Annotated in this window: 96 protein-coding genes and 1 tRNA gene (1 of these 97 cut by a window edge); 49 read left to right on the forward strand and 48 right to left on the reverse strand. The window is 67.7% G+C overall.

Features of this window, described 5'->3' with window-relative positions; all coding sequences use genetic code 11:
- Window positions 1–64: 64 nt before the first annotated feature.
- Window positions 65–676, reverse strand: a complete 612-nt coding sequence (locus ACFQ9R_RS07330) for a hypothetical protein (protein WP_378989432.1) — start codon at window positions 674–676, stop codon at window positions 65–67.
- Between the two features lie 336 nt (window positions 677–1,012).
- Between ACFQ9R_RS07330 and ACFQ9R_RS07335 the strand changes: the two genes are divergently transcribed.
- The 4 genes from ACFQ9R_RS07335 to ACFQ9R_RS07350 all read left to right on the forward strand — a co-directional run bounded on the left by ACFQ9R_RS07335 (window position 1,013) and on the right by ACFQ9R_RS07350 (window position 4,190).
- On the forward strand, window positions 1,013–1,372 hold the full coding sequence (locus tag ACFQ9R_RS07335) for a rhodanese-like domain-containing protein (RefSeq protein ID WP_378989433.1): 360 nt from the start codon (window positions 1,013–1,015) through the stop codon (window positions 1,370–1,372).
- A 29-nt stretch (window positions 1,373–1,401) separates the two neighbouring features.
- Window positions 1,402–2,442 (forward strand): DUF4328 domain-containing protein, encoded by a 1,041-nt coding sequence (locus tag ACFQ9R_RS07340; protein WP_378989434.1) that lies wholly within the window; start codon window positions 1,402–1,404, stop codon window positions 2,440–2,442.
- Entirely contained in the window at window positions 2,439–3,206 is a 768-nt protein-coding gene (locus tag ACFQ9R_RS07345) for a glycerophosphodiester phosphodiesterase (protein WP_378989435.1), read from the forward strand. The genes ACFQ9R_RS07340 and ACFQ9R_RS07345 overlap by 4 nt, the downstream gene beginning before the upstream one ends.
- A gap of 63 nt (window positions 3,207–3,269) precedes the next feature.
- A complete protein-coding gene (locus tag ACFQ9R_RS07350; protein WP_378637844.1) occupies window positions 3,270–4,190 on the forward strand; it encodes a DUF5926 family protein in 921 nt (306 codons plus the stop codon).
- A gap of 242 nt (window positions 4,191–4,432) precedes the next feature.
- On the opposite strand, the gene ACFQ9R_RS07355 is transcribed toward ACFQ9R_RS07350, so the two are convergent.
- The 5 genes from ACFQ9R_RS07355 to ACFQ9R_RS07375 form a co-directional block, all read right to left on the reverse strand.
- On the reverse strand, window positions 4,433–4,981 hold the full coding sequence (locus ACFQ9R_RS07355) for a ferritin (protein WP_378989436.1): 549 nt from the start codon (window positions 4,979–4,981) through the stop codon (window positions 4,433–4,435).
- A 142-nt stretch (window positions 4,982–5,123) separates the two neighbouring features.
- The gene (locus ACFQ9R_RS07360) at window positions 5,124–5,660 is read right to left on the reverse strand and encodes a ferritin (protein WP_378989437.1); all 537 of its coding nucleotides are present in this window, start codon (window positions 5,658–5,660) and stop codon (window positions 5,124–5,126) included.
- A 9-nt stretch (window positions 5,661–5,669) separates the two neighbouring features.
- The gene (locus tag ACFQ9R_RS07365; RefSeq protein WP_378989551.1) at window positions 5,670–7,064 is read right to left on the reverse strand and encodes an LCP family protein; all 1,395 of its coding nucleotides are present in this window, start codon (window positions 7,062–7,064) and stop codon (window positions 5,670–5,672) included.
- Between the two features lie 167 nt (window positions 7,065–7,231).
- A complete protein-coding gene (locus ACFQ9R_RS07370) occupies window positions 7,232–8,008 on the reverse strand; it encodes a type II CAAX prenyl endopeptidase Rce1 family protein (protein ID WP_378989438.1) in 777 nt (258 codons plus the stop codon).
- Window positions 8,009–8,266: 258 nt separating this feature from the next.
- Entirely contained in the window at window positions 8,267–9,028 is a 762-nt protein-coding gene (locus tag ACFQ9R_RS07375) for a DUF2470 domain-containing protein (protein WP_378989439.1), read from the reverse strand.
- Between the two features lie 101 nt (window positions 9,029–9,129).
- On the opposite strand from ACFQ9R_RS07375, the gene ACFQ9R_RS07380 reads away from it, so the two are divergent.
- From ACFQ9R_RS07380 to ACFQ9R_RS07390, 3 genes are all read left to right on the forward strand, one after another.
- A complete protein-coding gene (locus ACFQ9R_RS07380) occupies window positions 9,130–9,549 on the forward strand; it encodes a hypothetical protein (RefSeq protein ID WP_378989440.1) in 420 nt (139 codons plus the stop codon).
- 336 nt (window positions 9,550–9,885) lie between these two features.
- Window positions 9,886–10,800 (forward strand): prephenate dehydratase, encoded by a 915-nt coding sequence (pheA, locus tag ACFQ9R_RS07385; protein ID WP_378989441.1) that lies wholly within the window; start codon window positions 9,886–9,888, stop codon window positions 10,798–10,800.
- On the forward strand, window positions 10,797–11,465 hold the full coding sequence (locus ACFQ9R_RS07390; RefSeq protein WP_378989442.1) for a histidine phosphatase family protein: 669 nt from the start codon (window positions 10,797–10,799) through the stop codon (window positions 11,463–11,465). Before pheA ends, ACFQ9R_RS07390 begins: the two co-directional genes overlap by 4 nt.
- Before the next feature lie 72 nt (window positions 11,466–11,537).
- Here ACFQ9R_RS07390 and ACFQ9R_RS07395 read toward each other — a convergent pair whose 3' ends face one another.
- From ACFQ9R_RS07395 to ACFQ9R_RS07420, 6 genes are all read right to left on the reverse strand, one after another.
- Complete coding sequence (locus tag ACFQ9R_RS07395; protein ID WP_378989443.1) at window positions 11,538–12,374, reverse strand: ESX secretion-associated protein EspG; 837 nt, start codon at window positions 12,372–12,374, stop codon at window positions 11,538–11,540.
- On the reverse strand, window positions 12,371–13,492 hold the full coding sequence (locus ACFQ9R_RS07400) for a PPE family protein (protein ID WP_378989444.1): 1,122 nt from the start codon (window positions 13,490–13,492) through the stop codon (window positions 12,371–12,373). The genes ACFQ9R_RS07395 and ACFQ9R_RS07400 overlap by 4 nt, the downstream gene beginning before the upstream one ends.
- Before the next feature lie 48 nt (window positions 13,493–13,540).
- Window positions 13,541–13,852 (reverse strand): PE family protein, encoded by a 312-nt coding sequence (locus ACFQ9R_RS07405; protein ID WP_378637867.1) that lies wholly within the window; start codon window positions 13,850–13,852, stop codon window positions 13,541–13,543.
- A gap of 109 nt (window positions 13,853–13,961) precedes the next feature.
- Complete coding sequence (locus tag ACFQ9R_RS07410) at window positions 13,962–14,300, reverse strand: metallopeptidase family protein (RefSeq protein ID WP_378661368.1); 339 nt, start codon at window positions 14,298–14,300, stop codon at window positions 13,962–13,964.
- A 14-nt stretch (window positions 14,301–14,314) separates the two neighbouring features.
- Window positions 14,315–15,382, reverse strand: coding sequence for a septum formation family protein (locus ACFQ9R_RS07415; protein WP_378989445.1), 1,068 nt, complete (start codon window positions 15,380–15,382; stop codon window positions 14,315–14,317).
- A 36-nt stretch (window positions 15,383–15,418) separates the two neighbouring features.
- Entirely contained in the window at window positions 15,419–17,101 is a 1,683-nt protein-coding gene (locus ACFQ9R_RS07420) for an aldehyde dehydrogenase family protein (RefSeq protein ID WP_378989446.1), read from the reverse strand.
- A gap of 55 nt (window positions 17,102–17,156) precedes the next feature.
- On the opposite strand from ACFQ9R_RS07420, the gene serS reads away from it, so the two are divergent.
- The 9 genes from serS (at window position 17,157) to ACFQ9R_RS07465 (ending at window position 30,919) form a co-directional block, all read left to right on the forward strand.
- Window positions 17,157–18,413 (forward strand): serine--tRNA ligase, encoded by a 1,257-nt coding sequence (serS, locus tag ACFQ9R_RS07425; RefSeq protein WP_378989447.1) that lies wholly within the window; start codon window positions 17,157–17,159, stop codon window positions 18,411–18,413.
- Between the two features lie 77 nt (window positions 18,414–18,490).
- On the forward strand, window positions 18,491–20,323 hold the full coding sequence (locus tag ACFQ9R_RS07430) for a putative bifunctional diguanylate cyclase/phosphodiesterase (protein ID WP_378637876.1): 1,833 nt from the start codon (window positions 18,491–18,493) through the stop codon (window positions 20,321–20,323).
- Window positions 20,324–20,411: 88 nt separating this feature from the next.
- Window positions 20,412–21,773, forward strand: coding sequence for an MFS transporter (locus tag ACFQ9R_RS07435; protein ID WP_378989448.1), 1,362 nt, complete (start codon window positions 20,412–20,414; stop codon window positions 21,771–21,773).
- A 101-nt stretch (window positions 21,774–21,874) separates the two neighbouring features.
- Window positions 21,875–22,780 (forward strand): DMT family transporter, encoded by a 906-nt coding sequence (locus tag ACFQ9R_RS07440; RefSeq protein ID WP_378989449.1) that lies wholly within the window; start codon window positions 21,875–21,877, stop codon window positions 22,778–22,780.
- A 128-nt stretch (window positions 22,781–22,908) separates the two neighbouring features.
- On the forward strand, window positions 22,909–24,771 hold the full coding sequence (locus tag ACFQ9R_RS07445; RefSeq protein ID WP_378989450.1) for a protein kinase: 1,863 nt from the start codon (window positions 22,909–22,911) through the stop codon (window positions 24,769–24,771).
- A 78-nt stretch (window positions 24,772–24,849) separates the two neighbouring features.
- Window positions 24,850–26,016: a hypothetical protein gene (locus ACFQ9R_RS07450; RefSeq protein ID WP_378989451.1), complete on the forward strand. Its 1,167-nt coding sequence runs from the start codon at window positions 24,850–24,852 to the stop codon at window positions 26,014–26,016.
- Between the two features lie 17 nt (window positions 26,017–26,033).
- Window positions 26,034–27,899 carry a serine/threonine-protein kinase gene (locus ACFQ9R_RS07455; protein ID WP_378989452.1) on the forward strand — a complete coding sequence of 622 codons (1,866 nt, stop codon included), beginning with the start codon at window positions 26,034–26,036 and terminating at the stop codon, window positions 27,897–27,899.
- Window positions 27,896–29,812, forward strand: coding sequence for a protein kinase (locus ACFQ9R_RS07460; protein ID WP_378989453.1), 1,917 nt, complete (start codon window positions 27,896–27,898; stop codon window positions 29,810–29,812). The genes ACFQ9R_RS07455 and ACFQ9R_RS07460 overlap by 4 nt, the downstream gene beginning before the upstream one ends.
- A 57-nt stretch (window positions 29,813–29,869) precedes the next feature.
- Entirely contained in the window at window positions 29,870–30,919 is a 1,050-nt protein-coding gene (locus ACFQ9R_RS07465; RefSeq protein WP_378989454.1) for a Gfo/Idh/MocA family oxidoreductase, read from the forward strand.
- Between the two features lie 98 nt (window positions 30,920–31,017).
- On the opposite strand, the gene ACFQ9R_RS07470 is transcribed toward ACFQ9R_RS07465, so the two are convergent.
- The 3 genes from ACFQ9R_RS07470 to ACFQ9R_RS07480 all read right to left on the reverse strand — a co-directional run bounded on the left by ACFQ9R_RS07470 (window position 31,018) and on the right by ACFQ9R_RS07480 (window position 35,056).
- A complete protein-coding gene (locus ACFQ9R_RS07470; protein ID WP_378989455.1) occupies window positions 31,018–32,394 on the reverse strand; it encodes an FAD-binding oxidoreductase in 1,377 nt (458 codons plus the stop codon).
- Window positions 32,395–32,525: 131 nt separating this feature from the next.
- Entirely contained in the window at window positions 32,526–34,061 is a 1,536-nt protein-coding gene (locus ACFQ9R_RS07475; RefSeq protein WP_378989456.1) for a Rieske 2Fe-2S domain-containing protein, read from the reverse strand.
- 101 nt (window positions 34,062–34,162) lie between these two features.
- Complete coding sequence (locus ACFQ9R_RS07480; protein ID WP_378989457.1) at window positions 34,163–35,056, reverse strand: hypothetical protein; 894 nt, start codon at window positions 35,054–35,056, stop codon at window positions 34,163–34,165.
- Window positions 35,057–35,262: 206 nt separating this feature from the next.
- On the opposite strand from ACFQ9R_RS07480, the gene ACFQ9R_RS07485 reads away from it, so the two are divergent.
- The gene (locus ACFQ9R_RS07485) at window positions 35,263–36,024 is read left to right on the forward strand and encodes a lysophospholipid acyltransferase family protein (RefSeq protein ID WP_378989458.1); all 762 of its coding nucleotides are present in this window, start codon (window positions 35,263–35,265) and stop codon (window positions 36,022–36,024) included.
- A 33-nt stretch (window positions 36,025–36,057) separates the two neighbouring features.
- Window positions 36,058–36,579 carry an OsmC family protein gene (locus ACFQ9R_RS07490; protein WP_378989460.1) on the forward strand — a complete coding sequence of 174 codons (522 nt, stop codon included), beginning with the start codon at window positions 36,058–36,060 and terminating at the stop codon, window positions 36,577–36,579.
- 57 nt (window positions 36,580–36,636) lie between these two features.
- On the opposite strand, the gene ACFQ9R_RS07495 is transcribed toward ACFQ9R_RS07490, so the two are convergent.
- On the reverse strand, window positions 36,637–37,428 hold the full coding sequence (locus tag ACFQ9R_RS07495; protein WP_378989461.1) for a helix-turn-helix domain-containing protein: 792 nt from the start codon (window positions 37,426–37,428) through the stop codon (window positions 36,637–36,639).
- A gap of 85 nt (window positions 37,429–37,513) precedes the next feature.
- Here ACFQ9R_RS07495 and ACFQ9R_RS07500 point away from each other — a divergent pair, with 85 nt between their 5' ends.
- Window positions 37,514–38,395 carry an SDR family oxidoreductase gene (locus ACFQ9R_RS07500; RefSeq protein ID WP_378989462.1) on the forward strand — a complete coding sequence of 294 codons (882 nt, stop codon included), beginning with the start codon at window positions 37,514–37,516 and terminating at the stop codon, window positions 38,393–38,395.
- Window positions 38,396–38,438: 43 nt separating this feature from the next.
- Here the strand turns inward: ACFQ9R_RS07500 and ACFQ9R_RS07505 are convergent, their stop codons facing one another.
- On the reverse strand, window positions 38,439–38,861 hold the full coding sequence (locus ACFQ9R_RS07505) for a hypothetical protein (RefSeq protein ID WP_378989463.1): 423 nt from the start codon (window positions 38,859–38,861) through the stop codon (window positions 38,439–38,441).
- Between the two features lie 227 nt (window positions 38,862–39,088).
- On the opposite strand from ACFQ9R_RS07505, the gene ACFQ9R_RS07510 reads away from it, so the two are divergent.
- Window positions 39,089–39,160 (forward strand) — tRNA-Gly (locus tag ACFQ9R_RS07510).
- 34 nt (window positions 39,161–39,194) lie between these two features.
- On the opposite strand, the gene ACFQ9R_RS07515 is transcribed toward ACFQ9R_RS07510, so the two are convergent.
- The gene (locus tag ACFQ9R_RS07515; protein WP_378989464.1) at window positions 39,195–40,625 is read right to left on the reverse strand and encodes a lipase maturation factor family protein; all 1,431 of its coding nucleotides are present in this window, start codon (window positions 40,623–40,625) and stop codon (window positions 39,195–39,197) included.
- Window positions 40,626–40,689: 64 nt separating this feature from the next.
- The gene (locus ACFQ9R_RS07520) at window positions 40,690–41,346 is read right to left on the reverse strand and encodes a histone deacetylase (RefSeq protein ID WP_378989465.1); all 657 of its coding nucleotides are present in this window, start codon (window positions 41,344–41,346) and stop codon (window positions 40,690–40,692) included.
- 102 nt (window positions 41,347–41,448) lie between these two features.
- Between ACFQ9R_RS07520 and ACFQ9R_RS07525 the strand changes: the two genes are divergently transcribed.
- On the forward strand, window positions 41,449–42,060 hold the full coding sequence (locus tag ACFQ9R_RS07525) for a DUF6636 domain-containing protein (protein WP_378989466.1): 612 nt from the start codon (window positions 41,449–41,451) through the stop codon (window positions 42,058–42,060).
- Window positions 42,061–42,127: 67 nt separating this feature from the next.
- On the opposite strand, the gene ACFQ9R_RS07530 is transcribed toward ACFQ9R_RS07525, so the two are convergent.
- From ACFQ9R_RS07530 to ACFQ9R_RS07590, 13 genes are all read right to left on the reverse strand, one after another.
- Entirely contained in the window at window positions 42,128–44,383 is a 2,256-nt protein-coding gene (locus ACFQ9R_RS07530) for a heavy metal translocating P-type ATPase (RefSeq protein ID WP_378989467.1), read from the reverse strand.
- Between the two features lie 62 nt (window positions 44,384–44,445).
- Window positions 44,446–45,384, reverse strand: coding sequence for a hypothetical protein (locus ACFQ9R_RS07535; RefSeq protein WP_378989468.1), 939 nt, complete (start codon window positions 45,382–45,384; stop codon window positions 44,446–44,448).
- 19 nt (window positions 45,385–45,403) lie between these two features.
- Entirely contained in the window at window positions 45,404–45,607 is a 204-nt protein-coding gene (locus ACFQ9R_RS07540; protein WP_101464960.1) for a heavy-metal-associated domain-containing protein, read from the reverse strand.
- Between the two features lie 54 nt (window positions 45,608–45,661).
- On the reverse strand, window positions 45,662–47,077 hold the full coding sequence (locus ACFQ9R_RS07545) for an MFS transporter (protein WP_378989469.1): 1,416 nt from the start codon (window positions 47,075–47,077) through the stop codon (window positions 45,662–45,664).
- Between the two features lie 138 nt (window positions 47,078–47,215).
- On the reverse strand, window positions 47,216–47,842 hold the full coding sequence (locus ACFQ9R_RS07550; RefSeq protein ID WP_378989470.1) for a sterol desaturase family protein: 627 nt from the start codon (window positions 47,840–47,842) through the stop codon (window positions 47,216–47,218).
- Window positions 47,843–47,967: 125 nt separating this feature from the next.
- Entirely contained in the window at window positions 47,968–48,705 is a 738-nt protein-coding gene (locus ACFQ9R_RS07555) for a FadR/GntR family transcriptional regulator (RefSeq protein WP_378989472.1), read from the reverse strand.
- Window positions 48,706–48,792: 87 nt separating this feature from the next.
- A complete protein-coding gene (locus ACFQ9R_RS07560; RefSeq protein WP_378989473.1) occupies window positions 48,793–49,434 on the reverse strand; it encodes a hypothetical protein in 642 nt (213 codons plus the stop codon).
- Window positions 49,431–51,101 (reverse strand): ABC transporter family substrate-binding protein, encoded by a 1,671-nt coding sequence (locus ACFQ9R_RS07565; protein WP_378989474.1) that lies wholly within the window; start codon window positions 51,099–51,101, stop codon window positions 49,431–49,433. Before ACFQ9R_RS07565 ends, ACFQ9R_RS07560 begins: the two co-directional genes overlap by 4 nt.
- A 32-nt stretch (window positions 51,102–51,133) precedes the next feature.
- The gene (locus ACFQ9R_RS07570) at window positions 51,134–52,822 is read right to left on the reverse strand and encodes an ABC transporter family substrate-binding protein (protein ID WP_378989475.1); all 1,689 of its coding nucleotides are present in this window, start codon (window positions 52,820–52,822) and stop codon (window positions 51,134–51,136) included.
- Window positions 52,819–54,513 carry an ABC transporter family substrate-binding protein gene (locus ACFQ9R_RS07575; protein WP_378989476.1) on the reverse strand — a complete coding sequence of 565 codons (1,695 nt, stop codon included), beginning with the start codon at window positions 54,511–54,513 and terminating at the stop codon, window positions 52,819–52,821. Before ACFQ9R_RS07575 ends, ACFQ9R_RS07570 begins: the two co-directional genes overlap by 4 nt.
- Before the next feature lie 31 nt (window positions 54,514–54,544).
- A complete protein-coding gene (locus ACFQ9R_RS07580) occupies window positions 54,545–56,389 on the reverse strand; it encodes an ABC transporter ATP-binding protein (protein ID WP_378989477.1) in 1,845 nt (614 codons plus the stop codon).
- Complete coding sequence (locus ACFQ9R_RS07585) at window positions 56,386–57,354, reverse strand: ABC transporter permease (RefSeq protein ID WP_378989479.1); 969 nt, start codon at window positions 57,352–57,354, stop codon at window positions 56,386–56,388. The genes ACFQ9R_RS07580 and ACFQ9R_RS07585 overlap by 4 nt, the downstream gene beginning before the upstream one ends.
- Window positions 57,351–58,328, reverse strand: a complete 978-nt coding sequence (locus ACFQ9R_RS07590) for an ABC transporter permease (RefSeq protein ID WP_378661275.1) — start codon at window positions 58,326–58,328, stop codon at window positions 57,351–57,353. Before ACFQ9R_RS07590 ends, ACFQ9R_RS07585 begins: the two co-directional genes overlap by 4 nt.
- Window positions 58,329–58,414: 86 nt before the next feature.
- On the opposite strand from ACFQ9R_RS07590, the gene ACFQ9R_RS07595 reads away from it, so the two are divergent.
- On the forward strand, window positions 58,415–59,242 hold the full coding sequence (locus ACFQ9R_RS07595; RefSeq protein ID WP_378637961.1) for an HAD family hydrolase: 828 nt from the start codon (window positions 58,415–58,417) through the stop codon (window positions 59,240–59,242).
- A gap of 201 nt (window positions 59,243–59,443) precedes the next feature.
- On the opposite strand, the gene ACFQ9R_RS07600 is transcribed toward ACFQ9R_RS07595, so the two are convergent.
- A complete protein-coding gene (locus ACFQ9R_RS07600; protein ID WP_378989481.1) occupies window positions 59,444–61,897 on the reverse strand; it encodes an N-acetylmuramoyl-L-alanine amidase in 2,454 nt (817 codons plus the stop codon).
- 216 nt (window positions 61,898–62,113) lie between these two features.
- Between ACFQ9R_RS07600 and ACFQ9R_RS07605 the strand changes: the two genes are divergently transcribed.
- Window positions 62,114–63,625 carry a SpoIID/LytB domain-containing protein gene (locus ACFQ9R_RS07605; RefSeq protein ID WP_378989482.1) on the forward strand — a complete coding sequence of 504 codons (1,512 nt, stop codon included), beginning with the start codon at window positions 62,114–62,116 and terminating at the stop codon, window positions 63,623–63,625.
- 23 nt (window positions 63,626–63,648) lie between these two features.
- Here ACFQ9R_RS07605 and ACFQ9R_RS07610 read toward each other — a convergent pair whose 3' ends face one another.
- The gene (locus tag ACFQ9R_RS07610) at window positions 63,649–64,149 is read right to left on the reverse strand and encodes a MarR family winged helix-turn-helix transcriptional regulator (protein WP_378989483.1); all 501 of its coding nucleotides are present in this window, start codon (window positions 64,147–64,149) and stop codon (window positions 63,649–63,651) included.
- 103 nt (window positions 64,150–64,252) lie between these two features.
- On the opposite strand from ACFQ9R_RS07610, the gene ACFQ9R_RS07615 reads away from it, so the two are divergent.
- Window positions 64,253–65,269 (forward strand): EamA family transporter, encoded by a 1,017-nt coding sequence (locus tag ACFQ9R_RS07615; protein WP_378989484.1) that lies wholly within the window; start codon window positions 64,253–64,255, stop codon window positions 65,267–65,269.
- Between the two features lie 12 nt (window positions 65,270–65,281).
- On the opposite strand, the gene ACFQ9R_RS07620 is transcribed toward ACFQ9R_RS07615, so the two are convergent.
- Window positions 65,282–65,908 carry a TetR/AcrR family transcriptional regulator gene (locus ACFQ9R_RS07620; RefSeq protein ID WP_378989485.1) on the reverse strand — a complete coding sequence of 209 codons (627 nt, stop codon included), beginning with the start codon at window positions 65,906–65,908 and terminating at the stop codon, window positions 65,282–65,284.
- A 103-nt stretch (window positions 65,909–66,011) separates the two neighbouring features.
- On the opposite strand from ACFQ9R_RS07620, the gene ACFQ9R_RS07625 reads away from it, so the two are divergent.
- From ACFQ9R_RS07625 to ACFQ9R_RS07720, 20 genes are all read left to right on the forward strand, one after another.
- Window positions 66,012–66,722 carry an SDR family NAD(P)-dependent oxidoreductase gene (locus ACFQ9R_RS07625; RefSeq protein WP_378989486.1) on the forward strand — a complete coding sequence of 237 codons (711 nt, stop codon included), beginning with the start codon at window positions 66,012–66,014 and terminating at the stop codon, window positions 66,720–66,722.
- Window positions 66,723–66,778: 56 nt separating this feature from the next.
- Window positions 66,779–67,537, forward strand: coding sequence for a MerR family transcriptional regulator (locus ACFQ9R_RS07630; RefSeq protein ID WP_378989487.1), 759 nt, complete (start codon window positions 66,779–66,781; stop codon window positions 67,535–67,537).
- 111 nt (window positions 67,538–67,648) lie between these two features.
- On the forward strand, window positions 67,649–68,059 hold the full coding sequence (locus ACFQ9R_RS07635; protein WP_378989488.1) for a hypothetical protein: 411 nt from the start codon (window positions 67,649–67,651) through the stop codon (window positions 68,057–68,059).
- A gap of 79 nt (window positions 68,060–68,138) precedes the next feature.
- The gene (locus ACFQ9R_RS07640; protein ID WP_378989489.1) at window positions 68,139–68,684 is read left to right on the forward strand and encodes a hypothetical protein; all 546 of its coding nucleotides are present in this window, start codon (window positions 68,139–68,141) and stop codon (window positions 68,682–68,684) included.
- A gap of 92 nt (window positions 68,685–68,776) precedes the next feature.
- Window positions 68,777–69,430 carry a hypothetical protein gene (locus ACFQ9R_RS07645; RefSeq protein ID WP_378989490.1) on the forward strand — a complete coding sequence of 218 codons (654 nt, stop codon included), beginning with the start codon at window positions 68,777–68,779 and terminating at the stop codon, window positions 69,428–69,430.
- A 206-nt stretch (window positions 69,431–69,636) separates the two neighbouring features.
- Window positions 69,637–70,875 carry a UDP-galactopyranose mutase gene (gene glf / locus ACFQ9R_RS07650; protein ID WP_378989491.1) on the forward strand — a complete coding sequence of 413 codons (1,239 nt, stop codon included), beginning with the start codon at window positions 69,637–69,639 and terminating at the stop codon, window positions 70,873–70,875.
- 8 nt (window positions 70,876–70,883) lie between these two features.
- Entirely contained in the window at window positions 70,884–72,794 is a 1,911-nt protein-coding gene (locus tag ACFQ9R_RS07655; RefSeq protein WP_378989552.1) for a glycosyltransferase, read from the forward strand.
- Window positions 72,795–72,868: 74 nt separating this feature from the next.
- Window positions 72,869–73,381 (forward strand): phosphatase PAP2 family protein, encoded by a 513-nt coding sequence (locus tag ACFQ9R_RS07660; protein ID WP_364403367.1) that lies wholly within the window; start codon window positions 72,869–72,871, stop codon window positions 73,379–73,381.
- Between the two features lie 26 nt (window positions 73,382–73,407).
- Window positions 73,408–74,340, forward strand: coding sequence for a decaprenyl-phosphate phosphoribosyltransferase (locus tag ACFQ9R_RS07665; protein WP_378989492.1), 933 nt, complete (start codon window positions 73,408–73,410; stop codon window positions 74,338–74,340).
- Window positions 74,341–74,344: 4 nt separating this feature from the next.
- A complete protein-coding gene (gene zomB, locus ACFQ9R_RS07670; RefSeq protein ID WP_378989493.1) occupies window positions 74,345–76,240 on the forward strand; it encodes a flagellar motor control protein ZomB in 1,896 nt (631 codons plus the stop codon).
- 233 nt (window positions 76,241–76,473) lie between these two features.
- Window positions 76,474–77,544, forward strand: coding sequence for an alpha/beta hydrolase (locus ACFQ9R_RS07675; protein ID WP_378637999.1), 1,071 nt, complete (start codon window positions 76,474–76,476; stop codon window positions 77,542–77,544).
- Window positions 77,545–77,845: 301 nt separating this feature from the next.
- Complete coding sequence (locus ACFQ9R_RS07680; RefSeq protein WP_378989494.1) at window positions 77,846–78,907, forward strand: alpha/beta hydrolase; 1,062 nt, start codon at window positions 77,846–77,848, stop codon at window positions 78,905–78,907.
- 298 nt (window positions 78,908–79,205) lie between these two features.
- On the forward strand, window positions 79,206–80,210 hold the full coding sequence (locus ACFQ9R_RS07685) for an alpha/beta hydrolase (protein WP_378989495.1): 1,005 nt from the start codon (window positions 79,206–79,208) through the stop codon (window positions 80,208–80,210).
- A 203-nt stretch (window positions 80,211–80,413) separates the two neighbouring features.
- Window positions 80,414–82,207, forward strand: a complete 1,794-nt coding sequence (locus tag ACFQ9R_RS07690) for an alpha/beta hydrolase-fold protein (protein WP_378989497.1) — start codon at window positions 80,414–80,416, stop codon at window positions 82,205–82,207.
- Window positions 82,208–82,320: 113 nt separating this feature from the next.
- Window positions 82,321–82,824, forward strand: a complete 504-nt coding sequence (locus ACFQ9R_RS07695) for a DUF732 domain-containing protein (protein ID WP_378989498.1) — start codon at window positions 82,321–82,323, stop codon at window positions 82,822–82,824.
- A complete protein-coding gene (locus tag ACFQ9R_RS07700) occupies window positions 82,818–83,810 on the forward strand; it encodes a cutinase family protein (RefSeq protein ID WP_378989553.1) in 993 nt (330 codons plus the stop codon). The genes ACFQ9R_RS07695 and ACFQ9R_RS07700 overlap by 7 nt, the downstream gene beginning before the upstream one ends.
- A 140-nt stretch (window positions 83,811–83,950) precedes the next feature.
- Entirely contained in the window at window positions 83,951–84,970 is a 1,020-nt protein-coding gene (locus ACFQ9R_RS07705) for an LLM class F420-dependent oxidoreductase (RefSeq protein WP_378638012.1), read from the forward strand.
- 181 nt (window positions 84,971–85,151) lie between these two features.
- The gene (gene fadD32 / locus ACFQ9R_RS07710) at window positions 85,152–87,062 is read left to right on the forward strand and encodes a long-chain-fatty-acid--AMP ligase FadD32 (RefSeq protein ID WP_378989499.1); all 1,911 of its coding nucleotides are present in this window, start codon (window positions 85,152–85,154) and stop codon (window positions 87,060–87,062) included.
- A 99-nt stretch (window positions 87,063–87,161) separates the two neighbouring features.
- Window positions 87,162–92,384 (forward strand): polyketide synthase Pks13, encoded by a 5,223-nt coding sequence (pks13, locus tag ACFQ9R_RS07715; RefSeq protein WP_378989500.1) that lies wholly within the window; start codon window positions 87,162–87,164, stop codon window positions 92,382–92,384.
- A 4-nt stretch (window positions 92,385–92,388) separates the two neighbouring features.
- Complete coding sequence (locus ACFQ9R_RS07720; protein WP_378638019.1) at window positions 92,389–93,933, forward strand: acyl-CoA carboxylase subunit beta; 1,545 nt, start codon at window positions 92,389–92,391, stop codon at window positions 93,931–93,933.
- Between the two features lie 214 nt (window positions 93,934–94,147).
- On the opposite strand, the gene ACFQ9R_RS07725 is transcribed toward ACFQ9R_RS07720, so the two are convergent.
- Window positions 94,148–94,681 carry a hypothetical protein gene (locus ACFQ9R_RS07725; protein WP_378989501.1) on the reverse strand — a complete coding sequence of 178 codons (534 nt, stop codon included), beginning with the start codon at window positions 94,679–94,681 and terminating at the stop codon, window positions 94,148–94,150.
- A gap of 170 nt (window positions 94,682–94,851) precedes the next feature.
- Window positions 94,852–95,349: a peptidylprolyl isomerase gene (locus ACFQ9R_RS07730; protein WP_378638030.1), complete on the reverse strand. Its 498-nt coding sequence runs from the start codon at window positions 95,347–95,349 to the stop codon at window positions 94,852–94,854.
- Between the two features lie 78 nt (window positions 95,350–95,427).
- Here ACFQ9R_RS07730 and ACFQ9R_RS07735 point away from each other — a divergent pair, with 78 nt between their 5' ends.
- Window positions 95,428–98,760, forward strand: coding sequence for an arabinosyltransferase domain-containing protein (locus ACFQ9R_RS07735; RefSeq protein WP_378989503.1), 3,333 nt, complete (start codon window positions 95,428–95,430; stop codon window positions 98,758–98,760).
- Between the two features lie 73 nt (window positions 98,761–98,833).
- On the opposite strand, the gene ACFQ9R_RS07740 is transcribed toward ACFQ9R_RS07735, so the two are convergent.
- The 5 genes from ACFQ9R_RS07740 to ACFQ9R_RS07760 form a co-directional block, all read right to left on the reverse strand.
- Window positions 98,834–98,995: a hypothetical protein gene (locus tag ACFQ9R_RS07740; protein ID WP_156677619.1), complete on the reverse strand. Its 162-nt coding sequence runs from the start codon at window positions 98,993–98,995 to the stop codon at window positions 98,834–98,836.
- 162 nt (window positions 98,996–99,157) lie between these two features.
- A complete protein-coding gene (locus ACFQ9R_RS07745) occupies window positions 99,158–102,562 on the reverse strand; it encodes an arabinosyltransferase domain-containing protein (RefSeq protein WP_378989504.1) in 3,405 nt (1,134 codons plus the stop codon).
- Between the two features lie 82 nt (window positions 102,563–102,644).
- Window positions 102,645–103,157: a hypothetical protein gene (locus ACFQ9R_RS07750; protein WP_378989505.1), complete on the reverse strand. Its 513-nt coding sequence runs from the start codon at window positions 103,155–103,157 to the stop codon at window positions 102,645–102,647.
- Between the two features lie 215 nt (window positions 103,158–103,372).
- A complete protein-coding gene (locus ACFQ9R_RS07755) occupies window positions 103,373–103,915 on the reverse strand; it encodes a hypothetical protein (RefSeq protein ID WP_378989507.1) in 543 nt (180 codons plus the stop codon).
- A 176-nt stretch (window positions 103,916–104,091) separates the two neighbouring features.
- The gene (locus ACFQ9R_RS07760) at window positions 104,092–105,054 is read right to left on the reverse strand and encodes a helix-turn-helix transcriptional regulator (RefSeq protein WP_378989508.1); all 963 of its coding nucleotides are present in this window, start codon (window positions 105,052–105,054) and stop codon (window positions 104,092–104,094) included.
- Between the two features lie 83 nt (window positions 105,055–105,137).
- On the opposite strand from ACFQ9R_RS07760, the gene ACFQ9R_RS07765 reads away from it, so the two are divergent.
- Window positions 105,138–105,767, forward strand: coding sequence for a TIGR03086 family metal-binding protein (locus ACFQ9R_RS07765; RefSeq protein WP_378989509.1), 630 nt, complete (start codon window positions 105,138–105,140; stop codon window positions 105,765–105,767).
- A 55-nt stretch (window positions 105,768–105,822) separates the two neighbouring features.
- Here ACFQ9R_RS07765 and ACFQ9R_RS07770 read toward each other — a convergent pair whose 3' ends face one another.
- The 3 genes from ACFQ9R_RS07770 to ACFQ9R_RS07780 all read right to left on the reverse strand — a co-directional run bounded on the left by ACFQ9R_RS07770 (window position 105,823) and on the right by ACFQ9R_RS07780 (window position 110,139).
- Window positions 105,823–107,832, reverse strand: coding sequence for an arabinofuranosyltransferase (locus tag ACFQ9R_RS07770; RefSeq protein ID WP_378989510.1), 2,010 nt, complete (start codon window positions 107,830–107,832; stop codon window positions 105,823–105,825).
- Between the two features lie 115 nt (window positions 107,833–107,947).
- Window positions 107,948–108,727 carry a decaprenylphospho-beta-D-erythro-pentofuranosid-2-ulose 2-reductase gene (locus ACFQ9R_RS07775; RefSeq protein WP_378989511.1) on the reverse strand — a complete coding sequence of 260 codons (780 nt, stop codon included), beginning with the start codon at window positions 108,725–108,727 and terminating at the stop codon, window positions 107,948–107,950.
- On the reverse strand, window positions 108,724–110,139 hold the full coding sequence (locus ACFQ9R_RS07780) for an FAD-binding protein (protein WP_378989554.1): 1,416 nt from the start codon (window positions 110,137–110,139) through the stop codon (window positions 108,724–108,726). The genes ACFQ9R_RS07775 and ACFQ9R_RS07780 overlap by 4 nt, the downstream gene beginning before the upstream one ends.
- A gap of 27 nt (window positions 110,140–110,166) precedes the next feature.
- On the opposite strand from ACFQ9R_RS07780, the gene ACFQ9R_RS07785 reads away from it, so the two are divergent.
- On the forward strand, window positions 110,167–110,664 hold the full coding sequence (locus tag ACFQ9R_RS07785; protein WP_378989513.1) for a GtrA family protein: 498 nt from the start codon (window positions 110,167–110,169) through the stop codon (window positions 110,662–110,664).
- Here the strand turns inward: ACFQ9R_RS07785 and ACFQ9R_RS07790 are convergent, their stop codons facing one another.
- From ACFQ9R_RS07790 to ACFQ9R_RS07800, 3 genes are all read right to left on the reverse strand, one after another.
- Window positions 110,665–111,291 (reverse strand): pyridoxamine 5'-phosphate oxidase family protein, encoded by a 627-nt coding sequence (locus tag ACFQ9R_RS07790; RefSeq protein WP_378989514.1) that lies wholly within the window; start codon window positions 111,289–111,291, stop codon window positions 110,665–110,667.
- 168 nt (window positions 111,292–111,459) lie between these two features.
- Window positions 111,460–113,619, reverse strand: a complete 2,160-nt coding sequence (locus tag ACFQ9R_RS07795) for a molybdopterin oxidoreductase family protein (RefSeq protein WP_378989516.1) — start codon at window positions 113,617–113,619, stop codon at window positions 111,460–111,462.
- A 107-nt stretch (window positions 113,620–113,726) separates the two neighbouring features.
- Window positions 113,727–114,230 carry a hypothetical protein gene (locus tag ACFQ9R_RS07800; RefSeq protein WP_378989518.1) on the reverse strand — a complete coding sequence of 168 codons (504 nt, stop codon included), beginning with the start codon at window positions 114,228–114,230 and terminating at the stop codon, window positions 113,727–113,729.
- 191 nt (window positions 114,231–114,421) lie between these two features.
- Here ACFQ9R_RS07800 and ACFQ9R_RS07805 point away from each other — a divergent pair, with 191 nt between their 5' ends.
- Entirely contained in the window at window positions 114,422–115,006 is a 585-nt protein-coding gene (locus ACFQ9R_RS07805; protein ID WP_378638068.1) for a DUF4282 domain-containing protein, read from the forward strand.
- Window positions 115,007–115,127: 121 nt separating this feature from the next.
- Window positions 115,128–115,343, forward strand: the beginning of a protein-coding gene (locus ACFQ9R_RS07810; protein WP_378989519.1) for a helix-turn-helix domain-containing protein. It continues 630 nt past the right edge of the window; only the first 216 of its 846 coding nucleotides appear in the window; its start codon is at window positions 115,128–115,130; its stop codon lies off the right edge, out of view.

The raw sequence follows: 115,343 nt of genomic DNA on the forward strand, positions 1-115,343 counted from the left end.
ATTCCCTTGCGATCACCGAGATGGAAACTTCGCGGGCGTGGCCTGCGGTCGCGGGCCGCGAATACTACAGCGGCGGTGCGATGTCGGCTTTGGTGGTCCGGGCGTCCCCGGTGGCATGCGCGTCCCACCACCGACGACCACCCTCGATGAACTCGTTCATCGGAATCTCCAGGCCGGCGGTGTTCGTGACGACGATCTTGTCGAACCACACGCGGACGTCGAGTTCGCGCGGGTCGATGCCTTCTTCCTGGGAGAACTCGATGACGTGCGCGGCGATGCGCTGATCGAGCACCGTGTCGAAGCTGAGCAACTCGCTCCACAGCGTCCAGCCGCTGTCGTCGAGGTCGATGAACTCCCAGCCGTGCAACCCGCCGCCGCCGAAGCTCTCGATGGCCTCGTCGAGCTGGTCGAGGCTCAGGGGAAGCACACGGGCGTCGACATCGTCCCAGCGCTGGATGCGCAGGGAGGCCGCGACGCGGGTGACTCCGGTGAAGGTGAGCAGAACTTTCGTGTCGATCGGCGCGGGTCCATCCGTGGGTAGCGTCAGCACCTCCAGAGCGAGTTGCAGCCGGCCCGCCGCGGCATCCACTTCTACCCCTAGACACGTGGATTCGGACAAAGCGGTATTCAAGCCGTTGATGTCGAAACTGTCGAGTAGCCCCCTGCTCACGTTCATGCGCCCAGGCTACCGATCTGGCCGCCCAGATCCCAGGATTTAAGATTTTCTCTAGTGTTCTCGTTTTTATGGAACCGAATCGGTCCCGCTTGCGTCCAAGTAGATGTCGGGACAGAACACACTCCACGAATCCCGACGTCAGCGGCGAACGACCGCTCCGGGATGACATGGAGGGGAGTCCCGGATCGGTCGTTCCCGGCTGGTTCCACCCGGCTGTCGGCGTTGTCGGCAGCCGGTTCCCGTTGGCCGTGTGCTGACCGGTAGCTGAGGCCCGCGCAGCACCTCGTCGTCGCCCAGGCTCGCCCGGCAACGCGCGCGGCATGGCAGGATCGAGGCGTGACGAGCTCCGATGTCCCCACCGTGCCGGTGGGTGCGGTACCCGCCGCGTTCGACGACGCGGACCCCGCGCCGGGTGCGCAGCTGCTCGACGTGCGCGAACCCGACGAATGGAACCTCGGGCACGCGCCGGGCGCGATCCACATCCCGATGGTCGACGTGCCCGCCCGCCTCGACGAGCTCGATATCGACGCCGAGCTCTACGTCGTGTGCCGGCAGGGCGGCCGGTCCATCGAGGTCGTCCGGTATCTCGCCCACATCGGGTACGAAGCGGTCAACGTCGCGGGGGGCATGGTGGCCTGGCAGCAGACCGGCCGCCCGGTGGTCGCCGACGGCGACCACGAAGCCAAGATCTACTAGTCCGGAAGCGGGGTGCGCGGGTGAGTTCGGTGGTGCAACCATGTGCACGCTGTGGTGCGCGGTGGGCCGTGCAGGGCGCGCCGATGCACTGGTGCCCGCGCTGCCGAGGAGTGCTGCTCTCGCCCGGCAAGGTCGACGCGCCCGCCACCCAGCGCAACTACCGCTGGGTCGCGCGCCGACCCGACCACCGCACCCGTAAGGCGGGCGCCACCACCACCGCCCCGCTCGGGCCGACTCCGCGCTACGCCCAGACCCCGCGCTGGGGGCTGCTCGACCCGCCGCCGTCCGCGACCCCCACGCCCGAACATCCGCTGCGCGGCATCGCGGCCCACCGCGACCGGCTGCTGCTCGGCACCACGATCGTCTTCCTGCTCGCCGGGCTGGCCGAGTACGGCCGCTACCTGATCCTGTTGCAGAACCGCGCCCGGCTCATCCCCGGCTGGCTGCTGTCGATCTCCGACGCGACGGTGCTGGTGTTCGGCGTCATCGCGCCGATCTACGCGCTGGTGACCGCGGTGGCGCTGGTCGCCTGGCTGATCGAGGCGCGCACGATCGTGTTCACCGCCTACGGCAAGCGCGACCCACGCAAGCGCTGGTCGCTGATCGCGGGATGCCTTGTGCCGGGCGTCAATCTGATCTGGCCGGGCGTGTTCCTCACCGAACTCCTCGGTGCCGACCCCGATCCGCGTTCGTGGCGGGCCGTGCGGATCTGGTGGGCCGCTTGGGTGTTCAGCGGGCTGCTGTTGATCGCGGCGACGCTGTGGCGCGATGCGTCGACCCTGCAGGCCGAGGCCGACGGTGTCTCGTTCACCGGTTTCACCAACCTGTGTGCTGCCGGGTTCGCGATGCTCACGCTGTGGATGGTGCGCACGCTGGAAGGTCGCGACCTGCGCGGCGACATCAGGTCCGCGCATCGCTGGGTGATGGCGGCCGACCCCGCGCAGGTCGTCATCGCGCCCGTCGAGCCGGGCGCTGTCGCGGCGCGCGACGACGCCGGGCACGATGAGGCCGAACGCGCGGATGTTGTCCGGGCAGGCGAGAATACGCAGGAGGAGGTCGTGGCCAAGTGAGCCAGAACAATCGCCCACCCTTCGTGGTGGCGCATCGTGGCGCGTCGGCGGCACGACCCGAGCACACTCTCGCCGCGTACGAGCTAGCCCTGCAGGAGGGGGCCGACGGTGTGGAATGCGACGTCCGGCTCACCCGCGACGGCCACCTGGTCTGCGTGCACGACCGCACCGTCGACCGCACCGCCGATGCCACCGGCCTGGTCAGCGAACTGACGCTGGACGAGCTGCGCGACATGAACTTCGGCACCGACGACGCGCCGCAGGGCGTGCTCGCGCTCAGCGATCTGATCGGACTCGTCCTCGACTGGCGCACCCGCCCGACGAAACTGTTCATCGAGACCAAACACCCGGTGCGCTACGGCGCCCTGGTGGAGAACAAGGTGCTCGCCGAACTGCAGCGCTTCGGCATCGCCACCCCCGCCTCGGCCGATCATTCCCGCGCGGTGGTGATGTCGTTCGCGGCGACCGCGGTCTGGCGGATCCGCCGCGCCGCCCCGCTGCTGCCGACGGTGCTGCTCGGCGAATCGTCGCGGTTTCTCGGCGGCGGCGCGGCCACCACGGTCGGCGCTACCGCGGTGGGGCCGTCGGTGAAAACGCTGCGTGAGCATCCCGAACTCGTCGACAAGGCCGCCGCGGCGGGGCGGGCCACCTACTGCTGGACCGTCGACGATCCCGAGGACGTGACGTTGTGCGCCGACCTGGGCGTCAGCTGGGTCGCGACCAATCACCCCGGTCGTACCAAGGCGCTACTCGCCGGAGTCTGACCGGACGCGCCCTGGGCAGGGGGCGCGGTAAGCGAACTTGCCGCCCGGCCATAAACTCCACGCGTGGGTAAAAGCAAGCGGAACAGTCCGAAGCCCGACAGTAATCGGGCTCAGCGTCTCGCGCAGCGGCGTGCGGCGCAGGAGCAGGCATCCGCGGCCGTGACACGGCCGTTCGAGGGTCTTGCCGCCGAATGTGATCTGGTGGCGCTGCGGGAGTTCGTGCCGTCGGCGACCGCGACCTTGAAGCTCGCGCCGGGAGTGGCCGCGCAGCGTGAGGTCACCCTGGCGACGGTGCTGCCCGGCGCGGTGGCCGCGCTCGTGCGGGCAGGCGACGAGCCGGTCGGCTTCGTCGGCACGCAGATGCAGTTCCGTGGCGAGGACCCGTCGGCCGACATCGCGGCGGCGATCCTGTGGACCCAGTCGGCCGAGCCCGGTGAGTCGCTGAACTCCGCCGAGGCTGCCGACGGTGGTCCGCGCCTGGCCGATGTCATCGATCCCGGCGCCGATCTCGAGCTCACCGTGCACCAGGACTTCGACTGGTGGGTGCCCGAGGGCGTCACTCCGGATCCGCAGGTGGCGGCGACGATCGAGCAGGCCAAGCAGGCCATCATGCCGTCGGCGCGGCTGGATCTCGGCCCGGATTCCGTCGGCGCGGCCTGGTGGGTCGACGCGGGCGAGAAGGCGCATGTGCGCTGGGTGCGTCCCGAAGACGAGGACGCGCTGATGCTGGCGCTGGCTCGCGTGCACGCCACCGGTGGTCTGCACCTGGGTGAGGGTTCGCGTTTCGCCGGTTCGTTCCGCACACACGGTCTGCTGGTGCCGGTGTTCGACCTCGATCCCGAGCGGCACCCGGCCGAATGGGAGGCCCCGGCACGTGAATTCGGTGCTCGCCTGGCCGAGGCGCTGGCCTCCGACGCGCCGATGACCAGCGAAGAGCGTCGTTCGCGCGATGGTTTGCGGTCGCGTCAGGTCACCCTGCGCTGAACTTAATGAAACATGCCTCTTTCACAGATTTGGTCGGCTAGGTTCACGACTGAACCGGACAATCGGTGACAAGGAAAGTAAGAGGCATCGTGGAATTTCTCGGATCTATCGCCGGTCTCGCCCAGATCTTGATCGGCACCGTGCTGGCCAACACCGGCTCGGGCGGCTCCGGCTCCGGCTGGTAAAGCGCTCGCGAAGGATTCGGCTCGCTGCCCGCGAGCCGAATCCTTGTCGCGTTCGAGCTAGACGCTGCCGCCGGCCACCGACGGTGCGCCGGACGCGTCCTTCGGGGTGCTCAGCTCACGCCACATGAACGCCTCCAGATCGAACAGGTTCGACCCGGCGCGATCGGCGATATTGAGCAGCGTGGTCATGTGCGCCACTTCCTCGACCTGTTCCTTCAGGAACCACTGCATGAACTGCTCGCCGAGGTAATCGCCCTCTTCACGGGCGGTGCTCGCCAGCTGCACGATCTGGTCGGTGACCGTCTTCTCCTGGGCCAGCGCCAGTTCGATCGGCTCACGCGCGGACTCGAACTTCGACTTCGCCGCGTCGATGCCCGAGATCTCCACGGCGATGTCGCGGTCGACGAAATACTGCACGATCATCATCGCGTGATTGCGTTCTTCCACCGACTGTGCGTAGAAACGCTTCGCCAGCTGCGGGAGGTCGTTGTTGTCGAACCACACCGCGATCGCGATGTACTGGTGCTCGGCATTGAACTCATGCCGGATCTGGTCTTGGAGCAGAGTGTGGAACTTGCTTCGCGGGGTTTCCGGATGAATCGACATGGCGGCAACATTAATGCTGGTCATAGGGGGTTGTCATCCAAGTGCAGCCTTATTGAGGACAGTATTCCCTAACCAAGTATTTCCTAATAAGCGCCGATGTGCAGCCATTCCTGGGCTGCGCACGGCCGGCGCGCCGGCGCGGCTATGCCTTACTCGCGCCTGCCATTCGGGGCGCCGTGGTGTCGACGCGCACCGCGCCGCGCAGTTCACGGCGAATGAATTCCTCGACGTCGAACAGGTTGTCCTGCCGGTCGAGCACAGTGAGCAGCGTGGTCATTCCGGCGACATCGTCGACTTGCTCCCCCAGGAACCACTGCATGAATTGTTCGCCGAGGAAATCATTGGTGTCACGCGCGGCCGCTGTGAGCGCGCTGATCTGCGCGGTGGTGACCCGTTCACGGTCGAGCAGAAAGGCGATCGCGGCGCGCGGGGAATCGAATTCCGACCGCACTTCGCCGAGCCCGCCGATGCTGATCGGCACGTCGCGGTCGAGGAGGTACTGCACCATGCGCATCGCGTGCCCGTGGTTGGCCGTCGAACGCGCGTAGGTTTGCCCGGCCAGCTCGGGTAAATCCTGCGCGTCGAAATAGACGGCGGCGGCCAGATACTGATGAGCCGCGGTCAGACCGGCACTGACCTGGTCGCGCAGGAGTTCGGTGAACGACAGGTACTCGGGCATACCTCGACGTTACCGCGTCAGCAGCTCCTCCGGAATCTGCTGATCGGTGGCGAGCGCCTCGAAGAACCCGGAGGCCTTCGACTTGTCCCAGAGCAACACGTTGCCCACGTCGGTGTCGTCGAATCCGCCGATCGGGACGCTGGTGGTGACGGTGTCGCCGCGCATCGCCCAGCCCAGTGCCGCCAGGTTCCAGATGTGGTCCCCGTCGTCGACCTTGAGCGACCCCGCGACCCCGGTTGCCATGGGCCACAAGGCGAACGGATTGGCGAGGGTGCCCATGCCCGTTGCCTTCTTCAACAGCGCCGCCATGAACATCCGCTGGCGGTTCATCCGGTCGACATCGGCGGTCGGGGTCGCGCGGGTGCGCACGAATCCGAGGGCCTGCGGGCCGGACAGTTTCTGACAACCCGCGGCCAGGTCGAGCCCGGCCAGCGGGTCGACGATCGGCTCGTCCAGGCACATCTCGATCCCGCCGATCGCGTCGACCACGCTCGCGAAACCACCGAAACCGATCTGCGCGTAGTGGTCGATGCGCACTCCCGTGGCTTCCTCCACCGTCTGGACCAGCAGCGGAGCGCCGCCGAGCGCGAATGACGCGTTCAGCTTGTCCTTGCCGTGGCCGGGGATGTTCACGTAGGAGTCGCGCGGGAGGCTCACCATCGTGGTCGCGCCGGAGGACGGGATGTGCACCATCATGATCGTGTCGGTGCGTTCGGGTCCGGTGTCGCCGCCGGTCGCGAGTTCCTGTTCCTGCTCGGTCGAGAGGTCACCGCGGCCGTCGGAGCCGACGAGCAGCCAGTTGGTGCCCGGGGTATTGCTCACGCGGTCGCTGTAGGAGGGCAGCGCGGTGATGCGGGTCAGCGAGTTGTCCAGGTGCACGACCGCGGCGATGAGGCCGGCGATCAACAGCACGACAATCAGTGTGAACCACCGGAACGGATGCCGTTTGCGCCTGCGCCGCGGGGGCTGCGGCTGCCTGCCCCCGACGACCGGCGGGGGGTTGCGGCGGGGCGGCAGCGCGTCGTGATGGGGGACCGGCCGCTGGGTCGGCGCGTGTCTGACCTGCTCACGACGCGGCGGTGGTGGTGGTTGACGCGGCTTCTCGCGCTCGTACGGCATCTGCGAGTAGGCCAGCGGCTGGTCGCCGGAGTTGCCGCGGTGCAGCACCTGGGTGGGTTCGACGTGCGAGGCGCCGCGCCGGGGGGCCGGGTTGTAACGCACCGTCGGCCCGTCCTCGGGATTCGGGCGGCGATCGTTGCCGGGCGGACGGCCGTAGCGCGGATCCGGCGGCATCGCACGGCCGGGTGGCGGCACAGGACGACCTGGTGGGGGCACCGCGGGGCGGCCGGACGCCGGCGGCACCCGGCGTCTACGGGGGTCCTCGCGGGGATCGTCGCCGTTCATCACCGTCAAACTCTACTGATCGTGGAGAGCGCGAGTCGGTTCTGCGCGCTCGGTTACTACTGGGATACCCCGTCGGCGGGCCACTGTTAGCGCGAAACGCGGTGATGTGGTGAAACTCGCCGCGACACGCCGACCGCATCAGTGCACCGGCACGTGGCCGGTGCGTCTCACGGCAGCCAGCCGACCCGTCCGCGCAGCACGTTGTAGCCGAGATAGGCGACAGCGTCGATCGTCGCGTGGGCCAGGATCAGCGGCCACAGGCGGTTGGTGCGCTGCCAGTAGCGGCCGAAGATCAGGCCCATCACGATATTGCCGAGGCCGCCGCCGATCCCCTGGTACAGGTGATAGCTGCCGCGCAGCAGCGCCGAGGCGGCCAGCGACGAGTTCTCCGACCAGCCGAGTCTGCGCAGCCGGGTGATCAGATAACCCACTACCAGTACTTCCTCGGCCACGGAATTCGCACAGGCCGACAGGACCAGCACCGGCAGCCGCCACCAGTGCTCCGACAGCGAACTCGGCACGATGGTGACGCTCATCCCCATCGCGTGCGCGATCAGATACAGCGCGAGTCCCGGCACCCCGATCACCGCGGCCAGCGCCAGACCCGCCACGACATCGCCGCGCCGGATCCGCGCCAGCCCGATCAATTTCGGCCCGATCCCGCTGCGCCACAACAGATACAGTCCCAGCGCGGCCCACGCCAACAGCCGGGTCACCCCGACGAGCTGGAACAGCAGATCGAGGAACGAGTTGTTCGACCGCGACGCGTTCAATGCCACCGTGCGCCCGCCGACCCCGCCCGGCGACAACGCCGAATCGAGCAGGGACAGACCGGCACTGATCCCACTCAACCCGAAGGTCACGAGCAGAACGATCGCGATCTCGACTCGCAGCCCGAACCTGTCCCGCTCGCTCAGCGGGGCCTGGGGAGGATCGACACGCATGCGCGCAGTGTAAGCAGCGAACGCGCCGCATCAGGTTCCCGCCGAGCCCGGCAACCCGAAGTGAGACGCACCCCCCACCGAGAGCCCAACGCAGAACCCCCAGACAGCCTGGGCCGGGTGATCCTGATGTGTCTCTACCCAAAGGGGCCCGCCCCGATCTGGACTGACCGGAGGGTGCGACGAAGGAGTACCCGGAGGGAGGGAAGATCGGGGCCTCCAGGGCCCCGCTCGAGCGCGCCAGCGCTCCAATAACCCAGCTCAGATGCGGCGCAGACCGTTCAGAAACGGGCAGCCGGCCAGTACCCGCACCGCGCGGCTCAGCGATTCGATGTCGTCGGCCGGGGTGGGGAAGGGCAGCCGGACATCGTGGTCGCCGTCGTTGCTCTCGACCCGGAGCGTGAGCCCGTAGCGGTCGATGGCCAGCGGATGCACCAGCCCGCCCCGCAGCCGAGTCGGCAAGTGGCGGGCCAGCTGGGCGACCACGTCGGCGTGATCCTCGGACATGTGTTGCAGCCAGGCGCTTTCCAGCTCGCAGAACGGGTCGGCCGTGGCGGCGCGCAGGTCGGCGTGGTCGACGGATTCGGCGCCTGCGGTGTCGGCCAGTACCGCCGAGTTCACCACGATCCGCAGCAGCGTGACGCCGTGCCCGACATCGAGCAGACCCGGATGCGGGTACTCCTTGGCGATTTCGACGGCGAGCGCGCGCTGCGCCTGCTCCGGTACCTGGCGCACCCAACCGCGCAACCACACCAGCGCCCGCACCGGTTCGCGCAGCGGCAGCGGCGTGTGATCGGTGAGTTCGAGGACCGCCGAGGTCTCGTTGGCCGTGGCGGCCAGCGCGGCCGCGAGTGAGGACCCGGGCACCGCGATCACCGCGTCGCCGCAACGGCGCAGGTGATGCAGCGTGGTGGGGACCGGGTCGATACCGGGGAGCGCGAGCACCGCAGTCTCGGCATGAGCGCACGCACTTCGCACCCGCTCGGCGGTGGTCGGCGCGAGGATCGTGGTGGGGCTCGACATGACAACCTCCGCGAACGTTTGATTAGGTAAACCTAAGCTAAGTTACAAACGTCCGACACGCAAGAGGACACCCCGATGAATCGAGCCGATACGGTGGACGGATGACGCACGACGACCACGGCGACGACCATTCCGCCCCCGCCGAACCCGTCCTGCTGAACCTGTCGGCCCCCGCCCGCCGCAGCCTCGTGGCCGACCTGGTCCGCCCCGACGGCAGTTCCCCCGCCCCCGTGGACGTCGACATCCCCGACCCCGACCTCACCGCCTTCCTGGCCGGCATCGCCCACGCCGACCACGGCTTCGTCGCCCGCACCACCAGCGGCCCCCGCGCCCTGGCAATCGTCGCGGGCACCGTGGCCGCCCTCTGCGGCGAAGACATCCCCACCGCCCTCACCACCCCCGACCTCCCTTTTCTCAAGTCACTGAAACCCGCCGCGATCGAGGCCACCCGCACCGTCCTCCTGTCCATCGAAACCCCCGACGAACAGGCCATCACCGAGGCCTTGCGCGTCCTGGACTGACCCCCCCACACAGGGCACCCCGATGCGACTGGCCCTGCCCGCGACCGCCCGGGCCGGGTAGCCCGTGGATGTCTCTACCCAAAGGGGCCCGCCCCGATCTGGACTGACCGGAGGGTGCGACGAAGGAGTACCCGGAGGGAGGGAAGATCGGGGCCTCCAGGGCCCCGCTCGAGCGCGCCAGCGCTCCAAAAACACAGCCCCCAACTAACCCGGACCCGGTAAACGCCGATGCGCCCTCACCGACCCCACCCGGCCGACCGCCACGCGGTAGCTGTGCACGATATCCCCGATCTTCGAGTCCGAAACCCAGCCGACGCCAGCCGCTAAAGTTGCAGTGTGCCGTCTATTGCGTATTTCGGGCCGTCCGGGACCTTCACCGAGATGGCTCTGGCGAAGTTCGAGAACTCGGGGGCCTTCGACGGGCCGGTCGAGCGGATTGCCGCGCCCAGTCAAGGGGCGGCGCTCGACCTGATCCGGACCGGCGAGGTCGACGGCGCGGTGGTGCCGATCGAGAGTTCGGTCGAGGGCTCGATCCCGGCGACCCTGGATTCCCTCGCCATCGGACCGCGCTTGCAGATCATGGCCGAAACCGAGCTCGAGGTCACCTTCACGATCCTGGCGCGCCCCGGCACCTCGCTGGCCGATGTGCGCACACTCGCCGCCTATCCCGTGGCAGCCGCGCAGGTCAGGGAGTGGGTGGCCCGGAACATGCCGGAGGCGCGCCCGTTCACCTCGGCGTCCAACGCGGCAGCCGCCGAAGACGTGGCCGCGGGCACCGCGGACGCCGCGATCTCGACCGCGCTGGCAGGCGAACGACTCGGCCTGCAGACCCTGGCCGCGGGGGTGGCCGACCACGACCAGGCCATCACCCGCTTCGTGCTGGTCACCCAGCCGGGCATCGCCCCCGCGGCCACCGGCGCCGACCGGACCTCCGTCGTCCTCGAACTGCCCAACGAGCCCGGTTCGCTGATGCGCGCGTTCGCCGAATTCGCCACGCGTGGGGTCGATCTCACGCGCATCGAATCGCGCCCGACCCGCACCGGCATGGGCACCTACCGGTTCTATCTCGACTGTGTCGGACACCTCGACGACCCGGCGGTAGCGGAAACTCTGAAGGCCCTGCACCGCACGACCCAGGTCCGCTTCCTCGGATCATGGCCCGCGACAGCGGCAGTCGGCACACCTCCGCCGTCGGACGAACCGGCCGCAGAATGGTTGACGCAATTGCGAAAGGGGGTCGCGGACCTATGACTACCCGCGCGAAACTGATTCTGGTGCGCCACGGCGAGACCGAGGGCAATGTCGCGAAGATTCTCGACACCGCCGTGCCCGGCCTGCCGCTGACCGAACGTGGTGTGGCGCAAGCGAAAGCGTTCGGCGCCGGCCTGGAGCGCGCGCCCCAGGTACTGGTGTCGTCGGACGCGTTACGCGCCCGGCAGACCGCGAGTCACATCGAAGAAGCCACCGGCACACCGGCTTACGTCCTCGACGGCCTGTACGAGGTGCAGGTGGGCGATCTGCACGGCCGCTCCGACCGGGAAGCGCACGAACTCTTCCAGCAGATCTATCGCGGCTGGCACCTCGGCGAACTCGACGTGCGAGCCCCCGGCGGCGAATCCGGCCACGAAGTGCTGGCCCGCATCCTGCCCGTCCTCGACGGCCTGCGCGAGGAATTCCTGACCGCCGACGCCGACGCCGACGTGGTGGTGGTGAACCACGGCGCCGCGATGCGCCTGGTCGGCAAGGCGCTGGCCGGGGTGGCGCCGCCGTTCACAACGAACAACCACCTCGACAACACCGAGACCATCGAACTGCTCCCCACCGAAGACGGTGGCTGGGAATGCCTACGCTGGGGCAGATTCACCCCGCCGTTCACCATCAAAGCCGACCTCTCCGCCGACGACCCCATGGGTTAAACGCTCCGGCTGCGCCTACGGTTTACGGCTAAGTTGTGGGGGCGTTTGGTGGGTGGTTGCGGTGGGGTGGGCTTACGCCGGGTTAGCGGCTGCCGCGGTAGGGAATTCGGTGCGGACCGGGAGGGACTCGATGAGGTCGGCTACCGCGGTGCGGAGGCGGGGGTTGGTGCCGCTGGCGATGGACGACCATTTCACGCCGTCGTCGGCGACGCTGGCGGTGATGATGAATCTGCCTGCGCGCGTGTTGAAGACGGCGATGTGGTTGTCCTGGACATCGCGGGTGCCGTCGCCGTAGGCCACGCCGACGATCTCGGCGTAGGAGTGGATCTCCACTAGCGCCGAGGCCAGTGCTTGCGCGTCGGTAGCCGGATTGCCCACCTCGGCCAGGCGTTTCGTGGTGGCGGCCGCGTCGCCGGTGTCGCCGAAGATCGGCGCCAATTGTTCGGTGGGGGCATTCATCCCGTACAGCTCGAGCGCTTCGACCGGTCCGAGCGCCTGCAGCACCGCGCCGGGCAGATCGAGCCCGGCGTCGTCGATGACGTAGGACTGCGGCCCGCGCAGGGCGACGACCGCGCGGTCGTCGCCCTGCGCCAGACAGAATCGGTTGACCTGGCCTGCCACCACCCACCGCAGCGCGATGATCCACTGCGGCCGGTAGAGCACCCGCAGCCGTTCGGCGAGCTCGGGTGCCACCGCCTGACCGAACAGCAGCTCGCGTTCGGCCAGGGCGGTCTGTGCCACGTTCATGGCGGCGTCGTGCGCGGTGACGTTGTCATAGCGGCCCATGGCGTCGAGCACCACGGGCATCTCGTCGAATTCCAGTTTCTCCAGGAGGAACTGCATGTCGTCGAGCGAGAGCACGACGGCGCCGAGCAGCGAACCTCCGCTGCCCGTGCCGAGAACCGTCACTTGGCCGTTCCGGCGAGGTCGGCGCCGATCACACCTTCGGCCGCGTAGCGACCGTCGGTGAACTCGTCGGAGCGCACGTAGTCGCCGCCATCGTGCTCGTCGTCTTCCTCGCCCTTCTGCCGGTTGCCCATCAGCGGGTTGGCGCCGTTGCCGGCGTTGCGCACGGGTGCGCTCTCGACCCGGTTGACGACCGATTCCGAGACCGGCGCGCTCGCTGCCGCGTTCGAGGCGGGCGCACCCCAGCCCTCGGGCAGCTTCAGCGACCCCGCGCTGACGCCACCGAGACCGGCCGAGGTGGTGGCCATGCCGCCCACCGCGGCACCGGCGGCGCCGACACCCGCCATGACGGGCGCGGCGGCGGTGCCCGCGGGCACGGTGGCCGTGGCCGCCGAGATCGCGGAAGCGCCGATGTTGCCGACCGTGCTGACGCCGCCGGTGAGCACGCCACCCGCGGTGTTGGCCGCCTGGGTGGCCGCGCTGACCACACCGGGGTTGGAGACGAAGGCCTGCGCCGCGGCGACCGCGGTCTGCAGCGGATCGCCACCGCCGAAGTCGCCCTGCGAGGCGGAACCCGCACCGCTGGCGATGGCGGGCGGCATGGTGAACTCGCTGGGGACGGCGACGGTGGCCGAGGTAGCGGCCTCGTAGGTCTCCATCACCAGCGCGGCGCGGATGTCCATGGCATTGCGCGCGACTTCGGCGACCTCGAAGGCGCCGGAGACGACACCGGGCGGGTTGGCCGAAGCGGCCACCGCGCTGTTGGTGGCGACGATCTCGGGCAGGCTCGGCATCGCGATCGAGGCGACGGTGTAGGCGGTGGCGTTGGCCGCGCACTTGGCACTGATCGCCGCGGACGCGATGCCCTGCTGGCTGGCCCAGCCCGCGAACGGCGCCAGACGGGCGAGCACGGCGATGCCGTTGACACCCTGGAGGCCGACACCGACTTCGGCGATCACGCGCGTGATGGTGAAGGCGGCGTCGCCCCACGCGGCGGCCAGCGTGCCCCACGAGGTGGCGGCGGCGCTGATCGGGATCGCGTGTGCGCCCGCGTTGAGGGTGGTGGAGTTCACTTCGGCCATACGAGGCAGCCAGAACACCCCGGTGATCCCTGCGGTCATGTTTGTTTCTCCCCTGAGTAAATGATCGTCGACAGGATCTCGGTGCGACTACACCTGGACGGCGTTGATCGTCGCCGCGCGAGCCACGTCTTCCCCGATGTGAGTGGTCAGCTGCGAGCGCAGGGTCGCGGCCGCGTGATGCAGCTCGAGGATCGCCTGGGCGACCGAACCGTCGTGCTTGCCCGCCGCGGTGTTGAAGTGGGTCGCCGCGAGCAGCGACACCTCTTCGGCGCCGGAAGGCAGCACGTGCGTGGTCGGCCCGGCGAGCCCGGCCGCGATGGCGAGGCGCTCGGCGAGCAGATCCAGCTCCGCGGATGCGGCGAGGACGATTTCAGGTGCAACGAGAACGTGTCCAACCATGACCCGACTCCTTCTGGTGGCGGCTATCGGGAACCACGAGAATTCCCCCTACGAGTACTAGGACGCGAGAGCGGTTCATTCGGTTCCATCGATTCCCCACCCAGTTTCGCTAACCCCATCCCAGCTCATGCAACCGGTCGTCGTCAATCCCGAAATGGTGTGCTATTTCATGGATCACGGTGATCGCGACTTCTTCGACCACCTCGTCGTCGCTGTTGCAGATGTCGAGAATAGCCTCACGATAGATCGTGATCGTATCCGGCAACGATCCGGCGTAGTAGCTGTCGCGCTCGGTGAGGGCGATGCCGTGGTACAGCCCGAGCAGCGACGGTTCCTCGTCGTTTCGGGGCTCTACCAGCACCACAACATTGTCTATGGCACTGGACAGTTCCGCCGGGATCTGGTCGAGGGCATCACTGACCAGCTCCTCGAAACGCCGCTCCGGCATCCGCTCGGACAACGTCACCTCGGCTGGGGCTGCGGCGGCAGTGGCGCGGCGCCCGGCAGCGGCGCCGGGGTGGAACGTCCGGTGTTGGGCGGGGGCACCGGGGCCTGTCCGTCGATCAGGATCTCGCCGCGGGCCGAGCCGACGATGGGCGCGAAACCCTCACGGTCGGCGCCTTTTCCGAGCCAGCAGTCCAATTTGTGGCTGCCCGCGAGCCAGCTGGCGGGCTCCAGATAGTCGAAGAACAGGGTGAGTGTCTTGTTGCGGATGGCATCGGGGCTGCCGAGGTAGTCGCCCGAGAGCCGGTTGCACTCGGCCTCGACGAACTTGTCCTGATCGGCTTCCGACGGCGGTCCGCCGGTGAAGGCGGTGGCCAGGTCGACGGTGCCGACGATCTCCACCGAGTGCGGCTGGGTGCAGTCGACCGGGTCGGTGGGCAGGTTCTGATTGATGCCGAGGCAGGTGCCGGTGGCATGGGTCTTGGACTGATCACTCTCGGCGAGAGTGCCGGTGGTGGCCGGGCTCGTGGCGGTGGCCGCGACCTGGACACCGCAGCGCAGAGTCCGGTCGCCGTGCTGCCAACCGGCCGGGCTCGGCGACATCACATTCACCATGAACTTGCCGCGCGGGTCGAACCGGCCGCCCAGGTATTTCTGGACAGCGGTCACGCAGTGCTCGTCGCGCAGCTCGGTCATGCGCAGCGAATCGGGGTGACGGGTGCCGTCGGCGAACTCACGCCCCGGATAGGCGCTGAGGTCGATGACACCCGCCACCTCGAACAGGTGCTTGTCGCCGCAGCCCACCTTCACGAGGTCGCTGCGGTCGGGTTTGGACCAGGTCAGGCAGTCGCCCTGCGCGGCGCTGCTGAACTCTTTGTCACGCACCACCGGTTCGGCGCCGGGTTGGTGCGCTTCCACCTTGTCGGTGTCGAAGCCTGTCACGGCCATGGTGACCATGGCCGCGACGATCGCCCCGAGGGCGCCTATCAGCAGCCCCCAACGCAGTTTCGTCGCGGACAGGTGCAGGGCGCCGCCGCGACTGGGCGCGGCGGGTCCCTCGGCTGGGTTGCTCTGCTTCTTCGACATCGTCGACGAGTGTATTTGTCGCGGCGGACTGCCGGGTCAGCCCCGCAGAGCTGACACGAAGATGCCCGGTATGCGGCGCAGTTTGCCGTCGCCGTAGAAGTCGGTCAGTTTGCGTCCGGTGGAGGTGCCGGTCTTGTTCGAGACGAACCACGGCGGCTTCGGGGTCAGGGCGAATTCACCGCGCAGAATCGAGCGCGGAGCGGGGCGGAAGGGACCGCGGACCACGGTGCGTTCCACATCGTCGAGGAGGAAGGCGTTGTGTACGACGCCGATGCCGCTCTGGATGTCGTCGATGGTGTGGCCGGGGTAGGCGCCCCAGCTGGCGCGCGGCGTCAGGAACGCGAGACCGGTCCAAGCGTTGAGGGCGACGGTGCCGTAGCGCAGGTCCTCGATCGCGGTGTCGAGTTTCGCGCCGAGCTCGGTGATGGTCGCGGGGTCGGCGATGATGTTGGCGCCGAGCGTGCCCATCAGCTCCTCATTGGCGAAGTCGACCGCGTTGCCGAGGAATTCGGCCCCGGCGCCGGGGAGCTCGACCACGCCGAGCACCGGCGAGAAGTACTCGGTGCGCAGCAGCGGAGTGTCGCCTGCGGGCAGGTTCTCGACCAGGAGGCGGCCGTTGGCGCGGGCGGCGTCGGGGTAGCTCGCCAGCGCGCCCGCCACGCGGTTGTCGCTGCCCGGGTAGTAGGCGGTGCGCGCGGGAGCGTTGTCGATCGCGGCGCGCAGTTCGGTGAGGAACTGCTCCTTGAGCGGCCAGTCCGCGGCGAGCACCACCGTCTGCGCGGCGACACAGTTGTAGCCGCCGTTGTGCAGGCGCTGGGTGGCCACGTGCTCGGCCTGGAACTTCAGATCGGCGGCCGACCACTCACCGGGCACCACGATGCACGGCGCGACACCGCCGAGCTCGCTGGTGATCGGCTTGTCCAGGATGGGCTCGCCGGTCTTGTCCGCGCCCTGACCCCAGACGATCGCGTCGTGGGTCGGCGCGCCGCCGGTCATGTGCACGTGCGCGACCAGCGGATGGTTCACCAGGTAGCCGCCCTCGGGGGCCCCGCCGGTGAGGATGCGTACCACGCCGAGCTCGATGAACGGCGCGAAGATCGCCTGGAACACCGGCAGCAGCGGATCGGTGATCGGGTTGAGCTTGAGCGCGACGACGCGGTTGTTGGCGTAGAGCTCGTAGAGGGTGTCCAGCGGCGCGATCGACATGATGTTGCCCGCGCCGAGCACCGCGCCCACACCGTTGGTCTTCGCGGGGTCGCGCTGGGCCAGGCCGGCCTTGCGGCGCGCGGTCGCGGCATCGACGCCGGGCTTCAGCCACACATCGGCGCTGAATCCGCTCAGCAGCAGCTTGTCGTAGACGCCGTGCGGCAGCGCGGGCACCGCCACCCGGCCGCCGGGGGCGGTGGTGAGGTCGACACCGTCGAGCGGGCTCGCACCCTTCTCGAGCGCCGCCATCGACTCGCTCAGCGCCTGCGCGCCCGCGAGCATCGTCATCGGGCCCGACATCCACTCCTCCCCGAGCAGCGGGCTGTCGGCGTCGAGTTTCTTGATGGTGCGGGCGGCCGCGACCCAGGCCTCGGCATCGCGGGCGGTGAGCGCGTGCAGTTCGTCGAGCAGTTCGCGGCGGCGACGCAGGTCGGTCGCGGCCCAGGTCTTTTCCCCTTGGGTGAGATCGGCGAGCGCGGTATCGATGACGGCGGTGTCGAAAGAGGTACTCACACCGCAACTATGCCCCTGTGCTGCCCGATTGGCACTTCAACTAGGCTGTTTTCTCATGATCGACCTCCGATTCCTGCGCGAGAACCCGGAAGCCGTCCGTGCCTCGCAGCGGACCCGCGGTGAGGACCCCGCGCTCGTCGACGCCCTGCTCGAAGCCGACGCCGCGCGCCGGGCCGCCGTGGCCACCGCCGACAACTTGCGCGCCGAACACAAGGCCATGGGCAAGGTGATCGGCAAGGCGAGCAAAGAGGAGCGCCCCGCGCTGCTGGCCGCCGCCACCGACATGTCCACCAAGGTCAAAGAGGCCGAGCTCGCCGAGAACGCCGCCGACGCCGAACTCGACGCCGCGCAGCGCGCCATCTCCAATGTCGTGCAGGACGGCGCGCCCGCGGGCGGCGAGGACGACTATGTCGTGCTCGAAACCGTCGGCGCCCCACCAGTTTTCGACTTCGAGCCCAAGGATCACCTCGAGCTGGGCGAGTCGCTGCACCTGTTCGACATGGAACGTGGCGCCAAGGTGTCGGGCTCGCGGTTCTACTTCATGACCGGCTACGGCGCGTTGCTGCAGATGGGTCTGCTGCAGCTGGCCGCGCAGAAAGCCGTGGCCAACGGGTTCACCATGATGATCCCGCCGGTGCTCGTGCGACCGGAGATCATGGCGGGAACCGGGTTCCTCGGTCAGCACTCGGCCGAGGTCTACCACCTCGAAGAGGACGACCTCTACCTCGTCGGGACCTCGGAGGTGCCGCTGGCCGGCTACCACTCCGACGAGATCCTCGATCTGAGTGCGGGCCCGAAGCGCTATGCGGGCTGGTCGTCGTGCTTCCGCCGCGAGGCCGGTAGCTACGGCAAGGACACCCGCGGCATCATCCGCGTGCATCAGTTCGACAAGGTCGAGATGTTCGTCTACACCACCCCTGAGCAGGCCGATGCCGAGCATCAGCGGCTGCTGGCCTGGGAGCGCGAGATGCTGGCCGCCATCGATGTGCCCTACCGGGTGATCGACGTGGCGGGTGGCGACCTGGGTAGCTCGGCGGCGCGCAAATTCGACTGCGAGGCCTGGGTGCCCACTCAGCAGACCTACCGCGAACTCACCTCCACCTCGAACTGCACCACTTTCCAGGCGCGCAGGCTCTCGGTCCGCTACCGCGACGAGAACGGGAAAGCGCAGATCGCGGCCACGTTGAACGGCACTTTGGCCACGACGCGCTGGATTGTGGCGATCCTGGAGAACCACCAGCAGGCCGACGGTTCGGTGCGGGTGCCCGAGGCGCTGGTCCCGTTCGTCGGTACCGATATCCTGAAGCCGTAAGATGCTCAGTGTTTGCTGGCGACCCATTTGCCGGATGTGGCAAACACCCTGACCCATCAACATCTAGGCTGGTGCACGTGCGAGGAATCGGGGCGCGCGGCGATACCCGAACCCGGGTGCGGGCGGCATCGGCGTTGGCGACGGCAAAGGTCATGGCCAGGACAACGGGGGCGTTCTACGTTCTCGGTGGTGTCCTCGGCCTGATGATCACTGCCGTCGCGCCGGGCGACGACGGCAATCGCGCCGTGGTCGGCACCGCGGCGGCGATCTCGGTGGTTCTCGGTCTCACGCTGCTCGCGTGGGGTCCGCGGATGCCGCACGGCCTGCACCACGCCTACCTCGCCACCGCGGCGGTGCTCGTCGCGATCGCGGTGTACGACTTCCCCAACCTGGTCGGCGCCATCACCCTGGCCTCGTTCTTCGTCTTCGTCGCCTGCGACGCGGCGCTGTTCTTCGCCTGGACCCAGGCTGCCGCGCACATCGGTTTCGCGATGGTGCTGTGCCTGCTGGTGTTGCCCGCGCGCGGGTTGCCGTGGTGGTCCGGGCTGATCCCGGCGGGTGTCACCTTCGGCGCCGGCGTGGTGGTCGGCATCCTCACCAGGATGGCGTCGGAAGCCGATATCGACGTGCTCACCGGCCTGCTCAACCGGCGCGGTTTCGAGAAGCAGCTCAACCCGGCGATCGACGCGGCCGGTCGCGGCGGTCAGGGCATGGCCCTGGTGCTGGTCGACCTCGACCGATTCCAGAAGATCAACGATCACCTCGGCCACCGCGCGGGCGACGCCGTCCTGCAGCGGGTCGCCGATACCTGGCTCGACCTGCTCGCGCCCGGCCAGGTGCTGGCCCGCTTCGGCGGCGACGTGTTCGCGCTGCTGTTGCCCGGGACCACCGAGCAGGCCGCGATCCTGCTCACCGAACAACTGCGGGCCGCGGTGACCATGGGCTGCTCGGCCGGTGTCACCTCCTGGCAGCCGGGCGAGTCCGGTTCGCTGCTGGTCAGCCGTGCCGACGTGGGCCTGTACCGGGCCAAGCAGGCGGGCCGCAACCGCACGGTGCTGGAATCGTCGCGCCAGCTCCCACTGGCGGTGGAACTGCGCGAGGCCATCGACCGCGGTGCGCTCGACGTGCACTACCAGCCGATCGTCAGCCTCACCGAGGACGGCGGCCAGGCGGTCGGCGTCGAGGCGCTGCTGCGCTGGTCGTCGAGCGCGCAGCCCGAGGTCACCACCGAGGGCCTGATCCGTGTCGCCGAGGAATACGACCTCATCTCCGACCTGGACGAGCTGGTCCTGCGCCGCGCCTGCGCCGACGCCGCCCGCCTGCAGGAGAGCTTCGCGTCGCTGAACCTCACCCTCAACGTGAACGTCTCCGGCCTCGAACTGGCCGAGACCGAATACGCCGAGCGGGTCGCGACCATCCTGTCCGATACCGGCTGGCCCGCCGACCAGCTCGTCCTCGAGGTGACCGAGAGCGAACTCGCCGCCGAATCCCAGACCGCGATCACCAACCTGCACACCCTGCGCGACCGTGGCGTGCGCATCGCCATCGACGATTTCGGCACCGGTTACTCCTCGCTGAGCCGCCTGGCCACCATCCCCAGCGACATCCTCAAGGTCGACCAGTCCTTCGTCGCCGCCATCCGCTCCGATTCCCCCGCGCCTCCGCTGCTCAGCGTCATCGCCGCGCTGAGCAAATCGCTCGACCTGCAGGTCATCGCCGAGGGTGTGGAAACCGAATACCAGGCCGCCGTCCTCACCGAACTCGGCTTCGCCCTGGCCCAGGGCTACCACTACAGCGACTCGCACCCGGTCTCGGAGCTCATCAACGATCTCAACGACGGCCGTCCGCTGGTGAGCGCCACCGACGAGGACGATTCCCTTGCCGCCAACGGCTGGATCCCGCTCGGATAATCGCTTGACCCGGCCGGTCGTGGCGCGAACGATAGAACCCATGCGGATGCTCGTCTACGGCTGTTGATCTTTCCCGCTCCGGCACGCGGTGGCCTGGTTGAGGCGTGAGCCGACCGGCGTCGGCGACCTCACGGTGCGCGCGGTCCTGTTCAAGGGCACCCGCGACCTGCTACCGATCTATGCCCTCTACGGCGTTCTCTTCGCCGATCACGGGCTGAGTACCGCGCAGATCTCGCTGCTGTTGGCGATCTGGTCGGTGACGGCGTTCCTGCTCGAGGTGCCATCCGGCGCGTGGGCCGACACGGTGCCGCGTCGTCGCCTGCTAGTCCTGAGCTGTGTGTTGCAGGCCGCGTGTTTCACCCTCTGGATGCTGGTGCCGTCGTTCGCCGGCTTCGCGCTCGGCTTCCTCGTCTGGGGTATCGCGAGCGCACTGGAATCGGGAACCTTCGAGGCGCTGATCTACGACGATCTGGTCGCGCGCGGTGCACCGTCCGCCTACCCGCGAATCATGGGGTGGACGCGCGGTGCGCAGGAGAGCACCGTGCTCGTGGCGATCATCGCCGCCGCCCCGCTCTTCGCCATCGGCGGCTATGCGCTGGTCGGCTGGGTCAGCGTCGGTGTCGGCCTCCTGCACACGCTGACCGCGCTGGCTCTACCCAGCGCGCCCGTCGCCATCTCCGCCACCGCTGTCGACGATCTCGAGGACGAGCCCGCACCCGGACCGGTGGGCCCGCACGTCAAACCGGGAGCGGTGGCGCCACAGTCGAGTTCGCCCGGTTCCACCTCGTCGCGCTATCTCGCCATGCTCAAAACCGGTCTCGCCGAAGCACTTCACGTCCGCCGGGTGCGTCGAGGCGTGCTGCTCGGCGCGCTGCTGTACGGCGTCACCGCCTTCGATGAGTACTTCGGCTTGCTCGCGGTGTCCGGCGGCGCGTCGACCAGTACGTCGGCGCTGCTGGTCGGCGTCACCGTCGCGGGTTCGCTGATCGGTTCGCTGCTGGCGGGCCGCACCGAGGTCGTGTCGGCTCGCACGTTGGCCATCGCGCTGTTCGTCGCCGGAATCCTGTTCATCGCGGGCGCGTTGGCGGTCGGGGTGGCGGCGGGCCCCGCGCTGGTCTGGGTGGGATTCGTCGGCATCGGCATCGCCTACGGCATCGACTTCAACGCCGAGGTCATCGCGGGTGCGCGGCTTCAGGATGCGATCGAGGGCCCGGCCAGGGCCACCGTCACCTCGGTGTCCGGGCTGCTCTCCGAGATCGTCGCGCTGGGTGTGTTCGCGTTCGTCGCGGCCGCGACACAGTGGCTCGCGATGTCGACGACTATCGCGCTGCTCGGATCGGTGTTGCTGGTCGCCGCCGCGTTGACGCCCACCTGGCTGCCGCCGCGTCACGGCACCGAGCGTGATAGGACTGAGAACGCAACCCCTGAGCAAGGGGGAGACTCCGGGTAGCACCCACCTCGCACCAAGGACGCCCATACGTGACGCCGACCGCCAACCGTCGAGGTCCCGGACGAGCGAGCTTCGCTGGGAGGCGCAAGACCGCTGGGCTCGTGTTCGGGTTCGCTATCGGGGCGGGAGTCGCAGTACAGGGGCGGATCAACGGTGCGCTGGGTGCGCGGCTGGCCGACGGGATCGCGGCGGCCACCATCAGCTTCGGCACCGGGCTCATCGCTCTGCTGATCGCCTTCGCAGTCAGCCCGGCGCTGCGCGCGGGCGTCACCAAGGCGCGTGTGGCGGTATCGGAGGGCAGGTTGGCGCCCTGGCAGTTGCTCGGCGGATTGTGCGGCGCGTTCTTCGTAGCGGCACAGGGACTCACCATCGCGGCGATCGGCGTCACCGCATTCACTGTCGCGGTGGTCGCGGGCCAGCTCCTGAGCAGCCTCGTGGTCGACCGGCTCGGCCTCGCCCCGAACGGCCGAACCCCGATCACCGCGTGGCGCCTCGTCGCGGCCGCCCTCGGCATCACCGGGGTCGTGCTCTCGGCAGGCGGCAGTTCCGCCCCGGCCACCGTCACCACCGGCGTCCCGGATATCCCAGCCCTGCTCATCGTCCTGCCCGCCCTCGCGGGCATCGGTCTGGCCTGGCAACAGGCGGTCAACGGCCGGGTCGGCGCCACCGGCGGCCCCTTCACCGCCACCCTGCTCAACTTCGGCGTTGGCCTGACCGCGCTGCTCCTGCTCGACCTGTACACCCTGGCCACCACGGGCCTGCCCACCGAATTCCCCACCGACCTCTGGCTCTACACCGGCGGCTTGATCGGCGTCGCGTTCATCGCCCTGGCCGCCGTGACGGTCGGCCTGATCGGCGTCCTGCTGCTCGGCCTCACCTCGGTGGCCGGCCAGCTGGTCGCGGCGATGGTGCTCGACGCCGCCGACGCGAGACTGTCGCTCACCACCGTTGTGAGCTGTGCGATCGTGCTGGCGGCGGTGGTGGTGGCGAGCCGGAGCAGTCGCTGACCCAGACGCTGAAATGCTAGGTTTCAGGCGAACTGCGGCTGGGATCTCGGCCGTTTCGCCGGGTGCGGCGGAGAGCGAGTTGGGGGAGTACCGAATTGATCGAGCCGCTGTCGACGAGTGACTCGCCGATGATCGGACGCTATCGGGTGCGCGGTGTGCTCGGTGCGGGCGGAATGGGCCGGGTCGTCCTGGCGACGGGCCCCGACGGGCGCTTCGTCGCGATCAAGCAGATTCATTCGCATCTGCTCGACGATCGTGAGTTCCGGGCGCGGTTCGAGCGTGAAGTCGCCATCTCCGCCCGGGTGTCGGGGGCATTCACGGCGGCGGTGGTCGATTTCGAGACCACCGGCGAAACACCGTGGCTCGCTTCGGTCTTCATCGCAGGGGTGGGGCTGGACAAAGCGGTGCGCGAGCTGGGCCCACTGCCGGTCCCCGCGTTGCGCACCCTGGCTTCCGGCATGGCCTCCGCGCTGCACTCGATCCACAGCACCGGCCTGGTGCATCGAGATCTCAAACCCGCCAACGTGATTCTGGCCGCCGACGGACCGCGCGTGATCGACTTCGGCATCGCGCAGGCGGTCGGCACCGGGGCCGCGCTCACCGAAGTGGGTGCCGTGGTCGGCTCGCCCGCGTACATGTCACCGGAACAGGCGAACAGCGAACCGATCACCTCCGCGAGCGATGTCTTCTCCCTCGGCTCGCTGCTGTGCATGGCCGCGACGGGAACGGCACCGTTCGCGGCGTCCTCCGCTCCCTACACCCTGTTCAACATCGTCCACAGCGAGCCGCAACTCGACGATGTCCCCGCGCCGCTGCGCGATCTGATCGCGGGTTGTCTGCGCAAGGACCCGAGGGCCAGACCGACACCGGCTCAGATCTTGGACTACCTGGGGGTCCTGCCCGTTCAGGCACACCCGTGGCCCGCGCCTGTCCATGCCGAAATCGCCGCCCAGACACAGAAACTGGTCGCGCTGACCTCGGACCCCGAAGCGACGCAGATCATTCCGGCGTACACGCCGATCGCACCGCCGCCCGCCCCGGTGCCTGCCGAGAAGCGCCGGACCGCACTTCGGCTGGGAATTGTCGCGGCGACCGCGGTGGTGATCGCCGGCGCGCTCACCGCAGTTGTCTTGCGCGCCAACGACTCCGCGACAACACCTCAGGACACGCCGCAGGCGATACCGACCGCGACGCTCCCCGGCCTGGACCAACTGCGTGGCACCGATGCGTGCACCTGGGTGCCGCAGGCACTCGGAAAGACCCTGCCCACCGAGGTCGCCGCGAAGGCCTCGCCGGATGTCTCGTCCTGGCGCTGGCAGGCGACGTCGAGTTGGGGATGTGACGGCACCTCTGGTGGCGCGCGCATGGCCGTCGAGATCGGTGCCGCGCTGAACGGATTCGAATCCGGCAAGCAGGTGGTCAACGGTTACGCGATTGCCCGCCGCGGCGACGACTGCGCGCTCGCGATCGAGGGTGGCGAGCAAGCCGCGCGTTGGGGCATCATCGTCGACACCTTCTCGCGCGGCGAATGCCGCCTCGCCGACCATGTCCTCGAGCGGCTCACCGCCTCGCTCGCCGAACTGCGTCCCGACACCGCCGCGCAGAAATCGCTGTCGTCGGTAGACCCCTGTGCCCTGGTGGACAATTCGGCCTTTGCCGCTCTCGGCCCGGTCGTGGCGAAATCCGCGCACTCCTGCGAGTGGTCGGGTGACTCCACCGTGCGGATCACCTTGTCGCAGCCACGGCGACGAGCGACCTCCATGGAGGAGAAGGTGATCGATATCGGCGACGGTGTGCTGGTCGACAATCTCGACAGCGTGATGCTGGGGCCGAACGAATGCCGTCGGGTGTATCAGTTCCGCAAGGTCGGCGAGACCTTTCGCGAGGATGTCGAAGTGTCCGTCAGCAATCCGAACCAACGCGAAGGGCAACTCTGCGCGATCGCCGATCCGCTCGTGAAGCAGGCGGTCGGCCGGTTGCCCGCGCGGTAGCGGCGCCGAACTCGCGGGTGATAGTTTCACGGCAGAGTTCGGGAGGGGCCTGGCGTTCGACGCTGCGGTCGGAGGGGAATGTTCGTGCGTAATCGGTTGCGTTGGCTGGCGCCGTTGTTATCGCTCACCCTGCTCACCGCGGCATGCGGTGACAACGCCGCACCCGATCACGGTGACTATGCCCTCGAACCGGTGGCGGGCGACTACGACGACGCGCCGAATGCGGTGCGCGGAACGCTGGTGGAATCCGTGCGCATCGGCGAGCGGTTACTGCTCGCCAACCGCATCGACCCGGAATTGACCGACGGCAACGGCGGCGGGCTGATCGTCGGGATACGCGGCGTAGACGATCTGCTCTCGGGCGTCCAGCGAACCGCACTCGGGCCGTTCGACGTGCTGGCCGGCTACGGCGCGATCGCGAGCAACGGCCAGTCGGACAACGAATCGAAGCACAAGCTGCTGTCGATCGCGATCCTGTCCCTACCCGATGAGGCCCAGGCGACGGCGGCCGCGCAGGCGATGGCTGCCGCGGACTTCACCGCGAATACCGAGAACGCGCCCCTGTCTCTTTCGGAATATCCTGCCGCACTGTCACATTGGCGACCCGGTGTGCCCACGGTCGGGAGCTGGCTGGTGTGGAAGAACCTGGTGATCAGGTTGTACGCCAAGATCATCGAGCCCAGCCCCGAATTGTTGACCGATCTGCTCACACGGACCTACCGCGCTCAGCTGGCCGAGCTCGGCACCTTGGTTCCGACGCCCGCCGCCGACATACCGAAGCTGAAACTCGACAGCGACAAGTTGCTCACCCATATAGTGAAGACCGGCGACTACTGGCCCAACAAGTGGGAATTCATGGTCTACGGCCCTCGTTCCTATGCCCTGCTACGCGACGATCCGTCGGTCAACCTGCGTGATTTCGAACAGAGCTCGATCGACGCGATCGCGGTGTCGTACAACAAGTTTCTGTATCGCGCGCGGGACAGCGAAGCCGCGAAGACCTACGCCGACCTCGAGGAAAAGCATTCGCTGGCTGCCGATTACACCCCGCTGACAGGTCCGCCGGGACTCTCGGGTGTTTCCTGCTACCGCGCAGCGAGGCCGGACAACAGGTCGGTTCCCGCCCGGCGGTTCTCCTGCCTGGTGCGATACAACGAGTTCGTGGTCCGCCTCTACAGCAACCAGGAGACCGATATTCGACAGCAGGCGGTCGCGCAGCACGCGCTACTGAGCGGGTCGTGGTGAACACGGGAGGCGCGGCGATGAAACCGCTGAATTCGCAAGATCCCGAACAGCTGGGCCGCTATCGCCTGCTTGCCGTGATCGGCCGGGGTGGCATGGGACAGGTGCTGCTCGGCCAGGGCCAGGACGGCCGGTTGGTCGCGGTGAAGCAGATCCACCGCCAGTTCACCGGCAATCCGGAATTCCGTGCCAGGTTCCGGCGAGAGGTGCTCGCGTCACAGCAGGTCACCGGCGCCTACACCGCGGGCGTGGTCGACCACGACGCGGAATCCGAAACGCCATGGCTGGCTTCCGAATACATCGCGGGCCCTGGCTTGCAGGACATGGTCGGCGAGTTCGGCCGCCTGAACCTGAGCGGGCTGAAACTCCTGGCCACCGGCCTGGCGATGGCGCTGCTCGAGATCCACCGCACCGGCCTGGTGCACCGCGACCTCAAGCCGAGCAACATCCTGCTCACCAACGACGGTCCACGCGTGATCGACTTCGGCATCGCCAGGGCGCTCGAGGACGACGTCAACCTCACCGCCACCGGAGCGGTGATCGGATCGCCCGCGTATATGTCACCCGAACAGGCCGAATGCCGTCCTTTGACAACAGCTTCCGATGTTTTCGCCGTCGGTGCGGTTCTCGCGATGGCGGCCACCGGCGCGAGCCCGTTCGACGCGGCCTCCACCCCGCAGGTCCTCTACAACGTGCTCTACAGCTCCCCGGATACCACCGGAATTCCGGAGCAGATCCGCGCGCTGGTCGATGCTTGCCTCGCCAAGGACCCGTCGGCGCGACCGACCCCCGAGCAGTTGCTCGACGCGGTGAGCGGGATCGACGCCGAACCTGTCTGGCCGGTCCGGATCCGCAGACGCATCGCCGACTGCCAGGCCGAGGCGGGTCGCTGGGCAGACGGAACCGCTGCTGCCACAGCGTCGATCGCACCCGAACAGCCGAAGCCGAAGTGGGCGCGACTGGTTCTCGCTGCCGCGACGATGTCGGCACTGGTGCTGGCTTCCATCGCTATTTGTGGCGTCGGCGTCGAGGGCAACGCGGTGGCGATGGATGATCCGCCACTGGCGCTGACCCACGACGAATCCCGCCGCCTCGACCTCTGCGCGTTGCTCGATCCGTCAGTGCTCGGTGAACTAGGCACTGCGACAAGTGAAGTCGTCTCGAACGCCATCGGCGGTTGCACCGTCGGGTATCGCGATCAGGCCGGTCGCACGGTGTCTTTCAGCCTGCGTAACAACGACAATGTCGCCGAGGTACGTGATGACAGACAGCCGATGGGTAGCTCCATCAATTGGATGCCGGTACTCGGACTTCACAAAGAGTCCGCCTCCTGTGACCGCATAGTGGTGACCCAGAGCGGTTTGCCGATGGCGCTGACTATGGGCGCGAGCACCTATCCGCCCGCAGGCGACCTCTGTCCGGCGTCCGAGCGCGCGCTCGCGGCGGTGGTCCGTCGTCTGTCGGTCAATCCGCCGCTGCGGACCTTCCCGCAGGGCTCGCTGCTGCCACTCGACCCGTGCTCGCTGATCGACATCCCGGCCACTCGTTCGTTGGTCGGTGATCCCGTGCGCACGTCGACTCCCCATAGCTGCGCGTTGACCGGCGCTGACGGCTCCTTTTCGCTCGATATCAACGAGCGCACCCGGCCGGACAGTGTTACGGGCGGAAGGGTCCGGCAAACAAGCACTATCGGCGATCACACGGTCTATCTCGACGGCAGCAGTCCCGAATACTGCACCTTCATCGTGATGGTGATGCCGACCAAAGACGATCAGGCCGAGCAAGTGCGGGCCCAGTACTTCTCGAACACCGCGCGGGCCAGTGGGAACTGTGAGACTGCCGGCGATCTGCTCGAACCCGTACTCGAGAAGTTGCCCCCATCATGACGATCATTCCCCTCGGTCCCAGCGATCCACCCACCATCGGTCGCTACCGAGTGCTCGGCACCCTCGAGTCCGCGGCCGGATTCCGGTCCGTGCTGGCCTCCGGCCCCGATGACTCGCTGGTCGTGGTGCGACAGGCGCTACCGGAACTTCTCGACGAGCCGGATTTCCGGATCAGGATGCGGCACAGCGCGATTGCCGCGATGCGTGTCTCCGGTTCCGCCAACACCACGGTGATCGATGTCGATGCCGACGCTGAGAAGCCCTGGGTGGCATCAGCATTCGTGCCAGGCGTGCGCCTCGACACCGCCGTAGCCGAGCACGGGCCACTGCCTGTACCTGCCGTTCGTACCCTGGCCGCCGCGCTCGCCTCCGCACTGCGGACCGTGCATGCCGCAGGCCTCGTGCATCAGCGCATCCGGGCCGACACGGTGCTGTTGGCCAGGGACAGTGGCCGTCTCGGTGAAGTCGGTATCACCCCGGCCGCCGGGACCGCCACTGCGACGGCGACGGGCACGCCGGACTTCCTGTCGCCGGAGCAGTCGCTCGGGTACGAGCTGACGCCGGCTTCGGACGTGTTCTCCCTCGGTTCCGTCCTCGCTTTCGCCGCCTCCGGCGTCGCACCGTTCGCCGCACCGTCGGTGCCGTACACGCTGTTCAACATCGCCCAGCGCGAACCCGATCTGAGTCGCGTGCCGGAGCCGCTGTTCGAGATGCTGGCCGCGTGCCTGCGCAAGGATCCGGCAGCCCGCCCCACGCCAGGACAGATCCTCGACTATCTCGGTGCCCAGCCGAGCGGTCCGCCACCGTGGCCCGCCCCCGTGCTCGATGACATCGGGCGCCAGCAACACGAGATCTCGGCGCTGCTGGCCGCCCTGCCCGCGATCACCGCACCGGAACCCGCACCTGGACGACCCTTTTCGGTGGTCATGGTCGAAACGGGTCGTGCGAGCGTCGAATACGGCAGGCGTGTACTGGAATCCGTGCGACTTCGCTGGAGTGCGGCGAGTCCGAGGGCTCGGAGCGGCCTGGCAGGTGGCCTGGCGGCACTGCTCGTGGCGCTCGTCGGGATCACCTACTTCGCGACACGCGAAGAGAGTGAGCCGGGGCCGGTGACCGGGCTGACCCTGGCGCAGTTACGGCAGGTCGATGCCTGCCCCTGGCTGGCCTCGGCCCTCGGCGACTCGGTGCCGGTCGCGCCGACACCACTGGCCGCGGATACCTGGGAGCTGACTCCGTCCCCGAGCTGGGGGTGTACCGCCAGTTCCAACCGCTACTCCTTCTACCTGTATCCGGGGAAGGAGGACGAATACCTGACACCCAATAAGACGGTGGTAGAGGGGGTTCCGATCATCGACGGCAGCTCCGCGGCCTGCACGCGGGCCATCGCGAGCCCAGGCGCCGAGCACGAATCCGGCATCGTCATCGTCCTCAACAATCCGTCCGGGGTGAAGGAATGCGCGGGTCTCGACTACATCGCGGCCAACCTCGCCCGTTCACTGACGACCGCGCCGCGCGCCGAGGGCAGGGAGTCCTCGCTGGCCCTGCTGGAACCGTGCACGCTGCTCGACCGCGACGCCGTCGCCGAGAAGATCGGCGTCCTGCCACCCGAGCCCACGATCGCCGACGCGCACACCTGCCGGTGGGACGCGCGCGTGCGAGTCACCCTGGAGCTGGTCAGCACCAGCACGAGCACTACGGGCAAGGACCTGGAGCTCGTCACGGTCGACGGGGTCCAGGTGTATCTCGGCAAGGGCGGTTCGAAGGCCATCTGCTCCCGCGCCTTCCTGATGCCGGATGCCGGGCAGGAGACCATCGAGGTCTCGGTACACGGAACCGAGGGATTCCGCGACGACTATTGCGCGATTGCCTCGTCCCTCCTGCGACAGGCGGTCGGGAAACTGCCCGAGCGCTGAGACAAGCCCGGCTACGGTGAATACTGCGATTCCGCAGACCACCACGAAAGGGCAGCCATGGACCAGCTCGGAGTAGCGGTAGTCGGATACGGCCTGGCCGGGTCGGTGTTCCACGCGCCGCTCATCGCCGCCGAGCCGCGGATGCGAGTGGCCGCGGTGGTGACCTCATCGCAGGAGCGGGCCGCGCAGGCGCGGGCCGAGTATCCGGGAGTGCGGGTGTGGAAGTCGGCGCAGGAGATGTTCGTCGAGGACGAGGACGTCGATCTCGCGGTGATCGCCACGCCGAATCGCTCGCACGCGCCGCTGGCGTTGCAGGCGCTGGCCGCCGGGTTGCCCGTGGTGGTGGACAAGCCGTTCGCGGTGACAGCGGCCGATGCCGAGGAAATGGTCGAGGCTGCGGAGCGGGCCGATCTGCCGTTGAGCGTTTTCCAGAATCGGCGCTGGGACAACGACTTTCTGACCGTGCGCGCCCTGATCGACGCCGGTGAGCTGGGTGAGGTCCGGCGGTTCGAGTCCAGGTTCGAGCGGTGGCGGCCGGTTCCCAAGGGTGGCTGGCGTGAAGTGGGCGATGCCGAGGACGGTGCGGGCATCCTGTTCGATCTGGGCAGTCACCTGGTCGACCAGGCGCTGACGTTGTTCGGCCCGGTCACCGAGGTCTACGCCGAACTCGACCGGCGCCGCCCGGAGGTCGGAGCCGACGACGACGCCTTCATCGCCCTCACCCACGCCAACGGCACCCGGTCGCAGTTGTGGATGAGTGCCGTTGCGCCGCAACTGGGTCCGCGCCTGCGTGTGCTCGGATCCGCCAACGGCTACACCGTCTCCGGCCTCGACCCCCAGGAAGACGAACTGCGCGCAGGCCGCCGCCCGGACGACGGAAAACCCTGGGGCACAGTCCCACCCGAAAAGTGGGGCACCTTCGGCGCAGGCGAGGATCTACGCCCGATCCCCACCCTTCCCGGTGACTACCCCGCCTTCTACGCGGGAATGGCCGCCGCCCTGCTCGACGGAGCTCCGGTCCCGGTCGACCCCCGCGACGCCGTGGAAACCCTGCGAATTCTCGAATACGCCCGCCACGTAGCCGAACCTGCCGATCTCACTTCTTGACCACCGGCACCGAGTCGAGCCGAAGGTGTGACCCGACGACTCCATCGAGCACATCCATGCAGAGCCGCAGCACGATGATGCGGAACGGCCGTAGCCGACTACTGCGCCGGCGCGATGTTCTGGTTGAGGTGGAACAGGTTGGCCGGGTCGTAGGTCTTCTTGACCGCGGCCAGGCGGTCGAAGTTCGGGCCGTAGTTGGCGCGGATGCGGCCCTGGTCGTCGGAGCCCATGAAGTTGATGTAGCCGCCGTCGGCGGTGTGGGGCTCCAGCGCGGAGTGGTAGTCGCGGACCCACCTGATGTTGGCGTCGTTGTCGATCGCATCGGGCCACATCCCGGCGATCACGGGGGCGAAATTCGCGGTGCGGTAGGCGAACGCGGTGTCGTCCACCGCGACGTCCTGCACGGCGCCGTCGATCGGGTAGAGGTGCATGGTGGACTGCACCGCGGGCACTCGCGGGCCGAACTCGAGATGAGCGGCGAGGGCGCCGTCGGTGAGTTCGGGTTGGAACGCCGCCTTCCAGTAGTGCTGCAGGCCGGGAGGAAGGAGACCGTCGAATGCGCTGTTGAGGGCCGGGTAGGGCATCCGGCCGACGTGCTCGGCCACCGGCGTCGCGACCGCCCGCAGGTCCGCGAGCAGGGCTTCGGCCTCCTGATCGGGGCCGTTGAAGCAGGACACCAGCAGGACGAACGGTTCGCCGACCCGTTCCTCGGGAATGAACGGCAGCGGCGGCGCGATCTGGAAGCCGGGGAAGGCGCCCATCGCGCGCGGTGCCGCCGCGATCCAGTCGCGGTAGGTCCGCAACAGCTCTTCGGCGACGTCGAGCTCGAAGAACATGGGTCCGCCGTAGATCGTGTCCACCGGGTGCAGGTCGAACTCCATTTCGGTGACCACCCCGAAGTTGCCGCCGCCGCCGCGCAGCGCCCAGTACAGATCGGGGTGCTCGGTCGCGTTCGCGGTCACGAAGGTGCCGTCGGCCAGCACCACATCGGCGGACCGGAGGTTGTCGATGGACAGACCGTAGGCGCGGGCGAGGTAGCCGATCCCGCCGCCGAGAGTCAGGCCGGTGACCCCGGTGGTGGAGATGATGCCGCCGGTGGTGGCGAGCCCGAAGGAATGCGCGGCGTGGTCGAAGTCGCCCCAGTCGCAGCCGCCCTGTACGCGGGCGATCCGCCGTTCGGGATCGACGCGGATGCCCTTCATGGCGCTCAGGTCCAAGACGATGCCGTCGTCGACGGTGCCGAAACCGGGCACGCTGTGGGCGCCGGCGCGGATGGCGAGGTCGAGTCCGCTCTCGCGGGCGGCCTCGACGGTGGTACGCACGTCGGCGACGTCGACCGCGCGGACGACCGCGAGGGGCCGGCGGTCGATCATCGCGTTGTAGACCGAACGCGCCTGGTCGTAGCCGGGTGAGTCCGCGGTGATCACCTCACCGCGAATCGCTTCGAGGATGGTCGATACAGGTGTGCCGTTCATTGTCGCTCCCTGGTCGGGTCGAGAATGAGCCGAACAAACGCAGTGCGTGATCGTGGAACGGAGGGGTGGATCGGACTTTCTCGATGGACCCCGAACTCAAATTACCCCGGTCGCCGTCCCTGGTTCAAGGTTCAGAGCTTGCGAGAGCGCAGCTCGTGACCCTTGGAGGTCTTGCAGCGCCCCGATTCCAGGTCCCACTGCCAGCCGTGCAGGTTACAGGTGAGGTTGTTACCTTCCACCACACCGAATTTGGAGAGGTCTGCCTTGAGGTGGGGGCAGCGGCGCTGGACTTCCCAGCCGTCGAGTTCGGTGACGGCGGAGTCGTCGTGTGCCTCGGAGAACCAGCCGTCGGCGTAGGCGATGCGCTCGTCGGTGAGGCACTTGAAGAAGGTGTAGAGGAACTCGTTGTAGCCGCCGATCCGCCACGCCTGGAAGCGGGTGGACAGGAAGATCGTGTTCACCCAGTCCGGCTCGTTGTCGCGCAGCACGGTGCGTACCAGTTCGGGGGCGATGCGGAAGCCGTAACGGTAGCGGCCTTCGCCCTCGAGCGGCGCGCGCACGGTGCGGTGCGGGAAGTCCAGGACGATGGTCTCCTCGCCGATCACCAGGCCCACGGGGTAGCCGATGCCGTCGCTGATCAGCGCGCTCTGCTTCATGATCGGTTCGAACAGCTCACGCAGCGGCTCGAGCAGCGAACCCTCTCCGGTCTCCCACGACGCCTTCTCCGCGGCCAGCACCGGCGCGAAACGCTGCGCCATCTCCGCGATGTAGGCGGCCTTGTCGCCGTAGATCCGATCCGGGTCGAACGGGTGCGCGAGGTCGAGCTCCTTACCGCGCACATCGGCGACCGAACCGGGGATCATCAGGATCCCGCCGGAGTTGCCGTGAATGTTCATCTGATCGAGGAACACGATCTGGTCGGGGAAGATGTTGCCTTCGTCGCCGCGATCGTCGTTGAGGTAGCGCAGCTCGTCGTCGAGGAACACCGGCGGACCTGCAGAGGGCACCACCCAGGTCGCGCCGACCTGCTCGATGTAGGAGCGCGCGCGATCCATGCCACGCTGACGCTTCTGCTTGCCGAAGTTGGCCTTGGTCCGCGCCGGGATGTCGTACACGGCCGGGTACCAGATCGCGCCCGAGTACTGCAGCAGGTGGATGTCGATGTCGCCGAACGCGTCGTGGATGACGTCCATGTCCACCGGTCGGGCGTCGTTCATGTTGAAACAGGTGGTCTCACCGTCGGAGATGAGAATTCCGGAGTCGCCGATCGGGCCGTCGGCGGGCGCGCGCAACGCGACGATCATGATGTCCACGGAGCCCTTCGGCCCGGTGATCGTGTGCTTGACCGAGTCCTCGGTCTCGAAGAACTTGGTGAAACCCAGCGCCTCGAGCTCACGGCGCAGGTCGAGCACCGGGTAGTCGGGCAGCAGGATCGTGGCGTCCTTGTTCACGTACTTCGCCAGGTGGGCGGCGTCGAAGTGATCGCGGTGCAGGTGCGAGACGTACAGGTAGTCGACATCGCCGAGGGTCTCCCAGTCGAGCTGGGAGTTGTCCGGGAAGGGGAACCACGACGCGAAGTACGCGGGGTTCACCCAGGGATCGCACAGGATCGTGCCGGCCTCGGTTCGGATATGGAAGCCGGCGTGTCCGACGCTGGTGATCTGCACGAGCTGTTTCCTCCTACCAGGATCTGATTCGCCGGATCAATGGCGAGCTACCGCCTCGGGCCCCCTGACTGCTTCGGCGTACCAGCCAACCAGGGTAGTGGCTAAATCGTTACGTCACCGATGCAATAGCCCTCAGCGGTCGCGACAACCGTGAAAGTGCGCGTCCGCGTGCCCCCGGGTGAGGTGGTCACAGGGACGTGAACTGCCAGGTAGTCGCCACGAACCTGCTCGGATCGTAGCTCCTCGCCGGTGTAGGAGGTGACATTGCCTACTTTGCCCGAGTCGCCTGTCAAGGGGGCTGCTACGGGGTTGCCGGTGCCCTCGGGATCCCAGCTCGCGGGCGAGGCCTTGCAGGTCAGCGGATGGTCTGCTTCGATATCTGCCGCGTTGAGTGGTTTGCCGGTGGCGCGGGCGAGGTAGCGGCGCACGGTGTGGCGCGCGTCGGCGTCGTCGTAACCGGGCTCGACGCCCGCCGCGGACACCCGTCCGCAGGCATATCCGGATGCCACGGATTCGCGGTCGACGGTGACGGTGACGGTTCGGTTACGCCAGGTCACGGTATCGGCGGTCGCGGTGCCCGGCGTGGCCAGGGCAGCCAGCACCGCCTGGGGATCGGCGTACATCTCGGCGACGGTGGCAGGCGGGATGGTCCAGCAGTTGTCCTGGAGTTCTTTCACCGTGCCGGTCTGTAGGTCGGCGGCCCAGCGGCGCACGGCGGTGACGGCGTCGGCGTGGCCCGCGACCGCGCCGACCTGGGGTGCGTCGGCGGGGAGCGGGCTGTTCGGCGCCGGTTCGCCGGGTGCGATGGCCTGGGTCGCCGTGGTCGTCGGCGCCGCGGCGGCCGTGGTCGACGCGGTAGTGGTCGTCTCGACCGGATCGCCCGGGATCCCCGACACCGAATCGCACCCGGCGACCAGGGCCGCGGCGACGGTCAGGCCCGTGACCAGCGCGTAGGCGCGGTGCGGGCGGGTCAGGGCAAGCTGGGCGCGTTCCACTACGACGTTCCTCGATTCCTAGGTCGTGGCACCCGCCTGTGACGACGGCGGGGGAGTGACTGTCGGGGCGAGCGGACTCGCCGGGGTGTAGACCGGTGTGCGCGAAGCGGATTCGCTGCGCGGGCGAACGCCGCGATTCTACGGTCACGGCCCGCGCCGATGGCACCCCTGCCGATGCGGAGATCTACGACTACGCTTGCGTACTTGTGGAACCCCTCTACTTCTCGATCATCGGCGTGGCCCGAACCCTGTTCTTCCTCGAAGGTCTGAAGTTCACTGTCAAGGGGGCGGAAAACATCCCCGCCACCGGCGGCGCCGTGCTGGCGGTCAACCACACCGGTTACATGGACTTCACCTACGCGGGTCTGCCTGTGCGCACCCCCCGTCGCTACATCAGGTTCATGGCCAAGCAGGAAGTGTTCGACAACAACATCTCCGGCCCGATCATGCGCACCCTCAAGCACATCCCGGTCGACCGCACCGCGGGCGCCGACTCCTACCAATCGGCGGTGCAGTACCTGCGCGACGGCGAGCTCGTCGGCGTGTATCCCGAGGCCACGATCAGCCGCAGCTTCGAGATCAAGGAATTCAAGTCCGGCGCGGCCCGCATGGCACTGGAGGCGGGTGTGCCGATCATCCCGATCACCATCTGGGGCGCCCAGCGCGTCTGGACCAAGGGCTTCCCCAAGCGGCTCGGCCGCACCAACACCCCCATCTCGATCGCCGTCGGCACCCCCATCCAGCCCTACGAACCCGCCGCCGACCTCACCGCACAGCTGCGCTCCACCATGCAGGAAATGCTCGCCGACCTGCAAGAATCCTATGAGCACGAGCCCGGCGCCTACTGGGTCCCGAAACGGCTCGGTGGCAGTGCCCCTTCCCTCGAAGAGGCCACCGCTCTCGACGAAGCCGAAGCGGCCGAACGTTTCGCCCGCAAGGCCGAGAAAACGCAGGACACCGAGGGCTGATATTTCGGCCTCGGGCGGGCTTACGCTCGAGAGATGACCACCGCGGCGGAGTTGAAGGCCCTGCAAGCTCCGGTGAAACAGCGCTACCGGGACGACCCGGCCGCCGCGGTCACCGCCCTGCGCGGCGCCGGTTCGTTCGCCGACCCCGGCATCACCTGCACGGTGCGGACCTTCGCCGGCCCGGTCCGCGCCGGCCTGCACCGCGCCACCGGCGGTGACGGCGCCGACGCCTGCTCGGGCGACATGCTGCTGGAGGCGGTGGCGGCCTGCGCCGGGGTGACCTGCCGCAGCGTCGCCACCGCGATGGGCCTGCCCATCACCGGCGCCGAGGTCGAGGCGGCGGGGTCCTTCGACGCCACCGGCACCCTGGGCATCGATCGAACCGTGGAGGTCGGGGTTTCGCCGATCGCCGTGACGATCACCGTCACCACCTCGGCTGCTGTCGACGACGCCGCCCTGGTCAAGCTCGGCGAACTCACCGAGCGCTACTGCGTGGTCGGTCAGAGCTTGCGGAATCCGCCGACTGTCCGGGTGGTGAGCGCTCCTGCGCCGTGATCGCTACTGTGCCCGTTCGGCTCGCGTGCGATGTGGCGGATGCCTGCCGAGGCGGACTCAGCGCGGAATCCGGCAGCGGGTCGGTGCCGGTAGCTTGCCGCGAAGGTAGGCGGCGGGTGGGACGCCCATGAGGGTGCGGAAGTCGGCGGTGAGGTGGGACTGGTCGTAGTAGCCGGTACTCGCCGCGAGGTGTGACCAGGGGGTGTCGCCCGCGTAGGAGAGGACCCGCCGCAGGCGTTGAATGCGAGCGAAATGCTTGGGGGACAGGCCGATTCCCATGGTGAACAGGTTGCGCAGCTGGCGCTCGCTGACAGCGAGGCGCGCGGTGAGTTCGGAGAGTGCGGGGGCGTTGTCGGCGGTGAGCGCCGAGATCGCCTCGCGCAGCACGATCCGGTGCGCCCGATCGGTATCCGATTCCGAGATAGTGTGCGGCAGTAGATCTTCCAGATGGGTGATCGCGTGTGCGGCGGGCACGCCCGTCAGTTCCGTCGCGAAACCGCCCAGCGGACCCGGCAATTCGTCGAGACGAAAGACGCGGTCGGTGAGTTCGCCCGCGGTCACGCCGAGCAGCTGGCGGGTCACGCCCGGTTCCAGGCGCAGCCGCACGCACCCGGCGGGCTCCTCGGGTGTCGAGTAGGACGCCTTCGTCTGCGCGCCGACGACGAACGCGTTACCGCGACCGGACTTTTCGGTGCGCAGGACGACCGTGGTGGTCGCGACGGGCGGATGCGCGAACGGCTGAGCGAGGTCGTCGAACAGTGGCGTGCTGGTGAGTTCGGTGAGCCACGGGCGCAACGATTCCGGTGTCGTCACGGGCGTCTCGATGTGCGCCGAGGTCAGATACTCCACCTGGTCGACTGTAGGCGGCGCGGGCCGGGATGTCCGTGCCGATTTCTCCTATCTTCGCAGGCAGCGCGGCGGCCATGCTCGTTCCATGATCCTGATCACCGGTGCGACAGGCACCATCGGAAGCGACATCGTGCGACAGCTGGCAGCCGAGGGCGTCGCCGTCCGGGCGGCGACCCGCGACCCGGAGCAGGCAGGATTCCCCGCCGGGGTGGAGGTGGTGCGGGTGGACTACCGCGACCCGGCGACGTTCGGACCCGCCATGGCGGGCGTAGCGGCCGCGTTCCTCGTCGGGATTCCTGGCCCGGACAGCACCGGCACCGATGCCGAACTGGTGGCTGCCGCGCGAAAGGCCGGTGTGCGGCGAGTGGTGAAGCTGTCCGCGGTCGGTACCGGCGACCCACGTCTCGGCGTGCCGGGTTCCTGGCATGTGCCAGGGGAGCAGGCCGTGCGCGACTCCGGCTTGGAGTGGACGATTCTGCGCCCCAATACTTTCGCGTCGAACACGTTCAGCTGGATCGAACCCCTCAGCAACGGTCACCCCGTCCCGAACCTCACCGGCGACGGCAGGCAGGCCGTGGTCGACCCACGCGATGTCTCGGCGGTCGCCGCAGCGGCGCTGCGCTCGAACGACCACCACGGCCGTATCTACACCCTGACCGGCCCCGACCTGCACACGGGCCGCGACCAGGCCGCCGTTCTCGCGCGGGTTCTCGACCGCCCGATCGCCGTCACCGACATCGCCGAAGCCGATGCCCGCGCGTTCATGGTCGCCGCGGGTCTTCCGCCCGCTTTCGTGGAAGGCTCACTGATCGGCCAGTCCTTCATCCGCGGCGGCCACAACGAGCTCGTCACCGACGACATCGAACGCGTCCTCGGCAGACCACCCCGCGGCTACGCCGCCTGGGCCGCCGACCACCGCGCCGCCTTCGCCCCCGTCGTCGCAGGCGGCGCGTTGAAGCCGAGCTGACCGGGCAGGGTCCGGTGCGTGGCGGCGCACCGGACCCTGCGGCTCAGTTCATGGTCAGCACCCACGACCCGTTGCAACCCCTGCGGGTGTTCATGTTGCCGTCGTAGACCCAGTTGAACCTGATCGGCGGGTTCGTCCGCACATTCCAATTTCCGGACGGTGAGGTGACCATCTTGCCGTTGCGCATCAGCACACCGACCTGATCGTGGTTGAACAGCCACTTTCCGCCACTGGTCGGGTAGTTCAACCGGACCGTCACCTGCCCGCCGGTGTGGTTCTGCACCACCAGGCACGAGTTCGGGTCGGAACGGTTGACCGCGTACTCCCCGAACCCTTCGTCCTCCACGTTCTCCCCACTGTCGGTGTACTCCACCGGGTCGGTGAAGTCGGCGTGCGCCGGTCCGGCCCCCAACACGGTCAGCGCCGTCATCGCGACGCCCGCCGCGATCATCCCCAGAGACTTCACAGTCGTTCCTCCCATGATTCCCGCGGTCACGACCGCCTGCGAAAAACCTTCCCCCGCAGCCTTTTCCGCATCCTTGTGACCTGCTTAACGACGCCCGCCGATGCGGGGTCTCACCGCCGCCCCGGGTGATGAGTGAGCCCGGATTTCGTAGTTCGGGAGTTTCGCGCTAAAGTTCGTACTCGCACGACGAAGTCACCGGCGCTCGCCGGATCGGTTTCGGAGGGCACGCGGATGTGGCGCAGTGGTAGCGCATCACCTTGCCAAGGTGAGGGTCGCGAGTTCGAATCTCGTCATCCGCTCAACGAAAAGCCCGGCCATCGTGCCGGGCTTTTCTCATTCCCGGTGCCGGTCGAGGCGTGGGTGACGCAGCGCAGGCAGAAACTCGCCGATCAGGGTTCGGCGCCACCAGATCCGTTCGCGGAACAGTTCGGCGGGCGTACTGAAGTGGTACTCGTACAGCCGGGCGCGCACGTAGTGCGGCGGTGCGTCGGGGAAGGGGCAGCGCCGCAGCAGGCGCAGGGTATCGGGGTCGTTGTCGAGCAGCCGGATCGCCAACGGCAGTGCCCACGATCGCGCGTAGGCCGGCGACAGCGCGGCGAACCACATCAACCAGTCCAGCCGCAGGTGATAGGGCGCCCACTGGCGCGGACGGTACCGGGGGTCGCCCGGTTTGCCCTTGAACTCGTATTCGCGCCACACCGTGTCCGGCGTGAGGTGGGTGGCGTCGGTGCCCTCGAGCACGATCTCCTGGCGGACCCGGGTGATGCTGCCGAACGCTCCATAGGTGTTGACCAGGTGCAACGGGTCGAACGAGGCGTTCATCGCCTGCTGTGCGGAGAGGAGGTTGCGCACCGGCCAGAAGCTCAGCACCACGACCATCGCGACGAAGGCGACGACGGCGCCGAGGAACCATCCGGGCGGGTCGGCCACCGGCGGCGCGTCCGGCAGTACCGGGTACGCGCTGACCGCGGTGGTTGCCAGCAGCAGAGTCACCCAGTTGAGCCAGGCGAAATTGCCGGAGAGCACCAGCCACGACTGCGTGACGATGATGATGCCCGCCGCGACGCTCGCCACCGGCTGCGGCGCGAACAGCCCGAACGGCACGATCAGCTGCGCGACATGATTGGCGGCGACCTCCACCCGGTGCAGTGGCCGGGGCAGATGGTGGAAGAACCAGCTCAGCGGACCGGGCATCGGCTGGGTCTCGTGGTGGTAGTACAGGCAGGTCAGGTCCCGCCAGCACCGATCGCCGCGCATCTTGATCAGCCCGGCCCCGAACTCCACCCGGAACAGCAGCCAGCGCGCGGCGAACAACACCAGCAGCGGCGGCGCGACGGTGTCGTTGCCGAGGAAGATCGCCAGGAACCCCGCCTCGAGCAGCAGCGATTCCCAGCCGAACGAGTACCAGGTCTGCCCCACGTTGACGATCGACAGATACAGCGCCCACAGCAGCAACCACAACGCCATGGCCGCCCACAGCGGCACCAGATCGGCGACACCGAGCGCGACCGCCATCGCGAGCACCGCACCGAACCAGGCGATGCCGGCATAGAACCGATCGGAGTAGTGCAGCTGGAACAGGCTGGGTGACCGGCGGAACGGCGTCCGGGCCAGGTATCGCGGGATGGGCAGCATCCCGCGCTCACCGAGGAGCGCGCGGAACTGTAGTGCCGCCGTCAGGAAGGCGAGGGCGTAGATCACCGCCAGGCCACGCTGGAAGATCAGCCTGCCCTGCCAGTACTCCGGTGCCGTGAACCACTCCATGCGTGTGCTCCCGGTGGTCGACGCCCCGCACCAGGGGAGTACCCGCGATCGGCGCGACGAAAATCTAGGGCCGCTCGAGTCCGGTGCCGCTGACTAGCGCGCCGCGCAGGTCGGGCTCGGTCCAGTGCCCGGCGATGCCGGGCCACACCCGCAGATAGTCGACGATGCGATCCAGATCCCAGCCGTGTGATTCGCGCAGCCCGGCGCCGATCATCGTCAGATATCGGGCCGAGGGCCGTCGCAGGGCCACGGTTTCCGGATCCCACGGTGAGGTGAAGGTGAGGACGGGAATCCCGTCGTGCGTCCCCGCGTGCACCACAGTCTCGTATCGACCCGGCCCGAGCCGCACCGCACCGTCGGCGAGGACCGGCGCCGGATCGAAGTCGATCGCCGGGCTTCGATACATCTCCTGCGCCAGGAGGTCACCGAACTGACCGACGGTCAGCAAGTACCCCCGTGCCGCCGCGCCGACCGGCCTGCCCGCCGCCGGGCGCGCGGCATAGAACCCGACCCCGCCGGTCCACACGGGGCTCTGCCAGGCGAAATACAGACTTCCCGGTAGGTCGAGCGGTGCGACGGCGGCCGGTGCGGACCGGTCACGGAACCCCGGATAGGTGTGGTCGGTTCCGGGCGGGGTGCCGCCTTCGCGGTAGTAGGCGAACCGCCGCGCGTGCATGTTGGAGCCGTACGCGGCGTACCAGACGTGCTGAGCTGTCGTCACGGGCTCACCTCGGGTGGGTCACGGTTCATGAGCGCAGGAAACGAATCCGCTTCTGCTGTCGATTCTTCCTTCGAATGGGGTCGGACATCGAGGGGAGAGATCATGAGATCAGTAATCACGGTGGCCGCGCTCGCGGTGCTCGCCGGTGGGCTCGCCGCGTGTGACGGTGCGTCCACGCCATCGCGCCTTCCGGTGACCACCCAGCCCGCGGATCAGGGCAACGCTTCGACCGTCGCACCTGCCTCCAACGAGCCACCCACCGCGCCCGGCACCGGCCCGAGTCCGGCCGACCTGCCCACCCGCGACGACGCCACCGTCGACGCCCGCGACTACCAGCAGCGCAACAACTTCTACTTCCAGTCGCCCACCGGCAACATCCTGTGCGGCTTCGTCGAAGAGGGCACCCTCGGCGTCGGCTGCCAGCTGGCCGACACACACGTGATCCCGCCCGAACTCCCCACCTGCGACAACTCCCCGGCCCGCAAGGTCGCCGCCCACATCTACGGCGGCACAGCGGAATTCCTGTGCACCAACCAGGGCTTCTTCGTCGGTGAGCCGGTGGACGGCACCACCAAGGGCGGCGGAAAAACCCTGAACTACGGCGACACCATCATCGTCCGCGGCGCCGCCTGCACCTCCACCCAACAGGGCGTCCGCTGTGACGCCGGCGGTCACGGCTTCTTCATCTCGGCAGATCAGCAGTACCTGTTCTGACTCCGATCACCGGACAGAAACAGAGGCGAGGTCCGTAGATCTACGGACCTCGCCTCTTGCCGACGGTCTACTGCGCGGTCGACTCGAACCGGCGCAGGCGCAGGCTGTTGCTCACCACGAAGACCGAGCTGAACGCCATCGCGGCGCCGGCCAGCATCGGGTTGAGCAGGCCCGCCATGGCCAGGGGAATCGCGGCCACGTTGTAGGCGAAGGCCCAGAACAGGTTGCCCTTGATCGTGGCCAGGGTGCGCCGCGACAGGCGGATCGCGTCGGCTGCGGCGCGCAGATCGCCGCGGACGAGGGTGAGGTCGCTGGCCTCGATGGCGACGTCGGTGCCGGTGCCCATCGACAGGCCCAGGTCGGCCTGGGCCAGGGCGGCCGCGTCGTTGACGCCGTCACCGACCATGGCGACGACCTTGCCCTCGGCCTGCAGCCGCTTGACGGTGTCGACCTTGTCCTGCGGCAGCACCTCGGCGATGACCTCGTCGATGCCCACTTCGTCGCCGATGGTGCGGGCCGCGCGGGCGTTGTCACCGGTGAGCAGGATCGGCGTCAGCCCGAGCTCGCGGAACTGCGCGATGGCCTGCGCCGAGCTCGGCTTCACCGCGTCGGCGACAACCAGCACGCCACGCGCGCTGCCGTCCCAGCCGATCGCGACCGCGGTCTTGCCTGCCGATTCCGCTTCCGCCAGCGCGGTTTCCAGCGTCTCGGGCAGCGGTTGTGACCAGTCGGCCAGCAGTCGCGCCCGGCCGACGATCACCGCGTGACCGTCGATCACGCCCTGCACACCGAGGCCTTCGACATTGGCGAAACCCTCCACCGGCAGCAGGGTGCCGAACTCGTCGCGTGCGCCCTTGGCGATGGCCTGCGCGATCGGGTGTTCCGACGAATCCTCCAGCGCACCAGCGAGTTCCAGCACCTTGCTGCCGAGTTCGCCCTCGGCGGGGATCACGTCGAGCAGCGTCATCTTGCCGGTGGTGACGGTGCCGGTCTTGTCCAGCACGATGGTGTCGACCTTGCGGGTCGATTCGAGCACCTCGGGTCCCTTGATCAGGATGCCCAGCTGCGCGCCGCGTCCGGTGCCGACCATCAGCGCCGTCGGCGTGGCCAGGCCGAGGGCGCAGGGGCAGGCGATGATCAGCACCGCCACGCCCGCCGTGAAGGCGGCGGCGATGGATCCGCCGGTGCCGAGCCAGAATCCGAGGGTGGCGACGGCGAGCGCGATGACGATCGGGACGAAGATGCCGGAGATCCGGTCGGCCAGCCGCTGTGCCTGTGCCTTGCCGGTCTGCGCGTCCTCGACGAGCTGTGCCATCTGGGCGAGCTGGGTGTCGGCGCCGATCCTGGTGGCGCGCACGACGAGTCGTCCACCGACGTTCACGGTGGCGCCGGTGACGCCATCGTCGACGCCGACCTCCACCGGCACCGACTCACCGGTGAGCATGGACGCGTCGACCGCCGACGTCCCCTCGGTGATCACACCGTCGGTGGCGATCTTCTCACCCGGCCGCACGACGAACTCGTCACCGACGGCCAGCTGTTCCACCGGAATTCGCGTCTCGACGCCGCCACGAAGAACCGCGACATCCTTCGCGCCGAGTTCGAGCAGGGCCCTCAGTGCCGCGCCCGCCCGTCGCTTCGACCGTGCCTCGAAATACCGCCCGGCCAGGATGAACGTGGTCACGCCCGCCGCGGCTTCGAGGTAGATGCTGCCGGTGCCGTCCATCCGCGCGATGGTGAACTCGAACGGGTGTTTCATGCCCGGCGTGCCCGCCGTGCCCCAGAACAGCGCGTACAGCGACCAGCCGAAGGCCGCGAGCGTGCCCATCGACACCAGGGTGTCCATGGTGGCGGTGCCGTGCTTCAGGTTGGTCCACGCGGCTTTGTGGAAGGGCAGCGCGCCCCAGATCACGACCGGTGCGGCCAGCGTGAGCGAGAGCCACTGCCAGTTGGTGAACTGCAGCGCCGGGATCATCGCCATCGCGATCACCGGCACGGTGAGCAGCGCCGACACGATCAGCCGGGTGCGCAGCGAAGCCGTCGGGTCCGCGTCGGCGACCGGCGTTTCGTCGGTCTCGGGCTTCTTCGGCGCGGGGAGTGCCGCGGTGTAGCCGGCCTGCTCGACGGTGGCGATCAGCGCCTCGGGGGAGACGTCACCGGTGAAGTCGACGCGTGCCTTCTCGGTCGCGTAGTTGACCGTGGCGGTGACCCCGTCGAGCTTGTTGAGCTTCTTCTCGATCCGGTTCGCGCAGGAAGCGCAGGTCATGCCACCGATCACCAGTTCTACCTGGCCGGTGCCCGGTGGGTGTGTCACGGCGGTCATGGGGTGCTCCTTCGTTCCTGATAGCAATTCTTGCTGAGCGATCACGGGTGAAACAGGTGGGGTCAGTGGCCGTGGCCGGGGGTGCCGTGGTCGGCGGGCGCGCTGGTCGGGGCCGGGTTGCTCGCACCGGTGGCGTTCGGCGTGGCGACCCGCACCGTGAACTCGGCGGTCCGCACCACGCCCTGGTGCTGGAAGTCGAGGAACAGGCGATAGTCGCCGGCGCTCGGTGCGTTCACGATGAAGTCGATGCCGGGTCCGGCAGGGGTGACTCCGTCGCCGGGCGCGCCCTCGGGATGAACGTGCAGGTAGGCGAGGTCGGCGGCGCGCAGGGCCACCAGGTGACCGTAGGCCCCGAGGTAGGGCTGCAGGTCGGTGACCGGGGTGCCGTTGCGGCTGACCGAGAGCGTCACCTTCGACGCGGTGCCGGGGGCGACCGTGCCGTTCAGCGCGACCGTGTACTCGCCGACCTGCGCGGTGGCGGCGGGGGCGGGCAGTGCCTGCACGTCGTAGGTGCCCGCGACCCGCAGATCGGCGCCGAGCGTCAGGTTCGACCCACCCTCGGGGGTGAAGTCGGCGTAGACGCGGTAGTCGCCGCCCCGGCTGAGGTTCAGCGGAACTGTCCAGGTTCCGGCCGGATCGAGGACCGGGTGGACGTGCTGGAAGCCCGCCATGTCGCGTCGGACCACGATCAGGTGCAGGTCCTTGTCGTGGCTGTTCACGTACTTCGTCACCGGTGCGCCGTTCGCGTCGAGGATGCGAAAACTTGTCGGCGACTGCGGTGCGGTGGTGGTGTTCGGCTTGTCCAAGGCCAGCGTGTAGCCCTGGTCGGTGGCGAGCAGCCCGCCGGGGAGATCGGCGGACGGTGCCGCCGCGGTCGAGTGCTCGCCGTGCCCGGCCGGTTCGGAAGGTTGCGGACCGACCAGGGCACCTGCGGCCAGAGCGATCCCGAAGACCGCCGCGAGGCCGAGGGCGAATCCGGCGAACTTGCCTGTTGCGTTCATCGGGATGCTCCGTATCCGTTCAGTCTGCGAGCTGGAAGCCGGCCGCGGCTACGGCGTCGGCGAGGGCGGTGCGTTCGGGCTCGGTGCCGTCGATGGTTACCGAGCCCGCGGCCAGGTCGACATCGACGCCGGTGACGCCGGGTAGGGCGCCGACCTTGTCGCGGACCTTGTTGACACAGCAGCCGCAGGTCATACCGGTGACGGTGACGGTGGTGGTGCTCATGGAACTCTCCTCGTTTCGCTCTCGATCATTACCATACCCCCCTAGGGTACTTTGTCAAACAGTCGCGCCGGCCTTGTCGGCGGCCGGGGTTCGCATGGTCGCCGCGGTGATGCCCGCCCCTGCCAGGGCGAGCACGCCCGCCCCCAGGAAGGCCGCGGAATAGCCGTCGGTCAGTGCCGAGGTATCTCCCAGTTCGCTCGCGCCGAACGCGGCGGCCACCGCCGTCATCGCGGCCAGTCCGAGCGCCGAACCCACCTGGTAGCTGACGTTGACGATGCCCGAGGCCAGCCCGCCTTCCTCGGGTCGTGCCGCCGAGATAGCGGTGCCGAGCGAGGGAATGAAGGCCAGCGACATACCCCCCGCCGCTATCAGCGAGGCGGGCAGCACGTCGATCCAGAAGTTGCCGGTCGGCCGCACCAGCGACATCACCCCGAGGCCGAGACCGAGCACGATCAGACCGGTGACGATCATCGGCTTGGCGCCGAAACGCTGCATCGCCTTCGGGGCGAGCACCACCATGCCGAGCATGATCAGCGTGGTCATCGGCAGTAGTGCCGCACCCGACGGGAACGCGCTGTACCCGAGCACCTGCTGCAGGTACAGGTTGAGGAAGAACCACATCGGCACCCACGCGGCGGCCAGCGCGAACTGGGCGAAGTTGGCGGCGGCCAGGTTCGGTGCGCGGAAGATGCTCAGCCGCATGAGCGGTTCGCCGCGCCGGGACTGGATGGCGACGAAGCCGGCCAGCAGCGCGGCGGCCAGTGCCAGCACACCCCAGGTCTCGCCCGAGGCCCAACCGACCTCCGGTGCCTGCACGATCGCGTATACCGCGGCCGCCAAACCGGCTGTCACAGTGACGGATCCGGCGATATCGATGGACCCCTTGCGCGCCGGAGCGGCGGGCATCAGCAGCGGCACGGCGATCAGCGCCAGCACGGCGATCGGAATGTTGATGTAGAAAACCCAAGGCCAGCTGATGTATTCGGTGATCACACCGCCGAGGAACACGCCCGCGGTGCCACCGGCGGGCGCGGCCGCGCCATACACGGCGAGCGCCTTGGTGAGCTCCTGGGGCGAGCCGCCGAACAGCATCATCAGCAGCGTGAGTGCGGAGGGCGCGATCAGCGCCGCACCACCACCTTGGATCGCCCGACCAGCCAGCTCGACGCCGACAGTGCCCGCGGCACCGGCGATGACGGAGCCGACGCCGAGCACCACCCAGCCCGCGGCGAATACCCGGCGAGCGCCGAGTAGGTCGGAGAGCCTGCCGCCGAGCAGCAGCAGACCGCCGAACGCCACCACGTAGGCGTTGAACACCCACGTCAGATTGCCCGGCGTGAATCCGAGTTCGGCCTGCATCTTGGGCAGCGCGATCCCGATGATCGAGGTGTCCATGATGACCATGAACTGCGCGGCGGCGATCACCGCCAGCGCCCACCACTTCCGGGTGGATTGCGATTGCGTAGTCACGACTTTCGTCCTTTCGAGCGGGGTGTGTCCCGTGCTCGGTACCATACCCCCCTAGGGTATTAATGTGTCAAGCAAAAACCCGGCTCGCGTGATGGTGCGAGCCGGGTCTGAGTGCTGCCCCGAGGTGTGCCCTGGGATTTAGCCGGCGTGGAGGTTGCGCGCCGTGGGGGAGGTCGGTGTCGTGGCCGGGTCGGGGGCGGTGCCGAGGAGGCGGTCGGCGGTGCCGGAGGTGGTCACGGTGAACCAGTAGTGCTCGTTCTTGTAGTGGTGGTGGCGGTGGTTACGCCAAATAGCCCGGTACAGGGCACGTTTCGGCTTGTAGTCGGTGTGGATCAGGTAGTGCGTCCACTCGTAGAGCAGGCCGAGTGTGGTGATGGTGAGCAGGAAGGTGAGGCCGAGGCCGGTGCGGGGGAAGGCCAGTAGGGCGATCGCGACCAGGGCGACGATCGTGAGCAGCAGCGACTTCGGCGGGATGAAGATCAGCGGGATGTCACGCGGGTCGACGTGGTGCTCGCGGTGTTTGCGGGCCAGCTCGCTGTCGAGAGTCAGCGGGCCGAGATGCCGTGGACGCCAGTGCAGCACGGTGACATGGATGATCCACTCGATGAGCGGGAACGCGGCCAGAATCAGCACGGGGACAAGGGCATCGGTGAGCTGCCAGTCGCCGATGGCGATGCGGGTGCTGACTGCGACCACGAAGACCACGGCGATCATCCAGGGTGACGGATGCCGGAGGAATTCGCGGGCCGCCTCGCTCAGAGGCATGCTGCGCCGGATCGACCGTGGCGAGCCTCGGTCAGGGGTTCGGCGGGATTCGGTCGCACGGGATTCTTCGGAGTCGTGCGACGTCGTTGTCGGACGGTTATCGGTCATGTCAATCCTCGGGTGGATCATGCCCCGTCGAGGGCATGGATCAGGGCGGTGGTCGCCGGCCCGAGCAGTGCTCGAGCGGTGTCGGCGGCCCGTTCCGGCTCGCCCGCGGCGATCGCGGCGGCCAGGTCTCGATAGGCGACGCCATTGCCCACCTCGGCGGACATGATCGGCGCCAGCGCGGCCAAGGCGGGTTCGTAAGCGGCGCGCAGCATGGAATACATCAGCCGGAAGGCGATCGAATCGGCGAGGTCGAGGATGTGGTCCCAGAATTCGAGGGCTATCCGTTGCTGGGTGAGTGGATCCGATTCGGCGACAAGGGAATCGACGGATTCGTCCAACAGGCCGAGGTCGCTCGCGACGCGCGAATCGTCCGCACCGCGCGATCGAACCCGCGCGGCGGCCAGCTCGGCGATCTTCGGCCCGTTGTGCAGCCGCGCCTCGAGAATGCTGCGAGCGACCGCGGGATCGATCGAATCACCCCGAAGCAGCAGTCGCGGAAGCACTTCCAGTCCGGCGCTGCGCCGATAGTCGAGCACGGTCGTCGCCTCGCCTTGCCGAACGGCCACCAGCCCCGCCGCGGCCAACCGCTGCAACGCCTCCCGCACCGCGGGCCGCGACACCCCCAGCGCCTCGGCCAGCTGCCGCTCACTCGGCAGCGTGCTTCCCGCCGCCAATTCCCCGCCCAGCACTTCGGCGGCGATCTGTTCGAACACATCACCGGAAACCGAGCGCTTCACCACGGGAGTCCATGCCATACCTCGATGATGCGCCATTGGAGGTAAGAGGTCAAGTGGTCAGACCAGTTGGATCACGAAAGAAGGGTGGCAAAGCTACCTGGTGGTCTAGCTGGGGTCGGAGCCCCGGATGGCGGAAAGCCAGGTGAAGGTGGCGGCGGCGACCGTCGTGGTGGCGACGAACGCGCCCAGTCCGCCGTTCATGACATAGACCCACAGCAGGCCGACGAGGGGAGCGCCGACCGCCTGCTGAATATCGAGGACCAGACGGCGGGCGATCCCGAACGTGGGCGGATCGATAGGGCGGGAGGGATTGTCCACGAGCTTGCCCGCCGGCTCGGTGGTGCGCACACGCCCCGAGGGGAAGAATCGCGTGTCCCCCGCGTGGATGGATCGGGCGGTCAGCTCCAGCTCGGCCGGAGTGAGCGTCGACAGCGCCGGCTCATAGAACACCGGCTGCCACACCATCCGATCACCACTGCTGATCTCCAGCCACGACCGGCTGACCAGCCGATACTGCTGCCGAACCCGCCTACCGCGCACAGCCCCTGCCGCAACGAGCCCGCTCGGGAAAACCCCGAAGGCAAGTCCGCCTTGATACGCGGTATAGGCGAGTACGGCGAGAGCGACCACGGCGAGCGCACTCAGCTGATCGACATCCGCGAACGGCACCCACGCGGCGATCACCGCGAGGGTGCCGCTCGTGACGAGCAGCGGATAGGTGAGTGCGCGCGCCGGGCCGTCGCTCACTTCAGGAAGCCGACCTTGGTGTAGTCGGCGGTGGCGAGCCCGAACGCGCCGTAGTTCGCGAGATTCTCCCGCACCGCATACGTACCCGAAGCCTGGTTCAGCGGAATCGAATAGCCTTCGGCGAAGATCATCTGATCGCACTGATTGGCGAGTTCGCGCGCCTTGTCGGGGTCGAGTTCGGCGATGGTCCGCTCGATCAGGGCATTGAGCTCCGGCGAACCGATCCGTGCCTTGTTGGACTGCAAGTTGTTCGGATCATAGGCGTAGATCTGCGGCAACGCGCCGAGCGGGAGATAGCTACCGCCCCAGCTGAATTGCGCCAGCTCGAAATTTCCCGGGTCGATCACATCCTTGAAAAGTCCACTACCCGGCACAGTTTGGATGTTCAGCTTCACCCCGATCTGTGCCAGATTCTGCTGGACGATCTGTGCGGTCTGGACCCAACCGTCCTGCTGGTACATCACATCGCGGATCTCGAGGCGGCGGCCGTTCTTCTCACGCACGTCGCCGTTGAGCTTCCAACCCAGGTCGTCGAGCATTTTCGCGGCCGCGGTCGGGTCGAAGGAGATGGGTGCCGAATTGTCCTGGTACCCCTTCTGCCCGTTCATGAAGATGTGGTTGTTGAGCGGCTTCGGATCGTCGACTACGCCATTCTGGGACGCGTTGACGATGCCCTGACGGTCGATCGCTTTGGAGATAGCGATTCGCACCTGTGGATCTTCGAGCAGCGAACCCGGCGCGCCGTTGAACGTGATGTGCGACCAGCTGGGTTCCGGCGTGCGCCGCAGCACTACGCCGGCGGCCTGCTTCGCGCCGGTGACATTCTCGATGCCTGACATGTAGGCGATGTCGAGTTCGTTGTTCTGGATCGCGGGCAGCCACGCCGAACTGTCGAGCACGCTGAAAGTGATGGTGTCGAGCTTAGGGGTGGCGCCCCACCATGCCGGATTGCGGCTCAACGTGATTCGGTTCTGTCCACGATCGATCGCGCTGATCTGGAACGGGCCCGCGCTCACCGCGAGCCCGTTGCGATCACGGTCGTTGAACGCGGCGGCGGACTCAGTGGTGGCCTTCGGATACAGCGGACTGAACTGACCCTGCCATTCGGCATAGGGCTGGGAGAAGGTGACGATCGCCTGCCGGTCGTCGACACCGCGCTCGACCTTCTCCACCCGCTCGAAGCCGCTGGTGGCTGTCATCAGATACGTCGTGTCACGTCCACTCAGCGCCGCCGCCTGCGAACGCATGTCCTCCCAGGTGATCGGCGTCCCGTCGGTCCACACCGCCTTGGGATTGATCGTGTAGGTGACCTGCTGCGGGTTGTTGCCGGTGAGCTGGATATCGGTGAAGTAGTCGTGGTTGATCGCCAGTTCCCCGGCCGCATTGCTGGTGTATGCCACGGGCAACGTCGGTTCGATCACGTCACCGGTGCTCTCGGTGCCGCCGTCGACTTGCAGATAGTTGAACGACTCCGGGAACGAGCTCAACACCAACCGCAGATTGCCGCCATCACGCAGGTCCGCCACATCGTGGGGGTTGATGTCGTTGGTGCTGCCGATCGTGGCGGTGCCCGGTGTAACGGCGTTGTCGGAGGAACAGCCTGACAGGATCAGGCCGACCGCCACGCACGGAATGGCGAACTTGGTACCCAGCGAGCGAATTCGCATGGTGATCCTTCCTTTCCGCGCGTGGCGGAGAGTTACTTGACGAAGCCGACCTTGGTCGCATCTGTCGATGCGAGACCGAAGGCACCGTAGTTGGCTACCGTAGAACGCACCGCAATCGCGCCGGGTGACTGCACGATGGGGAGTGAGAACCCGATATCGAAGATCATCCGGTCGGCCTTGTTGGCGAGCTCGATGGCCTTTTCCGGGTCGAGCTCGGCGATGGTCTCTTCGACCAGCGCATTGAGTTCAGGGGTTCCGATTCGGCCCTTGTTGCTCAGCCGGTTGTTCGGATCGTAGGCGTAGATCTGCGGCAATACGCCGAGCGGCAGAATGCCACCGGACCAGCTGAACTGGACGATATCGAAGTTGCCCGGGTCGACGACATCTTTGAACAGGCCGTTACCTGGCACGGTGCGGATATTCAGCTTCACACCCACTGCGGCCAGATTCTGCTGAGCGATCGTGGCGATCTGCACCCAGGCGTCCTGCTGGTACATGACGTCGGTCAGCTCGAGCTTTCGCCCGTTCTTCTCCCTGACCTCACCGTTGAGCTTCCAGCCCAGGTCGTCCAGCATCTTGGCGGCTGCAGCAGGGTCGTAGGACAATGGGGCGGAGTTGTCCTGGTACCCTTTCTGGCCCTTCATGAAGATGTGGTTGTTCAGCGGCTCCGGCTTCTCTACCAAGCCGTTCTGGCGTGCGTTCGCGATCGTCTGTCGGTCGATCGCCTTCGAGATCGCGACCCGCAATTGCGGATCCTCGAGAATCGCACCCGGGGCGCCATTGAAGGTGAAGTGCGAGTAGGTCGTCGATGGCGCGCGCCGCACAACCAGCCCCGGCGAACCGGCCGCAGTCTTCACTTCCTCGATGCCGGAAATGGAAGCCGCGTCGAGTTCGTTGTTCTGCAGGGCTGCCATGCGCGCGGAGTAGTCGAGCACGGCGAAGGTGATCGTATCGAGCTTGGGCGTATTGCCCCACCACTTGGGGTTGCGATTCAGCGTGATGCGCTGTTGGGCGCGGTCGATCGCGCCCACCATAAACGGACCTGCGGATACAGGCAGACTATTGCGTGCCCAGTTTTCGAACGTGGCAGGTGATTCGGTGGATGCCTTCGGATAGAGCGGGTTGAACATGCCTTTCCACTCGGCGTAATGCTTGGCGAAGGTGACCACGGCCTGGCGATCGTCGACGCCGCGCTCGACCTTCTCCACCCGGTCGAATCCGTCGGTGCCGCGGACCTGGAACGCGACGTCCTTGCCGCTCAGTGCCTGCGCCTGGGAGCGCATGTCCTCCCAGGTGATGGGAGTGCCGTCAGACCATACTGCCTTCGGATTGATGGTGTAGGTCACCTGTTGCGGCGCGGTGCCGGTGAGTTGGATATCGGTGAAGTAATCGTGGTCGACCGACAGCTCACCCGCCGCGTTCGACGTGACCGTGCCCGGCAGCGTCCATCCGATGACTGCCGAGACATCGGCACTCGCGTCCACATGGTCCGAATTGAAGGTTTCAGGGAAAGCAGTCAGCGCCAGGCGGAAGTTGCCACCGTCCTGGACTTCACTGACATCCTTGGGATTGATGTCGTTCACGGCACCGATGGAATCTGCGCCGATCTGCGAACTGTCATCGGACGCACAACCACCAATCGCCAACGTCATAGCGAAAACGGGCACCGCGATGCGGAAACCTGCCTGGCGGAGCCGCCTGGCGTACGTAGCTGTGGTCATTTCGTGAATCCGATCTTCGTGTAGTCGTACGTTGCCAACCCGGGGGAGCCGATGTTGGCGAGGGTGGTGCGGGCGCCGAAGCTGCCGTCGGACTGCATCAGGGGGAGGGAGTGGCCTTCTTCGAATACCTGGCGGTCGACCTGGTTCGCGAGGGCGATGGACTTTTGCGGATCCAGTTCGGTGAGTGTGCGTTCGATGAGCGCGTTGAGTTCAGGGGACCCGATGCGACCGAAGTTGCCTTGCAGGTCGTTCGGGTCGTAGTAGTAGATCTGGCGCAGGCTGGCGAGGGGGAAAGGGTCGCCCTGGAAGATGAACTGCGCGGCATCGAAATCGCCGGGCTGGATGACGTCGGTGAAATAGCCTGTGGCGGGCTTGGTATCGATGGTGAGTTCGACGCCGATGGTGGCCAGGTTCTGCTGGATGATCTGCGCGATCTGGACCCAGGTCGGATCGTTGTACATGACGTCGCGGATAACGAGCTTGCGACCGTCTTTGGTGCGGCTGTCGCCGGTGCGGACCCAGCCGAGGGCATCGAGTTCGCGGGACGCTGCGTCCGGGTCGTAGCCGAGGCTGTTGTCCTGGTAGCCCTTTTGGCCCTGGAGGAAAACGTGGTTGTTCAGCGGCCGGGGGTTTTCGACGAGTCCGTTCTGGATGGCCGAAACGATGCCCTGCCGGTCGATCGCCTTCGAGATCGCCACGCGGACAGCTGGATCGGCGAGAATCGAACCGGGCGCGCCGTTGAAGGTGATGTGGCGCCAGCGATTACCGGGAGCCCGGCGGATGACCAGGTTCTCCGTGCCGCCGACTGTCTTCACGTCGTCGATGGTGGCGAGCTGGGCGAGGTCGAGCTCGTTGTTCTGCAAAGCCTGTACCCACGAGGTGCGGTCGAGCACGCTGTAGGTGATGGTGTCGAGGACCGGCTTGTCGCCCCACCATTTCGGGTTGCGGCCCAAGACGATTCGGCCTTGCGATCGGTCGGTGTTCGTGACGGCGAACGGACCAGCCGTGAGACTGATCGCATCGACGAGGCTGGTGTTGAAGGCTTCCGGCGTGCTGGTCACCGACTTGGGGTACAGAGTGCTGTTACCCGCGAACTGGCCCCGCCAGTCGGCGAAGGGCGTGCTGAAGGTGAGGACCGCCTGGCGGTCATCGGTGCCCCGCTCCACCTTCTCGACGAATTCGAAGCCGTTGGTGATCGCGATCAGGTAGCGCTTGTCCCGGCCGCTGAGCGCGTTCGCCTGGGCGGCGATATCTTCCCAGGTGATGGGCGAACCGTCCGACCACACCGCACTCGGGTTGATCGAGTACGTCACTTGCATCGGGTCGGTGCTGGTCAGCGCCACATCGGTGAAATAGTCGGTGTCGACACTGAGCTGGCCCGCCGCATCGATCTCGAAAGAGCGCGGCATCATCGGGCGCACGATCTCGGCGATCTCGGCTTCGTTTCCGTCGTTGGACAGCGTGTTCCAATTCGCCGGGTACGAGGTGGTCGCCAAGCGCAGGTTGCCGCCCTCGCGCAATTCATCGACACCCTTGGGATTGATGTCGCTGGTGGATCCGATCGCATCGCTCAGCCCGGTCGCGGACTCGTTGCCACTCCCACAACCCGCCACGATCATCCCGGCCGCCACCACCACGGCAGCACATCGCAATCGGGCCCTGCGGCCTGCTTGCATTCGACGGGTTCTCATGGCGCCTCCTCTTTCGGCTGGACCGACGTTCTCAGCCGCTGACGACGGGTTCCGGTACGGCCGCGATGAGCGAGCGCGTGTATTCGTGCTGCGGATCGGCGAAGATCTGCTCGGCCGGACCGGATTCGACGATCTTGCCCTGCAGCATCACCGCGATGTCGTGGGCGAGGTTGCGCACCACCGACAGGTCGTGGGAGACGAACAGGTAGGACAGTCCGTGCTCGGCCTGGAGGTCGCGCAGCAGGTTGAGGACGCCGGCCTGGATCGACACGTCCAGCGACGAGACGGGCTCGTCGAGGACCAGCAGCTGGGTGTCGAGGGCCAGCGCGCGGGCGATGCTGATGCGCTGCTTCTGGCCGCCGGAGAAGTCCGAGGGGTAGCGATCGGCGTGCTCGGGACGCAACCCGACCTGCCGCAGCAACTCCGGCACCCGCCGGTTGACCTCGTCGCGCGACCGGCCGTCGATGCGCAGCGGCTCGGCCAGGACGTCGAAGATCGGCAGGCGCGGGTCCAGCGACGAGCTGGGGTCCTGGAAGACGATCTGCATCCTCCGGCGGATCTCGCGGGTGCGCGCCTTGGTGAGGGTGGCGACGTCGTTGCCGAGCACCTCGATGCTGCCCGACTGCGGGGGCACCAGGTCCATGATCTGCGACAGGGTGGTCGACTTGCCCGAACCGGATTCGCCGACCAGCGCCAGGGTGCGGCCCGCGCGCACGGAGAAGCTGATGCCGTCGACCGCGCGGACCTCGCCGGTGCGGCGGCGCAGCAGCACCCCGGAGGTGAGGGGGAAGGTTTTCACCAGGTCGGTGACGCGCAGGACCACGTCGTCGTCGGTGCGGTCGGGGTGCGCCGGGGCCGGGATCTCCTTGCGGTAGGCCTCGAAGAGCTGGTGGGTGCCGACCTCGGCGGTGCGGATGCAGGCGACCGAGTGACCGGGGCTCACCTTCTCCAGCGGAGGTTCGGCGGCGGTGCAGTCGCCGATCGAGACCGGGCACCGTGGCGCGAACGAGCAACCGGGCGGCAGGGCGTGCATGGCGGGCGGGGCGCCGAGGATCGGGATCAGCGGGGTGCGCGGCGGGCCGTCCATGCGCGGGATGGAGCCGAGCAGGCCGACGGTGTACGGCATGCGCGGCGCCGCGAAAAGTTCTGCGACCGGTGCGGTTTCGACGACCTTGCCCGCGTACATCACCGCGACCCGGTCGGCGACGGTGGCCGCGATGCCCATGTCGTGGGTGATCATGATGACGCCCGCGCCGGTGATATCGCGCGCCTTGCGCAGCAGCGCGAGGATCTGGGCCTGCACCGTCACGTCGAGCGCGGTGGTCGGTTCGTCGCAGATGATCAGCGCGGGATCGTTGGCGATGGCCATGGCGATCACCACGCGCTGTCGCATACCGCCGGAGAACTCGTGCGGGAACGCCCGGGAACGGGCCCTGGCATCGGTGATGCCGACGAGTTCGAGCAGCTCGATGGCCCGCTCGCCTGCCTCCTTGCGGCTCATCTCGCCGTGTGCGAGCAGGGCTTCCGCGATCTGATCACCGATCCGATACACCGGTGTCAGCGCGGAGAGCGGATCCTGGAAGACCATGCTGATCGAGGAACCGCGCAGCTTCGACATCTGCTTGTCGCCAAGGCCCAGCAGTTCGCGGCCGCGCAGGCGCACCGATCCCTGCACCCGTGCCTGGTCGGGCAGCAGGCCGATCACCGCGAGCGAGGATACCGACTTGCCCGAACCGGACTCGCCGACGATGGCGAGCACCTCGCCGTCGGCGACGGTGTAGTTCACCCCGCGCACCGCCTCGACGCGGCCTTCCTCGCCGGGGAACGAGACCCGCAGGTCGGTGACCTCGAGCAGGGGTGCGGTCGACGCGGTCATCGCTTCTCGGCTTTCTTCAACTCCACCTGCGCCTGGTCCTTGTGCTCGGCGACCTCCTTGCGCGACTTGCGCGCACCGCGGGCACCGGGGTCGAACGCGTCACGCAGGCCGTCGCCGACCAGGTTGGCGGACAACACGATCGTGATCAGCAGGCCACCGGCGAACAGGAACAGCCACGGATAGGTGAGCGCCGATTTGGTGCCCGCCGCGATGAGTGAACCCAGCGAGACGTCCGGCGGCTGCACACCGAAACCCAGGAAGCTCAAACCGGTTTCGGCGCCGATCGCCGCGCCGACGGCCAGTGTGGTGTCGATGATCAGGATCGAGGCGATGTTCGGGATGATGTGACTGAGGATCACCGTGCGAGTCGGTGCGCCCATATACCGCGCGGCGCGGACGAATTCGCGGTCACGCAGACTCAAGGTGAGGCCGCGGACGATGCGGGCGGCGATCATCCAGCCGAAGACGCTCAGCAGCACGATCAGGATCGCGATCGATCCGGATCCCTTGGTGCGCGGCGCGAACAGCGCGATGATGATGAAACTGGGGACCACCAGCAGCAGATCGACGAACCACATGATCGCGCGGTCGGTCCAACCGCCGAGCAGCCCGGCCACCGCACCCGCTGTCGCGGCGATGACGCTGGAACAGATCGCCACACAGAAACCGATGATCAGTGACTTCTGCAGGCCGCGCATGGTCTGGGCGAGCACGTCCTGACCGATCTGCGTGGTGCCGAACGGGTGCTCGAGGCTCGGCGGTTTCAGCAGCGCCTTGTAGTCCATCTGCTGGTAGTCCCACGGCAGCAGTGGCGGCAGCGCGAAACTGGCGACCAGCAGCACCACCAGGACCACCGCGCCGACCACGGCGGGCTTGTTGCGCAGGAAACGGCGCCACACCAGTTTGCGACGCCCGGCGGCGGCGACCTCGGGTGCGCCGACGGCGATGAGTTCGGTTTCGGTCATGAGACACGCACCCTCGGGTCGAGCAGGGCAAGGACGACATCGGAGAGCAGGCCCGACACCAGCACCACCAGGCCGGCGAACGCCGTCACCGTCACCACGACGTACAGGTCCTGGGCGTTGATCGAATCGACCAGCCATTCGCCGACACCGTGCCAGCCGAAGATCTTCTCGACGAAGGTGGCGCCGGTGATCAGGCCGCCGAGGCTGTAGGCGAACAGGGTGGCCATCGGAATCAGCGCGGTGCGCAGGCCGTGCTTGTACAGGGCGCGATTACGGCTGAGGCCTTTGGCTCTCGCTGTTCGGATGAAGTCGCTCTGCAGTACGTCGAGCATGGCGTTGCGCTGGTAACGGCTGTAGCCGGCCATGCCGTAGAGCGCCAGCGCCAGGGTCGGCAGCACCAGATGTTGTGCGCGGTCGACCATTTCGTTCCAGAAACCGTTGACCTGAGTGGCCGACGTCTCGCCGGTGTAGAGGAAGATCTGTGAACCGGTCATCGTATTGATCTGCAGCGCACCGTATTTCAGCAGTGTCGCCAGCAAGAAGATCGGTGTCGAGATGATCAGCAGCGACAGCACCGTCGAGAAATAGTCGCTGAACTTGTACTGCCGGATCGCCCCCGCCGCACCGATCAGCACACCGAGCACGGTGCCGATGACGGAACCGAGAATCAGCAGCCGCAGACTCACCGCCACCCGCCTGCCCAGTTCCTCGCTCACCGGCTGCCCGGCCAGGGTGGTCCCGAAATCCCCTTGCACGACGCCGCCGAGCCAGGTGAGATAGCGCTGGGGGATCGGCTCGTCGAGATGCAGCTGGTCGGCCTTCGCGTCGATCACCGACTGCGGCGGGCGTGGGTTGCGCTGCTCGAGGCTCTCGAGCGGGTTGAACGTGAGTGATGCGAGGCTGAACGTCAGAAATGATGCCAGCAGAAGGAGCACAACGTAGTTGAGTGTGCGCCGCAACAAGAAGCCGGTCATCAGTCCCCTCTGGATCGGGTAATCAGGCCCTGATCATAGGGACAGTCCGGCGTCCCCGCGTGGCGACGTGCGGCAGGATAGATGGGATGACGCACCTGCACCCGAAACCGCTGCTGGTGGCCAGCGACGTCGACGGCACCCTGATCGACGATTCCGACAAGATCTCGGCGCGCACCAAGGCGGCCGTCGGGGCCCTCGTCGCCGACGGCGCCACCTTCGTGCTCGCCACCGGCCGCCCGCCGCGCTGGATCGACCCGGTCGTCAGTGAGCTCGGGTACGCACCGCTCGCCATCTGCGGAAACGGCGCGGTCATCTACGACAGCGCCACCGATCGGGTGCTGTCGAGCCACACCCTCGACGTCGAGACCCTGAGCTGGCTGGCCGACATCGCCGAGCACGCGCTGCCGGGTTGCGGCCTGGCCACCGAGCGGGTCGGGGCCAGCGCGCACGACGCCGTGACCCCGCAGTTCGTCAGCTCACCGACATACGAACACGCCTGGCTCAACCCCGACGACACCGTCGTCTCACACGCCGAGGTGATCGACTCACCCGCGATCAAAATGCTCATCCGGCTCAGTTCGGCCCGCAGCTCCGACATGCGCGCGGCGCTGGCCCCGCTGATCGGCGACCGCGCCGAGATCACCTACTCCACCGAGAGCGGGCTGATCGAGCTGGCGGTGCCGCAGGTGACGAAGGCGTCCGGGCTGGCCGAGGTCGCGCGCCGGATCGGCGCCGAACACTCGTCGATCGTCGCCTTCGGCGACATGCCCAACGATGTCCCGATGCTGGCGATGGCCGGGCACGGCGTCGCGATGGGCAATGCCCATCCCGAGGCCCGGGCCGCGGCCGACGAGGTGACCGGCAGCAATATCGACCACGGTGTGGCGATGGTCCTCGAACGCTGGTGGCGCTAGCCGAGAGCCGCACCCCGTATGTCTCTACCCGAAGGGGCCCGCCCTGATCTGGACTGACCGGAGGGTGCGACGAAGGAGTACCCGGAGGGAGGGAAGATCAGGGGCCCGAAGGGCCCCGCTCGAGCGCGCCAGCGCTCCAAATAAACGGCCGGTGCCCCTCGCTCGGAGGGTGCACCGGCCGTTCTTCGCCGTGACCGGGGGTTAGCCGATCGGGGCGGGTTCGGGAGCCGGCGGGTCTGCCGGAACCTGCTCGAGGGGGATCTGTTCAGCGGACGCAGGTGGGGTCTGCGGTTCGGCGGGGATTTGCGGGTCGGCCGGAGCCGGGGCCGGCACCGCCAGTCCGAGCGTCGGGGCGGTAGGCGCCTGACCCGGCTTCGGCGGACCGTTCATTTCCTGCTTGTAGGTCTCGTCGTAGGTCTTCCAGAACGTCGTGACGATGCCCGTGAGCTCGTTGAGCACCAGCGAACCGTGCTGGAAGTCGGTGCGTAGACCGTTCGGGACGAGGTAGGAACTCGCGGTCGGCAGGCCGAGGACGCCCGAATCGGCGCCCAGGCTCAGATACTTGTCGAGAATCGCGCCGACCACCTCGAATACCTGACCGCCCTCGCCCGAATAGACGAAACCGTGGGCGAACTTCGCGTACTGACGGCCCTGCGCGCCCGAGATCAGGTCCGATTGCGGTGCGCCGAGCGGACCGTCGACCCCGCCCTTGGCCACCCAGTGCTTGGCGATCGCGTTGTCGACGGACAGGCCGAGGAACTTGTCCACCATCGCGCCCAGTTCGGCCATATTGCCCTGCGGTGCACGGGCTTGCTGGCTCGGCGGGCGGTTCACCGTCGGGGGCGAGGTGTAGGTGCCGGAATTGCCCGCCGCGATTCCGCGGATGCGATCCATCAGCGCGTAGGCGGCGTCACCGGGGCAGTCGGTGTTGCCGACATCGCGGTGCGCGAACACCACCGGCAGATCGACCGCTTCGTCCTGGGCGTAGGGCGTGAACTCGGTGCCCTCGGAGTACATCGTGGTCGTGCCCTTGGGATCGATCCCGGCGAGCTTGGCCCGCCAGCCGATGAACTTGCCGATCGCGTTGATCGCCTCGTTGCTCGGCTCCTCGTTCTCGTAGTTGCCCATCAGCGCCACACCCGCGGTGTTCTCGTTGAAACCGCCCGCGTGCGCGCCCTGGACCGCGCGGTCGAGGCCGCCGTAGCGGCCCTCGAAGATCTGGCCGTACTGGTCGACCAAGGCGTTGTAGCCGACGTCGCACCAGCCGAGCGTCTCGGCGTGATAGGCGTAGATCGCGCGGACGATGCCCGCGGATTCGGAGCGGCTGTAGTCGTTGCGACCGGCCGTGTGGTGCACGGTGATGCCGCCGACGCCGTCGTCGTAGGTGGGTTCCTCGCAGCGGATCGACTCGTCGGCACCCCACTGCGCGCGGGTGATGACCTTCGGTCCGCCACCGGGCAGCGCCGCGGCGACGTCGTTGAGCGCGGCATCGATCGCGGCCCGCCCCGGATTGATCAGGACGGCCTTGAGCGCGGCCTCGGTGAGGTGGGCCGGGTCGTGGTCCGGGCCCGCGGTGGGCTTGCGGGTGACCAGCATCTGCACCGCGGTGGTCTCGCCGACGTAGATCGGTTCGGTGCCGGTCGGTGCGTCGGCCGGGGTCTGATCGGTGGCCCTGGTATCGACCGGATCGGCGTTGTACCAGGGGCCCCAGTTGCCGTCGAGCTGGCGAGCTCGCAGCTTGGTGGTGGTGTTCGCCATGTCGCGGGCGGTGACGGCGACCATGCTGAACGGGGTGTCCTGGGTGAGTTCCTTGACCTGCGCGCCCACCTGATCGATGACGTCCGCGCCGACCGCGCCCGGCGAGAGGGCGGGAGTGTCGGGGGTCGTGCCGGGTTCGAGGTTTTCCGGGTCGGCGATGAATTTTGCTCCACCGGAACGGCTTTGGGAGACGGGGGCACCGGTCGCGGGCGCGGCCGGAGGCTGGGCGGCGGGCGCCGGTGCGGCCGACGTCGGCGTGGCCCCGGCGGGAGCTTCGGGTGCGCCCGGAGCTGGTTGCGCTGGAACTGGCGCGGCTGGGGCAGCCTGTGCTTGGGCTGGCGCGGCAGGAGCCGCTGGGGCCTGGGTGGCCGCGCCCCCTGGTGCCGGAGCGGGCGCGCCCGGAGCGGGCGGTTGGGCTTGCGGTGTCGCGGCCGGTGGCGCCGGCGGCGCGGTCGGGACCGATGTGCTCGGGACCGGTGGGCGCGCGGGCGTTGCGGCCCCGGGTGCCGCCGCGCCCGGCGTGGCCTGCTGCGTCGGGGTGGGCTGCGGCTTCGTCGGCAGCTGCGGCAGCTGGATCTCGGTGGGCAGCGCCACGCCCGGGGGCACCGGCAATCCCGGGGGGATCGGGATCGAGCTCGGCAGCTGCAACATGCGCAGGTCCGAGAGGTGCAGGTCGGGCAGATCGAGGCCGGTCAGGTCACGCAGCGGGACCGTGATGTCAGGAGCCGTGGTCAGCGCGACCTCGGCCAGCTGCGTCGGCACGGCCGCGACCTGGGAATCGTTCGCGCTGCGGTAGTCGGTCGAGTCGCTGAGGGCGAACGCGCCGATCGGTGCGGCGACAACAAGGGTCGTGACCACCGGGAGCACGTAGGAACGTTTCGGCTTTCGGTATCGCACGTGCGACTCCTATCGGGTCGAGCTCGTGTTTTTCCGCGCATGTGATGCTTGCTTCCTCTAACCTCACGCATCACACTAGTTAACATACGTCACACATCTCAACCTCAACTCGAGACTTATGTGATTGCTCGAATGTAGCCCTCGGATCCCGCTAGGCGACGACGACATGCCGACGCGAGCTCCGCCGGTCGAACCGCGAAACCGTGGGAGCGCAGTATGAGAGCGGACACCAAGATCACCCGCAGTACCGGCCGTGGCACCCGTCGCAGGGCTGTGCCGATGATCCGGACCGTGCCGCTGCCGGTGCTGGTCAGCGGAACTGTGCTGGCGATGGCCGGGGCGATCGGGCTGTGGCAGATCGCCCCGGGGCAGATCACGCCTACCGCCGGCGCCGGACACGGTCGCGGCATGAGTCAGGTCGGGGCTTTCGACAACGCGCGGGCGGGCTGGACGGCCGAGGAGATTCTCGGGCACTACTACCCCGGGGCTGATCTCGGGCAAATCGGCCCCACAACGATCGGTGTCCGGCTCCAGGCACAGGACGACGCCACCCTCGACACCTTCGCCGCCGCCGGTGCACAGGTCGCCGGTCGCACGATCGGACCCGGCGACGCGGCCCATCTCACCCCGCTGCCCGACGGCGGGGCGAGCGTGGTGGTGACCGCGGGCTGCGACGGCGAAGTTCTGTGGCAGGCCGCGACCGACGATCCGTTCGTCTACCCGGTCGGCGCCGGTGCGGGCAGACCCGCCGACGAACATCTGACCCTCTGCGGCGGCACCGCCTACCGCGGCGCGCTCGGGGTGGCGCTCGAGGGCGAGTCCTTCCGCACCGTCAACCAGGTGGACCTCGACGACTATCTAGCCGGCGTACTACCCGCGGAAATGCAGGCCAACTGGGCAGACCAGGGCGCCTTCGAAGCCTTACGCGCACAGGCGATCGCGGCCCGCTCCTACGCGCTCGCCGAGAGTCGCTACGCCTACGCGCAGACCTGCGACACCACCGACTGCCAGGCGTATCCCGGTACGGTGAAGGAGGATTCGCGCAGTACCGAAGCCGTCGCCGCCACCACGGGCACGGTATTGCTGCGTGACGGGCAGATCCTGCGCTCGGAATACTCGGCGGCGCCGGATGGCGGCAGGCCCGCCGACATCCAGACCTTCGAGGTCGGACCGGCACCCAGCGAACTCGTCGAATCCGCGCCCGCTCCCGCCCCCGTGGTTCCCGCGACACCCGCACAGCCGGATCTGACCATCGAGGCACTGGCGGGTGAGTCGGTGATCGACACCGAGTACCGGCGGATCGGCGGTGCGGGCAGTTCGGTGGGCGAGCCGATCGGTCCGGAAATGCTGCTGCCGCAACGGGCAGGCACGTATCGGCTGTACACGAACGGTGTGATCGTCGCGACGAAGACGCTCGGCGCACAGGTCGTCGACTTCTCCACGCTGCTCCAGCTCGTTCCGGACGCGGGTGACCAGTTGCCCGCGACGGCCTCGGGCCGGCCCACCCTGAAGATGCCGGAAGGCAATGTCCCCCAAGCTGTTGCACCGGGCAACCCCCAGGGAGTGCAGTTCCCTACGGAGGCCGAGGTCAGTGGCGAGCCGGTACACGGTCCGGTGAATCCCGCTGCGCCCGGCGCACACGATGGGGCACTGAACGGCCCGGCCGCCGTACCCGGCGCGCACAATGGGGTTCCGCACGGCCCAGCCGGCGTGCACGACGGGGAGTAGACGGACCGACCGTACGGGTCGGGTCAATCGAGCGTTGTGTCGTCCAGTGCGACGGCCAGGGTGCGCAACAGGTCGGCGAGCTGCTCACGGTCCGTGGCGCCGAGGGCGGAGAGCAGGCGCTGCTCGTTGGCCACATGCAGCGGCAGCAGCCGGTCGACGAGCTCGCGGCCCTCTGCGGTGAGCTGCACGAAGACCGAGCGCCGATCGTCGGGGGAGGGGACGCGCCGGACCAGGTTCTTCGCGGCCAGGCGGTCGATGCGGTTGGTGATGGCCCCCGAGGTGACCATGGCGGCGCGGTTGAGCGCTCCGGCGGTGAGGCCGGTCTCGCCGCCGGAGCGGCGCAGCGTGGCCAGCACGTCGAACTCCCAGAATTCCAGGCCATGACCTGCGAAGAAGCGTTTCAGATCCTGTTCGAGGACGCGCGAGAGCCGGGTGATCCGGCCGACGATCGCCATCGGTGACACGTCGACATCCGGGCGTTCGATGTTCCAGTGCTCGGTGATCAGGTCGACCGCGTCGCGCATCTGTTTTTCCTCTCGGTTGAAACTCTTAATGTTCATCTACTTGACGCAGAGATACCTAGGCGGGTAGATATTTCAACGTTGAGATTATCAATCAGGAGTGAACATGACGACCGCAACCCGCCCCACCGGCTACGTGGGCACCCTCGCGCTCACGGCTCTCACCCCGATCGTGTGGGGCTCCACCTACGCGGTGACCACGGAATTCCTGCCCCCGGACCGGCCGCTGTTCACGGCGCTCATGCGCGCGCTCCCCGCCGGATTGATCTTGCTCGCGCTCACCAGGGTGCTGCCGCACGGCAAGTGGCTGGGTCGGGCCGCGGTGCTCGGCGTGCTCAATATCGGCGCGTTCTTCCCGCTGCTCTTCCTGGCCGCGTACCGGCTGCCGGGTGGTGTCGCCGGGGTGCTCGGCGCGGTGGCGCCGATGTTCGCGCTCGGATTCGCGGCGGTGCTGCTGGCCGAAGCGCCGACGCGGCGCAAGGTGATCGCGGGTGTCGTCGGGGTGTTCGGTGTCTCGCTGGTCGTGCTCCGCGGCAGCGCTGAGCTCGATTTCCTCGGTGTGGTCGCCGGTCTCGCCGGTGCGGCCTCGATGGGCGCGGGAACCGTGCTCACCAAGAAGTGGGGGCGTCCCGACGGTGTCGGCCCGCTGGCGATGACCGGGTGGCAGCTCACCGCGGGCGGGCTGTTCATCGTGCCGCTCGCCCTGCTGATCGAAGGCGCGCCGCCCGCGCTCGACAGAGAGGCCGTCGGCGGCTACCTGTACCTCGGCATCATCGGCACCGCGCTGGCCTACTGGCTGTGGGTCCGCGGAATCTCGCGGGTGCCTGCGACTTCGGTGTCCTTCCTCGGTCTGCTCAGTCCGGTGTCGGCCGCGGTGATCGGCTGGATCGCGCTGGGTCAGGCGCTGACCGCGCTGCAGATCGTCGGTCTCGGCGTCGCGCTCGCGGCTACCGTCTTCGGGCAGATGCCGTCCAAGTCTGTCGGCGTCCCCGTTGGAGATGTTGCGGGAGAACAGTATTCGCCTGCGGATGCGGTGCCGGATCCGGCCGGGCGGCGCGGTGATGCCGAGTCGGCCGTGAATTCTGTTGCACCGAAGCTGATTCCAGCGCCGGTTCGGGTCTGAACGCTGATCAGGTCAGCCGCGCATCGCCTGCATCAACTGGTCCTCGGTGAGGGCCGGCACCGGCAGGGGGTGCGCGGCTTTCGCGCGTAGGCCGTCGAAGATGAGGGCGAGATTGCGTCGCCAGAGGTCAGGGGCGACGGTGCTGGTGGCGGCGAGAACGCTGATGTGGGACCAGGTGATGAAGGCGATGTCCTCGAGGGTCCAGTCCGGGCGAAGGGCGCCGGCTTGCTGGGCGCGGACGATGATGCGGCGCATGAGGCTGTGGCCGTATTCGCGTGCGCGTTCGACGGCGGCGCTGGGGGGATTTCGCAGCGCGAGGTCGCCGAGAATGCGGTCCGACGCCTGGAGTTCGCAGATCTTCTCGACCAGGAAGACGAACGACTCCCACGGGTCGGTGATGTCGAGTGCCTGTTCGGCGACCCGGCCGCCCGCTTCCAGCCGGTCGGCCACGGCGGCGGCGATCAGTGCGTCGCGGGTGGGGAAGCGGTTGTAGAGGGTGCCGATCGCGACGCCCGCGTGGGCGGCGATGTCCTTGAGCGGAGCGTCGAGCCCGCGTTCTTCGAAGATCTCGCGGGCTGCCGTCACCAGCGCGACGCGGTTGCGTTCGGCGTCACTGCGCAACGGCTTGTCCTCAGGCATCCGCTGATCCTACAAATCCGGTGTCCGAAATATCTTGAGCATGGGTTCAACTTAGTGCTACGTTCGGCATAACTTGAACCAACACTCAACTTAGGGGTATCGGATGAGTACGCTCGCGATCTTCGGCTACGGACCAGGACTCGGCGCCGGGACAGCACGACACTTCGGCCGCAACGGTTTTCGGATCGCGGTGATCGGACGCGACCCGGTAGAACGCGCCGCGGCGCTGCGGGCGGAGGGCGTCGACGCCGAACCGTTCATCGCCGACGTCACCGATCCCGCGCAAGTGCTCGACGTGATCGGCCGGGTCGAGGAGAAGCTGGGGCCGATCGACGTCGCGCTGCATGCGGCGGCCGCCGATATGTCGGTGCGCAGCGCCACGACCATCGACGTCGACCTGCCGTCCCTCGCCCTGCCGATCGCGCTCAAGGTGCACTCGCCGATCCTGCTCACCCGCGCCCTGCTGCCCGCGATGCTCGCCCGCGGCAGTGGCACGCTGCTGTTCACCTCCGGCGCCTCCGAGGAGCATTTGCAGCCCTACCTGGCCAATGTCGGGGTCGCGCTGGGGGCCCAGCGCGCCTACGTGCGGCAGCTGGCACGCGAAGTGGACGGCACCGGCGTCTATGTCGGGCTGTTCGCCATCGGCTCGCTCATCGAGAACAGCGCGGTCCAGGCGGTCATCGACGCGAATCCCGACCTCGTGCCCCCCGGACTGGTGCTGCCGCGGATCGATAATGCCGAGCTGGGAGCGCGGTTGTGGCGCATGTACACCGAGCGCGACACGGTGGAGGTCGAAGTCGGCTTCGCGTCTTGACCTTGACGTAGCGTCAACTTGCAGAGTGGAGGGACCGACGAGAAAGGGAGCAGGTCATGGTGGGTGAATGGTCCATTCAGGACCTCGCGAAGGCCGCGGGAACCACCAGTCGTACGTTGCGCCACTACGGGCAGCTCGGGCTGTTGGAGCCGAGCCGGATCGGGGCCAACGGCTATCGCTACTACGACCAGACCTCTCTTGTTCGGCTGCAGCGAATTCTGCTGCTGCGCGAACTCGGCCTCGGCCTTCCCGTGATCGCCGAGGTCCTCGCCGGGGAACAGGACACCGCCGGTGCGCTGCGCACCCATCTGGCACTGCTTCGGCAGCAGCAGGATCGGGTGGCGCGACAGATCGAATCGGTGTCGACCACTCTGCACAAGACGGAAAGAGGTGAACCACTCATGGCCGCAGAGGTTTTCGATGGTTTCGACCACACGCAGTACAAGGACGAAGTCACCGAGCGCTGGGGTAAGGAGGCCTACGAGAGCGGCGATCGCTGGTGGCGTTCGCTGACCGAGGCCGAGAAGAAGGGCTTCCAGCAGACCCAGCTCGACATCGCCACCGACTTCGGAAAGGCCTTCACCGCAGGACTTCCCGTGGAAGGCGACGTCGTCCAGGCGATCGTCACCCGGCATCGCGCCTGGCTCGGCGTCGGCACACAGGGCAAGGCGGTATCGAACGAATACCTGCTCGGCCTCGGCGAAATGTACGTCGCCGACCCTCGCTTCCGGGGCAACTACGACGTGCACGGCCAGGGCGTGGCCGAGTACATCCTCGAAGCCTTCCGGGCTTACGTCGCAGCTCATCCCGCCTGAGCGGTTGACGGGCGCACGATCGGGTAGTGAGGTGACAATCGCCCACACCGTGCTCGATCGGGCGTCGCGCCGTATAACTGACGGCGACGTCGAGAAATAGCGGGGGCAGTGGTGGAACAGGTGCGGCCGGAGCGGCCTTCGCGTGCGGTGACCGCGCTGATCGCGGGCTGGCTCGGGGTGCTGGTCGGCGCGGCGGGAATCTTCGTCGGCACGGCGACCGCCGTACTCCGGGTGCTCGGGCGCGAGATCGACCTCGACTACGTGGGCGCGGGGATCGTCGGCGGGCTCGGGGTGGTGTATCTGCTCGGGGCGGTGCTGCTGTTGCGTCGGCGGATGCTCGGCAGGCGAATGCTGCTCACCATGGCCGCGGTGATGGCGGGGGCGACGTTGCTGGTCGTCGTGCTCAACGGGGCCGGTCACGGCTGGCGGTTCGGGCCGCTGGACGCGTGGCTGGCGCTCAACGTGGTGATCCTCGCGCTCAGCCTGAGTGAGCCGACGCGGCGCTGGACCATCACGCGATAGGGCGTAGCGGTGGCGGTCGGCTCGACGCGCGTGCTTCTCGAACTCGGTACGTCGCGGCTGATGGCGCTACGGTCGGGGGATGGTCGTGCTGGAGACGAAGTCGAAGAGCGGTGAGGTGGCGGCGATCGTCGCCGGGTGCCTCGCGGGGATCGCCGCCGCGGCGAATCTGGTGGGTGCGGTGGTTCTCGTGCGGTCGTTCCTGAGCGATCCGGGCGAACTCGACGACTCGCTCACGCTGTTCGCCACGCTCGGCGGGCTGGTGTCGATGTTCGCGTTCGCTTACGGCGGCCTGCTGCTGGCGCGCAGGGACGACACCGGGCGCTGGGTGATCGTGGTCGCCGCCGGCGCGCAGCTCGCCCTCGGGGCGCTCGGCCTGCTCGCCGCGCTCGTGAACTACGACTCCGGGTACGGAATCCACTGGTTCGCCGACGAACCCGTCATCCGCTCGATTGCGACCGGCCTCGGCGGGGTACCCGGCGCGGTGACGGCGATCGTGAATCACAGTTGGGCGGCGGCACTTTCGGGCGCGCTGTTCGGTGGGCTCGTGCTGTTGTCCGCGGCACTGCCGTGGACCGCGGCCTATACACTCGCTCGCCCGGACGATGTTGCCGGACCGAACGTATAGTTTCAGCAGGTCAGCATTGCCGTGGAGGGGTGCTGCGAGGCCGGGAAACGAGTTAGCGGCTTCAGGGACAGCTCGCCAGGAGGGGGAACACGATGGGGTATCCGTACGGTCCACAGCAGGGCCATGACCCGTACGCGGGGCAGGGGTATGCGCAACCCGGTTACGGACCCGACCCGTACGGCGGTCAGCCGGGCTATCCGCAACCCTACGGCGCACCCGTCCAAAACGGTTATGGCGCACCGGCTTACGGCGCCGCGCCCTATCCGTACGCCCAGGGCTACGGTGAGCCGCGAGCGGGCGGCGGCACGGCGATCACCGCCGCGGTCATCTCACTGCTGCTGTCACTGCTCGCACTGGCCGGCCTCGGTATCGCCGCGGCGATCCTGTTCGGCGAGAACACCGGAAGTGCCGCCGGGGACGAGGTTCGATCCGCGGCGACCGTCAGCCTGCTGATCGGTGCCGCGGTGGGCCTGCTGTGGTTGCTCGGCGCGATTCTGCTGTTCCGCCGCAAGACCGCGGGCCGGGTGATCCTCATCCTGCTGTCCACGCTTGCCCTGGTCTTCAGTGCGATTTCGATCGTAGCGGCGGTCTCGACCGGGTCGGAAGAGCCGGCGGTCACCCTGGTCGTCGGGATAATCACCAGCATCATCCCCCTGCTGATCCTGGTTCTGGCGGCCGCGCCGTCCACGGGCCGCTGGATCCGGGCAGGGCGGCCGGGCGGTTATCAGCAATACCCGCAGTACTGACGGTCGGCGCCGGCGGCTCGGTGCCGGCCGCCGCGCTGTCCACCGGTCGCTGGGTACGGGCCGAGTGACCCGGCGGATACCCGTTTCAGGGGTACTGACCCGGTCTGCTGGGCCGGCGCCTTCCTGAAGGATGGATCGGCCCTGGTCAAGGCGTGGTCGGAGACTCCGCCGGGACAAACGGTGGTCTTCCGATACGCTGGGCACCCGTGACCGCCGCATCGTCCTCGGGTAACTCCGTCAACGCAGATTCCAATGCCCCGGCAAACCAGTACGACCTGATCGTGGTCGGCTCCGGTTTCTTCGGGCTGACCGTCGCCGAGCGTGCAGCGAACGTGCTGGGCAAGCGGGTATTGGTGATCGACCGCCGCTACCACCTGGGTGGCAACGCCTACTCCGAACCCGAACCGGAAACCGGTATCGAGATCCACAAGTACGGCGCCCACCTGTTCCACACGTCCAACAAGAAGGTCTGGGACTACGTCACCCAGTTCACCGAGTTCACCGGGTACCAGCACCGGGTGTTCGGGCTGCACAAGGGCCAGGCGTACCCGCTGCCGATGGGCCTCGGCATGATCTCGCAGTTCTTCGGCCGCTACTTCACCCCGGAAGAGGCTCGCAAGCTCATCGCCGAGCAGGCCGCCGAGGTCGAATCCGCCGACGCGCAGAACCTCGAGGAGAAGGCGATCTCGTTGATCGGCCGCCCGCTCTACGAGGCGTTCATCCGCGACTACACCGCCAAGCAGTGGCAGACCGACCCGAAGGAACTGCCCGCGGGCAACATCACCCGCCTGCCGGTGCGCTACACCTTCGACAACCGCTACTTCAACGACACCTACGAGGGTCTGCCCAAGAACGGCTACACGAAGTGGCTGGAGAACATGGCCGCCTCCGACCTCATCGAGGTCAGGGTGAACACCGACTGGTTCGACGTGCGTGACGAGATCGTCGCGGCCAACCCGGAAGCACCGGTCGTCTACACGGGCCCGCTGGACCACTACTTCGACTACGCCGAGGGCGAATTGGGCTGGCGCACCATCGACTTCGAGACCGAAGTCCTCGAGACCGGTGACTACCAGGGCACCAGCGTCATGAACTACAACGACGCCGACGTCCCGTTCACCCGCATCATCGAGCCGCGCCACTTCCACCCCGAGCGCGACTACCCGACCGACAAGACGGTCATCATGCGCGAGTTCTCCCGCTTCGCGCAGACCGGCGACGAGCCGTACTACCCGATCAACACCCCCGAGGACCGCGCCAAGCTGCTGGCCTACCGCGAGCGGGCCAAGCAGGAGACCGCCGAGAAGAAGGTGCTGTTCGGCGGCCGTCTGGGGACCTACCAGTACCTGGACATGCACATGGCGATCGGTTCGGCGCTGAGCATGTTCGAGAACGTGCTGCGTCCGCACCTGGAATCCGGCGCGGCATTGGTGGACGAGGCGTGACGAAAGCCATGCTCGAAGACGTGACCACCGAAACTCGCGCCATTTCGCTGCTGCAGCGGGTCATCCTGCCGCGGCCGGGTGAGCCCCTCGACGTGCGGACCCTCTACCTGGAGGAGTCCACCACCAACGCCCGTCGCGCGCACGCCACCAGCCGCACCGCGCTGTCGATCGGCGCGGAATCGGAGGTGTCGTTCTGCACCTACTTCAACGCGCTGCCCGCCAGCTACTGGCGTCGCTGGAGCGTGCTGAAGTCGGTGGTCCTTCGCCTGGAACTGGCCGGGCACGGCCGCGCCGACGTCTACCGGTCCAAGGCCGACGGTTCGCGAATTCACGTGCAGGGCAAGGAGTTCGCCGTCGCACAAGGCGCGGACTCGGTGGTCGTGGAATTCGAAACCGATCTGGGCCCGTTCGAAGACGGCGGCTGGATCTGGTTCGACATCACCACCGACACGGCCGTCACGCTGCTGTCCGGCGGTTGGTACGCACCGCAGGAAGCGGCGGGCACCGGCTCGATCGCGGTCGGCATGCCCACCTTCAACCGCCCTACCGACCTGGTCAAGACGCTCGGCGCGCTCGGCTCGGATCCGTTGGTGCTCGGCAACATCGCCGCGGTGATCGTCGCGGACCAGGGCAACCGCAAGGTGGTCGACGAGCCCGGCTTCACCGAAGCCGCCGCGACCCTCGGCGACCGGCTCTCGATCTGTGATCAGCCCAACCTCGGTGGTTCCGGCGGATACAGCCGGGTCATGTACGAGGCGCTCAAGACCGACGCCGAGTACATCGTCTACATGGACGACGACATCGAGATCGAGCCCGACTCCATCCTGCGTGCCCTCGCGTTCTCCCGATTCGCGAAGTCGCCGCTGCTGGTCGGCGGGCAGATGCTGAACCTGCAGGAGCGTTCGCACCTGCACAGCATGGGCGAGGTCGTCGATCGCGGGATCTTCATGTGGTCCTCGGCGCCGAATGTCGAATACGACCACGACTTCTCGAAGTACCCGCTCAAGGACCGCGACAACTCCAAGCTGCTGCACCGACGCATCGACGTCGACTTCAACGGCTGGTGGACCTGCGTGATCCCGCGTCAGGTCGCCGAACAGATCGGTCAGCCGCTGCCGCTGTTCCTCAAGTGGGACGACGTCGAGTACGGTCTGCGCGCCCGCGAAGCCGGCTACCCGACCATCACCCTGCCGGGTGCGGCGGTCTGGCACATGGCCTGGTCCGACAAGGACGACGCCATCGACTGGCAGGCCTACTTCCACCTGCGCAACCGCCTCGTGGTCGCGTCCCTGCACCTGCCCGGCGACGGCAAGCCGATGATCGTGAACACGATCAAGGCCACCCTCAAGCACCTGCTGTGCCTGGAGTACTCCACGGTCGCCATCCAGAACGAGGCGATCCGCGACTTCCTGGCCGGTCCCGAGGGTCTGTTCGACCTGCTCCCCACCGCGCTGGGCAAGATCCACGGCATGCGCAAGGAGTTCCCGGACGCCGTGGTCGTGCCCTCGTCCACCGAACTGCCGCTGGCCAACCGCCACGGCGTCGGCGCGGTCGGCGAACCGGGCAACCCCATCGCCAAGGTCGCGCGCCTGGCCAAGGGCGTGGTGCACAACTTCCGCAAGGCCGATCCGGCCGCCTACGAGACGCCGCAGCTCAACGTGCCGACGCTGGACGCGCGCTGGTACCTGCTCTCGCAGGTCGACGGCGTCACCGTGACCACCGCTGACGGCCGCGGCGTCGTCTACCGCAAGCGCGACCCACGCCAGGCCCGCGACCTGCTCAAGGAAGCCATGCGCCTGCGCAAGGAACTCACCGCCCGCTTCCCGGAGATGCAGCAGCGCTACCGGGCCGCGCACGCCGAGCTCACCAGCACGGCGGCGTGGGAGAAGACCTTCGGCCTGAACGGAACCGCGAAGTGACCGACACCGAACTGCCCGAGCTCGAGCTGGCCGAGGAAGGCTGCTGCGGCGGCTGCGATTGCAGCGGCGACTACGTGGAGGTCCCGGTCGAGGTCGCGATCCTCAACGCCGTGCAGGGCACCATCGGCAGCAACCCGGCCGTCGTCTCCGCCGCGCGCGGCATGTCGCACTTCGGCGAGCACGCGCTCGGCTGGGTCGGCATCGCCGCCGCGGGCTGGCTGGTCGACAAGCCGCGCCGCCGCCAGTGGGCCGGTGTCGCGGTCGGCGCGGTCGGCGCGCACGCCGCGTCCATCGTGATCAAGCGGATCGTTCGCCGCCCGCGCCCCAACGATCCGTCGGTGCAGGTCAACGTGTCGACGCCGAGCAAGCTGAGCTTCCCGTCCTCGCACGCCACGTCCACCACGGCCGCGGCGGTGTTGCTCGGGCGGCTGACCGGGCTACCCTTGCCAGCGGTGATCGTCCCACCGATGCTGCTGTCCCGAGTTGTACTCGGGGTGCATTACCCTTCCGACGTGATCGCCGGTTCCGCTTTGGGGGCCGCGTCGGCTGCTGCCGTGCTAGCCGCCGAAAAGAGACTCCGACAGTGACCGCAACTGAAAGAACTTTGGCCCAGATGAGCGAAGAACCGTCCGCCGCCGTCCTTGACGAGGGTGCTGTGAAGGGCCCGCCGAAGACGCTGCTCGGTGGTGTCATCAAGGCCATGCGCCCACGTCAGTGGGTCAAGAACGTCCTGGTGCTCGCCGCACCGCTCGCCGTAGGGCCGGAAGCGGTGGGCGACGCGGGCGTGCTCGTGCATGTCGCGATCGCGTTCATCGTGTTCTGCATGGCGGCCTCGGGCATCTACCTGGTCAACGACTCGCTCGACGTCGACGCCGACCGGGCGCACCCGACCAAGCGGTTCCGGCCGATCGCGGCGGGCGTCGTTCCTGTCAACCTGGCTTACGCGCTGTCGGCGGTGCTGCTGATCGGTTCGATCGCCGGTTCGTTCCTGGCATCGTGGCACCTGGCTGTGGTGATGGCGATCTACATCGGCATCCAGCTGGCCTACTGCCTCGGGCTCAAGCACCAGGCCGTGCTCGATATCTGCATCGTGTCCTCGGGCTTCCTGCTGCGCGCCGTCGCCGGTGGCGCGGCGGCCGGAATCGCGCTGTCGCAGTGGTTCCTGCTGATCATGGCGTTCGGCTCGCTGTTCATGGCCGCGGGCAAGCGGTACGCCGAACTGGCGATCGCGCTCGACACCGGCGCCAAGATCCGCAAGTCGCTCGAGTACTACACCCCGACCTACCTGCGCTTCATCTGGACGCTCGCGGCCACCGCGGTCGTGGTCTTCTACGGCCTCTGGGCCTTCCAGCAGGACTCGGCTCGAGACACCCAGTGGTACTCGATCTCGATGATCCCGTTTACCATCGCAATCCTGCGTTACGCGGTCGACGTCGATGGTGGCGAGGCCGGTGAACCCGAAGAGATCGCGTTGGGGGACCGCATCCTGCAGTTCCTCGCTATTGCCTGGATCGGAGCGGTAGGTGTCGCTGTCTATCTCACCTGACGAGATGTTGGTAGCGGAGCAGGATTCAACCGAAGACGAGCAGCTACGCGACGACGAGTCGCCGCGTCCTGACGCGCGTTCCTCGGTTCTGTCCCGCGCCATCTTCGTCGGTGGGGTGGTCATCACCGCCGTGCTGTTCACGGTGGGTGCGTGGCAGCGGCGCTGGATCGCCGATGACGGCCTGATCGTGCTGCGCACGGTCCGCAACCTGCTCGCGGGCAACGGCCCGGTCTTCAATGCCGACGAGCGGGTCGAGGCGAACACCAGCACCGCGTGGACCTACCTGGTCTGGTTCTTCTCCTGGCTTACCCAGGCCCGCCTCGAGTACGTGGTGCTCGGGGTGGCGCTGGTGGTCTCGGTGCTCGCGGTGGTGTTCGCGATGCTCGGCACCGCGCGGCTGTGGGGCGGAACCAGCGGTCAGTTGCTGATCCCTGCCGGTGTGCTGGTCTACATCGCGCTGCCGCCCGCGCGTGACTACGCGACCTCCGGGCTGGAGAGCGGCCTGGTGATCTGCTGGGTCGGGCTGCTGTGGTGGTTGATGATCCGCTGGAGTCAGGCCGCCGTCGTCCGCGTGCCGAGCCTGTTGGGCCTGGTGTTCCTGGCCGGGCTCGCGCCGCTGGTTCGTCCCGAGGCCACGCTGATCGGCGTGCTCGCGCTCGGGATGATCTTCCTGGCGCCGATGCCCGCGTTCCGGTTCGGGCCGATCGCGCTGCGGGCGCTGATCGTGTTCGTCGCCGGGATCGTGCCGGTGGGGTACCAGATCTGGCGGATGGGCTACTACGGCCTGCCCTACCCGAACACCGCGGTCGCCAAGGACGCGGGCGGGGCCAAATGGGGGCAGGGCGCCATCTACCTGTGGGACCTCGTCGGTCCGTACTACCTGTGGATTCCGCTGCTCGTGCTGCTGATCGCCGGTGTGGTGGCCGGGGTCGCGCGCGGCTTCGCGCTGCCGCCGTTCTCGGTGGCTGGCCTGCGTGCGTGGCTGCGTTCGCCGAGCGCGGTCGTGGTGATGGTGCTCGGCAGCGGTCTGCTGCTCACCGTGTACGCGGTGCGCGTCGGCGGCGACTTCATGCACGGGCGGATGCTGCTCACCCAGCTGTTCCTGCTGCTGTTGCCGGTGGCCGTGGTCCCGATTCCGATGCGATCGCGGCGCAGCGACTGGTCTGTCGGACTGCTGTTGATCGCGCTGCTCGGCACCGCGGGCTGGTCGCTGTACGCGTCGAACACGACGGCGATCACGACCGGCACGAAGATCCGCTCGTCGGGCATCGTCGACGAGCGCATCTACTACGTCCTCAACACCGGCCGCGACCACCCGATCCTCGCCGAGGACTACCTCGACTACCCGCGTATGCGGGCCATGGTCAACGACATCGCCGCCAACCCCAAGGGCGGCCTGCTGCTGAACTCGCCCGCGTTCACGTTCTGGTACCTCGACCCGCCGCCGGAGCCGATCCCCGAGGAGGGTTCCGGGCACACGGTCTACTTCCTGAACCTGGGCATGACGAGCATGAACGTGCCGCTGGACGTCCGCGTGATCGACCCGATGGGCCTGGCCTACCCGCTGGCCGCGCACTCGGACCGGCTCGCCGACGGCCGCATCGGCCACGACAAGAGCCTGCTGCCGGACTGGGTCGTGGCGGACTCGGGCATGGTCGACATCCACCCGTGGATGCCCTGGTACATGGACGAGAAATGGGTCACCCAGGCGCGCACGGCGATGTCGTGCCCGCAGACCCAGGCGCTGATGATCTCTGTGCGCGAACCGCTCACCCTGGACCGGTTCAAGCACAACTTCCGCAATGCCCTCGCCTTCTCGAAATACCGGATCGACCGGGTGCCCAAGTACGAGATCCAGCGTTGTGGGCTGGTTGATCCTTTCCCCGAGCCCCCACGCTGAACAGGCCCGGCCGGTCGGTATCGATACCCGTCGACCTATGACACACACCGGCTGGCCAGGCCTTATTTAGTGGTGTTCGCCGCTAAATCACTTTTCGGTAACGCCAAGCTATGTATGTAGCGATATGGTCACTGGAGGAACGGCCCGTCGGCGCACTGGTGTGCCGGTAACTAGTCGGCGGTCATTGCAACCGCGGTTCCGCGCGAACCGCATGAGGAAAGGCCCATAACAGAATGCGTGGCGGACGTCTCAGAGCCCGGGGAGCCGGCTGGCTCAAACGATCGGTGCTTCTCTCCCTGGCTGTAGTGCTGCCGATCGGTGCGGCTGTGGCCGGTCCCACCGGCACCGCGACGGCGGCCTTCGATCCCACAGGTTTCGACTTCTGGGTCGACTCGGAGATGGGCCCGATCAAGTCGCGGATCTTCCGCGCGGCCGATGGCAACACCAATCGGGTCGTGTACGCGCTCGACGGTATGCGTGCGGGCGACGACCTCAGCGGCTGGGAGAAAGACACCAATGTCGCCCGCGCGCTGATGGACGCCAACATCAACGTCGTGATGCCGGTCGGTGGCCAGTCCAGCTTCTATGCCGACTGGAACGCGCCGAGCAGCTTCTTCGGCCTCGACGCCGGTTCGGGTGGTAGCTCCACCGGTTCGGCGGCGACCGGTTCGGCGATGACCGGTTCGTCGGTCGCGCCCACCCAGGTGGCGGGCAAGAAGAACACCTACAAGTGGGAAACCTTCCTCACGAGCCACCTGCGCAACGCGCTGTCGGCGCGCTTGGGCTTCAACCCCAACAACAACGGCGTGTTCGGTCTGTCGATGGGTGGCTCCGCCGCGCTGACGCTGGCCGCCTACCACCCCGACCAGTTCAGCTTCGCGGGCTCGTTCTCCGGGTACCTGAACATCTCGGCGCCCGGTATGCGTGAAGCCATGCGCGTGGCGATGGTCTCGGCGGGCGCGTTCAACATCGACGCGATGGCGCCGCCGTGGGGCCAGCAGTGGTTCCACATGGACCCGTTCGTCTTCGCCCCGCGCCTGGTCGGCAACGGCACCCGCATCTGGGTCTCCGCGGCCAGCGGTATCCCCGGCGCCGGTGACGTGTCCAACCCGATGGAGATCGTCCAGGGCGTCCCGCTGGAGCTGCTCGCGATGGTGAACAGCCGCGCGTTCCAGGTCCGGATGGCCACCCTCGGTGGCGGCAACGCCCACTTCGACTTCCCGATCACCGGCGTGCACAACTGGCGCAACTGGGAGACCGAAGTCAACCGCATGATCCCGGACCTGTCCGCGAACATCGGCTAGTCACTCCAGCTCGACCCGAAAACCGCCCGGTGCCTCGTCAGCGCCGGGCGGTTTTCTTCGTTTTCGTCACGATCCGAGCCACAGGCGGTGACGAATCATGTGCGACAGATCACCGGGAGTTGTGCTCTGGGTCACTTTCCAGCAACATGTAGACCATTCGTCACCGATTTATACACAGTGAGCATGCGTCGAGGTTGAATCGTCCGTTTTGCCCTGGATTGGTTTCTCTCGACGTCCGATGAGGGATCCGACTGCGTAGCTCGGGATTTGCGCGTTCGGTCTGCGAGAAAGGTCTAGTCGAATGCGAACACTGCGCCGCAAGCGTAGGCCCGTGAAGACCGCAGCCCCTGGTTCGTGGGCTCGGCGCTGGGCCGCGGGCGTATCCATGGCTCTGCTCGTTCCGATCGCGACGGCCGTCACCGGAGGAATCGCCCCCGCCTCGGCCGGCTTCAACGGCAACGCCTTCGATTTCTGGGTCGATTCCGGGATGGGTCCGATCAAGTCGCGCGTGCTGCGCGCCGCCGACGGCAATACCAACCGTGTCGTCTACGTCCTCGACGGCATGCGCGCACCGGAGACGCTCAACGGCTGGGAGATCGAAACCGATATCCCCAACGCGCTCGCCGCGGCGAATATCAATGTGGTGATGCCCGTCGGCGGCATGTCGAGCTTCTACGCCGACTGGAACGCGCCGAGCGATTTCTTCGGTATCGCGGGCAACGGTGCGCCGTCGTCGGGTTCCGGCGCGGGCAACGCGCTGGCCGGTGGACCGGGCAAGAGCTACCGCTATCAGTGGGAATCGTTCCTCACCGGCGATCTGCGCAATGCGCTCGCCGACCGCCTCGGCTTCAACCGCTTCCGCAACGGCGTGTTCGGCCTGTCGATGGGCGGCTCGGCCGCGCTGACGCTGGCCGCCTACCACCCGGACCAATTCTCCTTCGCCGGTGCGTATTCGGGGTACCTGAACATCTCGGCCCCCGGCATGCGCGAGGCCATCCGGCTCGCGATGCTCGACGCGGGCGGCTACAACGTGGACTCCATGGCACCGCCGTGGGGCCCACAGTGGCTGCGGATGGACCCGTTCGTGTTCGCCCCCAACCTGGTGGGCAACAACACCCGGCTGTGGATAGCGGCCGGCTCAGGCTTGCCGACGAGTACCGACGGCCCGAACATGGGCACCGTCAACGGGATGGCGCTGGAAGCCTTGGCGCTGGCCAACACCAAGGCTTTCGAAGTCAGGATGGCGACGCTGGGCGCCCGTAACGTCACCTACTCTTTCCCGGCCTTCGGCATCCACGCCTGGAACAACTGGAATGACGAAGCACTGCGGATGATCCCGGATTTGTCGAACAACATCGGCTAGCCGATCTCCGGAAACGCCCGGCGCATAACTGCGCCGGGCGTTTCTTTTCTCCCGCTGACCCCTCGCCACGTCCGTCTACCAGGGTTGATCGGGCCAGCCCGACACGCCGCCCATACGGGCATTTCACAGCCGACTTCTGTTGGCCTTGCAGTTAATTCGTGCGTGGAATATCCTCCAGCGAGCGTAAGTGTGACCAGATCGTTGTTTCATCCGTCTGATCGACCGGGCTGTCGGGGCCGCGTCGAGGACGGCAGACGAGGCTGGCATGCCATAACAGCAGAAAGAGAGCGGAATTCACATGCGTTTCGGCAAGGCCGTCGCGCCGGCATCTCGTGGTTGGCGTAATCGAATTCTAGCTGTCGGCGCTGCAGCCCTTGTGCTGCCGATCGCCGCGGGAGCGGCCCCGACCGCGCTTGCCGCACCATCGGTGTCGGCACCCGTGTTGCGCGCACCGGCCGGTGGCTACGAAGAACTCATGGTGCCCTCGAAGATGGGCCCGGTGAAGGTCCAGGTGCAGTGGGCGCGCAACGGCGGCAACGCCGCGCTCTACCTGCTCGACGGCCTTCGCGCCCGTGACGACCGCAACGCCTGGTCGTTCGAGACCAACGCGATGCAGCAGTTCAGCAACGACAACGTCACCCTGGTGATGCCGGTCGGTGGCCAGTCCAGCTGGTACGCCGACTGGACCGCCGCCAGCAACACCAACGGCCAGAAGACCACCTACAAGTGGGAGACCTTCCTGACCGAAGAGCTCCCGGCCTTCCTCGAGGGCTACGGCGTGTCCCGCTCGAACAACGCGGTGCTCGGCCTGTCGATGTCGGGTCCGGCCGCGCTGCGCCTCGCCGCGCTGAACCGCGATCAGTTCAAGCACGCGTCCTCGCTCTCGGGCCCGCTGAACTGGGGTGCCCCCGGCATGCGTGAGGCCATCCGCGTGATGATGCTCGACGCGGGCCGTTTCAACGTCGACGCCATGGCCGCGCCGTGGAGCTCGGCGTGGCTGCGGATGGACCCGATGGTGTTCGCCCCCGAGCTGCGCGGCCTGCCGCTGTTCATCTCCTCGGCCAACGGCCTGCCCGCCCAGCACGACAAGCCGGCCGGCCTCGGCGGTGCCTACAACACCGCCAACGCGATGGGTATCGAGGCCATCTCGTTCGTGAGCACGCTCGCGTTCCAGCGTCGCCTCAACACCCTCGGCATCAACGCCGTCTACGACGTCGGTGCCGCCGGTACCCACTCGTGGAAGTACTGGGAAGACGAGCTGTGGAAGGCGCGTCCGCACATCCTGAATGCACTGGGCGCCTAGTAGTTTCCGCTCAGCAACAACTCGAAGACCGGCTCACCCCCAGGGTGAGCCGGTCTTTTTGCTGCGCACGCGGCTCGCGTGTCCTCCCCAGTTATCGCTCATTATTGCGGTACAACCGACGGTGATGCTGTGTCCCAATTCCGGGATGAGGAGGGTCGCGTGTGATGAAACATCGTGTCTCGGTTCATAGTGTTTCAGCGCCGATGCGGCGGATCCTCGGCATCGCGGCCATGGCGGCGGCGCTGCTCGCGCCAACTGTCGCCGTTCCGGCGCAGGCGCAACCCGCGGTGTCGGCGGTGCAGCGGGTGGACTGGCTCTCGGATCGGCGGGTGGCGCTGTGGGTGTACTCGGCCGCCATGAAGACCCCGATCCAGGTGCAGATGCTGTTGGCGCGGGACTGGAATGTGCGCCCCGACGCGAAGTTCCCGATGATGCTCATGCTCGACGGTCTGCGCGCGCAGGACGACGAGAACGGCTGGACCAAAGACGCCGACGCCGAGGGTTTCTACGCCGACAAGAACGTCAATGTGGTGCTGCCGGTGGGTGGTCAGTCGAGCTGGTACTCCGACTGGCTCGCGCCCGACAACGGCTTCACCTACAAGTGGGAGACCTTCCTGACCAAGGAACTCCCGCCGATCCTGGAACGTGACTGGCGAACCACGGATGTGCGTGGCGTACAGGGACTTTCGATGGGCGGCACGGCGGCGATGAACCTCGCGGGCCGCAATCCGGGGCTGATGAAATACGTGGCCTCGTACTCGGGCCTGCTCACCACGACGACACTCGGCATGCCGCAGGCGATCACCTTCGCCAACAAGGACGCGGGCGGTTTCGACGCGGGCGCGATGTGGGGCCCGCCCGGCAGCCCCGAATGGGAGGCGCACGACCCGTACCTGCTGGCCGACAAGCTCAAAGGCGTGAGCATGTACGTCTCCAGCGGCAGCGGCCTGGCCGGCTCGCACGATCAGCTCGGCGAAGTGCCGTTGATGAGCGAGAACTGGGCGGGTACCGGCCTGGAGATCCTCTCGCGCCTGTCGACCCAGAATTTCGTCGCCAAGCTGGAGAAGCTGGCGATCCCGGTGCAGGCGAACTATCGGCCCGCGGGCACCCATACCTGGCCGTACTGGGATTTCGAGATGCGTCAGTCGTGGTCGCAGGCCGCCGCGGCGCTCGGGACCGATCCCGGCGGCGCCACCTGCACGCTGGGCGGGGCGATCGCCGGGGTGGCGCAGGCGGCGAACTGGCTGGGTAACTGCCTCACCGCCGAATACCCGGCGGGCACCGGAATGGTGCAGGACTTCCCGAACGGCCGGGTGTTCCATTCCGCGGCGGCGGGCACGCACGCGGTGGGCGGGCGCATCGGCGGCACCTACGCCGGTATCGGCGGACCGGCCTCGCCGCTCGGCATGCCCACCGGCGACGAGCACGGCCTGCCCGACGGGCGTGGGCGCATGCAGACCTTCGAAGGCGGCTCGATCTATTGGACCCCGCAGACCGGCGCGCAGGTGATGCGCGGCGCGTTCCTCGAGGAGTGGGGCAAGCAGGGTTTCGAGGGCGGTCCCGCCGGTTACCCGGTGGCCGCCGAGGCGCGCACACCCAGCCGTGACGGCTCGGTACAGGCCTTCGAACACGGTCCGATGTTCTACAGCCCGGCCACCGGCGCACACCGGGTGCAGGGCTTCGTCCTGGACAAGTACAGCCAGCTCGGCTTCGAGAACAGCCCGCTCGGTTTCCCGGTCGCCGAGGAGGCGCCGCTGAAGGATCTCGGCCGATTCAGCCGGTTCGAGGGCGGCAACATCTATTGGAGCCCGCTCTCGGGCGCCTGGTCGGTGCGCAACGGCGCGCTCGCCGACGCCTGGGGCGCGCAGGGGTTCGAGAACGGCAGGCTCGGGTATCCGGTGAGCGACGAGTTCACCGTTCCCGGCGGAATCCAGCAGAACTTTCAGACCGGGTTCATCGTGGTGCGAGACGGCAAATCCGAAGTCCACGGGGTGTGATCTCGGGCTGAGAACTCTCTGAGCTTCGCCGCGCAGTGCCCGGCAGCGCCGATCCTCCGGCTAGCCTGGTCTGCGACCGCTTCCCTGACGAACGATCGAGGAAAGACATCTTCATGCATCGGATCCCTGGCACGGTAGCCGGATCGGTCGCGGCCCTGGCTGCCGTCGCCCTGTTGTCCGCCTGCGGCGGCAACGACTCGACCGCGTCGCAGACGCCCACCCTGTCCACCAGCGCGGCCGCGAAGTCGACGACGACGCCGCCCGTGGTCATCGAGCCGCCGGCCGAGGCCCCGTCGAGCACCGCGCCGGAGACCAGTGCGCCCGCCGAGGAGCCGACGCCCCTCCCGCAGACCAGCGCCGCCGCACCCGCGACCGGCAAGGACAAGGCGTTCCTGGACGAGCTGGCCAAGAACGGGATCACCCCGGGCGACCAGACGACCGCGATCACCACGGCGACCTACATCTGTTCCACCAAGGGCACCGGTGCCAGTGACGCCGACGTGGCCACCTTCGTCGCGGCGATGGCGGGCACCGACCCGTCCTTCGACGCCTCGAAGATGGACGTCAACAAGGCAGCACAGATCTACATCGCTGCCGCGAACTCCACCTACTGCTAGTGACGCCCCGACCGACGCGACGCACCCGCAGGTTCTGGCCTGCGGGGTGCTTGACCGTGCTGGCGCTGCTCGTGCTGGCGATCATCGTCATCGTGCTGCTCTGGTACCTGCTCGCGGGCCGGTTGAAGGAGCCGGGGCCGACGCCGCCCGGCCCGCCGCCGCCGACGTCGCAGTCGGCCGATTGCCCCGATGTGATGCTGCTCTCGATCCCGGGCACCTGGGAGTCGTCGAGCGCCGACGATCCGTACAACCCGCAGGCGAACCCGATCTCGTTGATGCTCAGCGTGTCCGGGCCACTGCGCGCGCAGTTCCCCGACAACCGGCTCGAGGTGTACACGGTTCCGTACGTGGCGCAGTTCTCGAACCCGATCGCGTTCCCGCCCGACGGTCAGGCTTCCTACAACAACAGCCGCACCGAAGGCACCGCGCGCGCTACCGACGTGCTGGCTCAGCGCCACAAGGAATGCCCGTTGACGAACTTCGTCATCGCGGGCTTCTCCCAGGGCGCGGTGATCGCCGGTGACGTGGCCGCCCAGATCGGCGCGGGCAACGGCCCGATCCCGGAGGCCAACGTGCTCGGCGTGACAGTGATCGCCGACGGCCGCCGCACCGCGACCGGCCCGGGGCAGCCCACCGAGATCGGTGATCCGCCGCCCGCCGGCGAGGGCGCCGAGGTGGCGCTCAAGGGCGTCAACGTGCCAGGCATCAGCATGACCGGGCCGCGGCCCGGCGGTTTCGGCACGCTGGCACCGAAGGTGAACTCCCTCTGCGCGCCCGGCGACATGATCTGCGACGCGCCGCGCCAGGCGCTCAATCCGGCCAACGCGCTGGGCAGTCTCGCGGCGCTGATCCGCTCGGCGGGCAACCCGGTGCACGCGCTGTACGCCTCGAACACGGTGGACGGCAACGGCACAACGGCCACTCAATGGACGGTGAATTGGGCCGCGGGGCTCATCGAGAACGCGCCACATCCGCCCCATTCCTGACGGAGTTGTCACAGTCACAGTGGGGGCGTGATTGCCATGGATCATGCCTCGCTGTGACATCCGCACGCCGGATCGCTCACACGCTGTAAAGTGCGCTGGGAATTGCGCCCGAGTACACACCAGCCAGGAGCGAAGAGTTCATGACCGAAGCTGCCGCACCCGTCGGTGAGTTGACCGCGCTGGGTACGCCGCTGCGTCCGTTCCGCTTCGGAGCGGCCGGAGAGGGCAACAAGCAGGAAGGTGGCGCGCGCAAGTTCGTTCAGACGGCGCAGGAAGCCGAAGAGATGGGTTACGACACCTTCTTCGTTCCTGATCACCTGGGCGATCAGATCGGCCCGATCGCCGCGCTGGGCGCACTCACGCAGGCCACCTCCAAGATCCGCCTCGGCACCTCGGTGCTGGCCAATGGTTTACGTCATCCGGTCGTGGTCGCCAAGGAGCTGGCCACCCTCGACGTCCTGTCCAAGGGGCGCCTCGAGGTCGGCGTCGGCGCGGGCTGGATCAAGGAAGAGTTCGACAACGCGGGCATCGCGTTCGAGCGTCCCGGCATCCGGCTGGAGAAGCTCGACGAGTCGCTGACCATCCTGGACACGCTGCTGCGCGGCCAGGAGTGCAATTTCGAGGGCAAGCACTACCAGGTGCGCGGCATCAAGGGCACGCCGCGACCTCGGCAGGGCCCGCGCCCGCCGCTGTGTACCGGTGGCGGCGGTCCGAAGATGCTGGCGCTGGCGGCCAAGCACGCCGATATCGTCTCGGTCGTCCCGCAGACCACCAAGAACGGCAAGGGCCTGCTCTCGGGCATTACCCTCGAGAAGACGATCGAGAAGGTCAACATCGTCAAGGCCGCTGCCGGTGACCGGTTCGCCGATATCGAACTGAACTGGGCCATCACCGCCATCGTCATCACCGACGACCGGGAGAAGACCGCCGAGATGGCGCTGCGCGCGATCGAACGCGGCCTGCATCCCGACCTCGAAGTCGACGTCGAACTGACCGTCGAGGAAATCCTGAGCTCGCCCTACATCGCGATCGGCACGTTCGAGGAAATCGCCGAACAGGTCAAGCGTGTGCGCCAACTCACTTCGATGTCGTATGTGGGCATCTTCCCCACCCAGATGGACGCATTCGCGCCTGTCATTCCGCTGCTGCGGGAGGACTGAGCGGGGGCTCTCTGTAACATGACTCTGGTTTGAGAACATCTAGCCGATAGCGGTCACCGCGCAGACCGCTCGAAAATCCGCAGGTTGTCGACGCACGTTCGTGTGAGTTCGACGGCCGGTGGCGATATAGCGAGTCGAGGCCGCAGAGCTTGTCATCGCGTCCTCGCAAGGAGAAGAAGGAATGGAAGAGACTTTCGACGACTACCTGGACGCAACCGGGAATATCAACATTCCCGAGGGTCGGACCCTGGTCGATCACGTCGAGAAGCACACCCGTAACGATGCGAATACGCTCGCGTACCGCTACATCGACTATTCGCGGGAACGCGACGGCGAGGTGCACGAGCTGACCTGGCAGGAGTTCGGAGTACGGCTGCGCGCGGTGGCCGCTCGCCTGCAACAGGTGACCAACCCGGGCGACCGGGTCGCGATCCTCGCGCCGCAAGGCCTGGATTACGTGATCTCCTTCTTCGCGGCGATCTACGCCGGCACCATCTCGGTGCCGCTGTTCGATCCCGACGAGCCGGGTCACACCGACCGCCTGCACGCCGTCCTCGGTGACTGTGAGCCCTCGGCGATCCTCACCGCGACCTCCTCGGCCGCCGGTGTGCGCCAGTTCTTCCGCTCGCTGCCCGCCGCGCAGCGCCCGCGCATCATCGCCGTCGACGCGATCCCGGACACCCTCGGTGACTCCTGGGTGCGCCCCGACACCGCGATCGACGACATCGCCTACCTGCAGTACACCTCGGGTTCCACCCGGGTGCCCGCCGGTGTGGAGATCACCCACCGCGCGGTCGGCACCAACCTGCTGCAGATGATCAACTCGCTGAACATGAACGAGAACTCGCGCGGCGTCACCTGGCTCCCGCTGTTCCACGACATGGGCCTGCTCACGGTGATCCTGCCCGCGGTCGGCGGCAAGTTCATCACCATCATGTCGCCGAGTGCGTTCGTGCGTCGCCCCTCGCGCTGGATCAACGAGCTGGCCGCCGTCTCCGACGGTGCGGGCACGTTCGCGGCCGCGCCGAACTTCGCGTTCGAGCACGCCGCCGCGCGTGGTGTGCCCAAGGCGGGCGAGTCGCTGGACCTGTCGAACGTGATCGGCCTGATCAACGGGTCCGAGCCGGTGACGGTCTCCTCGATGAAGAAGTTCAACGAGGCGTTCGCGCCGTACGGTCTGCCCAAGACCGCGATCAAGCCCTGCTACGGCATGGCCGAGGCCACGTTGTTCGTCTCGGCCACTCGCGCCGAGGACGAGGCCAAGTACGTCTATGTCGACCGCAACGAGCTCAACGCGGGCCGCATGGTGCGCGTCGACCAGTCCGACGAGACCGCCATCGCGCAGGTGTCGTGTGGTTACGTCGGGCTGTCGCAGTGGGCCGCGATCATCGATCCCGAATCGGCGGACACCGCGCAGGGTCGCGAGCTGCCCGACGGTCAGGTCGGCGAGATCTGGCTGCACGGCAACAACATGGGCATCGGTTACTGGGGTCGCCCCGCCGAGTCCACCAAGGCGTTCCGCAACAAGGTCACCGAGCCCATCGAAGGTGGGCACACCGACGGCACCGATCCCGATGCCGACTGGATGCGCACCGGCGACTTCGGCGTGTACTTCGAGGGTGAGCTCTACATCACCGGTCGCGTGAAGGACCTGGTGATCGTCGACGGTCGCAACCACTACCCGCAGGACCTGGAGTACTCCGCACAGGAGGCCTCCAAGGCGCTGCGTCCCGGTTTCGTCGCGGCCTTCGCGGTGCCTGCCAACCAGCTGCCCGCCGAGGTCTTCGCCGCCGACAGCCATTCCGGCCTGAAGTTCGACGTCGACGACGCGTCCGAGCAGCTGGTGGTCGTGGCCGAACGTGGCCCCGGCGCCGGTAAGGCCGATCCCGGCCCGATCGCCGACGCGGTGCGTGCCGCGGTCTCGATGCGTCATGGTGTGACCGCTCGTGACATCCTGCTGGTCCCCGCGGGTTCCATCCCGCGGACCTCCAGCGGCAAGATCGCCCGGCGCGCCTGCAAGGCCGCCTACCTCGAGGGAACGCTGCGCGGTGGTTACACCCAGCAGGCTTTCCCCGATGCACCGGAAGAGTAATTCGGCACGTCCGAAAAGGAGGTGACGTCCGGTGTGCGATGCAGGCCGGGCGTCATTCCACGGCGCGCCCTGTACGCAGACAGGTAGCTTGAGGAATTGATGGCTAACAACGAGGGCACGCCCACCCCGAACCCTGACGTCCCTGCCGAGACGAACGATCTCTCGGTAGCCGAGCTGCGCGAATGGCTGCGCCGCTGGGTCGCCGACGCGACCGGGCAGTCTGTCGACGCGATCACCGTCGACCGGCCGATGGAGGAGTTCGGGCTCGCTTCGCGCGATGCTCTCGCCCTCGGTGGTGACATCGAGGACCACACCGGGGTCGCTCTCGCCCCGACGGTGATCTACCAGCATCCGACGATCGCGTCGCTGGCCGAGATCATCGTCAACGGTGAGCCGGAGCCTGAGCCCGAGGATTCCTCGGAGTACACGGCCGCGTTCGCGCCTTCCGAGGGGCACGACGTCGCGGTGGTCGGTCTGTCCACGCGTCTGCCGGGTGCGGGCACCACGCCCGAGTCGACCTGGGAGTTCATCATCGGTCGCGGTGACGCGATCCGTGAGCTGCCCGAGGGTCGCTGGTCGGAGTTCCTGACCGACCCGTCGGTGGCCAAGTCCATCGATCAGGCCAACACCCTCGGCGGCTACCTGGACCAGGACGTCATCAAGGGCTTCGACGCCGAGTTCTTCGCGATGTCGCCGATCGAGGTCGAGCAGGTCGACCCGCAGCAGCGGTTGATGATGGAGCTCACCTGGGAGGCGCTCGAGCACGCGCGCATCCCGGCCAGCGACCTCAAAGGCGGTCAGGTCGGCGTGTTCGTCGGCTCGTCCACCAACGATTTCCAGATGATCGCCTCGCTCGGTCTCGGCGACACCGATCCCGATGCGCCCGCCTCATCGCGCGGATACGCGCTGCTCGGCGGCTCGACCGGCATCATCGCCAACCGTGTCTCCTACTTCTACGACTTCCGTGGCCCTTCGGTCACCGTCGACACCGCCTGCTCGTCGACCATCGTGGCGGTGCACCAGGCCGTGCGCGCGCTGCGCAGCGGTGAGGCCGAGGTGGCGCTCGCCGGTGGCGTGAACATGATCCTGGCCCCGGTCATCACCCTCGGTTTCGACCAGAACGGCGCCGTCGCCAAGGACGGGCACATCAAGGCGTTCTCCTCCGACGCCGACGGCATGGTTCGCTCCGAGGGCGCGGGCATGGTCGTGCTCAAGCGCCTGGCCGACGCCGAGCGGGACGGCGACAACATCCTGGGCGTCATCAAGGGTTCCGCGGTGAATTCCGACGGCCGCTCCAACGGGCTGTTCGCGCCCAACCCCGACGCGCAGGCCGATGTTCTGCGCGCCGCCTACCGCGATGCGGGCATCGTCCCCAACACCGTCGACTACATCGAGGCGCACGGCACCGGCACGCCGATCGGCGACCCGATCGAAGCCGAGGCGCTGGCCCGGGTGATCGGTCGCGGCCGTGACGCGGACAAGCCCGCCCTGCTCGGTTCGGCCAAGACCAACTTCGGCCACCTCGAGTCGGGCGCGGGCGTGCCGGCTCTCGCGAAGGTGCTGATGTCGTTCCAGCACAACGTGATTCCGCCGAACATCAACTACGCGGGCCCGAGCCCCTACATCCCGTTCGAGCAGGCCAACCTCAAGGTCGTCGACGAGGCCACCGAGTACCCGCGCTACAGCGGCGTCGCGACCGTCGGCATCTCCGGCTTCGGTTTCGGTGGCACCAACGCGCACATGGTGCTCCAGGAGTACGTGCCCACGGCCCCGGTCGTCGAGGACGTCACCTCTGAGCAGGTCGCCGCCGAGGAGATCGAGGGCGAGGAGACCACCGACGTGGTCGCCGAGGCCGTCGCGATCACCGAGGCCGCGGTCGAGCCGGTGCCGCCGTTCGTCGAGTGGGACGGCGAGCGCGACGAGCCGCTGCCCGTGGTCCTTGCCGTTTCCGCCTACCTGCCGTCGCGTCGTAAGCGGGCCGCCGCCGAGCTGGCCGACTGGCTGGAAGGCGCGGGCGCCGATGTCGCGCTGACCGATGTCGCCCGCTCGCTGGCCAAGCGCAGCCACCAGCGTTCGCGTGGCGTAGTGGTGGCCAAGACCCGCGAAGAGGCCGTCGCGGGCCTGCGCGCCATCGCCGAGGGCAAGCCGGGCGCCGGTGTGTTCACCGCCGATTCGCCCGCGTCCAACGGTCCGATCTGGGTGTTCTCCGGTTTCGGTTCCCAGCATCGCAAGATGGCCAAGCAGCTCTACGGCGAGAACGCGATCTTCCGCAAGACCGTCGACGAGGTCGACGAGCTCGTGCAGGACGAAGCGGGTTACTCGATCCGCGAGATGTTCCTCGACGACGAGCAGGACTACGACGTCGGCACCTGCCAGGTCGGCATCTTCACCATCCAGCTCGGCCTCGCCGCGTTGTTGCGCGCGCACGGCGCGGAACCGGCTGCGGTGGTCGGTCATTCGATGGGTGAGGTGGCCGGCTCCTACATCGCCGGTGGCCTGACGATCGAAGACGCGGTGCGCGTGATCTGCGCCCGCTCGCGCCTGATGGGCGAGGGCGAGCAGATGCTCACCGACGACGAAGTGCGCAATATGGCACTGGTCGAACTCAGCGCCCACGACGTGGCGCTGCTGCTGCCGAAGTACCCCGACGTGGAGTGCGCGGTGTACGCCGCGCCGACCAACACCGTCATCGGCGGTCCGCGTGAGCAGGTGGAGCAGATCGTCGCCGAGGTCGAGGCGATGGGCAAGTTCGCCCGCATCCTGCCGACCCGCGGCGCGGGCCACACCTCCCAGATGGACCCGCTGCTCGGCGAACTCGCCGCGGAACTGGCGGGCATCGAGCCGACCTCGCTGAAGACCGGTCTGTACTCCACCGTGCACGAGGGGCTGTACTTCAAGCCCGGTTCCGATCCGATCCACGACGAGCCCTACTGGGTGAAGAACCTGCGCCACAGCGTGTGGTTCACCAACGCGGTGAAGGCCGCCGTCGACTCCGGGCACACCACCTTCCTCGAACTGGCGCCCAATTCCGTTGCGCTGATGCAGGTTCTGGGCACCACGTTCGCGGCGGGCGTGCACGACGCGCAGCTCATTCCCACGCTCAAGCGCAAGGAAGACGAGTCCGCCGGTGTGATCGGCGCGCTCGCCCAGCTCTACGTGCACGGCCATGCCGTGAACCTGAGTTCGCTGCTGCCCGAAGGTGATTACGCCGATGTGCCGCGAACCGCGTTCGTGCGCAAGGAGTACTGGCCCAAGGTCTCGATGACCTCGGGCGGCGGGAACACTCGCGTGCCCGGCGCGCACGTGGCCATGCCGGACGGCCGTCACGCCTGGGAGGTTCAGGCCACTTCGGTGAGCAACCTGGCCGCGCTGGTGAAAGCCGCTGCCGCCCAGGTTCTCTCCGATGTCGCGGTCTCGGTGTCCCATCCGCACGCTGCCCTGCCCACCGCGGGCACGCTCACCACCACGTTGACTCCGCACCTCGGTGGCGCGTCGGTCCAGGTGCACGCCAAGTCCGGCACCGGGTTCACCCTGCTGTTCGACGCGGTCGTCACCTCCGGTGCGGCGCTGCCCGAACCGGTTGCCGCCGTAGCGATTCCGGCTGCCGCGCCAGAGCCCACCGCCGCCGAGATCGCCATCGCCACCGGTGACCGCTGGAGCGCCGACAGCGGCGAGACCATCGAGCAGCGGTTGTGCGTCATCGTCGCCGAATCCATGGGTTACGCCGTCGAGGACCTCCCGATGGAGATCCCGCTGATGGAGCTCGGCCTCGATTCGCTGATGGCCATGCGCATCAAGAACCGCGTCGAATACGAATTCGACATCCCGCAGCTGCAGATCTCCGCGGTGCGCGACGCCAGCCTCAACGAGGTGTCGAAGGTGCTGCGCTACGCGATCGAGCATCGCGACGAGGTCGCGGCGATGGCGGAGAAGCAGGCTGCCGCCAAGGCCGCCGGTGAGGATGTCGAGCTGGGTGTCGACGCCAACTTCGTCGAGGCGGCTCGGGCCGCGATCGCCGCGGGTGAGGATCCGCTGGCGGTGGCGAAGAAGGCCGAAGCCGAGCTGTCGTCGGAAGCTGCTGCTACCGAACCGGTTTCGGATGCCGCGCCGGCCGATGTCGCTGCTCCGGTCGCTGCCGCCGACGTAGCGACTGCGGGTGAATCGGCTTCGGAGCAGACTGCTGCCGAGCCGGTGGTTGCCGACATCGACTACTTCGCCGATGCCGCCGCCGGTGACGAGGACAACGTTCCGCCACGTGATGCGGCTGAGCGCCTGGCCTACGCCACCTGGGCGGTTGTCACCGGCACTTCGCCCGGTGGTGTCTACAACACCTTGCCGATCCTCGAGGAGGACGTCGCCGAGAAGATGGCGGCCCGCCTCACCGAGCGGGTCAAGGCCGAGGTCACCGTCGATGACGTGCTCGATTGCGAGTCGATCGAACAGCTCGCCGAAATCGTGCGCAATCTGCAGGACAGTGGCGCCGACGTCGACGGCTTCGTGCGTCCGCTGCGGGCGCGTGCCGAGGGCTCGGATGCCGTGCCGGTGTTCGTGTTCCATCCGTCGGGTGGCAACACCCTCGTGTACGAGCCGCTGCTGAAGCGCCTCGCCGCGGACACCCCGATGTACGGATTCGAGCGGGTAGAAGGCGATATCGAAGCACGTGCTCGCCAGTACCTGCCCGAATTGCGCAAGCTGCAGGGCAACGGCCCGTACGTGCTGTACGGCTGGTCGCTCGGTGCGGTGCTGTCCCTGCAGGTCGCTCAGCTCCTTCGCGAAGAAGGCGCCGACGTGCGCGTTGTCGGTCTGATCGACCTGGCTCTTCCGGTCGAGGGCGAGGACAACAGCCCCGAGGAGCGGGTGCGCCGTATCCAGCGCTACCAGCAGTTCGCCAAGACCACCTATGGGGTCGAGGGCGAATTGCCCGACGAGCAACTCCAGGAACTTGCCCAGGCCAACGACGAAGAGCAATACGACATCGTCGCCAGCCTGGTGAAGCTGACCGGTGCGAAAATCCCCGGTGGTGTGCTCGAACACCAGCGCACCTCGTGGATCGAGAGCCGTCATCTCGCGAAGGCGAAGCCGACTCGGTACGACGGTGACGCCGTGCTCTACCTGGCTGATCGCTACCACGACGGCATGATCCAGCTCGAGCCGCGTTTCGCGGACCGCAAGCCCAACGGTGGTTGGGACGAGTACATTCCGAACCTCGAAGTGGTCCGCATCCCCGGCGACCACCTGCAGATTGTCGACGAACCGCGGATCGGCCAGATCGGTGCCGACCTCGCCGCCAAACTGGCCGCGATTTCCGCTAAGGGAGAATAAGTAAGTGAGCACGACCGCCGAAAAGCTTGCCGATCTACACGAGCGGCTCGAGCTCGCCAAAGAGCCCGCTGGTGAGAAGGGCATCGCGAAGCGGGCGCACAAGGGCATTCCCAGTGCCCGCGACCGGATCAACCAGCTGCTCGATCCCGGCACCTTCGTCGAGATCGGTGCGCTGGTGCGCAAGCCCGGCGACCCGACCGCCCTCTACGGTGACGGCGTCGTCGTGGGCCACGGCAAGGTCGAGGGTCGCCCGGTGGCGGTGTTCTCCCATGATCAGACCGTGTACGGCGGTTCGGTCGGTGAGGCGTTCGGTCGCAAGCTGTGCGGTCTGATGCAGTACGCGTCGAAGGTCGGCATCCCGCTGGTCGGCATCAACGATTCCGGTGGCGCGCGCGTGCAGGAAGCGATCAGCTCGCTGGCCTGGTACGCCTGGATGGCGACCAATCTCGAGCCGCTGTCCGGCATGGTTCCGCTGGTGTCGGTGATCCTCGGTAACTGCGCCGGTGGCGCGGTGTACGAGCCGATCTGCACCGATGTGGTGGTCGCGACCGAGTCGGCGCACATGTTCGTCACCGGCCCGAAGATCATCAAAGAGGTCACCGGCGAGGACGTGAGCCTCGAGGAGCTCGGCGGTGCGCGCACGCAGGCCCAGTACGGCAACATCCACCACGTCGCCAAGGACGAGGAAGCGGCTTTCACCTGGGTGCGCGAGTACCTGGGTTACATGCCGAGCAGCTGCCAGGAACTGCCGCCGGTGGTGAACCCCGGTCTGGAGCCGGAGATCACCGATTCCGACCGCGAGCTGAACACGTTCATGCCGGATTCCGACAATGCCGGCTACGACATGTACGACATCCTGCTGCGCATCTTCGACGACGGCGAGTTCAAGGAGATCAGCGCCGACACCGGCCAGAACATCATCACCGGTTACGCCCGTATCGACGGCCGCACCGTCGGTGTCGTCGCCAACCAGCCGATGGCCGCGGCAGGCGCCCTCGACGCCCGCGCCTCCGACAAGGCCTCGCACTTCGTCCGCCTGTGCGACGCTTTCGAGATCCCGCTGATCTTCGTCGTCGACACCCCCGGCTTCCTGCCCGGCGTCGAACAGGAGAAGGTCGGCGTCATCAAGCGCGGCGGCCGCTTCCTGTTCTCCTATGTCGAGGCCTCGGTCCCCAAGATCACCCTGGTGGTCCGCAAGTCCTACGGCGGCGGCTACGCGGTGATGGGCTCCAAGCAGCTCGGCGCCGACATCAACCTCGCCTGGCCCACCGCCCGCATCGCCGTGATGGGCGCCGAGGGCGCCGTCAGCCTCCTGGGCGCCGCCCAGATCGCCGCCGCCCCCGAAGACCAGCGCGCCGCCATCCGCCAGAACCTGATCAACTTCTACAACGAAAACGTAGCCACCCCCTGGGTGGCCGCCGAACGAGGCTTCATCGACGCCATCATCGAACCAGCCACCACCCGCCTCGAACTCCGCCGGGCCCTGAAGCTGCTCCAGGACAAGAAGATCCAGCGCAACCCGCGCAAGCACCACGTCCTGCCGCTGTAACCAGAACCTCGAACGGGCCGCCCCGGAAACCCTCCGAGGCGGCCCGTCCGCGCAGTCCGGATCACATTTTCCCGAGGTCGATATCCGCGGGAAAGGGAGCCGAGGCATCGACCGCTCCTGTGAACGTGTCGCCGGTCCGGTATGACCCGGTCGCCCGATCGAGAATGTAGCGGTCGGAGAACTCGCTGGACCAAGTCTGATCGCGTGCGACCCGTTACCGCCGGTAGTTCGGGTGCGGGTTGTACCCGGCGCCTGGTTGCGGTGCCTGCGATTGATTCTGAGGGTGCGGCGCGTAGGCGGGTGCGCCGTATCCGGGAGGTCCCTGCTGCCACTGGCCCTGGGCTTGCGGCGCGCCGTACGGAGCGGGTGCGCCCTGTGGCCAGTGGCCCTGCGCCTGTGGCAGCCCATTGGGGGCGGGCGGCGGCCCGCCGACGGGCGGGTAGCCCTGGGGTGCGGTAGCGGCGCGGCGGGCCCGGCGCGACCGGAGATTGCTCCGCAGCCAGAACGCGGAGCCGATGCTCATCACGGCGCCGCCGCCGATCAGCATCCACCCGGTGCGTTTGTTCTGGGCTTCTTGCTCGCCGGCGTCACGCTCCACCGACGAGCCCTTACTGGTCGTCACGCAGGTCTGGCCCGCCGACATGGCCTTGCCGTCGCAGTCGGCACCACTGTTGAGTGTGACGATTCCGCCGAAGACGAGGAAGGCGCCGAACACTACGCCCAGCACCGAGTAAAGAAGGTCTTTCACGTATTCCCCCAAGAACTTTGATCAGTCGAGACACCGTACCCCGTGCCCCGCGACACCTTCACGAGCGCATCGGCGACGACTCGACGGCCGTAATCGCATTCTGGGAGCCGATCGAAAAACGGGCCGCCACCGATGAATTCGGTGGCGGCCCGGCACGCTGCGTCGAAGAACTAGGCGACAGAAGCGGATTCGATGATGACGTCGTCGACGGGGACGTCCTGGTGGGGGCCCGCGCTGCCGGTGGTGACGGCGGCGATCTTGTCGACTACCTCGGTGCCGTCGGTGACCTTGCCGAAGACGGCGTAGCCCCAGCCCTGGCCCTGGGGGGCGGTGTGGTTGAGGAAGGCGTTGTCGGAGATGTTGATGAAGAACTGGGCGGTGGCCGAGTGCGGGTCGTTGGTGCGGGCCATCGCCACGGTGTACTTGTCGTTCTTCAGGCCGTTGGTGGCCTCGTTCTGGATCGGCGCCTGCGTCGGCTTCTGCTTCAGGCCGGGTTCGAAGCCGCCGCCCTGCACCATGAAACCGGGGATGACGCGGTGGAACACGGTGCCGGCGTAATGGCCCGAGTTCACGTAGTTCACGAAGTTGGCGACCGTGTTCGGCGCGGCCTGGTCGTCCAACTCGAGCACGATCGGTCCGTAATTGGTTTCGAGATTCACCTTGGTCATGGAGTCGAGTCTAGGGAAGTGCACTGCTGAGGCGTGCGACCCCTCACAAGTACCGAGGGACAGATAGCATGTCGAACCGTGCCAGACGCCGCAACAGCTGTTCTCTCCAAGCCTCCTGCCGAACCGGTGGCCTCCGCGAAGGACTTCCGGACCGCGCGATGGATCGCGATGGTCGCCGGGATTCTCGGCGCCCTGTTCGCGGTGGCTACGCCGTTTCTGCCGGTCACCCAGACGACCGCGCAACTGAACTGGCCGCAGAACGGTTCGCTCGGCAATGTGCAGGCGCCGCTGATGTCGCAGGTGCCGATCGATCTGAACGTGTCGATTCCCTGTAGCGCCGTGTCGACGCTGCCCGAGCAAGGCGGGATGCTGCTGGCGACCGCCCCCCCGCAGGGCGACCGGGCGGCCTTGGAGGCGCTGTTCGTGCGCGTCTCCGATACCGCGGTCGATGTGGTGGACCGCAATGCGGTCGTCGCGTCGGCGGACCGGTCGGCGATGGACGGGTGCTCGGCGATCCTGATCACGTCCGATCAGGACCGCACGACCGCGGAGTTCGTGGGACTGACCAAGCAGGTCGAGCGGCCGATCGCCGGTCAGCCCGGTGCGGTGGAAACCGTGCAGGTGCCCGTGCAAGGGCAACTCGCCGGTGACCTGCGGCCGCAGATCGTGGGCGTGTTCACCGATCTGAAGGGTGAGGTGCCGCAGGGTCTTTCGCTCACCTCGACGATCGACACCCGCTTCTCGTCGAGCCCGTCGCTGATCAAGCTGGTCGCGATCATCGCGGCCGTGCTGTGCACCCTGCTGGCGCTGGCCGCGCTGGGCCGCCTCGACGGCAGTGACGGGCGTGGGCACCGCCGCTTCCTGCCGCGCAACTGGCTGAAGCCGACCTGGGCCGATGGTGCGGTGATCGGCACGCTGCTGGTCTGGCATTTCGTCGGCGCCAACACCTCCGACGACGGCTACATCCTGTCGATGGTGCGCGTGGCCCCCGACGCGGGCTATACGGCCAACTACTTCCGCTGGTACGGCGTCCCCGAGGCCCCGTTCGGCTGGTACTACTACGTCATCCAGGTGTTCGCGGAGATCTCCACGGCCAGCCCGTGGGTGCGCGTGCCCGCGCTGATCTGCGCGATCCTGTGCTGGATGGTGATCAGCCGCGAGGTGGTGCCGCGCCTCGGCAATGCCGTGAAGCGCTCGCAGGTGGCGCTGTGGACCGGCGGACTGGTGTTCCTGGCGTTCTGGCTGCCGTTCGACAACGGCCTGCGCTCGGAGCCCATCGTCGCCCTCGGCGCACTGCTCACCTGGGTGTCCATCGAACGCGCCATCGCCACCGGCCGCCTGCTGCCCGCGGGCATCGCGGTGCTGATCGCGGCGTTCACCCTCGCCGCCGCGCCGACCGGCTTGATGTGTGTGGCCGCGCTGCTGGCCGGTATCCGGCCACTGGTGCGGATCATCGTGCGCCGTCATCGCCAGTTCGGCACGCTGCCGCTGCTGGCTCCGATCGCCTCGGCGGGCGTGCTCGTGCTCACCGTGGTCTACGGCGACCAGACCTTCGCCGGCATCCAGGAAGCCAACCGGGTCCGTCAGGCCACCGGCCCGAACCTGGCCTGGTACGAGGACTACCTGCGCTACTACTACATGTTCGTCGAGACCGTCGACGGCTCGCTGGCCCGCCGGTTCGCCTTCCTGGTGATGCTGCTGTGCCTGTTCACGACGCTGCTGGTGCTGCTGCGCCGCCGTCAGGTGCCGGGGATCGCGTCGGGTCCGACGTGGCGGCTGATGGGGATCGTCTTCGGCACGATCTTCTTCATGATGTTCAACCCCACCAAGTGGACCCACCACTTCGGCGCCTACGCGGGCATCGCGGGTGGGCTCGCGGCGGTGACGGCGGTGGCGGTGTCGCAGAGCGCGCTGCGCTCCCGCAAGAACCGGGCGATCTTCCTGGCCGGTTTGCTGTTCGTGCTGGCGCTGTCGTTCTCGGGCATCAACGGCTACTGGTACGTGTCCAGCTACGGCGTGCCGTGGTTCGACAAGACCATCTCGCTGCGCGGCGTCCACTCGAACACGGTGATGCTCGTCCTGTTCGGCGTGGCCTTGGCCCTGGTCGGCTGGTACGCGCTGCGCGAGGACTATGTGAAGCCGGTGCCGTCGGTGAAAACCAAGCGCGGCAACAGGATCCGCAAGTTCGCGGCTATTCCGCTGACCGTCGTGGTCGGCCTGATGGTGCTGTTCGAAGTGCTCTCGCTGGTCAAGGGCGCGACGCAGCAGTACCCCGGCTACTCGCTCGGCCGCTCCAACATCGACGCGCTGAGCGACAACTCGTGTGGCCTGGCCAACGACGTGCTGGTCGAATCCGACCCGAACGGCGGCAGGCTCGACCCCATCGTCGACCCGGCCCGTCCGTTCACCGACCCCAACGATCCCCTCGCGGGCACCGGCTCGGTCGGGTTCACACCCAACGGCGTGCCGAGCGACCTGTCCGCCGACGCGGTCGAGGTGAAGCCGGGCACCGGCAACACCAGCAACCAGTCGGTCGGCGCGGCCTTCGCCGAAGGCGAGAGCGCGGGCACCGGCGGTGGTGAGGGCGCACTCGGCGTCAACGGTTCCACCGTGGCGCTGCCGTTCGGCCTCGACCCCGCGCAGACCCCGATTCTCGGCTCCTACCAGGAGGGCATGCAGCAGCCCGCCCACCTGGAATCGGCCTGGTACGGCCTGCCCGCCCGCTCGGACGACTCGCCGCTGGTCGTGATCAGCGCGGCCGGTCGCATCGCCTCCAAGGACGACTCCGGCTCCGACAAGTACGGTCAGGCGCTGTTCGTCGAATACGGCACCCGTAACCCCGACGGCAGCGTCACCACGCTCGGCGCCTACCAGCCGCGCGATATCGGCCCCGCTCCGTCGTGGCGCAACCTGCGCGTGCCGCTGGCCGACCTACCGGCCGAGGTGAACGCGGTGCGCGTGATGGTGAACGACCCGATCCTGATCGGTGACCAGTGGCTGGCGTTCACCCCGCCGCGGGTGCCCGAGTTGCAGACTCTGGACACGTTCATCGGCCGTGACCAGCCGGTACTGCTGGACTGGGCCGTCGGCCTGCAGTTCCCGTGCCAGCGTCCGTTCGCGCACAAGAACGGCGTGGCCGAGGTGCCGAACTACCGGATCCTGCCGGACCGTCCGCTGGCGATCTCGTCGACCGACACCTGGCAGGCGCAGGAGTTCGGTGGTCCGCTCGGCATGACGCAGATGCTGGCGGCCCGGGTCACCATCCCGACCTACCTGAAGGACGACTGGGCCCGCGACTGGGGCTCGCTGGAACGCTACGACCAGTACGCGCAGGCCACGCCCGCACAGCTCGAGACCGGCACGGCGGCGCGCAACGGGCTGTGGAGCCCGGGACCGTTGCGGGTGTTCTGACCTCGGCCGGACAGTAAAAGGCGCGGATCACGTATGTGGTCCGCGCCTTTTCGGTTGGATGGGGGGACAGGAGTCAGACGTTGAGCATGCGACGGTTCAGGTCGCGGCGTAATACCTCTTGTGAAGGCAGTCTTTCCAGTACCCGCATTACGGCCGGTCGTAGTTCTTGCTTCTCGTCGTTGCTGAGCAACTCGACGAGATCTCGTAGATCCATGTCATCGAAGGCTCCTGTCATACCCACCAGGGTACGTGCTCAAACGTGCAGGCACAGGACCTTTACGCTGTCATTTACAGGTGTTTCATCAAACCGAAACCCTAACGGACACTGAGGGTTTCGTAAGTGACATGGGCAAGTGCCCGGTCACTGCCCTTGCGCTGCCATAGTCTCTACGCCGTTCTACTGCGCCCGAATTGCCGGTTCTTTCGCTCGTCCTGTCTGATCGATCACAGTCACCCCGATCTTCGCGGGCGGTGCCGGCTGATAGGGCGTGAACCGCTCGAGCGAGCCCCAGTCCCGGCCGAGATCGTGGTCGAGATAGGTGGGCACAGTCTCGGCCTTCAGGAGCAGATTTGTCCACCCGAGCGGGCCGCCGCCGATGTCGTCCTGCCAGGCGTTGGACGCGTCCGAACCGACCCGGTCGGGCAGAATCCGCCACTGCGGAGCCTCCGCGACGCCGTCGTGATGCTCGAACGGGCGCTGGCAGGGGAACGCGAGGCCGACGTGCCAGTCGAGCAGCACCGGCGCGGTCCGGCCGACCACCGAGTCCAGGGTGGCCAGTTTCGGCAGCCGCGGCGGCGTCACCGCGAGCCACTGCTTGCCGGTGATGTCGTTGTCGGCGGCGACCAGGCGCACCGCGTTCACGCCTGCGGGCAGCTGATCGATCGGCACGCGCAGGTTGCGCCACGATGGGGCCGGGCCGATGTCCATCGGCGCGACCGAGCCCGTCACCTCGACGGAACCGTCAGCGGCGCGGGTGCCGTATTCCAGACGCAACTCCTGGCCGTAGTGCACGACGCCGTCGGTGTCGACGTAGCGGATCCGCCCGGCCGCGGTGACCACGAGGGCCTGATACGCGGGATCGTCGCGCACACTGTCGCCGAGGTCGACGCGATACCACTGTGAGGTCAGCTTCGCCTGCTGCTGCACGCCGTCCTGGAAGGAGCCGAGGACCGGAGTGCGGGCGGGGTCGAGGCCGAACGGCAGGGCGACGGTGCTGCCGTTGATGCCGGGTTCGGCGCTGGTGCCGCCGCCGGTGCCCGCGCCGGTGGTCTTGGTGGTCTTGTTGGCGGAATCGGTGTCGACCGAGTTGGCGCCGCCGACCACGGTCTCGTCGGCATCGGCGGTGAGGTCGTCGGCCACGCCGTCCGGGGTGAAGCCGGTGGATTCGGCGTTCAGTCCGTCGGCGGGGGCGCCGGTATAGGGGGTGAGCAGGGAATCGGCCGTATTCGATTCCACCAGAACGTCATTGGCCAGGCCGCACGTATTGCCTTGCAGCGAATTGAGATTCGACTTCGCGATGGAGTACGCGGGGTACTGGGTGATGGCGCCCTTCGCCATCGACGCCACCTCGAACAGCACCAGCAGGGCCGCCGCGATGGTGAGCGGCATGGTCGCGAAGCGGTCGAAACGCCCGGTGTCGCTCGGTGTCCGGTACGGGGCGCGCAGGTGGAAGTACAGGGCGACCAGCAGCGCGAGGATGCTGAGACCGAGGAACAGCGTCGAAACGCCCTTGCCCGCCACCATCGGCGCCTTGTCCCAGAACGGCACGCCGTAACTGGAGACATACCACCAGCCGTTGGAGCCGGTGAAAGTCATCGCGAGCAGGAACAATACCGCCGCGGTGAACAGCGCTCGATTGCGTGGAGCCTTGATTCCGTTGGTGCCCACCGCAACCGCCGCCAGTGCCGCCAGCGAACCCGCCAGGCCCGCGTAGACGCCGAAGTGGTGGGTCCACTTGGTGGGCGTCCACATCATCAGCAGGAGCGCGGCGAAGACGATGCCGAGGATGCGCACCGAGGGGCCGCGCGAGGTGCCGGGGATGCGGCCCTTGCGCAGCACCTGCAGGATGCAGACGAGCAGGCACAGCAGCAGCACCAGGACGCCGAACCGGCGGGCGAGCGAGCCGTCGGGCGACAGCATGAACAGCGAGTCCCAGCGGGTGCGTTCGTCGAACCAGGCGACGTTCGGTCCGACGAGGGTGCGGACTCGGGTGGCCTCCATGACGGTGGCCAGCGTCTGGTCGGCGAAAACGATGATGAGCACCAGCGTGCCCGCCGCGATGCCGGGGGCCAGCAGCGCGGCGTAGCGGAAGATCTTGGCGCCCAGCGAGAGCCGATCCGCCTCGTCCGGGCTTGCCGAGTTGTTCGTGCGAGCCGGGCTGGTGGCGTTGGTCTTCGCCGTACTGCGGGCGACGGGCGACGGTTGGTCGTCGGCGGCGTCGAACTCGCTGTCGGCGGCGATCCGACGCGGGCGCAGACCCTGCGCGCGTTTGATGATGACCTGCATGACCGGCCGGGTACCGGCGATCAGGGCGGCGATGCAGATCAGGCCGGTCGGGCCCGCCGCCAGCGAGAACGCGGCGACGAGGATCGCCAAGGCGGCAGGCAGCAGTCGCGCGGTGGCGATGGCGCGTTCGATGAGGCACCAGGTGAGCAGCGCGCCCGCCGCGATCAGCGGTTCGGGGCGAAGGCCGTTGTCGTACGGAAGCCAGAAGGCGAGGAACACCAGGCCCGCCGTCCACAGCGCCACCTTGTCGCGGCGCACACGAGCACCGAGACGGGGCAGCACTTCTCGGCTGATCACCGCCCAGCAGACCAATCCGGCGGCGAGCGCGGGCAGGCGCATCCAGGGACTGGCGTCGGAGATCTTCGTCATCCAGGCGAGCAGTTCGTAGGACCAGCCGAACGGCGCCTCCGGCACCCCGAACCAGCGGTAGTAGTTCGCCATGTAGCCCGACGGGCCCGACGCGCGCGCCATATTGAGGATGTAGCCGTCGTCGGAGGTGTTCGCGCCGATCACATGCCAGCTGAGCAGCGTCACGACCACCACCACGTCGGCCGGGGTGATCCGCCACCAGTGCCGGGGCAGGAAGCGGCGGGCGCGGCGGCCGTCGGTGGTGTCGAGCAGGTGCAACGCGATCAGCGCGAGCAGGGTGAACACACCGGCGCCGATCATGGTCGCCAGTTTCAGCGTCGTCGGCGTCGAGGTGAAGCGGGAGTCGATATCGGCGTGCAGCCGGGCGCCGGTGAGAGCGGCCGAGTCGAGGTCGGTGTAGACGCCGACGATCTGCGGGCGCTTGTCCACGGTGACGGTGTTGCGGAACGGCGTCCCGTCCTGGCGTGCCGCCCCGACGAACTCCACGGTCGTGGCCTCGATGGTCGAGACGATGCTGATCCGCTCACACCCGGCGATCTCGGCGATCGGTGCCGACAGCATCGGCACATCGCGCGCCTGCACCCCCAGCACGCCGTCACGCACGGTGACGCTCAGTCCGCGGTCGGCTTTGCCCGAGGCGACCGGAATCGTCGTGAGCAGGGTGGTCGCGGTGGGGTTCTCCGCCCCGGGACCCGGCAATCCGCTCAGCATCGTGCACGGCAGCTGGGCGTCGAGCCGCTGCGGCACATACGACACCAGGGGTGCCTCGACGCTGGTCGCGCCCGCTTGCGGCCAGTCCAGGCTCGCGCGGTCCTGGCGCACCGGTAACAGCGGTGTGAGCAGGGCAAGCACGAACCCGAGCAGCCCACAGACGAGGGCGATCAGGCGGTATCGGGTGAACGCTCGTTCAGATCGGTCCGGTCGCACGGGGTCTGATGCTAGCCATCGAACCTGTGCGCGGGTCGGCGCCGCTCCTAACGGGCCGCCGCAGCGACGGCGCAGGTACGTCTCAACCCGTGCGGCGGTCGGCCCAGTCGAGCTGGGATCGGGCCCAGTCGGGGATCTCGGCGTCGGGGCGCGGGAAGGCGGCGAATTCGGCGCGCAGGTCGTCGGCGGTGACCTCGGGCATCCAGTCGGCGACCGAGCCGGTGGAGTAGTTGGTCTTGTACCGGGTGGGACCGGCGATGAAGATCTCGGCGCTGAGCCAGGCCCCGATGTTCGGGTCGTAGGACATGCGCTTGTGATCGGTGAGGTATTCGAGCACCTCGGTGGGCGGCATCAGGTTGGTGACCGTTCCGTCGCGCTCTTTGATCTGCACGCCGGCGACGGTTTGCTCGCCGACCTGCAGTGACCACAACAGGGCGAATTTCTGGCCGGGTGCGAGCATGGCGATGGTGGCGTCGATGACGACCCGCTCGATCGCGGCGAGCGAGTCGAGCTGCTCGCGCGGTTCCGGTTCACGGCCGATACGTTGCGGCCGTGACAACAAAAGATCGATCCGCTCCGGTCGGTTGAGCGTCATAGCTATACCTCTGCATCCGTACCGATCAGCGCTACCAAAACCTGATTTCGGTCGGCCGAACTTCCAACATTTCGCAGCGTACTCGCCCCGCGACACCGACCGCGCGGTTTGTTGACACTGACCGGACATATTGTGGTCTATCGAGCTTCCGCACACCAGTAGCTATCGGGTGTCGATAGACACAGGGTCGACGCCGTCACACCGCGGGGATCAGCTCACGCCGCCGATGCGCGCAGCGCGAACCAGCCTTCGCGCGGGTCGGCGAAGCCGTGATAGACCAGGGGAATGCGCTGGTCGATCGCGAAATACCGGTAGACGGCCTCCATCGCCTGGCGGACCGAATGCGCCTGGAAATCATCGATGCGGCGCACTCCGATGCGCCACTCGGGCAGCATCGCCAGCCGGGTCAGTTCCGCGGGATCGTCCACATCCAGCCCCCATGGGGCGGGTTCCTCGATGAGATGGTCGTGCAGCACCTCGCGCGCGACCGGCGGATCGTGGCGCGGACCGGAGAACGCGACTTGCTGTGCGCGCGCGAGCCCTCGGGTGTCCAGCGGCGTGCGCACGGCCTGGATCAGGTCGATCAGCTCGGCGTCCGGGGTGGGTTGCGGTATTCGCCCGGCGAGGGGCGCCTGTTCGAGCAGGTGCATCATCTGACCGCCGAGAACCAGCGGTTCCGGCACGAGGAAAACGCTGATGCTCGGGCAGGAACAGTTCAAGCCGGTGAGGCACACCCTCGTGTGCAACGGATCGGACATACGTCCTCCTCCGATAGCGGGTCGCCGGGACCCGTGACGTGCAGGATCTGGTTTCTACGCCAGCCGCCGGGAGAGTTCGAATCCGCCGGCGACGACCGTGCCGCACCAGTCAGTGTAGTGCCGTCGAGCGGGATGAACACCTGCTTCCGGCACGGAAGGGGCACGATCTGCGGCGGCTACCCGGCGACCGATTCGGTGTAGCGGCGGGCCAGGGTGCGCAGGTGCGCGACCAGCTCGGGCGGGCCGTCGACGCGGAAATCCATCATCAACATGCTGAGGTAGATCGCGATCGTCTCCATCGCGTCGGCGCCGGTGAGCAGCACGCAACTGTGCTCGTCGATCGGCTCGACCACGCCGACCGCCGGGTTGATCCTCGCGATCACGGTCTCCGCGGATTCGAGGACGGTGACGCGGGCGTGGACGCGCCAGCCGGTGGAGGCGATGTGACGCATGACGAAGGCGACCAGGTCGTCGTGTGGGAGGGAGCGCGGGGCGAACACGCGGGTGCCCGCCTCGGCCCGGGTGATCCCGGCGGCAGGCAGTGCCGTCCAGTCGTGGGTGCGCATGCTGTAGGCGACCAGGTACCAGCGACGTTGCCAGTTGATCAGCCGGTAGGGCTCGAGTTCCGTTGCACCGTCGGAGGTTTCGACGGTGACAGTGGTGGTGCGGCGGACCGCGTCGGCGAGGGTGGTGAGGATACCCGCGGCGACCGGTGCGTCCGGTTCGCGGGAACCGGTGGTGGCGGGGCCGATCTCGGTGGCGTCGCGCAACGCGGAGACCTTGCGCTGCAAGCGTTTCGGGAGGATCTGTTCGATCTTGCGGAGTGCTCTGGTGAGCTGGTCGCCGATGTCGGAGACGGCGAGCGAGCCGTCGTGGGCCACGGCGATGGACAGCGCGACCGCCACCGCTTCCTCGTCGTCGAGGAGCAGCGGCGGCATGGTCGCGCCGCGGCCGAGGCGGTAGCCGCCGATCGCGCCCCGTTCGGCGTGGACGGGATAGCCGAGTTCGCGCAGCCGTGAAATGTCGTTGCGCACGGTGCGTTCGGTGATCTCGAGGCGGTCGGCGAGCTCGCGCCCGGTGTAGGCGCGGTCCTGCAGCAGGGCGAGCAGACGCAGGACGCGCGGGGTTGTCGCAGCCATTTTCCACCTCGTCGAAAATTAGGAAAGAAACAAGCCTAATAGGTTTCTAGGCTGGAGTCATCACCGAAACGAAAGGCACCATCATGAACAGCACCGCAGCCCTCGAAACCGTCTGGCGCGACGTGGTCGCCACCTCCTACCGGGCCCTCGGCGACGTCGTGGCCGGGATCGCCGACGACCAGTGGAACCTGCCCACCCCCTGCTCGGACTGGACCGTCACCCAGGTCATCCAGCACGCCGCGGGCGACCAACTCGCCTACGCCGCTGCCCTGGGAGTCGGCCCCGGCCCGTCCTACAACCCCTTCGATCCCTCCGGTGAGATCGACGGTTCCGCCGCCGCCCTGGTCCGCGAAGCCGTCGACCAGACCGCCGCGGCGTGGGCCACGGTCGCCGACGAAACCACCACTGTCCCCACGCCTCTCCCGCACGGCGACCTCCCGACCCCCGTCGCGGCCACCCTCGCCGCTCTCGACGCCGCGGTCCACGCCTGGGACATCGCGATCGCCACCGGTCAGCCGTCGCCCCTCACCGACGACCTCTCCGCCCATCTTCTGACCGCCGCCCGCACCATCCACCCGGCCCCCGGTTCAGGCACCGACGCCGAAATCATCGAACCCCTGCGCCAGTGGGGCGCCTACGCCGCCGTTGTCGAAACAGCGGCTACCACGCCCACCGCCGAACTCCTGCACTACCTCGGCCGCGCCGCTGTGTGAGCCGGGGTTCGGCCACCGGTCGAGGACATGGCCTCGCCACAGTGGTCGTCGAGTATCAGCGGCGCACGGTGATCAGGGTGAAGGGGCCGATTTCGGTGGCGGTGAAGGCGGGGTCGGTGAAGAGAGACTTGGGGAAAGAGACTGTGTAGCGCTTGACGTTCGGGTCGTTGGGGTAGACGTCTTCGGCCAGGCGCAGGGTGTAGTTGTCGCCGTCGTTGCGGAAGAGGAAGGCGTCGGGGGCGCGCCACGGGGACTTCGCGAGGGCTTCGACGAGGGCCGGGGAGTCGGGGAGCTTGCTCCAGTCGGCGATGGTGGCGGCGCGCGCCTTGAAGTCCGACAGGGGGTTCGCGTAGTGGGAGGTGAGGGCCTGGAAGCCCCAGTAGGGGTAGAAGGCCAGGAAGGTGGTGTCCGCGGTGAGGACGACGGATTCGTCTCGGGGACGGCCGGTTTGCGCCAGGATGGCCGCATCGATCTCGCGGTAGTGCGAGACGGCGGAGGGTTTGCGCTGGTCGGCTCGTTCGCCGTTGCCGTCGGTGTCGGTGTAAGCGGTGTCGATCTCGTGGGTCAGCACGGTGGGGATCGTCTGGGCGAAGGCGATGGCGCCGAGGACGGCGATCGCGGCAGCCGCGGTGCGCATCGGGGCGGGCTCGTTCACCGCCTGGTAGAGGGCGGTCGCGCCTTCGACGAAGCCGAAAACGCCCGCGGCGGCGAGCAACGCGAGCAGGACCGGCTCCAGCCGGAAGGACAGCAGGGTCGTACCTGCCGCGGTCGCCATCATCGAGAGCAGGGTCCACAGGTAGATCGATACGACGCCGAGGCCCAGTGCCTGTGCGCGCCTCGATGATCCGGCGCGAACTACGAGCCACAGCACGCCGATCATGCACAGGGCTCCCCGCAGGGAGAACTCCAGCATCGGGAACGCCAGCTGTGCGCCGGACTCCGGCAGATAGTGGAAAGCGCTGCCGGAGGGAAGTTTCGCACCGGACGCCATCTTCAGCAGATACGGCGTCCACACGACAAGGGCGAGCACGATGGCGATGCCGCCGATTGCCGCCAGCCTGGTCATCGGCGCGATCGCGGCGCGCCAGGCGGGCGGAGCGCTCAGCGGGACAGTTCCGCCCGTGGCCGGGGAAACGCCGGGGGTACCGGCGTCAGCGGCCGCGCCCGCTCGCGCGCCGCCCAGCCGGCTTGCCCGCCGCCCGGCTGCCCGCTGTGCGTAGACCGCGAACCCGGCCGCCACCACCGCCATGATCACCACGGTGAACGCCGCGATCGCCAGGTACAACGTGTAGAAACACGCCGCCACCCCGAGGAACAGCCCCGTACCGAGCACCGCGCCCCACCCACCGGACCGCCGATGCAGCGCACCCCACGCCAGCACCAGCACCGGCGGAACGAACACCACGAGCACCGCGCCATAAGCCTCGGGCGAGGCGTACGCCAACGTCATCGCCGTGACCGCGGCGGCCGCGCCCACCGCCATGTCGGCCCGCACCAACTGCATCCACAACACCAGCGCCACCGCGGCGGCGATGGCGAGCAGCCCGATCGCGTACGGCTTGAACACTTCCCAGCCGTCCATTCCGAGCACGTTGCCCACGCGCCCGCCGATCCAGAACCACCCGGCCGGATAGAACGGCGGCAGATCCACATACGTCATATCGCGCAGCGCGGCACTGTCGGTGAGCCGGGTCAGGTACTCGGTCCGGAATTCCTGATCCACCGAGACACCGAACAGGTACAGCTTCGTCGCGGCCAGCGGCATCCCCAGCGTGACCGTGACAAAGCTCGAGATTCCTACCCAGGACAGCAGTTTCGCCACCACCGGCCACTTGCGCAGCCGGATCAGCAGCACCGAGACCACCAGCAGCGCGACCGCGACGACCTGTCCCACCGTGGTCAGCGCACGAGTCACATTGGAGGAGTTGAACGCGGGCCACTGCACCGCGGAGAACGCGAACAGCCCCACCACGGCGACCACCAGCGCTACACCCGCGGCGGCAGCCCCCTCGCCGACCCCGCTCCAGATCTTGCGCCCCGCCCGCACCTCGTCATTGGTCGTCATCGGCGCGCAATCCTCCGGCTCCACTGTGCTCAACGGTCCGGGCCAGCCTAGTGGAGCCGAAAAGCAGAACTGCCGCACCATCCGGGGATGATGCGGCAGTCCTGAACGCAGTCGATCAGATCGGGAGCTTGCGGAAGATCGGGCGCGGCACGTGGCGCAGGGCCGACATCAGGAAGCGGGCCTCGCCCGGCGCCCAGACGATCTCGGTGCCCTTCTCCGACGCGGTGACGGCGAGCTTGGCGACGTCTTCCGGGTCGACGGTGAGCGGAGCTTCCTTGGCGCCGGTGGCTTCCCAGTGGGCCTTGGTCGCCGAGGTGCGCACCTGCATCGGCCGGATCACGGTGACGCGCGGCCCGAAGGGACGCAGCGCCTCGCCGAGGCCGAGGTAGAAACCGTCGAGGCCGGCCTTGGTGGAGCCGTAGACGAAGTTGGAGCGGCGAACGCGCTCACCGGCCACCGAGGACATCACGATGATCCGGCCGTGGCCCTGGGCCTTGAACTTGTCGCCCACCAGCACGCCCACCGACACACCGGCGGTGTAGTTGATACCGACGGTCATGACCGCCTTGCGCTGGTTCTGCCACAGCTCCTCGGCATCGCCGAGCACACCGAACGCCACGATCGCGACATCGACGTCGCCCGCGGCGAACGCGGAGTCGACGACCTTGGGGTGCGACTCGGTGTCGAGCGCGTCGAAGTCGACGACGTCGACCTGGGTCGCGCCCGCGGCCTTCACCTGGGTGACGGCGTTCTCGAGCAGCGGGTCGCCGGGCAGGTTCGCCAGGATGACCCGGGCCGGGCTCTTGGCCAGGTACTCGGCCACGATCGCGAGACCGATCTCGGAGGTGCCGCCGAAGAGCAGGATGGTCTGCGGGTTGCCAACTGCGTTGATCACTGGAGCTCCAGCCTCCTGGCCATATCGGACATGAACACGCCATTCGGGTCGACGCTGCGGCGGACCTTGATCCACTCGTCGATCCGCGGGTACATCTTGTGGAAGGTCTCGGCCGAGGTGCGCGAATCCTTCGCGGTGTAGAGCCGCCCGCCGAACTCGAGCACGCGCCGGTCGAGCTCGGTGACGAACTCGTTGAGCCCACGCGAGATCGGGAAGTCGACGCAAATGTTCCAGCCGGCCATCGGGAAGCTCAGCGGCGCCTGGTTGCCCTCGCCGAACAGCTTGAACACATTGAGGAACGAGTAGAAACCCGAGCTCTGGATGTCGATGATGATGCGCTTGAACTCTTCGACCGACTCCGGCGGAACCACGAACTGGTACTGCAGGAAGCCGTTGGAGCCGTAGCCGCGGTTCCATTCGCCCATCATGTCGAGCGGGTGATAGAAGGCGGTCAGGCTCTGCGCCTTGCCCCGGTAGGTGCCCGACTTGCGGTACCAGATCTCACCGATCGGCCCGAAGGTGTACTTGTTGGCCAGCCCGTTGGGGAACACATCGGGCAGCGTGAAGAAGGTCTTGCCGTTGAAGCGCAGCGGGTCTTTCTGCAGCTTCTTCGGCAGCTGGTCGACCTTGGCCAGGTTGCCGCGTGAGATGGCCGCGCGTCCCAGGTTGGGCAGCGGGCTGATGGCGTCGAACCAGGCCGAGCTGTATTCGTACTTGTCCTCGGAGCCGTCGCTGTGGAAGGCGATGGTCTCGTCGAGGGTGCTGGTCACGTCGCCGTCGGCGATGAAGTACGCCGTCTCGGTGGGGGTCATCTCGACGGTGGCCCGCAGGATGATGCCGGTCAGGCCGCAGCCGCCGATGGTCGCCCAGAACAGCTCCGGATCGGACGCGGCGGTGATCGTGCGGACGACACCGTCGGCGGTGAGCAGATCCATCGAACGCACGTGGTTGCCGAAGCTACCGGCGCTGTGGTGGTTCTTGCCGTGGATATCGGAGCCGATGGCGCCGCCGACGGTGACCTGGCGGGTACCGGGTAGGACCGGAACCCATAGGCCGAACGGCAGCGCTGCCTTCATCAGCTGGTCGAGGTCGACGCCGCCGTCCACGTCGACGAGGCGGGTGGCCGCGTCGATGCTGTGGATCTTGTTCAGCGCGGGCATGTCGATCACGAGGCCGCCCGCGTTTTGCGAGTTGTCGCCGTAGGAGCGGCCGAGGCCACGCGCGATCACGCCGCGTCGCAAATGCGCCGGCTTCGAGTCGTTGTCCTGCGCCACCATGCTCACGGCCTTGGCGATCAGTTCCGGATCGCTGGTCGAGAGCACTTCGGCGGAGGTGGGTGCGGTGCGACCCCAACCGGTGAGCTTGCGGGTGCGCGTAGGGAGCGCGAACGCCTCATCGTTGGTGGTCGAAATGTTCTCAGACATCGGCTAAGAGGCTACATGCATGGCGCGAGGAGCGACCGGTCTCGTAGTCTTCCTCACGTGCAAGCCCAACCGCATCTGCCGCTGCCCGCCGAAATTCCCCTGGTCGACGAGCCCGGCGGGACCGAAGTCGACCTCAAGACGCAGATCGTGCGGTTCACGCTGACGGGTGGTTTGTCGGCGATCGTCGACTACGGCATCTACAGCCTGCTGCTGAATCTGCTCGGGTGGCCGGTGAGCCTGGCGAAGGCGATCAGTTTCGTCGCAGGCACCACCACGGCGTACCTGATCAACCGGCGCTGGACGTTCAAGGCAGAGCCGAGCAGGGCCAGGTTCTTCGCGGTGGTGGCGCTCTACGCGGTGACGTTCGCGGTGCAGGTGGGGATCAACGCGGCGCTGTACTTCGCGCTGCCCGACGAGTGGTGGCGCCAGCCCCTCGCGTTCGTGATCGCGCAGGGCACCGCAACCGTCATCAACTTCGTCGTGCAGCGTGTGGTGATCTTCAAGATCGAGTAGCTAGCTGGCCTCGGCGATGGCCGGTGCCTGCTTGCCCGCCTTGACGCCGAAGTAGTCGCCGCCTTTGGCGCGCACGTTGTCGGTGCCCCATTCGCGCTGGTCCCGCGAGACCGGCACCATCTGCGGGATGTGCTTGCGGCAGTGGATGTAGGCCTCTTCGACATCGACCACCACCCACACCTGCGAGGTCTTTCCTCGCTCGGCGGGCGGCAGATCGGTGACGTCCTCGCGCAGCTCGCTGTCGGCGACCATGCGGGCTTTTCCGTTGATGTGCAGGCCGATGAGGTCGCGAACGAAGTCGATCATCAGGATTCCCACGTGCGGGTTCTCGAGGATATTGCCCAGGCTGGCCATCACCCCGTTACCTCGATATTCGGGGTACGCAATCGTGCGATCGTCGATCACGTGCAGGAATCCGGGGGTCCCCGCCCGGAAGCTGGAGTCACATTCGCCGTGTGAATCGGAGGTGGCGATGAAGGCCATGTCCATCCGGGCGACGAAATCGACCATCGTGGGATTCAGATAGTCGATCACCTGGTCGTCGTAGAAGCGCTCGGCTCTGTCCGAGGTGCCCAACGTGTCCTGTAGCTCGTGTTCTCCGTCGCTACCGACGAATTTTTCGGGCATCGGGCCCCCTCTGCTAGCCGTACCGGTTGATGCGGGCTTCTAGACGAAACCCCCGCTGTGACCGCAATCTCACCCAGTCTAGGGGACTCTCACTGCCGGTGGGGCGTGTCCATTGTTGCGAAGGATATGAAAGCCGAGTTTGCGCAACGGTTTCCGGACCCGGACTGATCAGGCCGGACCTACCGTCACCGGTACCCCGTTGAACACGGCGGTTCCGGACACCACGTCGACCACCGAATCATCGGTCAGCACATTGGCGTTCACGCCCGCGTGCGCCAGCGCGACCGACTGGGTGCTGCTCGCGCCGTGGCCCCAGCCGTGCGGCAGGCTCACCACGCCGCGCATGATCGTCGGCGTGAGCTCGACCTGCACTGTCAACGAGCCCGCCGCCGAGGTGATCTCGGCCTGTTCGCCGAGGCCGAGGCGGGTCGCGTCGTCGGGGTGGACCTGGAGAGTGCAGCGGTTGGAGCCACCGACCAGACCCGCGATGTTGTGCATCCAGCTGTTGTTGGAGCGCAGCTGACGTCGTCCGATCAGCACCATCGCGGGCGCGGTGCTCGCCAGCCCGGCGCGCAGCCGCTCCACGTCCGCGAGCAGTTGCGGCGGTGCCAGCTCGACCAGCTTCGACGCGGTGCGCAGGACACCGGGCAGTCGTGGGCGCAGTGGGCCGAGGTCGATGCCGTGCGGGTTGTCCAGGAGGGTTTTCAGGCTCAGGTCGCCGCCGTTCCACGCGCCGTACGGGCCGAGCTTGAGCATCAGATCGAGGCGCTGTTCGGTGGTGTCCGTGCCGGTCAGCTCGTCGCGGCGTTCGCTCATGCCGGCCTTGTGCAGGGTGCCGGCGATCACGAGCTCGTCGACCATCGCGATCGGACTGGCCGCGCCCGTCCCGGCATGCGGCTGACCACTCACCGCGGCGGCGAGCCGGGCCACCACGGCCGATTCCGAGGGCCGCTCGCCCAGCGCGACCAACGGCGGCGAGTAGCGGGCGTAATTGCGCACCGCGAACTGCAGCAGCGCGAAATCGAAGTGCGGTGACTGCACCGAACGCGGTGGCGGCAGGATCACGTCCGCGTGTCTCGTCGTCTCGTTGACGTAGCGATCCACACTGACCATGAACTCGAGCCCGGCCAGGCCACGGTCGAGTCGCGCACCGCTCGGCGCGGACAGCACGGGGTTGCCCGCCACCGTCACCAGCGCCTTGATCTGCCCCTCACCCGGTGTTTCGATCTCGTCGGCGAGGGTGGCGACGGGCAGTTCGCCCATGGCCTCCGGCAGCTCGCGGACCCGGCTGGTCCAGCGGCCGAGGCGGAACGGCTTGCTGCGCTGCACCCCGCCCGCCGCGGCATCGGCGAACATGGCGCCGCCGGGGGAGTCCAGGTTGCCGGTGAGGGTGTTGACGGCATCGACCAGCCACTGGGTGAGCGTGCCGAACTCGGCGGTGCACGTGCCGATCCGCGCGTAGACGGCCGACGTGGGCGCGGCCGCGAGTTCGCGGGCCAGCGCGCGGATGGTGCCGGCGGGGATGCCGGTGCGCTCGGCCACCGCTTCCGGTGGGAAATCGAGGGCGGCCGTGCGTAGTTCGTCGAGTCCGGCCACGTCGACGCGCACGTCGGTCAGGCCCTCGTCGAACAGCGTGTGCACGACCCCGAACAGCAGATACGCGTCCGAACCCGGCCGGATGAACAGGTGCTGGTCGGCGAGTGCCGCGGTTCTGGTCTCGCGCGGATCGACCACCACCAGCTTGCCCCCGCGCGCCCGCAACGCCTTCAGCCGCCCGGGGAAGTCGGGCGCGGTGCACAGCGACCCATTGGATTCGAGCGGATTGGCGCCAAGCATCAGCAGGAAGTCGGTGCGATCGAGGTCGGGGACCGGGACCGTCAGCGGGTCGCCGAACATGAGTCCGGCCGCGACCTGCTTGGGCATCTGATCGGCCGAGCTCGCGGTGTAGATGTGACGGGTGCTCAGCGCCCGGATCAGGACGGGCAGATAGAGCGCGCCCGCGACGGTGTGCGCGTTGGGGTTGCCCAGGTACACCGCGGACGCGCCACGGGGGATCTCGGCGAACGCGGCCGCGATGAGGTCGAACGCCTCGTCCCAGCTTGCCGCGCGGAACCCGTCACCGTCGCGGATCAGCGGGGTGGTGACGAGGTCGGGATCGCCGTCGAGCTTGCCGAAACTGGCGCCTTTCGGGCACAGGAAGCCCTTGCTGAACGGGTCGTCGCGGTCGCCGCGTACCGACAGCACCTGGTCGGCGTCGTCGAGGGTGACCGTGAGACCGCAGACGGCCTCACACAGCGGACAGGTACGCAGGAGCGAACGTGGAGCCATACCCCATGCTTACGCCCACTGGGGCGGGCGATGGCCGGAAACGCCGAAAACCCGCGAGCTGCGACGTCGGGGAGGCGTCGCGGATCGCGGGTTCGGGCTGGTTCAGGTCAGCTGGCGAGGGTCAGCGCCGCGCGCTTGCCGACCTGCTTGCCGGTCTGCCTGCGGGCCATTGCCGAGCGAACGGCCGCACCGAGGGCGACGACCGGCGGGATCCAGCGAGCCTCGGTGGGGGCGACGCCCCAGGAGGCGCTGCCCGCGGCGAGCTGGGTGGGCGGCAGCGGGATGCTGGCGCCGTCGGTGTGCACGATGACGCCTGCCTCACGCATGGCCTCGATCGCCATGGCGGCCTTGCGGACACCGGTGACCAGGTGGATCTCGCGACGCTCCTGGCCCGGGATCTCGATCACGGGGCCGGACAGGTTGTTGGCGCGCAGGAAGCGGCGAACGTCGCCCGCGATCTCACCGGTGATCTCGATGGCCGAGACCTCGTCGTCGGTGATCAAGCACAGACCGTTGGTGGTTTCAGCGACCGTCCATCCACGCGCGGTGTACTCCTGCGCGGCGGCACCTTTGTCGGCGGCCGTAGTGGTGGTCGGAAACGTCGTGCGCACTGTGTTCTCCATTCCCCGAAGAGCTCTGTTCCTGCGTTCATGGGCGTATCGGCGGGAGGTGGCCGACTCGTTACGCCGTTACCGAAAAATATTCGAGAGTGTCTGCTTCGTCTCAGTCCGGTAACCTTCGCTATCGCAGGTACGGTGCCGACAGGTTGGCGTCGGGGTCGAAAGCGGGCAGGATTCGAAGCATGACCGAAGCGCCTGGCACTCCCGAGTCGAACGACGAGGATGTCGAGGAATTCGACGCCGAATCCCGTTGGCTCTCTTGGAAAGAGGCCGGTGGCAAGCGGCCCGATCGTGCCGGTGAAGTCTCCTACGAAGCCGATCTGGCGCGCGACGCGGGGTTCGAAGAGCCGTTCCGCAGTACCGGTTCGGCCAAACAGTGGGCCGCCGAGGCCGCCCGTTCGCTGCTGGATGTGCAGTTCCGCAGGCCCGCGACCAGGACTTTGCTACCGCTGGCCTACGTGCTCGGCGTCGCGTCCTTCGGCATCGGCCTGCCGATCGCCTTCACCGTGCTGATGTGGAAAGCCTCCGCGGTGCTGGGGGTGCTCGCCGCGCTGGTGTCGATCCCGTTGGGGCTCACCATCGCGGCCTCGGTCCGCCTGATGCTCGAGTTCGCCGACAACGCCGCCCGGTTGGCCGGCCGCGTCGAACACATCAGTGATCTGGCCGACGGCCTGTTCCAGGCGCTGTCCGATGTCGCCGAGCCGGTGAGTCAGCTCTCCGAAGACGTTCGTGCGGTGCAGTTCTGGCGGTTCCGCAAGAAAAAATAGGTCTTGCGCGGTGTCCGATTCATTGTGAAACAATCCGTACGCAGATCCGGATATGTCGGCTGCGTAGGTCGGTCTCCGTAAGTTCTGTCCGGAGACCGGAGTTCGGATACAGGGGGGAAGTATGGCTTCACCACAGGGCGTCACCGGTTCCACGATGCCGCGCAGGCAGTTGGGCAGGCACTTACGTGACCTGCGCAATCGTGCGCGGATGACAACCAGAACCGCGGCGGCGCAACTGGAGTGGTCGGAAGCGAAGATCTGGCGGATCGAAACGGGGCAGACGTCGTTGCGCAGCCTCGACGTCGAGGCCATGTGCAAGGTGTACGGCGCGCCGGCC

The organism is Nocardia sp. NPDC056541 (genome assembly GCF_042794235.1).
Lineage (GTDB): Bacteria > Actinomycetota > Actinomycetes > Mycobacteriales > Mycobacteriaceae > Nocardia.

Bases quoted from the DNA above. Each gene is read 5' to 3' on its own strand.
- ACFQ9R_RS07330 (WP_378989432.1), bottom strand. From the start codon at position 676: ATGAACGTGAGCAGGGGGCTACTCGACAGTTTCGACATCAACGGCTTG.
- ACFQ9R_RS07355 (WP_378989436.1), bottom strand. From the start codon at position 4,981: ATGTCGATTCATCCGGAAACCCCGCGAAGCAAGTTCCACACTCTGCTC.
- ACFQ9R_RS07360 (WP_378989437.1), bottom strand. From the start codon at position 5,660: ATGCCCGAGTACCTGTCGTTCACCGAACTCCTGCGCGACCAGGTCAGT.
- ACFQ9R_RS07365 (WP_378989551.1), bottom strand. From the start codon at position 7,064: ATGAACGGCGACGATCCCCGCGAGGACCCCCGTAGACGCCGGGTGCCG.
- ACFQ9R_RS07370 (WP_378989438.1), bottom strand. From the start codon at position 8,008: ATGCGTGTCGATCCTCCCCAGGCCCCGCTGAGCGAGCGGGACAGGTTC.
- ACFQ9R_RS07375 (WP_378989439.1), bottom strand. From the start codon at position 9,028: ATGTCGAGCCCCACCACGATCCTCGCGCCGACCACCGCCGAGCGGGTG.
- ACFQ9R_RS07380 (WP_378989440.1), top strand. From the start codon at position 9,130: ATGACGCACGACGACCACGGCGACGACCATTCCGCCCCCGCCGAACCC.
- ACFQ9R_RS07390 (WP_378989442.1), top strand. From the start codon at position 10,797: ATGACTACCCGCGCGAAACTGATTCTGGTGCGCCACGGCGAGACCGAG.
- ACFQ9R_RS07400 (WP_378989444.1), bottom strand. From the start codon at position 13,492: ATGACCGCAGGGATCACCGGGGTGTTCTGGCTGCCTCGTATGGCCGAA.
- ACFQ9R_RS07405 (WP_378637867.1), bottom strand. From the start codon at position 13,852: ATGGTTGGACACGTTCTCGTTGCACCTGAAATCGTCCTCGCCGCATCC.
- ACFQ9R_RS07410 (WP_378661368.1), bottom strand. From the start codon at position 14,300: ATGCCGGAGCGGCGTTTCGAGGAGCTGGTCAGTGATGCCCTCGACCAG.
- ACFQ9R_RS07415 (WP_378989445.1), bottom strand. From the start codon at position 15,382: ATGTCGAAGAAGCAGAGCAACCCAGCCGAGGGACCCGCCGCGCCCAGT.
- serS (WP_378989447.1), top strand. From the start codon at position 17,157: ATGATCGACCTCCGATTCCTGCGCGAGAACCCGGAAGCCGTCCGTGCC.
- ACFQ9R_RS07445 (WP_378989450.1), top strand. From the start codon at position 22,909: ATGATCGGACGCTATCGGGTGCGCGGTGTGCTCGGTGCGGGCGGAATG.
- ACFQ9R_RS07450 (WP_378989451.1), top strand. From the start codon at position 24,850: ATGTTCGTGCGTAATCGGTTGCGTTGGCTGGCGCCGTTGTTATCGCTC.
- ACFQ9R_RS07455 (WP_378989452.1), top strand. From the start codon at position 26,034: ATGAAACCGCTGAATTCGCAAGATCCCGAACAGCTGGGCCGCTATCGC.
- ACFQ9R_RS07460 (WP_378989453.1), top strand. From the start codon at position 27,896: ATGACGATCATTCCCCTCGGTCCCAGCGATCCACCCACCATCGGTCGC.
- ACFQ9R_RS07465 (WP_378989454.1), top strand. From the start codon at position 29,870: ATGGACCAGCTCGGAGTAGCGGTAGTCGGATACGGCCTGGCCGGGTCG.
- ACFQ9R_RS07470 (WP_378989455.1), bottom strand. From the start codon at position 32,394: ATGAACGGCACACCTGTATCGACCATCCTCGAAGCGATTCGCGGTGAG.
- ACFQ9R_RS07490 (WP_378989460.1), top strand. From the start codon at position 36,058: ATGACCACCGCGGCGGAGTTGAAGGCCCTGCAAGCTCCGGTGAAACAG.
- ACFQ9R_RS07500 (WP_378989462.1), top strand. From the start codon at position 37,514: ATGATCCTGATCACCGGTGCGACAGGCACCATCGGAAGCGACATCGTG.
- ACFQ9R_RS07515 (WP_378989464.1), bottom strand. From the start codon at position 40,625: ATGGAGTGGTTCACGGCACCGGAGTACTGGCAGGGCAGGCTGATCTTC.
- ACFQ9R_RS07525 (WP_378989466.1), top strand. From the start codon at position 41,449: ATGAGATCAGTAATCACGGTGGCCGCGCTCGCGGTGCTCGCCGGTGGG.
- ACFQ9R_RS07530 (WP_378989467.1), bottom strand. From the start codon at position 44,383: ATGACCGCCGTGACACACCCACCGGGCACCGGCCAGGTAGAACTGGTG.
- ACFQ9R_RS07535 (WP_378989468.1), bottom strand. From the start codon at position 45,384: ATGAACGCAACAGGCAAGTTCGCCGGATTCGCCCTCGGCCTCGCGGCG.
- ACFQ9R_RS07540 (WP_101464960.1), bottom strand. From the start codon at position 45,607: ATGAGCACCACCACCGTCACCGTCACCGGTATGACCTGCGGCTGCTGT.
- ACFQ9R_RS07550 (WP_378989470.1), bottom strand. From the start codon at position 47,842: ATGCCTCTGAGCGAGGCGGCCCGCGAATTCCTCCGGCATCCGTCACCC.
- ACFQ9R_RS07555 (WP_378989472.1), bottom strand. From the start codon at position 48,705: ATGGCATGGACTCCCGTGGTGAAGCGCTCGGTTTCCGGTGATGTGTTC.
- ACFQ9R_RS07565 (WP_378989474.1), bottom strand. From the start codon at position 51,101: ATGCGAATTCGCTCGCTGGGTACCAAGTTCGCCATTCCGTGCGTGGCG.
- ACFQ9R_RS07570 (WP_378989475.1), bottom strand. From the start codon at position 52,822: ATGACCACAGCTACGTACGCCAGGCGGCTCCGCCAGGCAGGTTTCCGC.
- ACFQ9R_RS07575 (WP_378989476.1), bottom strand. From the start codon at position 54,513: ATGAGAACCCGTCGAATGCAAGCAGGCCGCAGGGCCCGATTGCGATGT.
- ACFQ9R_RS07580 (WP_378989477.1), bottom strand. From the start codon at position 56,389: ATGACCGCGTCGACCGCACCCCTGCTCGAGGTCACCGACCTGCGGGTC.
- ACFQ9R_RS07585 (WP_378989479.1), bottom strand. From the start codon at position 57,354: ATGACCGAAACCGAACTCATCGCCGTCGGCGCACCCGAGGTCGCCGCC.
- ACFQ9R_RS07590 (WP_378661275.1), bottom strand. From the start codon at position 58,328: ATGACCGGCTTCTTGTTGCGGCGCACACTCAACTACGTTGTGCTCCTT.
- ACFQ9R_RS07595 (WP_378637961.1), top strand. From the start codon at position 58,415: ATGACGCACCTGCACCCGAAACCGCTGCTGGTGGCCAGCGACGTCGAC.
- ACFQ9R_RS07605 (WP_378989482.1), top strand. From the start codon at position 62,114: ATGAGAGCGGACACCAAGATCACCCGCAGTACCGGCCGTGGCACCCGT.
- ACFQ9R_RS07610 (WP_378989483.1), bottom strand. From the start codon at position 64,149: ATGCGCGACGCGGTCGACCTGATCACCGAGCACTGGAACATCGAACGC.
- ACFQ9R_RS07615 (WP_378989484.1), top strand. From the start codon at position 64,253: ATGACGACCGCAACCCGCCCCACCGGCTACGTGGGCACCCTCGCGCTC.
- ACFQ9R_RS07620 (WP_378989485.1), bottom strand. From the start codon at position 65,908: ATGCCTGAGGACAAGCCGTTGCGCAGTGACGCCGAACGCAACCGCGTC.
- ACFQ9R_RS07625 (WP_378989486.1), top strand. From the start codon at position 66,012: ATGAGTACGCTCGCGATCTTCGGCTACGGACCAGGACTCGGCGCCGGG.
- ACFQ9R_RS07630 (WP_378989487.1), top strand. From the start codon at position 66,779: ATGGTGGGTGAATGGTCCATTCAGGACCTCGCGAAGGCCGCGGGAACC.
- ACFQ9R_RS07640 (WP_378989489.1), top strand. From the start codon at position 68,139: ATGGTCGTGCTGGAGACGAAGTCGAAGAGCGGTGAGGTGGCGGCGATC.
- ACFQ9R_RS07645 (WP_378989490.1), top strand. From the start codon at position 68,777: ATGGGGTATCCGTACGGTCCACAGCAGGGCCATGACCCGTACGCGGGG.
- ACFQ9R_RS07655 (WP_378989552.1), top strand. From the start codon at position 70,884: ATGCTCGAAGACGTGACCACCGAAACTCGCGCCATTTCGCTGCTGCAG.
- ACFQ9R_RS07665 (WP_378989492.1), top strand. From the start codon at position 73,408: ATGAGCGAAGAACCGTCCGCCGCCGTCCTTGACGAGGGTGCTGTGAAG.
- zomB (WP_378989493.1), top strand. From the start codon at position 74,345: ATGTTGGTAGCGGAGCAGGATTCAACCGAAGACGAGCAGCTACGCGAC.
- ACFQ9R_RS07675 (WP_378637999.1), top strand. From the start codon at position 76,474: ATGCGTGGCGGACGTCTCAGAGCCCGGGGAGCCGGCTGGCTCAAACGA.
- ACFQ9R_RS07680 (WP_378989494.1), top strand. From the start codon at position 77,846: ATGCGAACACTGCGCCGCAAGCGTAGGCCCGTGAAGACCGCAGCCCCT.
- ACFQ9R_RS07685 (WP_378989495.1), top strand. From the start codon at position 79,206: ATGCGTTTCGGCAAGGCCGTCGCGCCGGCATCTCGTGGTTGGCGTAAT.
- ACFQ9R_RS07690 (WP_378989497.1), top strand. From the start codon at position 80,414: ATGCGGCGGATCCTCGGCATCGCGGCCATGGCGGCGGCGCTGCTCGCG.
- ACFQ9R_RS07695 (WP_378989498.1), top strand. From the start codon at position 82,321: ATGCATCGGATCCCTGGCACGGTAGCCGGATCGGTCGCGGCCCTGGCT.
- ACFQ9R_RS07705 (WP_378638012.1), top strand. From the start codon at position 83,951: ATGACCGAAGCTGCCGCACCCGTCGGTGAGTTGACCGCGCTGGGTACG.
- fadD32 (WP_378989499.1), top strand. From the start codon at position 85,152: ATGGAAGAGACTTTCGACGACTACCTGGACGCAACCGGGAATATCAAC.
- pks13 (WP_378989500.1), top strand. From the start codon at position 87,162: ATGGCTAACAACGAGGGCACGCCCACCCCGAACCCTGACGTCCCTGCC.
- ACFQ9R_RS07730 (WP_378638030.1), bottom strand. From the start codon at position 95,349: ATGACCAAGGTGAATCTCGAAACCAATTACGGACCGATCGTGCTCGAG.
- ACFQ9R_RS07740 (WP_156677619.1), bottom strand. From the start codon at position 98,995: ATGACAGGAGCCTTCGATGACATGGATCTACGAGATCTCGTCGAGTTG.
- ACFQ9R_RS07750 (WP_378989505.1), bottom strand. From the start codon at position 103,157: ATGACGCTCAACCGACCGGAGCGGATCGATCTTTTGTTGTCACGGCCG.
- ACFQ9R_RS07755 (WP_378989507.1), bottom strand. From the start codon at position 103,915: ATGTCCGATCCGTTGCACACGAGGGTGTGCCTCACCGGCTTGAACTGT.
- ACFQ9R_RS07760 (WP_378989508.1), bottom strand. From the start codon at position 105,054: ATGGCTGCGACAACCCCGCGCGTCCTGCGTCTGCTCGCCCTGCTGCAG.
- ACFQ9R_RS07765 (WP_378989509.1), top strand. From the start codon at position 105,138: ATGAACAGCACCGCAGCCCTCGAAACCGTCTGGCGCGACGTGGTCGCC.
- ACFQ9R_RS07770 (WP_378989510.1), bottom strand. From the start codon at position 107,832: ATGACGACCAATGACGAGGTGCGGGCGGGGCGCAAGATCTGGAGCGGG.
- ACFQ9R_RS07785 (WP_378989513.1), top strand. From the start codon at position 110,167: ATGCATGGCGCGAGGAGCGACCGGTCTCGTAGTCTTCCTCACGTGCAA.
- ACFQ9R_RS07790 (WP_378989514.1), bottom strand. From the start codon at position 111,291: ATGCCCGAAAAATTCGTCGGTAGCGACGGAGAACACGAGCTACAGGAC.
- ACFQ9R_RS07795 (WP_378989516.1), bottom strand. From the start codon at position 113,619: ATGGCTCCACGTTCGCTCCTGCGTACCTGTCCGCTGTGTGAGGCCGTC.
- ACFQ9R_RS07805 (WP_378638068.1), top strand. From the start codon at position 114,422: ATGACCGAAGCGCCTGGCACTCCCGAGTCGAACGACGAGGATGTCGAG.